This window comes from Streptomyces sp. NPDC005799 (assembly GCF_040630525.1).
Lineage (GTDB): Bacteria > Actinomycetota > Actinomycetes > Streptomycetales > Streptomycetaceae > Streptomyces > Streptomyces griseorubiginosus_B.
The window spans coordinates 56,731-152,441 of record NZ_JBEXXQ010000023.1; the positions used below are offsets into that span (position 1 = coordinate 56,731).

The 95,711-nt window shown below is 71.3% G+C and carries 82 protein-coding genes and 2 pseudogenes; 47 read left to right on the plus strand and 37 right to left on the minus strand.

What is annotated here, in order from left to right; all coding sequences use genetic code 11:
* Positions 1 to 13 precede the first annotated feature (13 nt).
* Entirely contained in the window at positions 14 to 496 is a 483-nt protein-coding gene (locus tag ABZ453_RS23100) for a DUF456 domain-containing protein (RefSeq protein WP_359017151.1), read from the plus strand.
* Positions 497 to 563: 67 nt separating this feature from the next.
* The gene (locus ABZ453_RS23105) at positions 564 to 932 is read left to right on the plus strand and encodes a PPOX class F420-dependent oxidoreductase (RefSeq protein WP_359017153.1); all 369 of its coding nucleotides are present in this window, start codon (positions 564 to 566) and stop codon (positions 930 to 932) included.
* A gap of 13 nt (positions 933 to 945) precedes the next feature.
* Here ABZ453_RS23105 and ABZ453_RS23110 read toward each other — a convergent pair whose 3' ends face one another.
* From ABZ453_RS23110 to ABZ453_RS23140, 7 genes and pseudogenes are all read right to left on the minus strand, one after another.
* Positions 946 to 1,431: a methylated-DNA--[protein]-cysteine S-methyltransferase gene (locus ABZ453_RS23110; RefSeq protein WP_359017155.1), complete on the minus strand. Its 486-nt coding sequence runs from the start codon at positions 1,429 to 1,431 to the stop codon at positions 946 to 948.
* Positions 1,432 to 1,434: 3 nt separating this feature from the next.
* Positions 1,435 to 2,817 (minus strand): AlkA N-terminal domain-containing protein, encoded by a 1,383-nt coding sequence (locus tag ABZ453_RS23115; RefSeq protein WP_359017301.1) that lies wholly within the window; start codon positions 2,815 to 2,817, stop codon positions 1,435 to 1,437.
* Positions 2,818 to 2,880: 63 nt separating this feature from the next.
* On the minus strand, positions 2,881 to 3,981 hold the full coding sequence (gene rsgA, locus ABZ453_RS23120; protein ID WP_359017157.1) for a ribosome small subunit-dependent GTPase A: 1,101 nt from the start codon (positions 3,979 to 3,981) through the stop codon (positions 2,881 to 2,883).
* Positions 3,982 to 4,188: 207 nt separating this feature from the next.
* Positions 4,189 to 5,673 (minus strand): cellulose-binding domain-containing protein, encoded by a 1,485-nt coding sequence (locus ABZ453_RS23125; protein ID WP_359017160.1) that lies wholly within the window; start codon positions 5,671 to 5,673, stop codon positions 4,189 to 4,191.
* Positions 5,674 to 6,516: 843 nt separating this feature from the next.
* Complete coding sequence (locus ABZ453_RS23130; RefSeq protein ID WP_359017162.1) at positions 6,517 to 7,836, minus strand: radical SAM protein; 1,320 nt, start codon at positions 7,834 to 7,836, stop codon at positions 6,517 to 6,519.
* Between the two features lie 59 nt (positions 7,837 to 7,895).
* On the minus strand, positions 7,896 to 8,615 hold the full coding sequence (locus tag ABZ453_RS23135; protein WP_359017164.1) for a pyridoxamine 5'-phosphate oxidase family protein: 720 nt from the start codon (positions 8,613 to 8,615) through the stop codon (positions 7,896 to 7,898).
* 114 nt (positions 8,616 to 8,729) lie between these two features.
* Positions 8,730 to 9,738, minus strand: a pseudogene (locus ABZ453_RS23140) (hydroxyacid dehydrogenase).
* A 107-nt stretch (positions 9,739 to 9,845) separates the two neighbouring features.
* Here ABZ453_RS23140 and ABZ453_RS23145 point away from each other — a divergent pair.
* From ABZ453_RS23145 to ABZ453_RS23165, 5 genes are all read left to right on the plus strand, one after another.
* Positions 9,846 to 11,090 carry an FAD-binding protein gene (locus tag ABZ453_RS23145; RefSeq protein WP_359017166.1) on the plus strand — a complete coding sequence of 415 codons (1,245 nt, stop codon included), beginning with the start codon at positions 9,846 to 9,848 and terminating at the stop codon, positions 11,088 to 11,090.
* Positions 11,091 to 11,197: 107 nt separating this feature from the next.
* Entirely contained in the window at positions 11,198 to 12,565 is a 1,368-nt protein-coding gene (locus tag ABZ453_RS23150) for an MFS transporter (protein ID WP_359017168.1), read from the plus strand.
* On the plus strand, positions 12,562 to 13,569 hold the full coding sequence (locus ABZ453_RS23155) for an ATP-binding cassette domain-containing protein (protein WP_359017170.1): 1,008 nt from the start codon (positions 12,562 to 12,564) through the stop codon (positions 13,567 to 13,569). Before ABZ453_RS23150 ends, ABZ453_RS23155 begins: the two co-directional genes overlap by 4 nt.
* Positions 13,570 to 13,571: 2 nt before the next feature.
* Positions 13,572 to 14,375 (plus strand): ABC-2 family transporter protein, encoded by an 804-nt coding sequence (locus ABZ453_RS23160; protein WP_359017172.1) that lies wholly within the window; start codon positions 13,572 to 13,574, stop codon positions 14,373 to 14,375.
* A gap of 4 nt (positions 14,376 to 14,379) precedes the next feature.
* On the plus strand, positions 14,380 to 15,180 hold the full coding sequence (locus ABZ453_RS23165; RefSeq protein WP_359017174.1) for an ABC-2 family transporter protein: 801 nt from the start codon (positions 14,380 to 14,382) through the stop codon (positions 15,178 to 15,180).
* Between the two features lie 9 nt (positions 15,181 to 15,189).
* Here the strand turns inward: ABZ453_RS23165 and ABZ453_RS23170 are convergent, their stop codons facing one another.
* Entirely contained in the window at positions 15,190 to 16,515 is a 1,326-nt protein-coding gene (locus tag ABZ453_RS23170; RefSeq protein ID WP_359017176.1) for an MFS transporter, read from the minus strand.
* Between the two features lie 92 nt (positions 16,516 to 16,607).
* Here ABZ453_RS23170 and ABZ453_RS23175 point away from each other — a divergent pair, with 92 nt between their 5' ends.
* Together ABZ453_RS23175 and ABZ453_RS23180 are read left to right on the plus strand one after the other, a co-directional pair.
* Positions 16,608 to 17,195 carry a WHG domain-containing protein gene (locus tag ABZ453_RS23175; protein WP_359017178.1) on the plus strand — a complete coding sequence of 196 codons (588 nt, stop codon included), beginning with the start codon at positions 16,608 to 16,610 and terminating at the stop codon, positions 17,193 to 17,195.
* Entirely contained in the window at positions 17,188 to 18,015 is an 828-nt protein-coding gene (locus ABZ453_RS23180; protein ID WP_359017180.1) for an alpha/beta hydrolase, read from the plus strand. The genes ABZ453_RS23175 and ABZ453_RS23180 overlap by 8 nt, the downstream gene beginning before the upstream one ends.
* 17 nt (positions 18,016 to 18,032) lie before the next feature.
* On the opposite strand, the gene ABZ453_RS23185 is transcribed toward ABZ453_RS23180, so the two are convergent.
* Entirely contained in the window at positions 18,033 to 19,742 is a 1,710-nt protein-coding gene (locus ABZ453_RS23185) for a DUF2264 domain-containing protein (protein WP_359017182.1), read from the minus strand.
* A 200-nt stretch (positions 19,743 to 19,942) separates the two neighbouring features.
* The gene (locus tag ABZ453_RS23190) at positions 19,943 to 20,989 is read right to left on the minus strand and encodes a rhamnogalacturonan acetylesterase (RefSeq protein WP_359017184.1); all 1,047 of its coding nucleotides are present in this window, start codon (positions 20,987 to 20,989) and stop codon (positions 19,943 to 19,945) included.
* 201 nt (positions 20,990 to 21,190) lie between these two features.
* Here ABZ453_RS23190 and ABZ453_RS23195 point away from each other — a divergent pair, with 201 nt between their 5' ends.
* On the plus strand, positions 21,191 to 22,870 hold the full coding sequence (locus tag ABZ453_RS23195; RefSeq protein ID WP_359017186.1) for a rhamnogalacturonan lyase B N-terminal domain-containing protein: 1,680 nt from the start codon (positions 21,191 to 21,193) through the stop codon (positions 22,868 to 22,870).
* A 2-nt stretch (positions 22,871 to 22,872) separates the two neighbouring features.
* Here ABZ453_RS23195 and ABZ453_RS23200 read toward each other — a convergent pair whose 3' ends face one another.
* Both ABZ453_RS23200 and ABZ453_RS23205 read right to left on the minus strand, forming a co-directional pair.
* Complete coding sequence (locus ABZ453_RS23200; protein ID WP_359017188.1) at positions 22,873 to 24,282, minus strand: RICIN domain-containing protein; 1,410 nt, start codon at positions 24,280 to 24,282, stop codon at positions 22,873 to 22,875.
* A gap of 1 nt (position 24,283) precedes the next feature.
* Positions 24,284 to 25,381, minus strand: coding sequence for a glycoside hydrolase family 43 protein (locus ABZ453_RS23205; RefSeq protein ID WP_359017190.1), 1,098 nt, complete (start codon positions 25,379 to 25,381; stop codon positions 24,284 to 24,286).
* 58 nt (positions 25,382 to 25,439) lie between these two features.
* On the opposite strand from ABZ453_RS23205, the gene ABZ453_RS23210 reads away from it, so the two are divergent.
* The gene (locus ABZ453_RS23210) at positions 25,440 to 25,691 is read left to right on the plus strand and encodes a hypothetical protein (protein ID WP_359017192.1); all 252 of its coding nucleotides are present in this window, start codon (positions 25,440 to 25,442) and stop codon (positions 25,689 to 25,691) included.
* Positions 25,692 to 26,139: 448 nt separating this feature from the next.
* Positions 26,140 to 27,072, plus strand: coding sequence for a homocysteine S-methyltransferase (gene mmuM, locus ABZ453_RS23215; protein ID WP_359017194.1), 933 nt, complete (start codon positions 26,140 to 26,142; stop codon positions 27,070 to 27,072).
* Positions 27,073 to 27,300: 228 nt separating this feature from the next.
* Here the strand turns inward: mmuM and ABZ453_RS23220 are convergent, their stop codons facing one another.
* Positions 27,301 to 28,884, minus strand: coding sequence for a carboxylesterase family protein (locus ABZ453_RS23220; RefSeq protein ID WP_359017196.1), 1,584 nt, complete (start codon positions 28,882 to 28,884; stop codon positions 27,301 to 27,303).
* 289 nt (positions 28,885 to 29,173) lie between these two features.
* Here ABZ453_RS23220 and ABZ453_RS23225 point away from each other — a divergent pair, with 289 nt between their 5' ends.
* Complete coding sequence (locus ABZ453_RS23225; protein WP_359017198.1) at positions 29,174 to 30,217, plus strand: substrate-binding domain-containing protein; 1,044 nt, start codon at positions 29,174 to 29,176, stop codon at positions 30,215 to 30,217.
* Between the two features lie 215 nt (positions 30,218 to 30,432).
* Positions 30,433 to 30,915 carry a carboxymuconolactone decarboxylase family protein gene (locus tag ABZ453_RS23230; RefSeq protein WP_208783973.1) on the plus strand — a complete coding sequence of 161 codons (483 nt, stop codon included), beginning with the start codon at positions 30,433 to 30,435 and terminating at the stop codon, positions 30,913 to 30,915.
* Between the two features lie 166 nt (positions 30,916 to 31,081).
* Here ABZ453_RS23230 and ABZ453_RS23235 read toward each other — a convergent pair whose 3' ends face one another.
* Positions 31,082 to 31,729, minus strand: coding sequence for a ThuA domain-containing protein (locus ABZ453_RS23235; RefSeq protein ID WP_359017201.1), 648 nt, complete (start codon positions 31,727 to 31,729; stop codon positions 31,082 to 31,084).
* 62 nt (positions 31,730 to 31,791) lie between these two features.
* On the opposite strand from ABZ453_RS23235, the gene ABZ453_RS23240 reads away from it, so the two are divergent.
* Positions 31,792 to 32,343, plus strand: coding sequence for a hypothetical protein (locus ABZ453_RS23240; RefSeq protein WP_359017203.1), 552 nt, complete (start codon positions 31,792 to 31,794; stop codon positions 32,341 to 32,343).
* Positions 32,344 to 32,393: 50 nt separating this feature from the next.
* Complete coding sequence (locus ABZ453_RS23245; RefSeq protein ID WP_359017205.1) at positions 32,394 to 33,416, plus strand: DUF5954 family protein; 1,023 nt, start codon at positions 32,394 to 32,396, stop codon at positions 33,414 to 33,416.
* Here ABZ453_RS23245 and ABZ453_RS23250 read toward each other — a convergent pair whose 3' ends face one another.
* Positions 33,417 to 34,091, minus strand: a complete 675-nt coding sequence (locus tag ABZ453_RS23250; RefSeq protein WP_359017207.1) for a hypothetical protein — start codon at positions 34,089 to 34,091, stop codon at positions 33,417 to 33,419. It abuts the gene before it with no gap.
* A gap of 61 nt (positions 34,092 to 34,152) precedes the next feature.
* Here ABZ453_RS23250 and ABZ453_RS23255 point away from each other — a divergent pair, with 61 nt between their 5' ends.
* Both ABZ453_RS23255 and ABZ453_RS23260 read left to right on the plus strand, forming a co-directional pair.
* Positions 34,153 to 34,785: a VOC family protein gene (locus ABZ453_RS23255; protein WP_359017209.1), complete on the plus strand. Its 633-nt coding sequence runs from the start codon at positions 34,153 to 34,155 to the stop codon at positions 34,783 to 34,785.
* A gap of 106 nt (positions 34,786 to 34,891) precedes the next feature.
* Positions 34,892 to 35,287 carry a VOC family protein gene (locus tag ABZ453_RS23260; protein ID WP_359017211.1) on the plus strand — a complete coding sequence of 132 codons (396 nt, stop codon included), beginning with the start codon at positions 34,892 to 34,894 and terminating at the stop codon, positions 35,285 to 35,287.
* Here the strand turns inward: ABZ453_RS23260 and ABZ453_RS23265 are convergent.
* Together ABZ453_RS23265 and ABZ453_RS23270 are read right to left on the minus strand one after the other, a co-directional pair.
* Complete coding sequence (locus ABZ453_RS23265) at positions 35,276 to 35,956, minus strand: DUF6597 domain-containing transcriptional factor (protein WP_359017213.1); 681 nt, start codon at positions 35,954 to 35,956, stop codon at positions 35,276 to 35,278. The genes ABZ453_RS23260 and ABZ453_RS23265 overlap by 12 nt on opposite strands.
* A 33-nt stretch (positions 35,957 to 35,989) precedes the next feature.
* Positions 35,990 to 36,928 (minus strand): AraC family transcriptional regulator, encoded by a 939-nt coding sequence (locus ABZ453_RS23270; protein ID WP_359017215.1) that lies wholly within the window; start codon positions 36,926 to 36,928, stop codon positions 35,990 to 35,992.
* A 72-nt stretch (positions 36,929 to 37,000) separates the two neighbouring features.
* Between ABZ453_RS23270 and ABZ453_RS23275 the strand changes: the two genes are divergently transcribed.
* A complete protein-coding gene (locus tag ABZ453_RS23275; RefSeq protein ID WP_359017303.1) occupies positions 37,001 to 37,846 on the plus strand; it encodes an NAD(P)H-binding protein in 846 nt (281 codons plus the stop codon).
* 4 nt (positions 37,847 to 37,850) lie between these two features.
* Here ABZ453_RS23275 and ABZ453_RS23280 read toward each other — a convergent pair whose 3' ends face one another.
* On the minus strand, positions 37,851 to 38,987 hold the full coding sequence (locus ABZ453_RS23280; protein WP_359017217.1) for a YihY/virulence factor BrkB family protein: 1,137 nt from the start codon (positions 38,985 to 38,987) through the stop codon (positions 37,851 to 37,853).
* Positions 38,988 to 39,480: 493 nt separating this feature from the next.
* Here ABZ453_RS23280 and ABZ453_RS23285 point away from each other — a divergent pair, with 493 nt between their 5' ends.
* The 20 genes from ABZ453_RS23285 to ABZ453_RS23380 all read left to right on the plus strand — a co-directional run bounded on the left by ABZ453_RS23285 (position 39,481) and on the right by ABZ453_RS23380 (position 62,030).
* Complete coding sequence (locus tag ABZ453_RS23285) at positions 39,481 to 41,928, plus strand: Pls/PosA family non-ribosomal peptide synthetase (protein WP_359017305.1); 2,448 nt, start codon at positions 39,481 to 39,483, stop codon at positions 41,926 to 41,928.
* 38 nt (positions 41,929 to 41,966) lie between these two features.
* Complete coding sequence (locus ABZ453_RS23290; protein WP_359017219.1) at positions 41,967 to 44,105, plus strand: non-ribosomal peptide synthetase; 2,139 nt, start codon at positions 41,967 to 41,969, stop codon at positions 44,103 to 44,105.
* A complete protein-coding gene (locus tag ABZ453_RS23295; protein WP_359017221.1) occupies positions 44,102 to 45,106 on the plus strand; it encodes a TauD/TfdA family dioxygenase in 1,005 nt (334 codons plus the stop codon). Before ABZ453_RS23290 ends, ABZ453_RS23295 begins: the two co-directional genes overlap by 4 nt.
* Positions 45,103 to 46,134 carry a 2,3-diaminopropionate biosynthesis protein SbnB gene (gene sbnB / locus ABZ453_RS23300; RefSeq protein WP_359017223.1) on the plus strand — a complete coding sequence of 344 codons (1,032 nt, stop codon included), beginning with the start codon at positions 45,103 to 45,105 and terminating at the stop codon, positions 46,132 to 46,134. Before ABZ453_RS23295 ends, sbnB begins: the two co-directional genes overlap by 4 nt.
* Before the next feature lie 36 nt (positions 46,135 to 46,170).
* On the plus strand, positions 46,171 to 47,136 hold the full coding sequence (gene sbnA / locus ABZ453_RS23305; protein ID WP_359017307.1) for a 2,3-diaminopropionate biosynthesis protein SbnA: 966 nt from the start codon (positions 46,171 to 46,173) through the stop codon (positions 47,134 to 47,136).
* Between the two features lie 59 nt (positions 47,137 to 47,195).
* On the plus strand, positions 47,196 to 48,830 hold the full coding sequence (locus tag ABZ453_RS23310) for an acyl-CoA dehydrogenase family protein (protein WP_359017225.1): 1,635 nt from the start codon (positions 47,196 to 47,198) through the stop codon (positions 48,828 to 48,830).
* 351 nt (positions 48,831 to 49,181) lie between these two features.
* On the plus strand, positions 49,182 to 50,498 hold the full coding sequence (locus tag ABZ453_RS23315; protein ID WP_359017227.1) for a GAF domain-containing protein: 1,317 nt from the start codon (positions 49,182 to 49,184) through the stop codon (positions 50,496 to 50,498).
* A 147-nt stretch (positions 50,499 to 50,645) separates the two neighbouring features.
* Positions 50,646 to 51,920 (plus strand): hypothetical protein, encoded by a 1,275-nt coding sequence (locus ABZ453_RS23320; RefSeq protein WP_359017229.1) that lies wholly within the window; start codon positions 50,646 to 50,648, stop codon positions 51,918 to 51,920.
* A 13-nt stretch (positions 51,921 to 51,933) separates the two neighbouring features.
* On the plus strand, positions 51,934 to 52,506 hold the full coding sequence (locus ABZ453_RS23325; RefSeq protein ID WP_359017230.1) for a GNAT family N-acetyltransferase: 573 nt from the start codon (positions 51,934 to 51,936) through the stop codon (positions 52,504 to 52,506).
* Between the two features lie 127 nt (positions 52,507 to 52,633).
* Complete coding sequence (locus tag ABZ453_RS23330; protein ID WP_309486338.1) at positions 52,634 to 52,717, plus strand: putative leader peptide; 84 nt, start codon at positions 52,634 to 52,636, stop codon at positions 52,715 to 52,717.
* Positions 52,718 to 52,845: 128 nt separating this feature from the next.
* Entirely contained in the window at positions 52,846 to 54,543 is a 1,698-nt protein-coding gene (locus tag ABZ453_RS23335) for a nitrite/sulfite reductase (RefSeq protein ID WP_359017232.1), read from the plus strand.
* Positions 54,540 to 54,719 (plus strand): hypothetical protein, encoded by a 180-nt coding sequence (locus ABZ453_RS23340; protein ID WP_133041655.1) that lies wholly within the window; start codon positions 54,540 to 54,542, stop codon positions 54,717 to 54,719. Before ABZ453_RS23335 ends, ABZ453_RS23340 begins: the two co-directional genes overlap by 4 nt.
* Positions 54,716 to 55,426 carry a phosphoadenylyl-sulfate reductase gene (locus ABZ453_RS23345; protein WP_359017235.1) on the plus strand — a complete coding sequence of 237 codons (711 nt, stop codon included), beginning with the start codon at positions 54,716 to 54,718 and terminating at the stop codon, positions 55,424 to 55,426. The genes ABZ453_RS23340 and ABZ453_RS23345 overlap by 4 nt, the downstream gene beginning before the upstream one ends.
* A 20-nt stretch (positions 55,427 to 55,446) precedes the next feature.
* Positions 55,447 to 55,983: an adenylyl-sulfate kinase gene (gene cysC, locus ABZ453_RS23350; protein ID WP_359017309.1), complete on the plus strand. Its 537-nt coding sequence runs from the start codon at positions 55,447 to 55,449 to the stop codon at positions 55,981 to 55,983.
* Positions 55,980 to 56,915 (plus strand): sulfate adenylyltransferase subunit CysD, encoded by a 936-nt coding sequence (cysD, locus tag ABZ453_RS23355; RefSeq protein WP_359017237.1) that lies wholly within the window; start codon positions 55,980 to 55,982, stop codon positions 56,913 to 56,915. The genes cysC and cysD overlap by 4 nt, the downstream gene beginning before the upstream one ends.
* Before the next feature lies 1 nt (position 56,916).
* A complete protein-coding gene (locus tag ABZ453_RS23360; RefSeq protein ID WP_359017239.1) occupies positions 56,917 to 58,245 on the plus strand; it encodes a GTP-binding protein in 1,329 nt (442 codons plus the stop codon).
* A 233-nt stretch (positions 58,246 to 58,478) separates the two neighbouring features.
* Complete coding sequence (locus ABZ453_RS23365) at positions 58,479 to 59,597, plus strand: aliphatic sulfonate ABC transporter substrate-binding protein (protein WP_359017241.1); 1,119 nt, start codon at positions 58,479 to 58,481, stop codon at positions 59,595 to 59,597.
* Between the two features lie 35 nt (positions 59,598 to 59,632).
* Positions 59,633 to 60,418 (plus strand): ABC transporter ATP-binding protein, encoded by a 786-nt coding sequence (locus tag ABZ453_RS23370; protein ID WP_356762032.1) that lies wholly within the window; start codon positions 59,633 to 59,635, stop codon positions 60,416 to 60,418.
* Positions 60,405 to 61,283: an ABC transporter permease gene (locus ABZ453_RS23375; protein ID WP_359017244.1), complete on the plus strand. Its 879-nt coding sequence runs from the start codon at positions 60,405 to 60,407 to the stop codon at positions 61,281 to 61,283. The genes ABZ453_RS23370 and ABZ453_RS23375 overlap by 14 nt, the downstream gene beginning before the upstream one ends.
* Before the next feature lie 6 nt (positions 61,284 to 61,289).
* The gene (locus tag ABZ453_RS23380; RefSeq protein ID WP_359017246.1) at positions 61,290 to 62,030 is read left to right on the plus strand and encodes a sirohydrochlorin chelatase; all 741 of its coding nucleotides are present in this window, start codon (positions 61,290 to 61,292) and stop codon (positions 62,028 to 62,030) included.
* A 149-nt stretch (positions 62,031 to 62,179) separates the two neighbouring features.
* Here the strand turns inward: ABZ453_RS23380 and ABZ453_RS23385 are convergent, their stop codons facing one another.
* The 6 genes from ABZ453_RS23385 to ABZ453_RS23410 form a co-directional block, all read right to left on the minus strand.
* On the minus strand, positions 62,180 to 63,127 hold the full coding sequence (locus ABZ453_RS23385; protein WP_359017248.1) for an aminoglycoside phosphotransferase family protein: 948 nt from the start codon (positions 63,125 to 63,127) through the stop codon (positions 62,180 to 62,182).
* A 119-nt stretch (positions 63,128 to 63,246) separates the two neighbouring features.
* Complete coding sequence (locus tag ABZ453_RS23390) at positions 63,247 to 65,856, minus strand: fibronectin type III domain-containing protein (protein WP_359017250.1); 2,610 nt, start codon at positions 65,854 to 65,856, stop codon at positions 63,247 to 63,249.
* A gap of 124 nt (positions 65,857 to 65,980) precedes the next feature.
* Positions 65,981 to 66,598, minus strand: coding sequence for a DsbA family protein (locus tag ABZ453_RS23395; RefSeq protein WP_359017252.1), 618 nt, complete (start codon positions 66,596 to 66,598; stop codon positions 65,981 to 65,983).
* 106 nt (positions 66,599 to 66,704) lie between these two features.
* A complete protein-coding gene (locus tag ABZ453_RS23400) occupies positions 66,705 to 67,337 on the minus strand; it encodes a TIGR03086 family metal-binding protein (protein ID WP_359017254.1) in 633 nt (210 codons plus the stop codon).
* A 25-nt stretch (positions 67,338 to 67,362) separates the two neighbouring features.
* Complete coding sequence (locus tag ABZ453_RS23405) at positions 67,363 to 68,385, minus strand: 2-dehydropantoate 2-reductase N-terminal domain-containing protein (protein ID WP_359017256.1); 1,023 nt, start codon at positions 68,383 to 68,385, stop codon at positions 67,363 to 67,365.
* Positions 68,386 to 68,971: 586 nt separating this feature from the next.
* Positions 68,972 to 69,520 (minus strand): DUF1697 domain-containing protein, encoded by a 549-nt coding sequence (locus ABZ453_RS23410; protein WP_359017258.1) that lies wholly within the window; start codon positions 69,518 to 69,520, stop codon positions 68,972 to 68,974.
* A gap of 397 nt (positions 69,521 to 69,917) precedes the next feature.
* On the opposite strand from ABZ453_RS23410, the gene ABZ453_RS23415 reads away from it, so the two are divergent.
* Positions 69,918 to 72,173 carry an MMPL family transporter gene (locus tag ABZ453_RS23415; RefSeq protein WP_359017260.1) on the plus strand — a complete coding sequence of 752 codons (2,256 nt, stop codon included), beginning with the start codon at positions 69,918 to 69,920 and terminating at the stop codon, positions 72,171 to 72,173.
* Between the two features lie 56 nt (positions 72,174 to 72,229).
* Here the strand turns inward: ABZ453_RS23415 and ABZ453_RS23420 are convergent.
* From ABZ453_RS23420 to ABZ453_RS23440, 5 genes and pseudogenes are all read right to left on the minus strand, one after another.
* A pseudogene (locus ABZ453_RS23420) lies at positions 72,230 to 72,604 on the minus strand (nucleotide disphospho-sugar-binding domain-containing protein); the annotation flags it as partial.
* Between the two features lie 43 nt (positions 72,605 to 72,647).
* Positions 72,648 to 73,427, minus strand: a complete 780-nt coding sequence (gene erm / locus ABZ453_RS23425; protein ID WP_359017262.1) for an ErmE/ErmH/ErmO/ErmR family 23S rRNA (adenine(2058)-N(6))-methyltransferase — start codon at positions 73,425 to 73,427, stop codon at positions 72,648 to 72,650.
* Between the two features lie 260 nt (positions 73,428 to 73,687).
* Positions 73,688 to 74,968 (minus strand): sugar ABC transporter substrate-binding protein, encoded by a 1,281-nt coding sequence (locus ABZ453_RS23430; RefSeq protein ID WP_359017264.1) that lies wholly within the window; start codon positions 74,966 to 74,968, stop codon positions 73,688 to 73,690.
* Positions 74,968 to 75,801 carry a carbohydrate ABC transporter permease gene (locus tag ABZ453_RS23435; RefSeq protein WP_359017266.1) on the minus strand — a complete coding sequence of 278 codons (834 nt, stop codon included), beginning with the start codon at positions 75,799 to 75,801 and terminating at the stop codon, positions 74,968 to 74,970. Before ABZ453_RS23435 ends, ABZ453_RS23430 begins: the two co-directional genes overlap by 1 nt.
* Positions 75,798 to 76,706, minus strand: coding sequence for a sugar ABC transporter permease (locus tag ABZ453_RS23440; RefSeq protein WP_359017268.1), 909 nt, complete (start codon positions 76,704 to 76,706; stop codon positions 75,798 to 75,800). The genes ABZ453_RS23435 and ABZ453_RS23440 overlap by 4 nt, the downstream gene beginning before the upstream one ends.
* Positions 76,707 to 76,886: 180 nt before the next feature.
* On the opposite strand from ABZ453_RS23440, the gene ABZ453_RS23445 reads away from it, so the two are divergent.
* Entirely contained in the window at positions 76,887 to 77,741 is an 855-nt protein-coding gene (locus ABZ453_RS23445) for an aminoglycoside phosphotransferase family protein (protein ID WP_359017270.1), read from the plus strand.
* A 104-nt stretch (positions 77,742 to 77,845) separates the two neighbouring features.
* Here the strand turns inward: ABZ453_RS23445 and ABZ453_RS23450 are convergent, their stop codons facing one another.
* Positions 77,846 to 78,769 carry a LysR family transcriptional regulator gene (locus tag ABZ453_RS23450; protein ID WP_359017272.1) on the minus strand — a complete coding sequence of 308 codons (924 nt, stop codon included), beginning with the start codon at positions 78,767 to 78,769 and terminating at the stop codon, positions 77,846 to 77,848.
* 94 nt (positions 78,770 to 78,863) lie between these two features.
* On the opposite strand from ABZ453_RS23450, the gene ABZ453_RS23455 reads away from it, so the two are divergent.
* Together ABZ453_RS23455 and ABZ453_RS23460 are read left to right on the plus strand one after the other, a co-directional pair.
* On the plus strand, positions 78,864 to 79,814 hold the full coding sequence (locus ABZ453_RS23455) for a DMT family transporter (protein ID WP_359017274.1): 951 nt from the start codon (positions 78,864 to 78,866) through the stop codon (positions 79,812 to 79,814).
* The gene (locus ABZ453_RS23460) at positions 79,784 to 80,281 is read left to right on the plus strand and encodes a YbaK/EbsC family protein (RefSeq protein ID WP_359017276.1); all 498 of its coding nucleotides are present in this window, start codon (positions 79,784 to 79,786) and stop codon (positions 80,279 to 80,281) included. The genes ABZ453_RS23455 and ABZ453_RS23460 overlap by 31 nt, the downstream gene beginning before the upstream one ends.
* Before the next feature lie 7 nt (positions 80,282 to 80,288).
* Here ABZ453_RS23460 and ABZ453_RS23465 read toward each other — a convergent pair whose 3' ends face one another.
* From ABZ453_RS23465 to ABZ453_RS23480, 4 genes are all read right to left on the minus strand, one after another.
* Positions 80,289 to 81,011 (minus strand): 3'-5' exonuclease, encoded by a 723-nt coding sequence (locus tag ABZ453_RS23465; protein ID WP_359017278.1) that lies wholly within the window; start codon positions 81,009 to 81,011, stop codon positions 80,289 to 80,291.
* A gap of 102 nt (positions 81,012 to 81,113) precedes the next feature.
* Positions 81,114 to 82,361 (minus strand): SAV2148 family HEPN domain-containing protein, encoded by a 1,248-nt coding sequence (locus ABZ453_RS23470; RefSeq protein WP_359017280.1) that lies wholly within the window; start codon positions 82,359 to 82,361, stop codon positions 81,114 to 81,116.
* Positions 82,362 to 82,472: 111 nt separating this feature from the next.
* Positions 82,473 to 83,798 carry a copper amine oxidase gene (locus ABZ453_RS23475; protein ID WP_359017282.1) on the minus strand — a complete coding sequence of 442 codons (1,326 nt, stop codon included), beginning with the start codon at positions 83,796 to 83,798 and terminating at the stop codon, positions 82,473 to 82,475.
* A 55-nt stretch (positions 83,799 to 83,853) separates the two neighbouring features.
* Positions 83,854 to 84,657: a Tat pathway signal sequence domain protein gene (locus ABZ453_RS23480; RefSeq protein ID WP_359017284.1), complete on the minus strand. Its 804-nt coding sequence runs from the start codon at positions 84,655 to 84,657 to the stop codon at positions 83,854 to 83,856.
* Positions 84,658 to 84,846: 189 nt separating this feature from the next.
* Between ABZ453_RS23480 and glgX the strand changes: the two genes are divergently transcribed.
* From glgX to ABZ453_RS23495, 3 genes are all read left to right on the plus strand, one after another.
* Positions 84,847 to 86,970, plus strand: coding sequence for a glycogen debranching protein GlgX (glgX, locus tag ABZ453_RS23485; RefSeq protein ID WP_359017286.1), 2,124 nt, complete (start codon positions 84,847 to 84,849; stop codon positions 86,968 to 86,970).
* Positions 86,971 to 87,039: 69 nt separating this feature from the next.
* Positions 87,040 to 89,394: a malto-oligosyltrehalose synthase gene (treY, locus tag ABZ453_RS23490; RefSeq protein WP_359017288.1), complete on the plus strand. Its 2,355-nt coding sequence runs from the start codon at positions 87,040 to 87,042 to the stop codon at positions 89,392 to 89,394.
* A gap of 421 nt (positions 89,395 to 89,815) precedes the next feature.
* The gene (locus tag ABZ453_RS23495) at positions 89,816 to 91,066 is read left to right on the plus strand and encodes a M14 family zinc carboxypeptidase (protein WP_359017311.1); all 1,251 of its coding nucleotides are present in this window, start codon (positions 89,816 to 89,818) and stop codon (positions 91,064 to 91,066) included.
* Positions 91,067 to 91,121: 55 nt separating this feature from the next.
* Here the strand turns inward: ABZ453_RS23495 and ABZ453_RS23500 are convergent, their stop codons facing one another.
* The 3 genes from ABZ453_RS23500 to ABZ453_RS23510 form a co-directional block, all read right to left on the minus strand.
* Positions 91,122 to 91,538, minus strand: a complete 417-nt coding sequence (locus ABZ453_RS23500) for an SSI family serine proteinase inhibitor (RefSeq protein WP_359017291.1) — start codon at positions 91,536 to 91,538, stop codon at positions 91,122 to 91,124.
* A complete protein-coding gene (locus tag ABZ453_RS23505; protein ID WP_359017313.1) occupies positions 91,535 to 92,884 on the minus strand; it encodes a M14 family zinc carboxypeptidase in 1,350 nt (449 codons plus the stop codon). Before ABZ453_RS23505 ends, ABZ453_RS23500 begins: the two co-directional genes overlap by 4 nt.
* A gap of 164 nt (positions 92,885 to 93,048) precedes the next feature.
* Positions 93,049 to 93,600: a DUF1707 and FHA domain-containing protein gene (locus tag ABZ453_RS23510; RefSeq protein ID WP_359017293.1), complete on the minus strand. Its 552-nt coding sequence runs from the start codon at positions 93,598 to 93,600 to the stop codon at positions 93,049 to 93,051.
* A 173-nt stretch (positions 93,601 to 93,773) separates the two neighbouring features.
* Here ABZ453_RS23510 and treZ point away from each other — a divergent pair, with 173 nt between their 5' ends.
* Positions 93,774 to 95,519 (plus strand): malto-oligosyltrehalose trehalohydrolase, encoded by a 1,746-nt coding sequence (gene treZ, locus ABZ453_RS23515; RefSeq protein WP_359017295.1) that lies wholly within the window; start codon positions 93,774 to 93,776, stop codon positions 95,517 to 95,519.
* Positions 95,520 to 95,711 lie beyond the last annotated feature (192 nt).

Genomic DNA, 95,711 nt, shown 5'->3' on the forward strand with positions numbered 1-95,711 from the left:
GCACCCTGGGCACATGGGAGTGTGGGACCTCCTGCTGGTCGGTCTGGTCCTCCTGCTCGGCCTGTGCGGAGTGCTGGTGCCCGGGGTACCCGGGTCGTGGCTGGTGTGGGCCGCGATCCTGTGGTGGGCGCTGAAGGACCCGCGGCCGGTCGCCTGGTGGGTCCTGGTCGGCGCCACCGGGGCGCTGCTCCTCTGCCAGGGGGTCCGCTGGGCGCTGCCGCCCCGTCGGCTGCGGGCGAGCGGCGCCACGCCCAGGATGGCGGTGTACGCCGGTACGGGGGCGCTCCTCGGCTTCATCCTGCTTCCCGTGCTCGGCGCGATCCCGGGCTTCATGGCCGGCGTCTACCTCGCGGAACGCCTCCGTCTCGGCCGCCACGGCGAGGCGATGGCGGCCCTGCGCAGGGCGATGCGCTCGGGCGGCTTCAGTGTCCTCACCGAACTGTTCACCTGCCTGCTGATCATGGGCGCGTGGCTGGGCGCGGTGATCGGGGGATGACGTAGGTCCCGCGGACTAGGCCGAGGACCCGATGTGGAGGCGCGGCCGGTGTGTTTGGGTGAGGGGCATGAGCGAATTCAGCGAGGCCGAGCGCGCGTATCTGAAGTCGCAGCGGCTGGGACGGCTGGCCACCGTCGATCCGCACGGGCAGCCGCAGGCGAACCCGGTCGGCTTCTTCCCGCAGGACGACGGCACGATCCTGGTCGGCGGGTACGCCATGGGCCGCACCAAGAAGTGGCGCAACCTGCGGGAGAACCCGAAGGTCGCGCTGGTCGTCGACGACGTCGTCAGCCTGCGCCCGTGGAAGGTGCGCGGCATCGACATCCGCGGCGAGGCGGAACTCCTCACCGGGCCGCACGAGTTGGGCCCGCACCTCAGCGAGGAGGTGATCCGTGTCCATCCGCGGCGGATCCACAGCTGGGGGCTGGAGGACTGATCCGCCACCGCGGCTACAGGCAGCCCTCCAGGGTGAGCAGGCGCACCTTCCGCTCCAGCCCGCCCGCGTAGCCGGTCAGTGAGCCGTTCGCGCCGATCACCCGGTGGCAGGGCCGGACGATCAACAGCGGATTGGCGCCGATGGCACCGCCCACGGCCCGTACGGCGGCCCGGGGTGCCCCGATCCGCGCGGCGATCTCGCCGTACGTCGTGCTCGCCCCGTACGGCACCAGGTCCAGGGCGTTCCACACCCGTTCCCGGAACTCGCTGCCCGCGGTGCTGAACGGCAGCCGGAACTCCTTGAGTGCGCCGGCGAAGTAGGCGGCGAGCTGTTCCTCGGCGGCCCGGAAGGCGGCGGGCTCGTGCCGCCAGCCCTCCCGCACCGCGGGGCCGTTCTTCTGTCCCGGCACGGAGACGGAGGTGAGCGCGCCGGCCGGGTCGGCGGTGAGCAGCAGCGGGCCGAGGGGGCTGTCGACGCGGGTCCACACGGTGGTCGTCACAGGTCAGTCCAACTCTCCTGCTGTGCGCAGGTGTCGCAGGGCGTAGGAGCGCCAGGGGCGCCAGCTGTCGGGGACGTCGGGCCCGGGCGGGGCGACGTCGGGGTCGCCCAGGGCACGGGTGCGGATGACGGCGACCGTGGCGGCGTCCAGTCCGGGCAGGGCGAGCAGCGCCGCCTCGGCGTCGTCGCGGTCGGCGCCGGGGTCGAGGCGGACGGCGCCATCGGCGAGGGCCGCGGCGAGGGCGCCGAGCGTGCCGTGGGGTTCGGCCTCGGCGAGGACGGCGGGTTCGGGGAAGAGGTGGGTGAGGCTGCCGGCGGGCGAGTCGAGCGCCTTGCCGTAGCGCCGTACCAGCCGCTCGGCCTCCCGCCGCCCGACCAGCGCCCGCACCGCCAGCTCCTCCGCGTCGGCGGCACCGGGCGAGCGCAGTCCCGGCCGCGCGGCGACCAGCGGAGCGAGCCGCGCGTCCGCGCCGAGCCGCTCGTCCACGGCGTAGGGGTCGGCGTCCAGGTCGAACAGGCGCCGCAGCCGCCCCACGGCGGTGGTCAGGTCGCGGGGATCGGCGAGCTGCAACCGCGCCTCGAGCCAGCCCCCTGGATGGGCACCGGACACGGTCCTCACCAGGCCCGGCCGCTCGTCGACGGCGACGACGCCCGTGCCGTGCGGAAGGCGGAGCGTACGACGGTAGGTGCGCCGCCCGCGTGTCCCCTGGACCTCCTCCACGCCGGGCACGGCCTCGGCCGCGAGCAGGTCGAAGACGGCGGCGGCCTGGTACGGGCCCCGGTGGGCGAGCCGCAGCGGGATCCCCACCGCCTGCTGACGGCCCCTGTGCTGCGGCGCGGCGGCCCGCAACTCGCTGGGCGTCGCGGCGTACACCTCGCGGATCGTGTCGTTGAACTGCCGCACACTGGCGAACCCGGACGCGAACGCGATCTCCGTGATCGGCAGATCGGTCGTCTGCACCAGCACCCTCGCGGTGTGCGCCCGCTGGGCGCGGGCCAGGGCGACCGGTCCGGCGCCCAGCTCGGCGGTCAGCTGCCGCTGCACCTGCCGGGCGCTGTAGCCGAGCCGCGCCGCGAGCCCGGCCACGCCCTCCCGGTCGACGACGCCGTCGCCGATCAGTCGCATGGCCCGGCCCACGACGTCCGCGCGCACGTTCCACTCCGCCGAGCCCGGGACCGCGTCCGGACGGCACCGCCGGCAAGCCCGGAAACCCGAGCCCTGCGCGGCGGCGGCCGTCGTGAAGAAGCGGACGTTGCGGCGGTTGGGGGTCACCGCGGGGCAGCTGGGCCGGCAGTAGATCCCGGTGGTCTCGACGGCGAAGAAGAACTCCCCGTCGAACCGGGCGTCCCGGCTGCGTACGGCTTCGTACCTGGTGTCCTCGTCCATCACGCCGTCCAGTCTCCGCCCGAGGGGGCAGACGCGGCCAGCGGGATTCGGACGTGGCGTTGCCTACCGTCGGCGGCCCCGCTTGGCCTCCATGGCCGCCCTGCCCTCCGCCCCCTTCCGCTTCCAGTCCCGGCGGAGCTCGGCGCGCAGGCGGGCGTCCGTCTTGGCGACGATCCACTGGTTCTCGCGGATCAGCTTGCGGTAGCTGTCCAGGCGCCGCACGGCGAGTTCCCCGGCGTCGACGGCCGCCAGCACCGCGCACCCGGGTTCGGCGGTGTGCGCGCAGTCGTGGAAGCGGCACCGTTCGGCCAGTTCCTCGATCTCGCTGAAGACCTGACCGACCCCGCTCTCGGCGTCGTACAGCCCGACCCCGCGCAGACCGGGCGTGTCGATGAGGACACCCCCGCCGGGGAGGGCGAGCAGGTTGCGCGTGGTGGTGGTGTGGCGCCCCTTGCCGTCGACGTCCCGCGCGGCCCGTACGTCCATCACGTCCTCGCCGATGAGCGTGTTCGCGAGGGTCGACTTGCCGGCACCGGACTGGCCGAGCAGCACGGACGTGCCGCCGGAGACGAGGGACACGAGGACGTCGAGCCCGTCCCCCTCGACCGCGCTGACCAGCAGGACGCTCACGCCGGGCGCGGAGAGCTCCACGTCCTGGACGAGGTGCGAGCGGGTCACCGGGTCCGGCACGAGGTCGGCCTTGGTGAGGACGACCAGGGGCTGGGCGCCCGACTCCCAGGCGAGGGCGAGGAAGCGTTCGACGCGGCCCAGGTCGAGTTCGGCGGCCAGGGACACGGCGACGATCGCGTGGTCGACGTTGGCGGCGAGGATCTGCCCCTCGGACCGCTTGGAGGAGGTGGAGCGTACGAAGGCGGTGCGGCGTGGCAGATACGAGCGCACATAGCGGGGGTTGCCGCCGGGTTCGACGGCGACCCAGTCGCCGGTGCAGACGACCCGCAGCGGGTCGTGCGGGGTGACGAAGGCGGTGTCGGCCCGCAGCACCCCGCTCGGGGTGACCACGTCGCACTGACCGCGGTCGACCCGGATCACCCGCCCGGGCAGGAGCCCTTCGGCGGCGTACGGGAGGAAGGCGTCCGCCCAGGCCTCGTCCCAGCCGTAGGGAGCGAGCGCGGGGAGAACGGGGGAAGCAGAACTGGAAGTCAAGGGGTGACCCTTCACAAGGGCGGCCACCGGCAAAGAGTTTGGGACTTCGGTGAGTCAGCCGACGGCCACGGAGGTGGACTTGATGAACTGGATGCGGGCAGCGCCCATCGTCATGACAGCCATCGGTCGACACCTCCTCGTCCTGTGCCTGTGTCTGTTCCTCGTGCGGGAACCGCCGCAACAGTAGCCCGTCACGGCGGAGGCGCGTCAACTGCTTTTCGCGCAGCTGTGTCCGTTGAGCGTCACGTCGTACGCCGGGGCGTTCTTGCCCTTCCAGGAGGCGAGGAAGCCGAAGGAGAGGGTGCCGTCGGCGGGGACGGACCGGTTGTAGTCGGCGGCCTTGGCGGTGACCCGGGAGTCGTTCTGGCCGAAGCTGGCGTCCCACATCTGGGTCACCTGCTGGCCGTCCCGGAAGGACCAGGCGACGCTCCAGTCGCCGAGGGCGTCGGCGGTGGTGACGGAGAGGGTGGCCTGGAAGCCGTCCGGCCACTGGTTGACCAGGTCGTAGGCGTAGGTGCAGGTCGTCGGGGAGCGGTCCGCCGACCCCGTACTGGCCGTCGAGGAGGAGGTGCCCTGCGGTTCGGGGTCGGGGTTCTTGTCGCCTGCGGACCTGGTCGCCGAGGCCGTGGGGCGCGGGCTCGGGGTGCCGGTGGCGGAGGCCGTGGTCGCCGGCGGGCTGAGGTCCGGCAGGGACGGGCCGGGGGCCGCCACGGGGCTGCTGTCGGTCGGATCACCGCTCGCCGCGGTGCCCTTGTCGCCGCCGAACGGCATCAGCGAGACGGCCAGTGCGAGCAGCGACACCACCACGGCGGCGACGAGCAGACCGTTGCGCAGGACGCGGGCGCGCTGGGCGCCCGTGACGGGCCGGCCGCCGTCCCCGTCGGCGGGCTCCGGGCGTCCCGCGCCGAGGCGGACCTCGGCGGCCCGTCGGCGGCGCTCCAGGTAGGCGAGGCCGCCCCAGCCGATCACCCCGCCGGTGAGGGCGGCGGGCAGTCCGCCGCCGTGCGGGCGCAGACAGGCGGCGGCCTCGGCGCAGTCCACGCAGGTGGCGAGGTGGCGGGAGAGGTCGGCGGGGATGTCGGCGGCGGGCGAGCGGGTGACCGCGTCCAGCAGCCGGGCGTAGCTGCGGCAGTCCGCGTCCATCGGCGTGTCGAGGTGGGCGCGGTGGCAGCGGTCCCGGAACAGGCCGCGGACCTGGGCGAGTTCCTCGCCGACGAGGGCCGGATCGAGCCCGAGGCGGCGGGAGACCACGGACGTCGGCAGCGCCTCCACCTCGGCCAGCCACAGCAGTGCCGCGTCGGCCTCCTGGAGGTCGCGCAGACCGCGCAGGGCGAGCGGGCGCTGCAGCGGGGGCCCGGTGTAGCGGGCGGCCTTGTCCGAGTGGAGCCACAGCCGCAGATCGGGGTCGAGGTCGTGCCCCCGCCCGCTCTCCTCCCAGGCGGCCGCCGTGGTGCGTACGGCGGTCAACAGCAGCGGGATCATGGGGAGTCGCGAGCGGCGGCCGGCGCCTTTGGCCAGGCCGCCGTCGCCGACGCGGACCTCGCGCATGCCGAGCGCGAAGGCCTCGGTGGCCAACTGGGTGGCCGCTTCGGCGCCGGCTGTGCACAGATCGGCGTAGGAAAGCACCGCGTCCCAGCACTCGGAGAACAGCGCGGCCTCAGCGGCGTCCTTCGGGGTCGGCAGGTCGGGCATGGGTCTCCTGCATCCACGAGCGAGGTCAACTCACTTGATTGGCAACGGAGTTGTGGGGAACCTCGCGGGAGCCCGAGCCTTTCACAACGTCGTCACAACTGACAAGCGCCGTATTCAATTCGGTTACCGGCGGTCGCGTCAAGTGACCTGGGGACCTCGTTCGGCCAGCGGTTGGAGTACACCATCGCGACCACCCGCCCGCACGCGTCGAGTGCCTCGGTCCGGTACTCCCGTGCCCACTCCGCTTTGTTGCTACGAGAGTTATACGGAAGGAACGTCAAGAAGTATCGATCCCGGCCGAGATTTATCGGTCCGTCACGCCTTCCGTCCTGCCACACGACCCGGACGGCGACGGCCGCATCGGGTGCGCGGCCGGGGACGCCGACCCACCCTGACAGCGCGTTGGCGTCCACGGTGGACCACAGCGCGGGGGCACGGTGGCCGTCGCCGCGGAAGCACTCCGACCAGCCGCCGGAGTCCGTCGGCCGCCCGCCCGGCTCCAGCAGGTGCAATTAGTGGCACAGGCCCCCGGACCTGTTGGGCGCCTCCCAGTACTGCATGCGCAGTCCGTCGGGCGTCGCCGCGGAGAAGAGCAGCCGCGCCCTGTCGGTGTCCGGCGCCAGGCGACGAGGAACGTCTCGGCCACCGCGTCCTGCGCGCTCTCCGCGTCCGCGGCACGGCGCCGGGCGAAGCCGAGCACCCGCCCGTAGGGCGCCGTGTACAGCGCGCGAAGCCGCTCCTCGGGCCCGAGGCCCCCGTCAGGTGTTCCGTCCTCCGGCACACCCGCCCCCCTTCCGTCCGCCGCTCGCGATGACACCCCTATGTCCGGCGGAGGGAGGGGAGTTACACCTCGGCCGGCTCCTGCGCGGGCAGGCTGTCCATGAAGGAACTCACCGAGAAGACGGCGCGGCCGGGTCCGGGCGGGCCGTAGCCGGGGGGCGAGGAGAGACCGAAGTCGTCCATGGTCTGGCGGTAGGCCTGCAGCAGCCGGATGTGGTACTCCAGCGGCGCGCCCTGGGGGTTGGCCTTGCCGAGCGGGGTGGTCGGCTCGGGGCACCAGGTGGTGAAGCGGGGCGTGATGCCGTGCGACATGAAGAAGCGCAGCCCCTCGGTCGTCGAGGCGATGGCCTCGTCGACGGTGGTGAAACCGAAGGGCTCCGCCATCTCCACGCCCGCCACGAAGTTGGGAATGACGTTGCGCGCGCCGAAGACCTCCGCCGAGTCCAGGATGCGCTTGTGCCACTCGTCGCGGCCGACGTAACGCTCCTTGCCGGGGCAGTACAGCTCGAACAGCCGGCGGTCCCACACCTCGTAGTTGGGGTGGTAGATCTGCACGCCGTAGTCCTTGAACCGCTGCACGTCGTCGCGCGGCAGCGCCTGGGCGACCACCTTGCCGATCCAGCGGCCCGGGAAGCGCTCCTCGATGGCCTTGGCGTAGTGCCCGTAGAAGTCGGCCTCGTCGCGTCCCGCGACCGTTTTCGTAATGGCGCCGCCGGTGAGGGTGTAGGCGGTGGAGGCCTTCTGGGTGTCGTACCGGTCGATGATCTCGAGGGCCTCCAGCACCTCCTCGACGTCCTTCACCCCGGTGTACGGGCGCCCGGCGGCCTTGTGCTGGCGCCAGTTGTGGTTGATGTCGCAGTACTGGCACTCCTCCTTGGCGCCGAAGTACTGGCAGACGCGGAAAACGGTGAGATAGATGAGATAGCCCCACTGGATCGTCGGGGCGACCTCCATGACGGACTTCCCGTTGGAGAGGGTGTGCCGGTAGTACTCCGGCATGGGCGGCACACCGACGTCGGAGATGCGTTTTCCGTCGAGGTAGAGCCCGAGCACGCCCTCCTCGTCGGCGGCGACACGGTAGGGCGAGGACGGGTTCACCCGCACGGACACCACGGTCCGCCGCAGGTCGTACGGCCCTCCGGTGAGGATGATCTCCTCCGGCGGCCGGCGCAGCGCGGCCTCGCCGAGCTCCGGCAGGGTGCCGTGGTCGAAGGAGAAGATGAAGTACGACTTCGGCTTCACCTCGCCGCTCTCGTTGTCGCTGAGGGCGGACGGGTCGAAGGCGACGCCCCCTCGCAGCAGGTCCTCCTTAAAGACCGCTTCCCGCGGTACCTGCGGGAACCGCTCCATCAGATCCTCGACCAGCGCGGTACGGCTGCCCATCCCGATCTCTCCTCCCGGCTCAGGCGTTCGACTCCTCACGGTATGCCCTCGCCCGCGCGTCAGCCGTGCCGGGTCCCCGCACGGCGCGCGATGTGTCCCGGTACGGGAGTGTCCGGCGGGAGCAGCGGGTCGGGCACGGGCGCGCCCCAGACCGAGGTCAGCGGCAGGGTTCCGGCCCACAGTCCCAGCTCGGCGTCCGGTCCGTCACCGTCGTCCGGCGCACCCGTGCGGATCTTCACCGACGCCTCCTCCAGCGAGAGCGCGAGGAGGGTGGTGGCGGCGAGCTCCTTGCGGTTCGGGCCCCGGGCGTACGACCACTGGCCTGGCGCCGCGTGCTCGGTGAGCCGGCGCAGGCCCGCCAGTTTCTCCTCCGGGTCGGTGACCCTGCGGGCCACGCCGTGGATCATCGCGCTGCGGTAGTTGACGCCGTGCTCGAAGACCGAGCGGGCCAGCACCAGTCCGTCGACGTGGGTGACGGTGACGCAGACGGGCGTACCGCCCGCGAGGCTGCGGCCGGCCACCGAGCCGTGGAGGTAGAGCCGCCGCTCGTCCCGGCCGTAGACGGTCGGCACGACCAGCGGCCGCCCCTCGACCACGACGCCCAGATGACAGACGAACCCGGCGTCGAGGATCGCGTCGAGATCGGCCCGCTCCAGACTCCCCTGTTCGCGCAGCCGGCGGTGCCGGGTGAGGTCGGTCACGGGCAGGGTCGCGGACAGGGCGGTGGGCTGGCCGGCGGGACGGTCGCCGGGTACGCCGGGCGATGGGTCGTGGGCCATGGAGCCGCACGCTACTGATATCGCCGGGAAAACGCTATGGAAAGATGCAAACAGCGGATGTAACGCATGACGACAACGAAATCCGCAGCAAGCGGCGTCGGTCACGCCTCCCGCTCATGCCTCCCGCTCCAGCGCCCCTGGATCGACCGCGTACGCCGGTTCCTCCCCGGCCGCGAAGCGCGCCGCCTCCTCCGCCACCGTCCGGCCGAGACGGGCCACCTCGTTGCCCTGGGATCCCGCCAGGTGGGGGGGTGACGAAGGCGTTGGCGAGCCCGTAGAGGGGTGAGCCGGCCGGCAGGGGCTCGGGGGCGGTGACGTCGAGGACCGCGGAGAGGCGGCCGGTGCGCAGTTCCGCGATCAGCGCGTCGTGGTCGACCAGGCCGCCGCGTGCCGTGTTGATCAGCACCGCCCCGTCGGGCATCAGCGCCAGCTCGCGCCTGCCGATCATGTGCCGGGTCTCGGCGGTCTCGGGGGCGTGCAGCGTCACGATGTCCGAGGTGCGCAGCAGGTCGTCGAGCTGAAGCAGCGGTACGCCCAGTGCGGCGGCGCGCGCCTCGTCGACGTACGGGTCGGCGAGGCTCGGCCGCAGGTCGAAGGGGCGCAGGAGGTCCAGCAGGCGGCGGCCGACGCGGGAGGCGCCGACGACGCCGACCCGGCGGCCGTGGTTGCCGATGCCGGGTACGAACTCCCAGCCGGGAAAGGTGTGCCCGGCGCGCAGCCGGTCCCGGGCCGTGAAGGCGTCCTTCCCGGCGAGCAGGATCGCCGCGAGCGTGTACTCGGCGACCGGGATCGCGTTGGCGGCGGCCGCCGAGGAGACCGCGATGCCGCGCCGCCACACCTCGGGCGTCACGAAGCCCTTGACCGAGCCGGCCGAGTGCAGGACCGCGCGCAGCCCGGGAGCCGCGTCGAGGGCGGCGGCGTCCAGCACGGGGCAGCCCCAGCCGGTGACGAGGACCTCCGTGCGGGCGAGGACCTTCCGCACCCGGGGGTCGGCGAAGTCCTCGGCGACCAGTCCGGGGTCGATGTCCACGGACTCGTTCAGCCGTGCCAGCACCTCCGGCGGAAACACCTGCGGAACGTTCTCGGCCGTCATGGCGAACAGCGCCTGGGGACGCTCGGGCAACGAAGGGCCTTCCGGCTCGGGGACGGGCGGTGGAAACCGGTATCTACGCTAGGCCGCGGCAAATGAGAGGGTCAACGCATGGGCACTCTCCGGGAGGGACGACACAGATGACGACCACGGTCACCAACTGGGCGGGAAACATCACCTACACCGCCAAGGAGCTGCACCGCCCCTACTCGCTGGACGGGATCAGGGATCTCGTGGCGCGCAGCGCGAAGGTACGCGTGCTGGGCAGCGGGCACTCCTTCAACGCGATCGCCGAGCCGGGCCCCGAGGGCATCCTGCTGACGGTCGCCGACCTGCCCCCGGTGATCGACGTCGACACCACCGCCGGGACGGTACGCGTCTCGGGCGGCGTGCGGTACGCGGAACTCGCCCGGATCGTGTACGCGCACGGGCTGGCCCTGCCCAACATGGCCTCCCTGCCGCACATCTCGGTGGCCGGCTCGGTCGCCACCGGCACCCATGGCTCGGGGGTCGGCAACGGGTCGCTCGCGGCGCCCGTGCGCGAGGTGGAGATCGTCACGGCCGACGGCTCCCTGGTCACCATCGGACGCGGCGACGACCGGTTCGAGGGTGCGGTGACGTCCCTGGGCGCGCTGGGCGTGGTCACCGCGCTCACCCTGGACCTCGAGCCGTCGTACGAGGTCGAGCAGCGCGTCTTCACCGAACTGCCGCTGGAGGGGCTGGACTTCGAGAAGGTGGCGGCGTCGGCCTACAGCGTGAGCCTGTTCACCGACTGGCGGGCGCCCGGTTTCCGGCAGGTGTGGCTCAAGCGGCGCGCCGACCAGCCGCTGTCCGACTTCCCGTGGGCCGCGCCCGCGACCGAGAAGCTGCACCCGGTGCCGGGGATGCCCGCGGTCAACTGCACCGAGCAGTTCGGGGTGCCGGGGCCCTGGCACGAGCGGCTTCCGCACTTCCGGGCCGAGTTCACGCCGAGCAGCGGCGCCGAGCTGCAGTCGGAGTACCTGCTGCCGAGGCCGTACGCCCTGGACGCGCTGCGCGCCCTGGACGCGATCCGTGAGACGGTCGCGCCGGTGCTGCAGATCTGCGAAGTGCGCACGGTGGCCGCCGACGCGCAGTGGCTGAGCCCGGCGTACGGGCGGGACACGGTGGCGCTGCACTTCACCTGGGTCGAGGACACGAAGGCGGTGCTGCCGGTGGTGCGGCGGGTGGAGGAGGCGCTGGAGGGCTTCGACGCGCGGCCGCACTGGGGGAAGGTCTTCACCGTTCCCGCGTCGGCGCTGCGCGAGCGCTGTCCCCGGCTCGGCGACTTCCGGGAGCTGGTCCGCTCGCTCGACCCGCACGGCAAGTTCGCCAACGCTTTCGTGCGGGACATTCTGGGCGACTGACTTTATACACCCCATGTTTTAACCCGTTGCCGATTCACCTCGGTAGCCCATACTGTTGCGCCGCGCCGGGCCCACATGGCTCCGGCCTGCCCAAGGTCGGAGGTCAGGTGAGCGAGACGGTCCTGAGGACCCCCGCGCCGGCCCGGCTGTTCTCACGGCCGGCCACGGCCGCGTCCTGCGGCGGGTTCGTCCTCATCGGGATGCTCCAGGCGCTCTACGGTCCGGCCGTGCCGGGCCTGCGCGCCGAGTTCGGCCTGTCCCCGGCGGGCGCCGGGCTCGGTCTGAGCTTGCACTTCACGGGGGGCGTGGCGGGCGTCCTCGCCTTCAACGCGATCCACTCCCGGATCAGCAACAGAGCTCTGCTGGCGGCGAGTTACGGCCTGATGGCGCTGGGCGCCGCGGGCTTCGCGCTCGCCCCCGGCTGGCCGCCCGCCCTGGCCGCCGCCTTTCTCGCGGGCCTCGGCTTCGGCGGTATCGACTACGGCCTCAACCAGCTCTTCGCCGTCGGTTTCGGCGACCGCTCCACGGCCATGCTGAACGTGCTCAACGCCCACTTCGGCATCGGCGCGGTGCTCGGACCGGTGGTGGTGGCGTGGCTGGGCCGGGACGCGTACACGTACGCCTTCGGGGCATGCTCGGTGCTCGCGGCGCTGCTGGTGGTCGCGGGGTCGAGCGGCGTCCGCACCCCGGTGAGCGACGCGGAACCGGCTTCGCGCACTTCGATGACCGGCGCGGAACCGATTCCCCGCCCGCCGACGACCGTCGCGGAAGCGGTTTCGCGCACGTCGGTGACCGTCGGGCAACCGGTCTGCGGGACTCGGGCAACCGACCCCGAACGGGATCCCCGCACTCCGGTGACCGAGGCGGAACCCGTCCACGGCACTCCGCAGACCTACGCGGAACCGGTTCCCGCGAAGGGCCGGCTCGGGCTCCCGCGCGTCCTCCTCGGCTTCCTCGCCCTCTACGTCCTCAACGTCGCCGTCGAGGCCGGAGTCGGCGGCTGGGAGCCCACCCATCTGGAGACCGTCGGCTACGGCGCGACCGTCGCCGCGTCGGCGACCTCGGTGTACTGGCTGATGATGACGGCGGGCCGCTTCCTCGTCGTCCCCGTCGCCCTGCGGTACTCCCCCGAACGCATCCTCACCGTCTGCGCGGCCGGTATGACCGTGTGTCTGCTGCTGGCAACGGCAAAAGGACTGGCGCCGGTGGCGTACGCCGGTGTTGGGTTGTTCATCGCGCCGGTCTTTCCGACCGGTCTGCCCTGGCTGAACAGGGCCCTTCCCCAGGCGAGGCGCGCCGGTGCCTGGGTCATCGCCGCGTCGATGGCCGGCGGGGTGGCGGCGCCGCCCCTGCTGGGCGTGGGCATCGAGACCTGGGGCATCCCTGCGGTCCCCTGGCTGCTGACCGCGCTCTCCGCCGCCTCGCTCGCGGCAACCGTACGGCTGATCCAGCTCACCCGGAGGTCCGTCGAGTGATCGGCAGCATCGAGGTCCGCTCCCTCTCCCGCTCGTTCCACACCACCGTCCGCCGGCCCGGTTTCACCGGCGCCCTCAGATCCCTCGTCAACCCGGAACGGGCCGTCAAGCACGCCGTCTCCGACATCTCCTTCGATGTGGCACCGGGCGAACTCCTCGCCCTGCTCGGCCCGAACGGCGCCGGGAAGTCCACCACCATCAAGATGCTCACCGGCATCCTCACCCCCACCTCCGGCGAGGCCCGGGTGGCGGGCGTGGTGCCGTACGAGGACCGGGAACGCAACGCCCGTAACATCGGCGCGGTGTTCGGGCAGCGTACCCAGCTGTGGTGGGACCTGCCGGTGCGGGAGTCGTTCGCGATCCTGCGCGACATCTACGAGGTGCCGGGGGCCGAACACGCCGCGCGCCTGAAGGAGTTCGACGACATCCTCGAACTGTCCTCCTTCTGGGACACCCGGGTGCGTCATCTCTCCCTGGGCCAGCGGGTGCGCTGCGACCTGGCCGCGGCCCTGCTGCACGACCCGCCGGTGGTCTTCCTCGACGAGCCGACCATCGGCATGGACGTGGTGGTCAAGGAGCAGGTCCGCGAGTTCCTGCGCCACCAGGTCGAAGAGCGGGGCCGTACCGTCCTGTTGACCACGCACGACATGACCGAGGTCGAGCGGCTCGCCGAGCGGGTCGTCCTCGTCAATCACGGGCGGCTGGTCCTGGACGGCACCCTCGACGAGATCCGCCGCAAGTACGGCTCGACCTGGCAGGTGCGGGCCACCCTCGCCGACGCGCACACCGACGTCGTACCGCCGCCGGGCATCGTGCTGCTGCGGCAGGAGGGCCCGCAGGTCGTGTTCGGTCCGGACGGACCCGACGCGCCCACGGTCCACCAGGCGCTCAAGGCGGTCATCGAGCGGTACGAGGTGACGGGCATCGCCATCGACGAGGCGGACCTGGAGGACGTGATGCGCGCCGCGTACGTCCACGCCGGGCCCGGCGCGGAAGGGGCCTGACGGTGGCAGTCCTGCACGCCTGGCGCGCCGCCCGCGTCACCCCGCTCGGTGAACTGCACGCCCCGCCCCGGATGACGGCCGTGCTGGTCCGGCTGATCGTCCAGGTGGTGCTGGTCGCCTCCCTGTGGAACGGCCTGTACGACCGCACGACGGTCTCCGCCGGGATGAGCCGCGACCAGGCCGTCACGTACGCCGTGCTGGCCGTACTCGCCTCCCGGCTGCGGGAGTTGGACCAGTACGCGGGCCGGGACACGGTCATCCAGCACATGCACTTCGGCACCATCGTCTACTGGTATCTGCGCCCGCTGTCGCCCGCCCGCTACCACGCTCTGCGCGCCCTCGGCGAGCAGGTCTACGGGGCCGCGTGGGCGCTCGCCGGATACGCGGTGTGCCTCGCCGCCGGGGTGGTGGAGCCGCCCGAATCGGCCGCCGTGGCCGGGGTGTTCGTGCTCAGCCTGCTGCTCGGGCAGCTCGTGCTGTACCACGTCATGCTCCTGCTGGACCAGATGTGCTTCTGGACCGTGCGCAACAGCGCCGCCATGCTCATCCTGATCTTCGCGCAGAACCTGATGTCCGGGGTGTACGCCCCCCTGTGGTTCTTCCCCGCCTGGTTCCGCACCCTGAGCACCTTCCTGCCCTTCCAGGCGACGCTCAACGTACCCCTGTCGCTGTACGTCGGCCGCATCGAACTGTCCGACGCGCCACTGCAGTTGGCGATCCAGGCCGGCTGGGTCGTGCTGCTCCACCTGTTCACCCGGTTCCTGTGGCGGCGGGCCGCCCGCCGGGTCATCTCCCAGGGAGGCTGAGGTCATGAACGCCGTCAAGATCGCCTGGCGCGTCACGCGTCTCAACTTCCGCTCCCAACTGGAGTACCGCACCGAGTTCCTGCTGATGGTCGCGATCGGCGCGATCTGGCAGGTGTCGGTGATCGTGTTCGCGACCGTGCTGCTGACCCGGTTCAGCGGGATGGGCGGCTGGGACAGCTCCGACGTGCTGCTGATCCCGGCGACGCGGATGCTGGCGCACGGGCTGTTCGTCCTGGTCCTGGGCCGGATGCACGGCATCGGCCGGTTCATCCAGGAGGGGCAGATCGACGTCTATCTGCTGCGGCCCATGCCGGTCCACCGGCAGGTGCAGCTGCAGTACTTCCCCACCAACGCGATCGGTGACCTGACCGTGGCCACGGGGCTGATGGTCGGCGCCCTGTCCCGCAGCCACCTCGACTGGAACGCCGGCCGCGTCGCGTATCTCATCGTCTGTCTCGTCGGCGGCATGCTGCTGGAGGCCGCCCTGTTCACGGCGGTGGCCAGTGCGTCCCTGCGCTTCCCGACCGCCGACTACTGGAGCCGCTGGCTGGAGGAGCTGCTGGGCACCTTCGGCAGCTACCCGCTCAACGTCCTGCCCAAGGCGGTGGGCGGCTTCCTCACCTTCGGCATCCCGCTGGCATTCGTCGCCTACTTCCCGGCGGCCGTCCTCACCGGCCACGGCCACGACACGGGCGTCCCGTACTGGCTGGCGGCCGCCTCCCCCCTCATCGGCGTCCTCGCCTACCTCGCGTCCCGCTTCCTGTGGCGCTGGAGCCTGCACCACTACACGGGCGTCAACGGCTGACGGCCCGCCTCAGGACGGGCGCCCCGACCGCCGTACCGGAGTGAACAGCGCCACCGCGGCGATCACGACGCACAGGCCGCCCGCCACCAGCGCCACCGGGGCGGTGCCGTGCCGCTCGGCGGACCAGGTGAGGGCGGCCGCGCCGATCGGGGCGGCCGAGTAGTGCAGGGTCCAGAAGGCGGAGGTGACGCGGCCCAGCAGCGGCTCGGGGGTGACCTCCTGACGCAGGGACATGGAGCAGGTGCCCGCGATGCCGACGCACCCCAGAAACGTCGCGCTCAGGCCGGCCACCACGGCCACGTCCCGCGTCCACCCCAGGCCGGCGAACGCCAGTCCGCACACCGCCGTCGCGCCGGCCCAGGCCCACCCGAACCCGAACCGACGGCGGATCCGGGCGACCAGCAGCGAGCCGGCGATCGTGCCGAGCGCGCCGCACGCCATGACCGTGCCGACGGTGCCGTCGTCATGGCCGAGGTCGTGCTTGACGTGGTAGATGACCAGGTCGGTGAGGCCGAGGGTGAGGAAACTGAAGCCGAAGAGGAGGGCGGTGAGGGAGCGCAGGACCGGGTGCCCGTAGAGGAAGGACACTCCCGCCCGCAGGTCCCGCCACAGACCGGCCCGCCGCGCCGCCCGGTTCTCCGTGGGACCTGCACGGTCGTCCGCGGGACGCGGGCGGATCCGGACGAGGAGCAGACAGGCCGCCGAGACCCCGAAGCTGGCCGCGTCCACACCGACGGCGGAGGCGGGGCCGGCCCACGCGGCGACGAGCCCCGCGCACACCGGCCCGAGCACGCCCGCGGCGGCCGCCGTCGCGTTCAGCCGGCCATTGGCCTCGGTCAGCCGTTCGGTGGCGACCAGCCCCCGTACGACGGTCACATATCCGACGGCGAAGAACGTCCCGACGGCCTCGCACAACGGCAGCACGCCGTACAGCAGCCAGATCCGCGGACCGAACACCCACACCAACGGGATCGCGCCGTACAGCACCATCCGTACGAGGTCACAGCCGATCAGCAGCCGCCGCCGGTCGACCCGGTCCACCACGACCCCCGCGAACACCCCCGCCACCACCGACGCGGCCCCGCCCACCGCCGTCAGCAGCCCCATCCGGGCGAGCGAGCCGGTGGCCTGCAGGACGAGCAGCGGAAGGGCGATCAGCGCGAAGGAGTCGCCGAGAACGGAGAGCGTCTGGGCGGTCCAGAAGACGGCGAAGTTCCTTTGACGCCAGAGGGGTTGGGGGGACGGGGGCGATGACTGGGTGCTGATTCCGCTTCTCCCTTCCCGTGGACAGTGCTGTGTCACCCTGCCCGACCAGCGCCACGTGCCCACCATCACGGCGTCAAAATATCGTTCGCTTCAGGGGACCTAGTACTACTAGCCTTGCACCTAGAGGCCCTAGGAAATGGGCGAGTCAGGAGGTCGTACGCATGGCGCGAGCCGGTCTCACCCCCGAGCGGATCACCGCGGCCGCCGTCGATCTCGCCGACGAGGTCGGTTTCGAGAACGTGACTCTCTCCGCCCTGGCCCGGCACTTCGGGGTCAAGGACGCGAGCCTGTACTCGCATGTCAGGAATCTCCAGGATCTGCGGACGCGGATGGCGTTCCTGGCGGGCGGCGAGCTGATCGACCGCATCGCGTTCGCGGTCGCCGGACGGGCCGGCAAGGACGCGCTGGCCGCCTTCGCGGGCGCCTACCGGGAGTTCGCGCTGGAGCGGCCGGGCCGCTACGCGGCCACGCAGATCCGTATCGACCAGTCCCTCGTCGCCGACTCCCCCGCGCTGCGCCGCACCGCCGAGATCACCTACGGCATGCTCCGCGCCTACGGCCTCGACGAACCCGACCTCACCGACGCCGTACGCCTGCTGCGCAGCACCTTCCACGGCTACTGCGCCCTGGAAGCCACCGGCGGCTTCGGCGCCCCACGCGACGTACAGCGGTCCTGGGACAAGGCCGTGGACGCCCTCCACATCGCACTTCGGCACTGGCCGAGGGAAGGACGGCAGGACGATGACTGAGCCGCACCACGACGTACGGGGCAGCGGGCCCGTGCTTCTGATCATCCCCGGTGGCGCCGGGCACCCCATGGGCCTCGATCCGCTGACCGACGCGCTCGCCGACCGGTTCACCGTCGTGACGTACGACCCCCTCGGCCTCGCGCATGGACGGCTCGGGGAGCCGGTGGAGGACCAGCGGGTCGAGGAGTGGAGCGACGGAGCGCACCGGGTCCTCGAAGCGGTCCTGCCCGAAGGCGGGTCGGCGTACGTCCTCGGCACCAGCTCCGGCGCCATCGTGGCCCTCGACCTGCTCGCCCGCCGTCCGGAACGGCTGCGGCACGTCATAGCCCACGAGCCGCCGTGCGTCGGGGTACTGCCCGACGGCCCCCGGCACCGGGACATGTTCCGGGCGGTGTACGACACTTACCGCGCGGCAGGCCCGCGGGCGGCGGCGACACGGCTGAACGCCGCGCTGACGGGACAGGAGCCGTCGCCGGATCCGGTCGGCGGCCACCCCTTGTCCCGGGACGAGGAGTTGAGGAACCCTATGGCCCTCTTCCTCGCTCACGTCCTGCGCCAGTTCACCTCCTACCCGGCCGACCTGGCCGCCCTTGCCGACTCCCGCAGCCGTCTCACCCTTGCCGCCGGTTCCGACTCGCGGGGTCACCTCCTCTTTCGGACGGCCGAGTTCATCGCCGACCGCACCGGCAGCCGCTTCGTCGCATTCCCCGGCGGTCACGTCGGCGTTGCAAAACACCCCGCCGCGTTCGCCGAACGGCTCGTCCGGACGCTGGCCGCGCTCGACGACCGCAGTGCGCCGCTGCCCGGTTGGCCCCTGTGACTGCCTCGTCCAAGGCTTCATCCCGCCGGCCGAGGCTCCTGGACGACGACCCTGCTCCCCGCGTCGTCGAACAGGACCCGCACGTCGGGCCCGTCGCTCCACCGCACGGCCAACTCCCTTGCTCCAGTGGCCTTCACGGACACCGTCTCCCTCAACGGCACAGGATCCGCCTGCCCGGTGAGCCGTGCCAGCGCCACGAAGAGTGTGTCCTCGTCGTCGGTGATCCCGGTGAGCGCGTCCGACAGGCCGACGGCCGGGAGGAGTTCGGCTCGTAGGCCCTCCCGTTCCGCCGTCCACCCCGTCACCCGGACCGGCGTCCCCGGTTCCGCACCGGTGACTCTGAACGCCCGCACCTCCACGGCCCCTCGCACCAGCACCACACTGGTGACCCGGGCACCCGCACCGGCGAGATGCCGTGACGCCGCCCATCCGTCGCCCACGCCCAGCGGCTCGATCTCCGTCCGGCCCGGGTCGTCGCCGACGATCACGCTGTTGTCGTACGACGAGGAGGGCGCCGTCGCCGTCGAGTACGCGAGGCGCGTGTAGTAGGGGTCATAGCGGACGTCCTCGCTGCCGTGGTTGTGAAGGCGCACCAGTCCGTCCGAAGCGGTCGACTGCACAAGCCAGTTGGGCGGGGCGATCGGTGTCGTCGCGTCCGCGCGCTCGGCGGGTCCCGGTTCCTCCGTCGCCGTCCACACCGGGTGGTCGGGCGGCAGGAGGAGGCCGAGGAAGCCCTTGCCGGCCCAGTAGGGCGAGGCGGGGCCCGAATAGCCTTGCAGGACGGCCGGGTCGGGGCCGTGCCAGCCGAGGGTGAGGAGACCGCGGTCGTCCACGGCGCCCCGTTCCAGGAAGTACTTCAGGGCGCCCGAGGCGAGCCTGCGCGTCTCCCCCGGGGCGAGGGGCGTCCGGTCCGTCAGCGCGCCGAGCCACAGCGGTGCCGTGGTGGCGAAACGGTAGGTCAGGGAACGGCCCTGGTGCATCGGCGCGCCGTCGCCGCCGAAGAGACGCGCGTAGTCCTCCAGATGGCGCGAGAGTCTGCCGCCGTAGAGGTCGAGCAGGCGCTCGTCGTCGGCGAGCCACGCGTGCAGCACCGGGTAGAGGTGCATCGCCCAGCCGTTGTAGTAGTCGAACTTGCGGCCGTCGCCGTCGGTGTACCAGCCGTCCCCGAGGTACCAGTCCTCGACGCGTTCCAGGCCGCGGTCGACCGCCTTGCGGGAGGCTGCCGTCTCGTACCCGATCTCGTCGAGGAATCCGCCCACCGTCACGGGAAACAGTTCCCAGTTGCACGGCCACGCCGCGGCGGTCAGCGCTTCGCCGAGCCAGGCCGCCGCCCGCTGTCGAACTCCGTCGTCCAGCCGGTCCCACAGCAGCGGGCGGGTCAGGCGCAGGGCGAGGGCGATGGAAGCGGCCTCGACCAGGGGCTGCCCGCGGTCCTCGATGCGGGGCCAGACGCCCGCCGTGCCGGCCGCGAGGCCCTCGGCGTAGCGCTGGAGGGCGCTCTCGTCGCGGCGGAACGCCGCGAGGAGGAGCGTACGGGCGTATCCCTCAAGGCCGTCGGAGAGTCGGCCCGACCAGCTCTGGCGGTCGCCGGGGAGGTGGTAGAGCGCGCCACCCTCGGCCGCGTACGGCTCGACTGCGGCGAGCAGGGCGTCGGCGGCCGCCTCCCAGTGTGCGCGGGTGTAACCGGTGCGCGGGCTCAGGGTCTCGTCGGCGGAGGGCAGGTGCATCGGCTCCCTTTCAGGGAATTGCGGTAACGACCCGGCTCGGGGAAGCGACCCGGCTCGGAGAAACGACCCTGCTCGGGGAAACGACCCGGCTCGAGGCAAGTACGGAGGCACGGCTCGGGAAACAACGGGGATCACGCCGTCCGGATCACCCGGAGGGGAGACCTGGGGCGCCCCGGTTCCGGTCGAGACGCCCCAGGCGTTCATCCCACCCGCACCAGGCCCTTCGGCACCAGGTGCTGGGCGAGAAGTCCGTCACGGACAAGGCCCGCGTACACCGTCGCGCCGTGCACGGAGGTGTGGGTGTTGTCCTTCTTCTCGTTGTAGAGGTAGATCGCTTCGGAGCCCTCGACACCCAGGGACTCCACCAGCGCCTTCGTCCTCGCGGTCAGATCGATCAACGATACGTGCTCCGCGGCCGCCACCGACCGGATGACCGCGGGGTGGTCCACACCGAGACCATTGACCAGCAGCGCTGTGTTGTTGTTCAAGGTGCCGTCCGCATTGAACCACCGCCGCACGATCGGCGTCACCAGGACCGGCTTTCCGCCCTTGTCCCGCACCCCGGCCACGAGGGTCTCCAGATTGGCCCGGTAGGTCGCCCCGTCGGTCGTCTTGTCGTTGTGCGCCAGCTGGATCAGTACCAGGTCACCGGGGCGGATCAGGGGCCGCACCGTCCCCCACAGCTGCGGGTTCCCCAGGTACGTGACCGTACTCTCGCCGGAATCCGCGTAGTTGGCCACCGACACACCCTTGCGGAGGAACTGCGGGAGCTGCTGACCCCAGCCGGAGTAGGGGTCGGCGGGCTGGTCGCAGACCGTGGAGTCGCCGACGAGGAGGATCTGGCGGGTGTGCCGGGCCGCCGGGGTGACGCGAATGCCCGCCAGGGCGGGGGCCGAGCCGCCAAGGGCCAGGTCCAGGCCGGGAGTTCCGTCGGGGCCCGTCGGCTCGCCCTCCGGCGTACGGACGTTCACGGAGAAGCTGCGGGCCACGCGCTCGTCGGCCGCGGCGGGCGTCTCGGGGAGCAGGGAGCGGCGGGTCTCGCCGCTGATGCCGGTGCTGGACGCGGCCTCGCCGCCGAGCAGGACGGTCACGTCGTAGGTGCCGGGCGGCACGTCGAAGTGGCAGGCGGTGGCGGTGCAGTGATCCAGGCCGAGGGGCTTTGTCGCCTCGTGCGCCTGGGCCGGCGTGGCGGTCAGTCCGGCGCCGAGGGTCAGCGCCGCCAGCACGGTCAGCTTGAAACGTCTCATTCGCGCATCCCTCCGAGGGAACGACCGGAACGACTTGGCCTGGCCGCTGGACCGTACCGCCACTGGCAAGCGCTTTCCAGTCCTCAAGCCGATTTCACAAGACTGCCAACCTCCATCAAGCGAAAGCCCTTTCGCGAAATCGATTCAACTGTCACCCTGCCAAGCACTCGCACCCCTACGGCTCATGAAGGAGGCACCCCCATGTCCGAAACCGCGAACAGACCGGTCGGCCGCCGCACCTTCGTCCTCGGCACCGCGGCCGCCGCGGGCACCGCCGCCCTCGCCGGTCCGCTCGCCGGCTCCGCGTCCGCCGCCGCATTCGGCTGGAGCGACGACGGCTCCAACTACGTCATCGACACCGGCGCGAGCCTCGTCTTCAAGGTCAGCAAGACCAACGGCGACCTGACCTCGCTGGTCTACAAGGGCACGGAGTACCAGGGGTACGGCGGCAAGAACTCCCACATCGAATCCGGCCTCGGCACCTCGACGGTGACGATCGGTCAGTCCGGCTCGAGCATCCTGGTCTCCGTCACCCACGGCACGCTCAAGCACTACTACGCGGCCCGCAGCGGCGAGAACAACATCTACCTGTGGACCAACAAGGCCGACGACTCGGTTTCCGCAACCCGTTACATCGTGCGCGTCAAAGCCGGGATGTTCCTCAACGACGAACCCGACAGCTATACGTACACGACGAGCACCGTCGAAGCCTCGGACGTCTTCGCCAAGTCCGACGGCCAGACCCGCTCCAAGCACTATTCCAAGCTGCGGGTCATCGACTACGACTACATCGGCTGGACGACGGGAAGCGTCGGCCTGTACATGGTCCGCTCCAACCACGAGAAGGCCTCCGGCGGCCCCTTCTACCGCTCCCTGCTGCGCCACCAGAGCGCCGACGGCGGCGGCCTCTACGAGATCCTCTACTACGGCGAGAACCAGACGGAGTCCCAGCGTTTCGGCCTCCAGGGCCCCTACGTCATCGCCTTCACGGACGGCGGCGCGCCCTCGTCGTCGCTCCACCACGCCAACATCAGCACCGCCTGGGCGGATTCGCTCGGCATCTCCGGGTACGTGCCCTCGAGCGGACGCGGAAAGGTCGCCGGCGTCGGGATCACCGGACGCGACACGGCGTACCCCTACACGGTCGGCCTCGCCAACTCGGCCGCGCAGTACTGGGGTTCGGCGCGCTCCTCCGACGGCTACTTCTCCCTTCCGCGTGTGCTGCCGGGGACGTACACGCTGACCGTCTTCAAGGGCGAACTGGCCGTCCACAGCGGCTCGGTGGTGGTCACCGCGGGCGGCACGACCACACTCAACACCATCGCCGTCCCGTCCTCGAACGACCCGAGCAACGCGAGCGCGATCTGGCGCATCGGCGACTGGAACGGCTCGCCCAGCGGGTTCAAGAACGCCGACCTGATGACGTACGCGCATCCGTCCGACGTCCGTGCCGCCCCCTGGACCGGCAACGTGGTGATCGGCAGCGGCAGTGAGACGTCCGCCTTCCCCTGCTATCTGTGGAAGGACGTCAACAGCGGCATCGTCGTCCACTTCAAGCTGACGGCCGCCCAGGCCGCCGCGGCGCACACCCTGCGGATCGGGGTGACGACGGCCTATGCCAACGGCCGGCCGCAGGTCGTCGTCAACGACACCTGGACCTCCGCCGTCCCCTCGCCGCCCGCGCAGCCGAGCACCCGGTCGCTGACCGTGGGCTCCTACCGGGGCAACAACCACACGTTCACCTACAGCGTGCCGGCGTCCGCCTGGCTGACGGACACCAGCGCCTACAACACGCTGAAGATCTACGTGGCGAGCGGCTCGGGGTCGACCTCCTATCTGAGCGCGGGCACGTCGATCGACGCGATCGATCTGCTGATCTGACGTCAGGTGCCGCGTGTCCACTGCTGGTTGGTGCCTCCGTTGCAGGTGTACGTGATGATCGCGGCGGAGTTGGCGGTGGACGCGCCGGACACGTCCAGGCACTCACCACTGGCGCGGGCCTTGATGTTCACGTAGGAGCCCGAGGTGACGACCGACCACTGCTGGGCGGTGGCGCCGGTGCAGTTCTCCTGGGTGACACTGGCGTCGTTCTCCTGCAGGCACAGGGAGCTGCCGCGGCCCATCAGCTCGTAGTAACCGGTCCCGAGGTCCTTCAACCACCACTTCTGGTTGGTGCCGCCGTTGCAGGTGTACTGGCTGATCGCGACGCCCTGCCACAGGGACTGGTTCGCCACGTCCGCGCACTTGCCGCTGTGCCGGGCGACGAGCGTGTTGTACGTGGCGCTCGTCCCGCTGATCGTGCCGGCGGTGGTGTCGACGGTGACCTCGGGGTACCAGGACATGGACATCGAGGTGGAGGTGGGGAAGGTCAGCGGCAGCCAGACGTAGCGGGAGTCGTTGACCGTGCCGCCGAAGGAGTTGCCCCACCGGTCGCCCATGTAGAGGTACGAGGTGCCCGAGGTGCCGGTGACCGTCAGGACGTAGGCGGTCTGGGAGTTGTAGGCCGTGGAGTCGCCGACGTTGGTCCAGGAGGTCCAGGGGCCGGAGAGGCTGGTGGCGGTGGCGTACTGCTGCTGGTTGGCGCTCCAGCCGGTCGCACCCGAGGTCAGCATGAAGTAGACGCCGCCCCGTTTGAACAGGGCCGGGGCCTCGCGGTGGCCGCCGGGCCAGGGGTTGGCGACCAGGTCGGCGATGGCCGTGTAGTCGGCGGTGAGCCGGTAGATGTGCAGGTCGTAGTTCTCGTTGGCCGCTGAGACCATGTAAGCGGTTCCGTCGGTGTCGACGAACGTCGTGATGTCACGGGACATGTACTGGCCCAGCGGCTGGAAACTGCCCTGGTAGGTGTAGTTGCCGTCGACGGTGTCGGAGACGGCGACGGCGGCACGTGCCTCGCTGTAGTCGACGCCGTTCTCCTTGTGCATCCACATCACGAACGTGCTGGTGGAAGCGTTGTAGATGACTTTCGGGCGCTCGATGTAGGCGGTGCCCAGTTCGGTGGCGGAGGACTGGGTCAGGACGTGGTTCCTGAACTCCCAGTTCTTCAGGTCGGCCGAGCGGTAGGCGTCCACGTACCGGAAGGTGTTGTCGGCGTTGCGGTCCTCACCGAACCAGTAGTAGTAGGAGCCGACCTTGATGACGCCGCCGCCGTGGGCGTGGACCAAGGCGCCCGAAGTGTCGGTGAACTGGGTGCCGTTGGTGATCGTCTGGGCGGCCGCCTGGGCGGGGCCGGCGGTGGCGAGGGCGCCGAACAGGCCCAGGCACAGGGCGAGCAGGACCGCGTACGCACGTCTCATGTCACGCACTCTCCTTCACGGAGTCGGCGGCCGTGTCGGCCACGGGGATGCCGAAGTGGGGGGTGCCGTCCGGGTTCCAGCCGAGCCGCTGGATCCGGGTGTGGCGGTTGGGGTCGTTCAGGGGGTCGCCGGTGATCTCCTTGTACTGGCGCGCGTGGTAGACGAGTACGTCGCTGCGGCCGTCCTCGGCGACCGTGAAGCAGTTGTGGCCGGGGCCGTACTGCTGGGTCGTGTCGTTGCTGGTGAAGACCGGGACCGGGGACTTCGACCAGTTCGCGGGGTCCATGAGGTCGGCGTGCGCGTCGGCCGTCAGCAGGCCCATGCAGTAGTGGTGGTCCGTGGCGGACGCCGAGTAGGACAGGAAGAGCCGGCCGTTGCGGGTGAGGACGGCCGGGCCCTCGTTGACCTTGTAGCCGACGCACTCCCAGTCGAACTCAGGTGTGGACAGCCTGACTTGCGGCCCCGTCAGGGTCCAGGGGTTCGCCATCCGGGACAGCCACAGGGCGGTGTTGTTGTCCATGCCGGGCTCGTGCTGGGCCCAGACGAGATAGCGCGTTCCACGGTGACTGAAGGTGGTGGCGTCGAGGGAGAAGGTTTCCCAGGCCGTTCTCACCTGCCCCTTCTCCACCCAGGTTCCCTCGAACGGATCGGGATCGGCGTTCTCCAGGACCCAGATGCGGATGTCCCAGACGCTTTCGGCGGGCGCGGAGGCGAAGTACACGTACCACTTGCCGCCGATGCGGTGGATCTCCGGCGCCCAGATGTGCGCGCCCATCGCACCGGTGGCGTGCCTGGTCCAGATGACCGACTCGGCGGCCGTCGCCAGCCCGTCGAGGGTGCGGGAACGGCGCAGGACGATCCGGTCGTACTCGGGGACCGTCGCCGTGAAGTAGTAGAAGCCGTCGCCGTGGCGGTGGATGTACGGGTCGGCGCGCTGCCGGACGAGCGGGTTCACGAACGGGGCGGCCTTCCCGTTCGGCGCGGCGGTGGCCGGGGTGGGGGTCGCCGCGAGGGCGCCCGCGGCCAGGGCGGCTCCCTTCAGCATCAGTCGGCGGGTGGGGGGATGGAGGCCTGCGGGCAGGTCGTCATCGCGGCTCATACGGCTTGCCTCTCGGGGTGTTCGAGATGTGTGTTCGAGATGTCAAACGACATCTGTCATGACGAACGCCGAAAAGGTAAGGGTGTGGAACGAGGAGGTCAACGGGTCTGACGCGACGGACAGGAAGCGCTTTCGACACGGTCCGCCGGGGCGCCGATCTTCTGTTGTCGCCGCTCCGCCCCGCGCCACCGCCGACGTGCTCGCCGACCGGGAGATCACGGTGATGGAGAACACCGGGAAGTCGAGGACCGTCGGCATGTTCGAAGGCATGAAGGAAGGGGCACGGCTCGAACTCGCCGACACGACGTAGCGGGTCAGCTACCGGGGCGGCGACGGCAACGACGTCGTCCTGCCGCCGTGAGCTCCGCCGGGCATTCGCCCGCGGTCCGCTCGGGCAGTCCGTCCGGTGCGTCGGTGGTCACCGGTCCTCGCACCGCCAACACCGTGAGCAGCGGGCTGGGTTGGTGGCCCAACGCGCTGGCGGTCGGGCTGCTGATCGGGCTCGCGGTACCCGCGGTGAAGCCGCGTGGAGGCCGGCGGACGGGCGGGCGGCATGCGGCACAGAATCAGGCGTGCGCGGGCCGCGGGTCGCCGGAGCCGCCCGAGCCGTTCGCCGCGGCTCCTTGCGCGGGAGACTCACCGTCCGCCCGGAGCCTCTGGCCATCCCAGGCGGGGAGCGCGAGCGCGGGCCTCCGCTGCCCATTGAGTGGACACGATCGGGTGTGGGTTCCGGTTCCGCCTCGACTACCGTCAAGGGCATGACCAGCGACACCACCCTCGCCACGGCCCTCGCCGCCGGCCCCGTCGTGCTCGACGGCGGCATGTCCAACCAGCTCGAGTCCGCCGGGCACGACCTGAGCGACGAGCTGTGGTCGGCCCGGCTGCTCGCGGAGCGGCCCGAGGCCATCACCGAGGCGCATCTCGCCTACTTCGAGGCCGGCGCGGACGTGGCCATCACCTCCAGCTACCAGGCCACCTTCGAGGGCTTCGCCAGGCGCGGCATCGACCAGCAGCGAGCGGCCGAACTCATCGCGCTGAGTGTGGGGTTGGCTCGCGAGGCGGCCCGGCAGGCACAGGCGAAGGGAGTGACGCGGCCGCTGTGGGTCGCCGCTTCCGTGGGACCGTACGGGGCGATGCTGGCGGACGGTTCCGAGTACCGGGGGCGGTACGGGCTGAGCGTGGCCGAGCTGGAGGCCTTCCACCGGCCCCGGCTTGAGGTGCTCGCCGGGGCCCGCCCCGATGTGCTCGCGCTGGAAACGGTTCCGGACGCCGAGGAGGCTCGGGCGCAGGTACGGGCGGTACGGGGGCTGGGGGTACCGGCCTGGCTTTCCTACACCGTGGACGGCGACCGAACCCGCGCCGGGCAGTCGTTGGAGGAGGCGTTCGCCCTGGCGGCCGAGGCGGAGGAGATCGTCGCGGTGGGGGTGAACTGCTGCGCGCCCGGCGACGTCGACGGCGCGGTCGAGATCGCCGCCCGGGTCACCGGCAAGCCCGTCGTCGTCTATCCCAACAGCGGGGAGGCGTGGGATCCCGAGGCCCGGTCGTGGCAGGGGCGGTCGTCCTTCACACCGCAGGAGGTCGCGGGGTGGCGGGCGTCCGGGGCGCGGCTGATCGGCGGGTGCTGCCGGGTGGGGCCGGAGGCCATCGCCGGGATCGCCGGGGTGTTGAGCGGCGCCGACGAGCATCTCTAGCGGGTCTCTGGCCGGGCACGCACGTCGTCGTACGGGACTCGGTGGCACCGCCTGCCTCGTTGCGGCGCCGGGGCGTGATCCAGGGGACGCCTGCGAGGGCGCCGGGCGCTGGCGACGTCTGCGTCGGATTCGGCGCCGCAGAGCCGTAGGGCCGTAGCGTCCTACCGCCGTAGCTCCGGCGGCGTGCTGAAAACGGTCTCGCGGCGCACCCCGCGCCAGGCCGACGCGTCAGTGTCGCCGTGCGGCGGCCGAGCGGCGCAGGCGGCGGACCGCCGAGCGCAGTTCCACGGTGCGCAGGGGTGCGCCGTCGGACACGCCCGCGGTCACGGGCTCCGGGGGCGCGGGCTCGGCGGCCGCCCACAGGGCGAGCTCGACATCGCGCGGGCCGAGGGTGGTGCGCGGCTCGCCCGCGTCGAAGATCCGTACCGGATGGGTGGCGTCCCAGCGCTGCCAGCCCGGGTCGCCGTCCGTGGCGAAGCGCACCCATGCGCCGTGCATCGCATCGGCCAGCTCCTGCGGCGCGCCCTCGCCCGCCAGCTTGCGCGATTCGGGCACGTCGCCGCTGTCGAAGACGAAACCGAGCTCCAGCGCGTGGCAGGAACCGAGGCCGGGGAGGTTGGAGGGCCAGGCGAACTCGTAGACGTACGACGCCTCGGAGCGGGCATCGGCCAGCTGGTGCATCGGGATGCGCAGCAGGTGGTCGGTGACGATCTGGCCGACTGTCTCGGCGGTACCGGCCTCCGGCTGGAGGGCGCGGTAGCCGCGGGGGACCTCGGTGCCGCAGTGGCAGCGGGCCATGGCGCCGGCGAGGGCGACGGCGCCGAGCCGGTCGACGCGTTCCAGCAGCCCTCCGGGGACGAGCCAGAGGCGGTACTCCTCGCTGGTCCAGCCCAGCATCAGGTCGACGCCTCGGGCCGCGCCGCCGTCGACGAGCGCCTCCAGGGGGTCGCACGGTACGAGGTCGCCGTCGACGACGATGCCGAAGGAGGGGCCGCCGAGCACCGGACTGCTCAGTTTGCCGACCTCGGCCTGGGTGCGCAGCAGCAGGTCACGGTCGACCTCGGCGAAGGCGGCCGCGGTGGCGGGGATCTTCAGCCGGGTGGCCATGCGGCGCACCATCCGCCGTACCTTGTCCCGCTCGAACGCCTCGGGCGGCCCGCTCTGCAGGACTGCCCGGCGTACCAGCCCCTGCGCCTGCGGGGCGGCCAGAAGGGCGCCGATGCTGATCGCCCCCGCGGACTGCCCGGCCAGGGTGATGCGGTCGGGGTCGCCGCCGAATGCCGCGATCGACTCGTGCACCCACCTGAGGGCGGCGAGCTGGTCGCGCAGGCCGGGGTTGGCGGGGGTGTCCGGGAACAGGCCGTAGCCCTCGACTCCCAGTCGGTAGTTCACCGAGACGAGGACGACTCCGTCGCGTGCGAAGGTACGGCCATCGTAGACCGGCACGGCGGAGGAACCCCTGGTCAGAGCGCCACCGTGCAGCCAGACCAGCACCGGGAGCCGGGCACCCGGGCCCGGCTCGGGGGTCCACACGTTGAGGTTGAGGCAGTCGTCGCCCGGCACGACGGGGTCGGACAGGTATTTCTCGAAGGCCTCGGAGTACGGCGGTTTCGGCGGGGTGGGCCCGAAGGCGCCGGCGTCCCGCACCCCGTCCCACGGCTCGGGCGGGAGGGGTGGGCGGAACCGGTGCGGGCCGAAGGGCGGCGCGGCGTAGGGGATTCCGCGGAACACCGCGATCCCGTGCTCGTACCGGCCGCGGACCGCTCCGTAGGGAGTGCCGACCACGGGATGTTCCTGGACTGCTGCCGTCATGTGCCCACCAGCCTCCTCACCGCGCTGCTGCACCGGTAACAACAGAGCACCACAGATTGCGGTGATATTCCGGCGCAGAGCGCTGTTCGGCGGCTGCTCCCGTAACGCTCGTAGCGCCACAGAAGCCGCCGTTACGTTCGAAGTTTCGAAAGTCCGGGGCCGTAGAGACCTTGCGAAGTCCTGCCTCTTCCCGTGCTCACCCGGTGAACCTAGGGTGGGAAGCGCTTACTGCTTTCGCGTTGGTCGAAACTTTCCATGGCCCTCGGGCGGGCCGGAGAGGTGGTCCCCGATGGTCCGTACCGGGAGTGCGAGCGTGGCCACCGGTCCGACGCTGGCCGTGGTGGCCCGCGAGGCAGGGGTGTCCGTGCCGACGGCTTCCAAGGTGGTCAACGGCCGGGAGGACGTGGCCCCGGAGACACGCCGCCGGGTGACCGAGGCGCTGGACCGGCTCGGCTATGTCCGCAGACCGCGTTTCGACGCGGCGAAGGTACCGGGCCTGGTCGACCTCGTCGTGCACTCGCTGGACAGTTCCTCGTCGGGCGCGGTGCTGCACGGAGTGGAGGCCGCGGCGCACGACGCCGGGCTGGAGGTCGTGGTCTCGGCGGGGCTCACCCGGACCCGGAGCGGGCGACCCGAGCGGGGCTGGCTGGACAAGCTCATCGCGCGCGGCTCGTCCGGGGTGCTGTTCAACCTGACCGAACTGACGCCGTCCCAGTACGCCTGGCTGGACCAGCACCGCATCCCGTACGTGCTGATCGACCCGGTGCTCGAACCGCCCACCGGTGTGGTGTCGGTGGGCGCGGCGAACTGGCAGGGCGGGGTGACGGCGACCGAGCACCTGCTCTCCCTCGGCCATGAGCGGATCGCCGTGATCGCCGGACAGCAGCGCAGGATGTGCGGCAGCGCCCGGGTGGCCGGCTACCGCTCCGCGCTCGCGTCGGCCGGGGTGCGCCACCGTCCCGAGTACGTCCGGCACGCCGGTTTCGACGAGGCGGTCGCGCACCGCCGCATGCTGGACCTGCTCGACCTGCGCGAGCCGCCGACGGCGGTGTTCGTCTGCTCGGACCGGATGGCGCTGGGGGTGTACGGGGCGCTCGCCGAGCGCGGTCTGCGGGTGCCGGACGACATCAGCGTGGTCGGCTTCGACGATCTCCCCGAGTCCCGATGGGCCAGCCCCGCCCTCACCACCGTCCGCCAACCGCTGGCGGAGATGGCGGCGACGGCCCTGCACCTGCTGGTCCGCATGATGGAGGGCGACCGCCCGGAGAGCACCCGTACGGAACTGTCGACACGGCTGGTGGAACGAGCCAGCACGGCGCGGCCGCGCGGCTGAGGGGCGGCGCGGGGGGTGGGCCGGTGGTATGTGACATAGCACTGGCCGCCTCGCCGTCAGTGGTATGTCACATACCACTGTCCCGCCCGCCCGGTGATATGTGACATAGCACTGTCTCCCGAGCGCGAGACGCACGTCACACCCCCCGCTGTCACACCGAACCGCCCCACCCCGTCAAGGAGGTGTAACCACCGAAACGGCAGAGGGAGTTCATCGTGGAAGCTCGCTTGAACCTGCAGAGCCTGTTCAACGACCCGGTCGCCGGCAAGGTCCTCAGGAGTCTCAACGCGGCAGGCAAGGCGCTGTCGGAGTCGACGCTGCCGGCCGCGACCCAGGAGCTGGTCAAGCTGCGCGCCAGCCAGATCAACGGCTGCGCGTTCTGCACCGACATGCACTCCAAGGACGCGGCCGCGGCGGGTGAGACGGCACAGCGCCTCCACCTGGTGGCGGTCTGGCGGGAGGCGAAGGTCTTCACCGAGGCCGAGCGCGCCGCCCTGGAACTCGTGGAGCAGGGCACCCGGATCGCGGACGCGGCGGGCGGGGTCACGGACGAGGCCTGGGCGAACGCCGCCAAGCACTACGACGAGGACCAGCTGGCCGCCCTGGTGTCGGTCATCGCCCTCATCAACGCCTACAACCGGCTGAACGTCATCGTCCAGCAGCCGGCCGGCGACTACGAGCCCGGCATGTTCGGCTGACGCTCGCCGGAGGGCTCACGGGGGCCGCCGTGCACGGGGAGCGCGCGGCGCACGGCGGCACTCCTGCGGGTTCGCACCGTACTCCTGCGGGTTCGGACCGTACTCCCTGCGGGTGCGGGCTGACGCCCGTGGGTTGGTGGGACGCGGTCGGACGAGCCCGGCGCTGTTAGGCCCGCCGCGTCGCCCACTCGATGCCGCCCAGCAGATGGGCGCGGAAACCGGTGTCGTCGTAGGCCTCCGCGGCATGCCCCAGTGCCGTGTAGAAGACCCGCCCGGCGCCCTGCTCACGGCACCAGACCAGCGGATGGTCGTCGCCCATGCCGCCGCCGTGGTACGACGACTCGTCGGCGCGGACGAGGATGCGTGCCGAACCGCGGGGGTTGGCGCGGAAGTCGTACCACTCGTCGGTGAACTCCCAGACGGCCGGGAGGTGTCGGGTCGCGGGATGGTCGCGGTCCTCCACTACGGCCTTTCCCGGCTGGTACTCCGGGTGCCGGTCGAACCGGGCGCCCAACAGCTCGCCGTAGTAGGGCCATTCGTATTCCGTGCAGGCCGCGGCGTGCACCCCGACGAATCCGCCGCCTGACTTAACATACCCCGAGAGCCGCTCCCGTCCCTCCGGGGTGAGCACCTCACCACTGGTGGAGAGGAAGACGACGGCCGCGTACCGGTCCAGGGGCTCCTCGAGGGCCGCCGGGTCCTCGCCGTGGTCGACGTCGAAGTCCCCCAGCGTGCGTACGGCGGCGACGGCGGCCGGGATGGAGTCGTGGCGGTAGGCGGTGGTGCGGGTGTACACGAGGAGTCGGGGGATCATGGCATCCGAGCCTAGCCGCGGGGGTGCGCGGTGGCCTGGTGCCATGACAACTGGGGGTTTCCATGTCGGTGAGCGAATACCGAAGAAAGCCCGTGTGGCCCTATGCGCTGATGTGGTCGGCCGTGGGGCTGGCCGTCCTGGTCGCTTGCGGTACATGGGTGTTCGGCGTCTACAGCATGTCCGATCCGGCGACGTCGTTCCTCGTCGGCATGCGCATCGACGGCTCCCGCGTCTCGGTCAAGGCCCCGACCTGCCCCACCGACAGGGTGGGGACGGTCGAGGTGTACGACAGTGACTCGGAGAAGCTGCTCTGGCGGGCGCGCGGCCCGAGGACCGTGGAGGGGCGGCGCGGCTCCTTCACTCTCTGGAACGCCGACGACTTCCTGAAGCCCGGGGCGCAGACGCAGCCCGGGAAACTGCCCAGGTACCTCGACGTCTCCGTCACCTACGCCGGTGGCGACGACGGGACCGGAGACGTGTTCGATCTCCGCAAGGTCAGGGCCGCTCATCTCACCGACGGCCAGTACTGGACGACCGGCGGCCCACGGACCGCCGCGCAGATCGACGCGCAATTCTCCTGCAGGACCGGTGAACCGGCGCAACAAAGCCACTAGTTGGGCCGTTTCGTCCTCCGGCCGGGACCCGTCCCCGCGACAATGCGTGCATGAATGACGACTGGCGGCAACAGATCGACGCGCTCCACGACGAACTGGTCCGTCGTGACGACCCCGCGGCGTGGGTGCGGGAGCACGACGCGATGGAGGCATCGCTGCGGTATCCGCACTTCGCCCTGCGCGGACCGGTGTTCGGGGTGGCGGTGCGGGATCCGGCGGCCGGACCCGAGTGGCGCGTGCTGAAGCCGGTGGTGGACGGGATGCCGCAGGTGGCGCGGGACGGGCTGCAGTCGTATCTCTTCTTCCGCGCCAAGGACGAAACCGACGACCGCGTCGAGCGTCGTGAACTGCTGACCGCCGTCGACGTGTTGACGCGGGAGTCGGTGAACGAGATCGAGGTGTGCGGGGTGCGCTACCGCGTGGTGCGCGGGGACGAGTTCACCCGGGCCGGTGAGGACGGGCTGGAACCGCCCCGGCCCACCGACCGCGAGCCGCTGGAGCGGTCCTGGGGGCGTGCGGGGCGGGACACCTCGTCGCGGGATGTCGGGTTCGTGCTCGACCCGGAGCGCGCCGACGGCCCGGCCGCCGGTGCGCTGCGGCTGGGGCTGCGGAACTTCGTCTACGTCGGCGACCGCTTCCCCGGCGAGGTGATCACGGACTCCGAGCGGTCCGTGACCACCCACCCCGAGCTGGTGCTGCTGCCCACGGGCTTCGGTGTGGTCGAGCGGGACACCGACGGCGGCTGGCAGCCGCGCGGCACGCTTCTGACCACCCCGCACGCCGCCCGGCGAATGCTCTACGACGGCATGGCCGAGACCTGGGCACTGCTGTTCGGGTTCGACGAGGCCAAGAAGGCCCGTTACGCCGAGGCGGCCGAGGTGTTCCGGGCCCTCGGCCGCGCCGACGAGTTCCTCGTCGACGACCGGCTGTTCAGGATCTGCCGCATCGAGCGCCTGCTGCGGATGGGACCGGACGGCCCGGAGCCGCCGCGCCCTTCGGATGTGGACGAGTACGGCCCCATGAAGATGCATCCGACGATGGACGAGGACGGCAACCTCACTTACGACGACTGATCAACAGCCCTCGCAGGGAACGCTGTTGTCGGGTGCTCCGTCGCCGTTCGACGGCAGGTCGCCACGTCTGACAGGCTCCGAGGAGGTCGCCCCGGGTGCGGGGGCGGGCGGCAGCAGACCGTCGAGTTCGGCGACGGAGGGCCGGTGGACGGCGAGGGCGGCCTTGCGCAGGGTCTCGCGCGGTACGCCGGAGCCGCTGAGCAGGATGGTGTAGCCCTGTTTCGGCACCGCGTACCCGTGCCAGGTCCCGGCGGTGCGGTACCAGTCGTCGCCGTCGCGCGTGCACTTCGTGCGGCCGTCGGACGCGTCACTGCCGCCGACCGGCTGCTGGGCACAGGTGCCGGGGGTGAACGTGACCCGGTCGACACGGAGTTCGATCTGGGTGCCGGTCCGCTGCGACCAGTAGGCGGCCAAGAAGCCGTCGTCGCCGGACACGCCCACGGACTGCGGGGCGAGGGTGTAGCCGGGGGACTGGGTGACATAGACGAGTTCCGGGGCGATGCCCAACGCCTTGGTGCGCGAGGCGAGTTCGGCCGGGTCGGCGGCCGCGGTCGAGGTGCCGCCACCGGGTCCGGTGCCGGCCGACGCCTTCTCGGTGCCGCAGCCGGTCAGCAGCAGCGCGGGCAACAACAGCAGCGGCGGCAGGACGCGCACGGTGCGCCAGGCACGGATCATGCCCCCATCCTGCCGCACAGGTGTTCCACAGCGGAGCCGGTGCTGCGTAGTGTCGGCTGCGATGAACGCCATCCCCGCACATCTGGACCACCTCGTCCTCGCGACCCCCGATCTGGCGGCGACGGTCGCCGACTTCACCGAGCGCACCGGTGTGGAGCCCGCTCCCGGCGGTGCGCATGTCGGGCTGGGTACCCGCAACCACCTTGTGTCGTTGGGTGGTTCGCGCTACCTGGAGATCATCGGTCCGGATCCCGAGCAGATGCGGCCGGACGGTCCCCGCCCGTTCGCGGTCGACGAGCTGGCCTCGGCCCGGCCGGTGACCTGGGCCATCAGCCCGCCCGACCTCGACGCGGCGGTGGCCGCGGCCCGGGCCCGGGGCTACGACCCCGGTGACATCCGCCCGATGAGCCGTCGCCGCCCCGACGGCACCCTTCTACGGTGGCGCCTGACCGACGGCGACACCCAGCACCCCTCAGGCCTGGTGCCGTTCCTGATCGACTGGGGGTCGTCCGTCCATCCGACCGCCACGGACCTGCCCACCACTCCCCTGCTGGAGCTGTCCGCCAGCGCCCCCGACCCGGACGAGATCCGCCCGCTGCTCTCCGCGCTGAACGCCGAACTCGCGCTGGTCCAGGGCCCGTTGGGCATCACCTTCACGGTGGGCACACCCCTCGGCCCGGTCACGTTCGCGTGAGCCGTGAGCCGTGAGCCGTGAGCCGGCACATCCGACCACCGGCCCACCGCCCACAACGTCCGATTCCTTCAAGACCATCGGCGTCCACCCTGCCTACGGTGGCCCCATGACTCCACATTTCGCCGTGATCGGCGTGGTCGCCTCCGACATGGCGGCCTCGCTCGCCTTCTACCGTCGCCTCGGCCTCGTCTTCCCGGAGGGTGCCGAGGAGCAGCCCCATGTCGAGGCCGAGCTGCCCGGTGGGCTGACCCTCGCGCTGGACACCGAGGAGACCATCCGCTCCTTCCACGCCGGATGGCGGCCGCCGAGCGCCGGCGGCCGGATCTCGCTGGCCTTCCGGTGCGGGGCACCGGAAGAGGTGGACGCCGTGTACGAGGATCTCGTCGGCGCGGGTCACCACGGCGAACTCAAGCCGTGGGACGCGTTCTGGGGCATGCGGTACGCGGTCGTCCACGACCCGGACGGCAACGGCGTCGACCTGTTCGCCCAGCTACCCCAGTAGCTCGCCGAGCGGCAGCCCCGCCAACTCCCGTACGTCCCGTGCCAGATGGGCCTGGTCCGCGAACCCGGCGAGTGCGGCCGTCTCCGCGAACGGCACGCCTCGCCGGGCGAGCTTCAGGGCCCGCTGCAGGCGCAGCACCCGCCCGAGGGTCTTGGGTCCGTATCCGAAGGCGGTCAGTGCCCGTCGATGCAACTGTCGTACACCGAAGCCGAGTTCATCGGCGACGGCAGCTACGGGCCGTCCCGCGTCGAGGGCGGTGACCAGGTGCCGTAGCAGCGGATCGGGCGGTTCTTTGTCCGCCGCCATGCCCAGGGCGAGTTTTTCGAGACCGCTTTCTGGATCACCGGCCGCATTCACCAGGGCGGTGAACCGACGAACCTCGGAAAGGGGGCGCAAATCGACGAGTTCAACGCGCCGGTCGCGCAATTCGTGCGCGGGTACGCCGAGTAGAGCGGGTGCGGTGCCGGGGTAGAAACGGATTCCCGCCCATATTCCGGCGGAACTCTCGGCGACATAGGCGCGGGTATCCGGTCCCGCGACCCATAGCCGTCCCTCGTGCCAGAGCAGATCCATGCATCCGTCGGGCAGCACGCGTCCCAGGCCGGCCTCGGACGGGGTATTCGTCCAGAGAACCGCCCCACTGAGCGAAGACGACCTCTCCCGGTACACGGGGATCAGCCTACGCGCCCGCGATCCGTGCCTCTAAGGGGAAACCCTTTGCCGGAACTCCGCCGGGCTCACCCCGTAAACCCTCTTGAACGCGCTGGACAAGGCGAACGCGCTGCCGTAGCCCACCCGCCGGGCGATCGCCTCCAGCGTCCCCTCGCCGTCGCGCAGCGCGTCCGCCGCCAGGGCGAGCCGCCACCCCGTGAGGTAGGCCATCACCGGCTCCCCCACCAGCTCGCTGAACCGCCGGGCGAGCCCCGCCCGCGACACCCCGGCCTTCGCCGCCAGCGAGGCCACCGTCCACGGATGGGCGGGATCGTCCTGCACGAGTCGCAGCACCCGCCCGACCACCGGATCCGCCAGCGCCCGGTACCAGGCGGGGGCCTGCGCGTCCGGCCGGGAGAACCACGCGCGGAGCGCGGCGATGACCAGCAGGTCGAGCAGGCGGTCCAGGACCACCTCCTGCCCCGGCTCGTCCCGTACGACCTCCTGCATCAGCAGCGGCGTCAGCGGGCACTCCCACACGTCGGCGGTGAGCGAGACCAGCGGCGGCAGTGCGGCCAGCAGCCGCCCGCTGATCTCGCCGCGCATCAGATACGTCCCGATCAGCATCACCGCCGACCCGTCGGGGCGGTCGCCCCAGGTGCGCACGCCCAGGTCCATCGAGCCGTTCAGCGGCCGCCCGTCGGGACAGAGGCACTCGGCGCCCGGCAGGATCAGCGCCTGCGGCTCCGTGGCGGGATCGTCGCCGCAGGTGTAGGGGTCCGGTCCGCGGGCGATGGCGAGGTCGCCCGCCCGCAGCCGTACGGGATCGCCTTCCTCGGGTGTGATCCAGGCGTCGCCGCGGACCATCAGCATCACCGTGAGCGGGGCGCGGTCCTCGACGCGCACGGCCCACGGCGGGTCGAAACAGGCACGGATCATGAAGGCGCCACGCGCGCGTGGGCCTTCCAGCAGGCCGGCGAGAGCGTCCATGCGGTCAGCGTAGACGCGGGCACATGGGAATGAGCCGTTCAGCGATGGTCGCTCGTCGGGCGGGGCAGTTCACTGGCTGCCACGACACAGAACACGCGGAACACGACGGTTGTGGTGACCGGTGCCTCCGGTCGTACGGGACGGCGCGTGGCCGAGGCCGCGCCGGCCGCGGGGCTGACCGTGCGGGCGGCCTCACGGGCGCAGGGGTTCGACTGGACGGAGCGGTCGACGTGGGCGGACACGCTGCGGGGCGCGGACGCGGCGTATCTCGTCTGTCCGACCGACGTCGGTTCGCCCGAGGCGGCGCGGCACGTCGGGCTGTTCGCGCACGAGGCGGTCGGGCTCGGTGTGCGCAGGCTGGTGCTGCTGTCGGCGCGGGGCGAGGAGCGGGCGCGGCCCACCGAGGAGGCGCTGCGGGAGTCGGGGGCCGACTGGACGGTCGTACGGGCCGCGTGGTTCGCGCAGAACTTCAGCGAGGGGCCGCTGGTGGAGGGGCTGCGGCAGAGCGGGGAGTTGGTCTTTCCGGGAGGTGCGGTGCGCGAGCCGTTCGTGGACGTGCGCGATGTCGCGGAGGTGGTGGTGGCGGCGCTGACGGCGGGTGAGCGGTACGTGGGGCAGGCCCTGGCCGTTTCCGGGCCGCGGCTGCTGACCTTCGGGGAGGCGGTCGCGGAGGTCGCGCGGGCGGCGGGGCGTGAGCTGTCGTACCGGGCGGTGCCGGCGCGGGAGTACGGCGCGCGTCTGGCCGGGTTCGGGGTGCCGCCGGAGGAGGTCGAGTTCCTGGTCGAACTGTTCGAGTCGCTCCTGGACGGACGGAACTCGTATCTGTCGGACGGGGTCCAGCGGGTGCTGGGGCGCGAGCCGCGCGATTTCGCGGACTTCGCCGGGGAGGCAGCGGCGGCGGGCACCTGGAAGGTGTGAGCGGTCAGGACCCTTCGGGCTTGTGCGGCGGGTGGGTGCTCTTGACGTGGGTGCGCAGGCGTGAGGTGACGTCCTCCGGCGGCAGGAAACGCGACCAGCGCTCGGGGAACTCCGAGGGCATGTCGGGGTCGTCGGGGTCGCTCTCCAGGCCCGCGGCAGTACGGGCCACGTGCTCGGCCAGCTGCGCCTCGCGCAGGCGTTCGTTGGCGGCGCGGGCCGCGGCCGTCGCGGCGGCCGGCCAGACCCGGTCGATCGCCGCGTTGACCGCGGCCCCGACGAGCACCGCGAAGGCGCCCACGCCGATCCACAGCAGCACGGCGACGGACGCGGCGAGGGAGCCGTAGATGGTGGCTCCCTCGATGGTGTGCGTGATGTAGATGCGCAGCAGGAAACTGCCCAGCACCCACATGGCCAGGGCCACCAGGGAGCCGGGCACGTCCTCGATCCAGGGGGAACGCACGGGCACGGACACGTGGTAGAGCGTGGTGAGGAAAACGACCGACAGGACGATGACGACGGGCCAGTACAGCACCTGCACCAGCGTCTCCGACCAGGGCACGATGCGTACGACGGCGTCGGGGCCCGCCACCATCAGCGGCAGCGCGATCGAGCCGATCACCAGCCCCACGATGAACAGCAGGAACGACATCACCCGGGTCTTGACGATGCCGCGCACGCCGTCGAGGCCGTACATCACGGTGATGGTGTCGATGAACACGTTCACCGCGCGCGATCCCGACCACAGGGCGAAGAGGAAACCGACCGAGATGACGTCGGGGCGGCCGCCCCTGACCACGTCGTGCAGGATCGGCTGGGCGATCTCGGTGACGCCCTTGTCGGAGAGCACGGTGCGGGAGGCGTCCAGGATGTTGCTCTGGAGGCTGCTGATGGTGTCGGTGCCGGTCCAGGCGTCGACGTAGCCGAGCAGACCGATGAGGCTGAGCAGCAGCGGCGGCACGGACAGCAGCGTGAAGAACGCGGCCTCGGCCGCGAGGCCCAGGATGCGGTACTCCATGCAGGAGTTGACGGTGTCCTTGATCAGCAGCCAGGCGGTCCGGCGCTTGGAGACGTTCCGGTAGAGGGCACGCGCCCGGTGGAGGCGGCCGGAGGGCCGCTCGGAAGGTTCACTTGCTGGCTGCACGACCTAACGGTATCCGCCGTGCGCGGGTCCACTCATCCCCTGGCCCCGGGGTTCGCACCGGCAACACGCCGGAAACGGATCGTCGACAGATCCGCCTTTTTCTGTCATGTCCGCGTTGGCCGGATTGCTCCCCCATCATTCCGCCGTCTTTGTAAACGGCACACGTCGCCCCGTTGATCGACGTTTCCACCAGGTCCGGAAATCGCCAATGACCCGAACCCTCTTGAAGCGTGCATGAACTTTCCGAAACAATTCGGACCGTATTCGTTGTGCATGCCGAGGACGGCTCAGGCGCACACGACACGGGGGACATCAGTGGTCACGAACAGAACTCATCCCTTTCGCCTGACCACTCATTTCACTTCCGCACCAATTCGGACCCTGTCGTGAACGGCGGGCGGGACGACACCGTACTCCTCTCCAGGAAATTCCCATGGGAACCGAGCGAGCCGCAAAAGGCGTAAGGCATGTAAAACCGTAAGGAGCGCTCGTGGTGGGAAAAGTCGAGACGGTCACCGAAAACGTCCTGGCCGAGGTGCTGGCGGGTGTCGTGCGCAGGGAGCACATCCCCGTCGACAGTCACTTCTTCGACGATCTCGGAGCCAACTCACTGGTCATGGCGCACTTCTGCGCCCGGGTCCGCAAACGGCCGGACCTGCCGTCGGTGTCGATGAAGGACGTGTACGGCCATCCCACGATCCGCAGGCTCGCGGCGGCCCTCGACACCGTGCCCGCACCCGCCCCCTCCCCTGCCGACGTCGAGGCGGAAGCCGAGGCGCCCCTGCCCGGCAGCACTCCGCGCTACCTCCTGTGCGGCACCCTGCAGTTCCTGTTCTTCGCCGGGTACTGCCTGCTCGCCGGGGTGGTCCTGGGCCGGGGCTACGAGTGGATCTCCGCCGTGGACGGGGTGGTGGACGTCTATGCCCGCTCGCTGGTGTTCGGCGCGGCGGTGTTCGCGGGGGCGTGCCTGCTGCCGGTGGCCGCGAAATGGCTGCTGGTGGGGCGGTGGAAGGAGACCGATTTCCCGGTCTGGAGCCTCGCCCATGTGCGTTTGTGGACGGTGAAGGCGCTGCTGCACGCCAGCCCCATGATCCTGTTCACCGGCAGCCCGCTGTACGTCCTCTACCTGCGCGCCCTCGGCGCCAGGATCGGCAGGGGCGTCACGATCCTGTCCCGCTCGGTGCCGGTCTGCACCGACCTGCTGACCGTCGGCGCCGGTTCGGTGATCCGTAAGGACGCTTTCTACCTCTGTTACCAGGCCCGTGCCGGACGCATCCGCACCGGCCGGGTGACGCTCGGCAGCGAGGTGTACGTCGGCGAGAAGACCGTCCTGGAGATCGGCACGACGATGGGCGACGGCGCCCAGCTCGGCCACTCCTCCGCCCTCTACGACGGCGCGACGGTCCCGCCGGGCGAGCGATGGCACGGCTCCCCCGCCCAGCCCACCGACGTGGACTACGTCCGCGTCCCGCCGGCCCCCTGCTCCACCCTGCGCCGCGCGGTCTACGCCGCGGCCGGCCTGCTGCGGACGCTGCTGCTCTACGTCCCGCTGGCGGTGGGCGGAAGCTACCTGCTGCTGACCGTCGTCCCCGCCCTGGGCGCCCTGCTCGACCCCAGCTCCCAGGACCTGACCACGGCGCGCTTCTACGGCGAGGCACTGGGCCTGTCGCTCGCCGCCTACGCCGGCTACCTGGTCCTCGGGTTCGCCGCCGTATCCCTGCTGCCGCGAGCCCTGAGCCCGCTGCTGCGCCCGGACCGGGTCTATCCGCTCTACGGTTTCCACTACTCCGTGCAGCGGGCGATCGCCCGCTGCACCAACATCAAGTTCTTCACGTGGCTGTGCGGCGACAGCTCGTACATCGTCCCCTACCTGCGCGCCATCGGTTACGACCTCTCGCGGGTGGAGCAGACCGGCTCCAACTTCGGCACCGAGGTGCAGCACGAGACGCCGTACCTGGCCACCGTGGGCAGCGGCACCATGGTCGCCGACGGGCTGTCGATCGTGAACGCCGACTTCTCCGGCACGTCGTTCCGTGTCTCACGCGCGACGATCGGAGGGCACAACTTCCTCGGGAACAACATCGCCTACCCCAGCGGCGGCCGCACCGGCGAGAACTGTCTGCTGGCGACCAAGGTGATGGTCCCGCTGGACGGCGAGATCCGTCAGGGCGTGGGCCTGCTGGGCTCGCCCTGTTTCGAGATCCCGCGCTCGGTCGAGCGCGACAGCCGCTTCGACCATCTGCGTGAGGGGGCCGAACTGCGCCGCGGGCTCGCCCTGAAGAACCGGTTCAACCTTCGTTCCATGGGCCTGTTGCTGTTTCTGCGCTGGCTGGACTGGTTCGTGCTCGGGGTGATCGGCTTCACCGCCTTCGACCTGTACGGCACCCACGGCACGGCCGGCGGCCTGCTGATCGGTGCGTCCCTGATCGTCGGACTCGCTTTCAGTACCGGTTACTACGTGCTCGTGGAGCGGGTGATCGGCCGGTTCCGGCCGCTCTCGCCGAAGCTGTGCTCGATCTACGACCCGTACTTCTGGTGGCACGAGCGGCTGTGGAAGGTGCCCGACAACCACCTGGTCGTCTTCAACGGGACACCGTTCAAGAACCTCGTCTGGCGGGCGCTGGGCGTCCGGCTCGGGCGGCGGGTCTTCGACGACGGCTGCTACATCACCGAACGCACCCTCGCCACGATCGGCGACGACTGCACGCTCGCCGCACACACCAAGGTGCAGGCCCACTCCCAGGAGGACGGCACCTTCAAGTCCGACCGCATCACCATCGGTGCCGGCTGCACGCTCGGCACCGGAGCGCTCGTGCACTACGGCGTGTCCATGGGCGACGGGGCCGTCCTCGCGCCCGACTCCTTCCTGATGAAGGGCGAGGAGATGCCGGCCGGGGCGCGGTGGGGCGGAAACCCGGCGGTCGCGCCACGGCACGGCTGACCGGACGGCAAGGAAAGAAAACAGGGGGAACGAGATCCATGGACATCATCCCGCGCTGGACGCTCGACCCGGTACCGGGCGTCGCGGAGTACGACATCGCACTGCCGGAGAGCGTGCCGAGCGATCCGTCGGCCCTCGCGGCCGCCCACCTCAGGGTGCTCGCCGAACTCTCCGGCGAACGCGGAGCACCGGCCCTCACCGACCCCGGTGTGCAGGTCGGTCTCCAGGGCCGCATCCTGCGGCTGCGCTACCGCACCGACATTCTCGACGCCGCGGCCGCCGCCCGTGTCGCCGGATACCACCTCACCGCGCTCACCGACCCGCACCGGCCCACCCTGCTCTCCGAGGAGGAACTCCGTTTCCAGCTGGACGAGTTGGCGGGTCCCTGCCGACAGCTGCCGGACCGGCGGGTGCACGAGCTGTTCGAGGAGCGGGCGGCGCTGCACCCGGACGCGGTGGCCGTCCTCCAGGACGGCCGGCGGTGGACGTACGGCGAGTTGAACTCCCGTGCCAACCGCATAGCGCGGGCGCTGCTCGCCCGGGGGCTGCGGCACGAGGGCGTGGTCGCCGTGGTGCTGGAGCGGAACCTGGACTGGGCGGCGGCCGTGCTCGGCGTCCTGAAGGCGGGCGGTGTCTATCTGCCCGTCGAGCCGCACTTCCCGGCCGACCGGATCGCGCGGACGCTCGAGCGGGCGGAGTGCGCCCTGGTCATCACCGAGCACGGCAGCGACACCCGGGTGGGCGGGCGCGTCCGGAAGCTGTTCGTGGACATGGCGTACGGCGAGGGGCACGCCGAGCGCGATCTCGGCCTGCCCGTCACCGCAGGCCAGCTCGCCTACATCTACTTCACCTCGGGCTCCACCGGTGAGCCCAAGGGCGCGATGTGCGAGCACGCCGGGTTCGTCAACCACGTCCTCGCGAAGATCGCCGACCTGGGCGTCGGCGCCGGGCGGACGGTCGCGCAGACCGCGCCGCAGTGCTTCGACATCTCCCTGTGGCAGCTGGTCTCCGCGCTGCTGGTCGGCGGGCGGACGCTGATCCTCGGGCAGGAGACGATCCTCGACGTGCCGCGGTTCGTGGACACGATCGCGCGGGGCCGGGTGAACGTGCTGCAGGTCGTGCCGTCGTATCTGGAGGCGGTGCTGGCCGAGTTGGAGCAGCGGCCGCGCGAACTGCCGGACCTGCGCTGCGTTTCGGTGACCGGGGAGGCGGTGAAGCGGGAGCTGGTCGAGCGCTGGTTCACCGTCGAGCCCGGCATCCGGCTGGTCAACGCCTATGGCCTGACCGAGACTTCTGACGACACCAACCACGAGGTGATGGACCGGGCGCCGGACGGGTCCCGGGTGCCGCTCGGGCGGCCGATCGCGAACGTCCGCGTCTACGTCGTCGACGAGGACCTGGTGCCCGTGCCGCTGGGCGCGCCCGGCGAGATCGTCTTCTCCGGGGTCTGCGTGGGCCGCGGGTACGTCAACGACCCCGAGCGGACCAAGGCGGCCTTCACCGACGACCCGTACCGGCCCGGCGAACGGCTGTACCGCAGCGGGGATCACGGGCGCTGGCGGCCGGACGGGAAGCTGGAGTTCCTCGGGCGCCGGGACAGCCAGGTCAAGGTCCGCGGATTCCGGGTGGAGATCGGCGAGATCGAGAACGCGCTGCTGCGGGTGGACGGGGTGCGCGACGGCGCGGTGGTCGTCGTGGGGGGCGCGCGGCTGGTGGCGTTCTGCACGGGGCCGGAGCCGGTGGACGCCGACCGGGTACGGGCTCGGCTGGCCCGGTCGCTGCCGGAGTACATGGTGCCGGCGGTCGTGCACTGGCGGGAGCGGCTGCCCCTGACCGGCAACGGCAAGACCGACCGCAAGGCCCTCGAGCGTCTTGCCGGGCGGCTGGACCGCGAAGCCTCCGCGGACCGGTGGCCGGACGGTGACGCCTCCGGTGGCCCGGACAGCCCCGGGGAGCGGCGCATGGCCGCGGCCTGGGCCGAGGTGCTCGGCATTTCCGCGGACCGGATCGGCCGTCGGGACCACTTCTTCGACCGCGGCGGCACCTCGCTGTCCGCCGTGAAGCTCGCGATCGCCCTGGACCGGGCGGTCACCATCGACGACGTCACCCGCCACCCGGTCCTCGCGGACCTGGCAGGCCTGCTGGACCAGCGCCATGGAAAGGAACAGATGCAATGACGCACGCGTCCCCGGCTCTTTCGCCGGACATCGACACAGCTCCCGGCCGTCCACCGCTCCTGCACGCCGAGCCCGGGGCGGGCGCGGCGAGTTGGGCCGCCGAACACCGTGACGCGCTGCGTGCCGCGGTCGCCGAGCACGGCAGTCTGATGGTCCGCGGGCTCGGCCTGACCGAACCGACGGCCGCACGAGCGGTGTTCGGGCACCTCACCGACGCCCTGATGGCCGACCCCGAGCCGTTCGCGCCCCGCCGTTCCTACGGGGACGGCGTGTACTCCTCCTCCAAGTGGCCGCCCAACCAGCAGATGTGCATGCATCACGAGCTCAGCTACTCCCTCGAGTTCCCGGGTCTGCTGCTCTTCGCCTGCCTGGAGGCGCCGGAGTCGGGCGGGGCGACCGCCCTCGCCGACGGACCGGCGGTGCTTCAGGCGCTGCCCGTGGAGCTGACCGAACGGTTCGAGCGGGAGGGCTGGCTGCTGACCCGGACGTACAACGACGAGATCGGCGCCACGCTCGAGGAGGCCTTCGGCACCGACGAGCGGGCCGCCGTCGAACGCCACTGCCGCGCCCGTGCCATCGAGTTCGCCTGGCAGGACGACGGCTCCCTGCGCACCCGGCAGCACCGCGCCGCGGTGGTCCGGCACCCGGCCGACGGCCGGCGCTGCTGGTTCAACCAGGTCGCATTCCTCAACGAGTGGACCATGGACCCCGAGGTGCGCGAGTACCTGGTCGACGTCTACGGCCCCGACGGGCTGCCCTTCAACACCCGCCACGGCAACGGCGATCCGCTCGACGAGGGCGTCGTGCGCGCCATCAACGAGGTGTACGAGGCGCACACCCGGCGCGAGCCGTGGCAGTCCGGCGATCTGCTGCTCGTCGACAACATCCGCACGGCGCACGGCCGGGAGCCCTTCGAGGGCCCGCGCGAGGTGCTGGCCGCGCTCGGCGATCCCGTACGGCTGACCGACTGCGCGCCGGCTTTCGAGGTGAGGACCGTATGACCGCCGCCGCCGCACCGTCCTTCTCCGTCATCTCCGGTGAGCAGGTCCAGCAGGCCCTGCACGGGCGGGAGTCCGAGATCGCCGAGCTCGTCGAGGCCGTGTACCTGCTGCACGGGGCGGGCGAATCGGTGAACCCGCCGTCGTACTTCCTGCGCTTCCCGGACCGTCCGGCCTCCCGGATCATCGCGCTGCCCGCCTCGCTGGGCGGACCGCTGCGGGTGGACGGACTGAAATGGATCTCCAGTTTCCCGGACAACACGCGGTCCGGTCTGCCGCGCGCCTCGGCGGTGCTGATCCTCAACGATCCCGAAACCGGTTACCCGTTCGCCTGTCTGGAGAGCTCGGTCATCAGCGCCACCCGCACGGCCGCCTCGGCCGCGCTGGCGGCCGACCGGTTGAGCCGGAGCCGACCGCGGCCGACGCGGGTGGGGTTCGTGGGAACCGGCCTGATCGCGCGCTACATCCACACCCATCTCACCGCCACCGGCTGGGAGTTCGAGGAGACGGGCGTGTTCGACGTGTCGTCGCGCAGCGCGGCGGGGTTCCGCGGCTATCTGGAGCGGACGGGCGCGAAGGGGAGGATCGGTGTGCACGAGGACGCCGAGTCGCTGGTCCGCGCATCGGACCTGCTGGTCTTCGCGACGGTCGCCGCCGAGCCGCACGTCCACGACCCGTCGTGGTTCGCGCACCGTCCGCTGGTGCTGCACGTGTCGTTGCGGGACCTCGACCCGAGGATCCTGCTCGACTCGGCCAACTACGTGGACGACGTCGAGCACTGCCTGAAGGCACAGACCTCGCCGCACCTGGCCGAACAGCTCACCGGGGGCCGCGACTTCCTGGACGGCACGCTCCACGACGTGCTGACCGGCCGGGCGAGCGTCCCGGACGACCGGACGGTGGTGTTCTCGCCGTTCGGACTGGGGGTGCTCGACCTGGCGGTCGGCAGGTTCGTCCACGACGAGGTGGCCCGTCGGGGCGGGCTCAACGTCGTCGAGGGGTTCTTCCACGAGCTGCGCCGGTACGGCTGACCGGCCCGGCTGCGTGACGCATGAGAAGGGGACATCATACCCGTCATTTCCGACCCTGTTCAGTTCAACGAGGAGGAGCTCTATGTCGACCTGCGGGCCGCGCTGGGGCTGCCGCTGTACCTGAAGTGCGAGGGGTTCAACTTCGCCGGCTCCATCAAGATCAAGGCGGCCACCGAGATGGTGGACGCCGCCGAGCGGGACGGGCTGCTGCGGCCCGGATCGGTGCTGGTCGAGTCGTCGTCCGGGAACCTGGGCGTCGCGCTCAGCGTGATCGCGGCCAGTCGTGGACACCGGTTCCTGTGCGTCACCGACGCGCGGTGCAACGAGCCGACGATCCGGCTGATGGAGGCGCTGGGCAGCGAGGTGCACGTGATCGAGGAGCCGGATCCGCGCGGGGGTTTCCTGGGCGCCCGGATGGCGTACGTGGGTGCGCTGTGCGCGTCCGACGACAGATACGTGTGGCTCAACCAGTACACCAACCACGGAAACTGGAAGGCGCACTACCGGACGACCGCGCCGGCAATCGGCCGCCGCTTCCCGCATCTGGACGTCCTGTTCGTCGGGGCCGGCACGACGGGGACCCTGATGGGCTGCGCCCGCTGGTTCTGGCAGTGGCGGCGCCGGGTGCGGATCGTGGCCGTCGACAGCGTGGGCTCGGTGAGCTTCGGCGGGGCGCCGGGGCGCCGGATGATCCCCGGGCTGGGCACGAGCGTGCCGCCGCGGCTGCTCGACGAGTCGTACGTCGACGACCTGGTCCGGGTGGAGGAGAGCGACACGGTGCTGGCGTGCCGGCGGCTCGCCGCCCGGGGCTTCCTGTTCGGCGGCTCGACGGGCACGGTGATCAGCGGCGCGGGCCAGTGGCTGGCGGAACACGGCCGCAAGGGCCTCACGGCGGTGGCGATCGCCCCGGATCTCGGCGAGCGCTACCTGGACACGGTGTACCGGGAGGGGTGGCCGTCCAACGCGCTGGAGCGGGAGCCGGCGATGGCCCGGCTCGCGTGACGCACCGCCCGGCGCGCTGAAGTGTGCTGACCCGCGCCGGTACGGGGTACTTTCGCGGCATGGCAGGCACCACGCACACCGTGACCAACCAGCCCCCACCTCTGACCGGCTACGACGTCTACGGCGCCGACCATGCCCTGACCGCGGCGGTCGGGCGTCATCTCGCCCCCGGTCTGCTCGACGAGGTTCATGCCGAGCTGTCGGCGCTCGGGCAGTCCGCCGGGTCGGCGCAGCTGCAGGAGTGGGGCACCCAGGCCAACGAGAACCCGCCCCGGCTGCGCACGCACGACCGCTACGGCCACCGTGTCGACGAGGTCGACTTCCACCCCGCCTGGCACCGGCTGCTCGGCAAGGGCGTCGCGGCCGGCCTGACCGCCGCCTGGACCCGGCCCGGCGGCCATGTGCGCAGAGCGGCGGCGTTCGTGGTGTGGACCCAGGTGGAGGCCGGAAACCTCTGCCCCCTGTCGATGACCCACGCCGCCGTCCCCGCCCTGCGCACCGATCCCGCTCTCGCCGCGGAGTGGGAGCCGCGGCTGACGTCGATGATCTACGACCGTGAGCTCAGGCCGGCCCGGCTCAAGGCCGGCTCCCTGTTGGGCATGGGCATGACTGAGAAGCAGGGCGGCAGTGACGTACGGGCGAACACGACCGCCGCCCGGCCGCTCGCCGCGGACGGCGAGTACGAGCTCACCGGACACAAGTGGTTCTGTTCGGCGCCCATGTCCGACGGGTTCCTGGTGCTCGCGCAGGCGCCCGGCGGGCTGACGTGTTTCCTTGTACCCCGGGTGCTGGAAGACGGTGCCCGCAACGTCTTCCTCATCCAGCGCCTCAAGGACAAGCTCGGCAACCGGTCGAACGCCTCCGGCGAGGTCGAGTTCGACGGGACCTGGGCGCGCCGGGTCGGTGAGGAGGGGCGGGGGGTGCGCACCATCATCGACATGGTGGCCGCGACCCGGCTGGACTGCGTGCTGGGCTCGGCGGGCCTGATGCGGCAGGCGGTCGCGCAGGCCGTGCACCACTGCGCCCACCGGGAGGCGTTCGGCGCGAAGCTCGCCGACCAGCCGCTGATGCGCAACGTGCTGGCCGACCTGGCGCTGGAGTCGGAGGCGGCGACCACCCTCGCGCTCAGGCTCGCGGCCGCCTGCGACGAGGGCGGCGAGCAGGAGCGGGCGCTGCTGCGGATCGCCGTACCGGCCGCCAAGTACTGGGTGACCAAGCGGTGCGCGCCGGTCGTCGTGGAGGCCGCGGAGTGCCTCGGCGGCAACGGTTACGTCGAGGAGTCCGGCATGCCCCGGCTGGTCCGCGAGTCACCGCTGAACTCGGTCTGGGAGGGTGCTGGAAACGTCCAGGCGCTGGACGTGCTGCGCGTGCTGCGACGCGAACCGCACGCCCTGAACGCCTACCTCCAGGAGGTCGGCAAGGCCCGCGGCGCCGACCACCGCCTCGACGGCGCGATCAAGGACCTCCTGACCGAACTCGCCGACCTGGACGGTGTCGAGGCCCGTGCCCGCCGCCTGACGGAACGACTCGCCCTGGTCCTCCAGGGCTCCCTCCTGGCCCGCTTCGCCCCACCGGAAGTCGCCGACGCCTTCTGCGCCTCCCGCCTGGGAGCCGACGGAGGAGCAGCCTTCGGCACCCTGCCCCACACGCTGGATCTGACTTCGATGGTGGACCGAGCCCGCCCTACCGACTGACGTGAGGTCCACCACCTCAGGGGCGCGGGGCTGTGTCGATTTGCGGCTCCGCCGCGCGGGCGCGACCAGCCACGACCCAACCCGCACCCGGGATGGCGCACCCCGCCAAATCGCCGAAGGCAAAGGCGGGAGTGGTGCTGCGCCGACACGGCACCACCCCCGCCGCACTGGCCCGTTCGAGGCCGTGAACGCCGCTCGGGACGGCGTCGCTCAATATTCAAACAAGCTCGGAGCGTTCACCAGGGTTGCAAGGGGTTGCAACTTGCTGCTGTCTGTGGCCGGACTGTGTCCGTCCGTCAACCGGGACCGGCACTATGAGACGGACAGTCAAGACGACCCCGGGGAGGACCAGTGGCACTCTCGCCGACGGACGTGGCGCAGCTCGCCGTGGTCGACACGGCGCGTGCGGCGCGGGTACTCAGCGAGGTCCGTTCCGCCACGCTCGCCGGCGGGCGCGGGCCCGTCGCTCCGCGCCCGGTGATCGAACAGTCCTGGGAGCGCATGCTGCGCGGCGGCATCGATCCCGACCGGGACCGGCGCTCCGGCCTGCTCTCGCCCGAGGACGTGCGCAGACGCCGGGAGACCACGGAGCTGCGGCACATCCTGCCGGTGCTGCGGGAGGGCCTGCTGTCGGTGGCGGACGTCGCCCACCACATCATGGTGGTCGCCGACCAGGACGGCCGGGTGCTGTGGCGGGAGGGCAGCCCCGCGGTGCTGCGCCGGGCCGACGGGCTCGGCTTCGAACTGGGCGCGGACTGGCGGGAGGACGTCGTCGGCACCAACGGCATCGGCACCCCGGCGGTGGTACGGCGGCCCGTGCAGGTCTTCGGCTCGGAGCACTTCGTGCGCTCGCAGACCAGCTGGACGTGCAGCGGCGCCCCGATCACCGATCCGCGCGACGGCCGGCTGCTCGGCGTGGTGGACGTCAGCGGGCCGCTGGAGACGATGCACCCGGCGACGCTCGCCTGGGTCGACTCGGTGGCCAAGCTCGCCGAGTCCCGGCTGCGCGAGCTGCATCTGGGCTCGCTGGAGCGGCTGCGGGCCACGGCGGCCCCGGTGCTGGCCCGGCTGAGCGGGAAGGCCCTCGTGGTGGACCGGGACGGCTGGACGGCCGCGGTCACCGGGATGCCGTACACCAGTCGGATCGCCCTGCCCAAGTCCCTGTCGTCGGGCCGCCGGTGGCTGCCGCCGCTCGGGCTGTGCTCGGTCGAGCCGCTGGCCGGGGGCTGGTTGGTGCGCGCCTCGGCCGAGCCGGAGCCACGGACGGCCACCCGGGTCGTGCTGGACCTCTCCCAGCCGCGCCGCTGGTCGGTGACGGTGTCCGGGAGCGCCGGCTCCTGGAGCCGTGAACTGAGTCCTCGGCACGCCGAGTTGCTGTACCTGCTGGCGCTGCGGCGGGGCGGGCACAGTGCGGCGGGGCTCGCCGAGGAGGTGTTCGGCGACCCCGCGCGCACGGTGACCGTGCGCGCCGAGATGTCCCGGGTACGGCGCTACTTGGGCGGTGTGCTGGAGCACCGGCCGTACCGCTTCGGGGAGGACGCGGAGGTCGAACTGGTGCTGCCGGACGATCCGCGCGATCTGCTGCCGCAGTCGACGGCGCCCGCGGTCCTGGGCGCGCGGATGAGGGACGGGATGCCCCGAATGTGTCCTTCCGGTCCCGTCGAGTGACCGTGACGCACCATCTTCCGCATATTTGCAGCGTCTTCGTGCCGAGCCGCCCTTGACTGCCGTAGCATCCCTCTACGGGCCACCCCACCTGCGCCTTTGGTCAACACAAGGACCATTGGCCGCAGTTGGCTCGCCTCGGGAGGACCTATGAAGAGTCGTGGCAGGCACCGTCGGCAGAAACGTGGCCGCGCGCTGCGCGCTTTCCTGGCCGGGACCGCCCTCGCGCTCACCGCGGCCGCCACCATGATCAGCGCCTCGCAGGCCACGGTGAGTGAGGACCCGGGGGGGCTGAAGGCGCTCGACACGGCCGGGACCTCCGGGTTCCCGCTTCAGGAGCACCTGGTCCCGCGGGCCGCTCTGGACCGGCTCGCCTCGGCGATGGGCAGACCCGTCGGGGTGCGCTCCGTCCTCGCGGACACCGACCGCTCGCTGCGCACCCCGGCCGACTGCACGACCGCCGACCGCTCGGCGCTGCCGGTCGAACCGGCGGCCACGCGCGCGTACTGCTGGGACGCCGCCGACACCCGCGGCTGGCGGGCCGGCGCGGTGACGACCTCCGGGGACGCCGACGACGACGGCCACTGGGGCGACGACCGGGTGATCCTCTCCGGTTGGAGCCGGGACACCGGCCGGACGGGCAGGCCGGGCCTGGCCCGGGTCGCCTTCGTCAACGCGGACGACCCGGACCACCTCACCTACACCTGGGCGCTGCTGGCCGTGCCGACCGACGGCGGCCGCAACTACACGGGCCTGGCCTCCACCGTCTCGGGACTGGTCTGGTACCAGGACAAGCTGCTGGTCACCACCGCCGAGGGCCTGTACGTCTACGATCTGCGCCGCGTCCAGCGGGCCTCCGTGGACAGCGACCGGGTGGGCAGGGTCCGCGGCGGCTGGTCGGCGTACGGCGCCCGCTATGTGCTGCCCGCCGTGGGGTCGTACGCGCTCGGCCGGGGCACCCCGCGTCCGGCGGCCGTCTCCCTCGACCGCAGTACCGCGCCCGACAGCCTGGTGGCGAGCGAGGCGGTGCCCGCGAACAGTGACCGGCACACCCGGTTGTGGCGCTACCGCTTCAGCAGCAATCCGGCCCGCGCCGGCCTGCTGGCGACCGACGCCGAGGGACGGGCGCTCGCCAGCGAGGCGTACGAGACGAAAACGACCGGCGTCGTCGGCGTCCTGTCGTACGGCTCCGACTGGTATCTGGACCGGCCGTCCGACAGTCGAGACGGTCGGGGCACCCTCTGGCGGCAGGACCGACAGGAGGGGAAGGCCACCGAGTGCGGTTCGGACGACTCGCACCACTGCTGGGGCGGCCAGGCGGGCTCGCTGTCCTTCTGGGAGGAGACCGGCGAGGTCTGGTCCCAGTCGGGGCGGATGCTGTACGCACTGCCGCTGAGCTCGATCGACAGATCCCTGGCCGAATGATTTTCTGGCGGGCATGACGAACATCCCCGTGACCACCTGGTCGCTGGAGCAGACCGCCCCGGCCGACCTCCTGCCGGCCGCCGCGCCCGAGGGGGACGTGCGGATCGTGCGCTCCGAGCTGCCCTCCCCCGAGTTCAGCCGTTTCCTGTACGCGTCCGTCGGCGGCGACATCCGCTGGATCGACCGGCTCGGCTGGAGCCACGCGCGGTGGCTGGAGCACCTTCAGCGGCCGGGCGTGGAGACCTGGGTGGCCCACGACCGTGGCACGCCCGCCGGTTACGTGGAGCTGGAGCCGCAGGACGACGGGGTCGTGGAGATCGTCTACTTCGGGCTGATCCCGGCCTTCCGCGGCCGGCGCATCGGCGGGCACCTGCTGTCGTACGGCGCCGCGCGCGCCTGGGACCTCGCGGACCGCTGGCCGGGGCTGGCCGCGACCAAGCGGGTCTGGTTGCATACGTGCAGCCTGGACGGGGAGCATGCGATGGACAACTATCTCCGGCGGGGCTTCCAGCTCTTCGACACCAGGGTCGAGGAGCAGCCGGAGGTGGCCGCGCCGGGTCCCTGGCCGGGGGCCTACCGTGTCTGACCTGCGCGGACAAGAGCACGAACGGCGCATGTGATCGACAACACCCCTGTCTCACCAAACGAGACAAGGATGTCCGCATGGCGGACGAAGGTGGACTGTGTCCAGATTGCCATGACACGCTTCCGTCATGTCTGGAACTGGAATTGCCTTGGTGAGTCGGCGGCACGTCGATCTCGGCCGCATGTCCAGCGCCATCTGTCCGGCGAGCTGACAGCCACAGCGAAGCCCGATATCTCCTGACATTCCCTCTCTTTTGCGCAACGTCGCGCATGTATGCCCATGCGCCCGAACGCGCAGGTCAGAGCCGAATTCCCGCCTGTCCCGAAGGACGTAACCACCATGGCCGCCACCCCGCAGAAGCCCGCCGCCGCGCCAGTCCGCCGCAAGGTGAGCCGTCACCGCGGTGAGGGCCAGTGGGCGATGGGGCACTACACCCCCCTCAACGGCAACGAGCAGTTCAAGAAGGACGACGACGGTCTCAATGTGCGGACACGCATTGAGACGATCTACTCCAAGCGGGGCTTCGACTCCATCGACCCCAACGACCTGCGCGGGCGAATGCGCTGGTGGGGCCTGTACACCCAGCGCAAGCCCGGGATCGACGGCGGCAAGACCGCGATCCTGGAGCCGGAGGAGCTGGACGACAAGTACTTCATGCTGCGGGTGCGGATCGACGGCGGCCGCCTCACCACCCAGCAGCTGCGGGTGATCGGTGGGATCTCCGAGGAGTTCGCGCGGGGCAGCGCGGACATCACGGACCGGCAGAACATCCAGTTGCACTGGATCCGCATCGAGGACGTGCCGGAGATCTGGAACCGCCTGGAGGCGGTCGGGCTGTCGACCACCGAGGCCTGCGGCGACTGCCCGCGTGTGGTCATCGGCTCACCGGTCGCCGGCATCGCCGAGGACGAGATCATCGACGGCACCTGGGCCATCGACGAGATCCACGAGCGCTACATCGGCAGCAAGGAATTCTCCAACCTGCCGCGCAAGTTCAAGACGGCGATCTCAGGTTCCCCGCTCCTCGACGTGGTCCACGAGATCAACGACGTCGCCTTCGTGGGCGTCGAACACCCCGAGCACGGCCCCGGGTTCGACCTCTGGGTCGGCGGCGGCCTGTCCACCAACCCGAAGATCGGCGTCCGGCTCGGCGCCTGGGTGCCGCTGGAGGAGGTCCCGGAGGTCTGGGCGGGCGTCGTCGGGATCTTCCGCGACTACGGATACCGGCGCCTGCGGACCAGGGCCCGGCTGAAGTTCCTGGTCGCCGACTGGGGCGCGGAGAAGTTCCGGCAGGTGCTGGAGGAGCAGTACCTCAAGCGCACGCTCATCGACGGTCCGGCGCCCGCCGAGCCGCTGCAGCGCTGGCGTGACCACGTCGGTGTGCACCGGCAGAAGGACGGCCGTTACTACGTCGGTTTCGCACCGCGCGTCGGCCGTGTCGACGGCACCACGCTCACCAAGATCGCCGACCTGGCGGAGGCTCACGGCTCGGGCCGGGTGCGCACCACCGTCGAGCAGAAGATGATCGTCCTCGACGTCGAGGAGGAGCAGGTGGAGCCGCTGGTCGCGGCGCTCGATGCGCTGGACCTGACGGCCAGGCCGTCGCCGTTCCGGCGCGGCACCATGGCCTGCACCGGCATCGAGTACTGCAAGCTGGCGATCGTCGAGACCAAGGCCCGCGGCTCCCTGCTGATCGACGAACTCGAGCGCCGCATCCCGGAGTTCGACGAGCCGATCACCATCAACCTCAACGGCTGCCCGAACGCCTGCGCCCGTATCCAGGTGGCGGACATCGGTCTCAAGGGGCAGTTGGTCCTCGACAAGGACGGCAACCAGGTCGAGGGGTACCAGGTGCACCTCGGTGGCGCGCTCGGCCTGGAGGCCGGGTTCGGACGCAAGGTGCGCGGCCTGAAGGTCACCGCCGAGGAGCTGCCCGACTACGTCGAGCGCGTTCTGAAGCGGTTCCAGGACGAGCGCGAGGACGGTGAGCGGTTCGCCGCCTGGGCCGCACGCGCCTCCGAGGAGGCCCTGTCGTGAGCGAGCGGGCCGCCCCCTTCTACTGCCCCTACTGCGGCGACGAGGACCTGCGTCCGGCCGAGCAGGGCCACGGCGCCTGGGAATGCGCGGCGTGCAACCGGGCCTTCCAGTTGAAGTTCCTCGGGCTGCTCGCCCGGGGCCTTCAGCACTCCGAGGCAGCGGGAGACGAGATATGAACGCCGTGACGCAAGACCGTACGACCGAGGAGCTCAAGGCGCTCGCCGAGCAGGCGGGCCGCGATCTGGAGGACGCCTCCGCGCTGGAGATCCTCCAGTGGGCGGCGGAGACCTTCGGCAAGCGTTTCTGCGTGACCTCGTCGATGGAGGACGCGGTGGTCGCCCACCTCGCCTCCCGCGCGATGCCCGGCGTCGACGTCGTGTTCCTCGACACCGGTTACCACTTCGAGGAGACCATCGGCACCCGTGACGCGGTCGAGGCCGTGATGGACGTCAACGTCATCACCCTCACCCCGCGCCAGACGGTCGCCGAGCAGGACGCGGAGTACGGCCCGAAGCTGCACGACCGCGACCCCGACCTGTGCTGCAAGCTGCGCAAGGTCCAGCCGCTGGAGCAGGGCCTGAGGAGCTACACGGCCTGGGCGACCGGTCTGCGCCGTGACGAGTCCCCGACCCGGGCGAACACCCCGGTCGTCGGCTGGGACGAGAAGCGGCAGAAGGTCAAGATCTCCCCGATCGCCCGCTGGAGCCAGGACGACGTGGACGCCTATGTGAGCGAACACGGCGTCCTGACCAACCCGTTGCTGATGGACGGCTACGCCTCCGTGGGCTGCGCGCCCTGCACCCGGCGGGTGCTCGAGGGCGAGGAAGCGCGGGCCGGCCGCTGGGCGGGCCGGGCCAAGACCGAGTGCGGGCTGCACGAATGACGACGACCGAGGAGTTGCAGGTGACCACCGGAGCCACCGTCTGGCTCACGGGTCTGCCGAGTGCCGGCAAGACCACCATCGCGTACGAACTGGCCGGCCGGCTGCGCGCCGAGGGCCATCGCGTCGAGGTGCTCGACGGCGACGAGATCCGCGAGTTCATCTCCGCGGGCCTCGGCTTCAGCCGCGAGGACCGGCACACCAACGTGCAGCGCATCGGTTTCCTCGCCGAACTGCTCGCCCGCAACGGCGTCAAGGCGCTGGTCCCGGTCATCGCGCCGTACGCCGACAGCCGTGACGCGGTGCGCAAGCGGCACCAGGTGAGCGGGGCGGCGTACATCGAGATTCATGTGGCGACCCCGGTCGAGGTGTGCTCCGTACGCGATGTGAAGGGTCTGTACGCCAAGCAGGCGGCGGGTGAACTGACCGGGCTGACGGGTGTGGACGACCCCTACGAGGAGCCCGAGTCGCCGGATCTGCGCATCGAGTCCCAGCACCAGACCGTCCAGGAGTCCGCGGCCGCGGTCCACGCGCTGCTCACCGAGAGGGGACTGGCATGACGACCGTCGCATCCGTGCACGAGGGGACGGACGCCCCGTACGCGCTGTCCCACCTGGACGCGCTGGAGTCGGAGGCGGTGCACATCTTCCGCGAGGTGGCGGGCGAGTTCGAGCGGCCGGTGATCCTCTTCTCCGGCGGCAAGGACTCCATCCTCATGCTGCACCTGGCGCTGAAGGCCTTCGCGCCGGCCGCCGTGCCCTTCTCGCTGCTGCATGTGGACACCGGACACAACTTCCCCGAGGTCCTCGAGTACCGGGACCGTGTGGTGGCCGCACATGGGCTGCGCCTCCATGTGGCCTCCGTACAGGACTACATCGACCGGGGTGTGCTCAAGGAGCGTCCGGACGGCACCCGTAACCCGCTGCAGACCTTGCCGCTGACGGAGAAGATCCAGGCGGAGAAGTTCGACGCGGTCTTCGGCGGCGGGCGCCGGGACGAGGAGAAGGCCCGCGCGAAGGAGCGGGTGTTCTCGCTGCGGGACGAGTTCTCGCAGTGGGACCCGCGCCGCCAGCGCCCCGAGCTGTGGAACCTCTACAACGGCCGGCACGCGCCCGGTGAGCACGTGCGGGTGTTCCCGCTGTCCAACTGGACCGAGCTGGACGTGTGGCAGTACATCGCCCGCGAGGGCATCGAGCTGCCGGAGATCTACTTCGCGCACGAGCGTGAGGTGTTCAGCCGCAACGGCATGTGGCTGACCGCCGGCGAGTGGGGCGGCCCGAAGGACGGCGAGAAGGTCGAGAAGCGGCTCGTGCGCTACCGGACCGTCGGTGACATGTCCTGCACCGGTGCCGTCGACTCCGACGCGGTGACGCTGGAGCAGGTCATCACGGAGATCGCCGCGTCCCGGCTGACCGAGCGGGGCGCCACCCGCGCCGACGACAAGCTGTCCGAGGCCGCGATGGAAGACCGCAAGCGCGAGGGGTACTTCTAGGATGACCACGACCACGGAGCTCTCCGAGACCACCCTGCTGCGGTTCGCGACGGCCGGTTCGGTCGACGACGGCAAGTCCACACTCGTCGGACGGCTGCTGCACGACTCCAAGTCGGTGCTGACCGACCAGCTGGAGGCCGTCGAGCACGCCTCCCGCAACCGCGGCCAGGAGGCCCCGGACCTCGCACTGCTGACGGACGGCCTGCGGGCCGAGCGCGAGCAGGGCATCACCATCGACGTGGCCTACCGCTACTTCGCCACGCCGAAGCGGCGGTTCATCCTCGCCGACACGCCCGGCCATGTGCAGTACACGCGCAACATGGTCACCGGTGCCTCGACGGCCGAGCTGACGGTGATCCTCGTGGACGCCCGCAACGGCGTGGTCGAGCAGACCCGCAGGCACGCGGCGATCGCCGCGCTCCTGCGCGTGCCGCACGTGGTGCTCGCGGTCAACAAGATGGACCTGGTCGACTACCGGGAACCCGTCTTCGCCGCGATCGCCCAGGAGTTCACGGCGTACGCGACCGAACTCGGCGTCCCCGAGGTCACCGCGATCCCGATCTCCGCGCTGGCCGGCGACAACGTGGTGGAGCCGTCGGCGAACATGGACTGGTACGGCGGCCCGACGGTCCTGGAACACCTCGAAACCGTTCCCGTGAGCCACGACCTCAGCCACTGCCACGCCCGGCTTCCGGTGCAGTACGTGATCCGGCCGCAGACCGCCGAGCACCCCGACTACCGCGGTTACGCCGGCCAGATCGCCGCCGGTTCCTTCCACGTCGGCGAGGCGGTGACCGTGCTGCCCTCGGGCCACGCCTCCCGGATCTCCGGCATCGACCTGCTCGGCGAGCCGGTCGACGTCGCCTGGACCACCCAGTCGGTGACGATCCTGCTGGAGGACGACATCGACATCTCGCGCGGCGACCTGATCGTGCCCAGCAAGGACGCTCCGCCCACCACGCAGGACATCGAGGCGACCGTCTGCCACGTCGCCGACGCGCCGCTGACCGTCGGCCACCGCGTGCTCCTCAAGCACGGCACCCGCACCGTGAAGGCGATCGTCAAGGACATCCCCTCCCGGCTCACGCTCGACGACCTGTCCCTGCACCCGCACCCGGGACAGCTCGTCGCCAACGACATCGGCCGCGTGAAGATCCGCACCGCGGAGCCGCTGCCGGTGGACTCCTACGCCGACTCCCGCCGCACGGGTTCGTTCATCCTGATCGACCCCAGCGACGGGACCACGCTCACCGCGGGCATGGTCGGCGAGTCGTTCGCCTCCCCCGAGCCCGTCAAGGACGAGGCCGAGGACGACGGGTGGGACTTCTGAGATGAACTCCCCCGATTTCTACTCCACGTTCGCGAAGGAGGGCGGCCGCGTCGGCAGCGGCGCCCTCGGCAGCGGGCAGGGCGGAGTGGCGCGATGTGTGTGCTGACGTACGCGCACTGCCTGCGCGCCCCGTCCCCCCACCCGACGTCCCGGAAGCGACGAAGACCCTTGCCGAACTCCCGGCCACGACCTGAGAGACCGTGACCGCCGGGCCAACGAGAGGAAAGCCTCCCGTGCCTGTCAACCGCTCCACCTTCCTGCGCCGCGGAGCCGCCGTGGTCGCCGCCCTTCCCCTTCTCACTCTCGCCGCCTGCGGCTACGGGTCCGACTCCAACAAGAGCGATTCCTCCTCCAAGCAGAAGGTCTCCGCCGGTTCGTCGAAGATCGACGGTCTGGACTCCGTGAAGATCGGTTACTTCGGCAACCTGACCCACGGCACCGCGCTGGTCGCCCGTGAGCAGGGCCTGTTCCAGAAGGAACTCGGCGCCACCAAGGCCGACTACGCGACCTTCAACGCCGGCCCGTCCGAGATCGAGGCGCTCAACTCCGGCTCCATCGACATCGGCTGGATCGGCCCCTCCCCGGCGATCAACGGCTACACCAAGTCCAACGGCAAGAGCCTGAAGATCATCGGTGGTTCGGCGTCCGGCGGTGTGAAGCTGGTCGTGAACCCGAAGAAGATCACGTCCCTGAAGGACGTCAAGGGCAAGAAGATCGCGACGCCCCAGCTGGGCAACACGCAGGACGTGGCGTTCCTCAACTGGGCCGCGGACCAGGGCTGGAAGGTCGACGCGCAGAGCGGCAAGGGCGACGTCACGGTCGTCCGCACGGACAACAAGATCACGCCGGACGCCTTCAAGGCCGGTTCGATCGACGGCGCCTGGGTGCCGGAGCCGACCGCGTCGAAGCTGGTGGCCGAGGGCGGCAAGGTCCTGCTGGACGAGGCCTCGCTGTGGCCCGACAAGAAGTTCGTGATCACGAACATCATCGTCCGCCAGCAGTTCCTCAAGGAGCACCCGAAGGCCGTCGAGGCGGTACTGAAGGCCGCCGTCGAGGCCAACAAGTGGATCAACGCCAACCCGGACCAGGCGAAGGCGGCGGCCAACAAGCAGCTGGAGGCGGACTCCGGCAAGGCGCTCAAGCCGAACGTCCTGGACCCGGCGTGGAAGTCGATCCAGTTCACCGACGACCCGCTGGCCTCCACCCTCAACACCGAGGCGGAGCACGCCGTCAAGGCCGGTCTGCTGGCGAAGCCCGACCTCAAGGGCATCTACGACCTGACCATCCTCAACAAGGTCCTCAAGGCCGAGGGTGAGCCCACGGTCGACGCCGCCGGTCTCGGCGCCAGCTGACGCACGCCCCGAACTGTTCCCAGGAGGTGACGACCATGGCCACGACCACGACGCTCGCCAAGGCCGACGAGTCCGTCGAATACGCGGCGCGCCTCGAGCACGTCTCGAAGTCCTTCGCGACACCCGGTGGGCAGCAGCTCGTCCTGGACGACATCAGCATCGATGTCGCGCCGGGTGAGTTCGTCACCCTCCTGGGAGCCTCGGGCTGCGGAAAGTCCACGCTGCTGAACCTGGTGGCGGGACTGGACGCGCCCAGCGCGGGCTCCATCACGACCGACGGGCGCCCCGCCCTGATGTTCCAGGAGCACGCCCTGTTCCCGTGGCTCACCGCGGGCAAGAACATCGAACTCGCCCTCAAACTGAGGGGAGTCGCCAAGGCCGACCGCCGCGAGAAGGCGGAGCGCCTGCTCGAACTGGTCCGGCTGCAGGGCGCGTACGGCAAGCGCGTCCACGAACTCTCCGGCGGTATGCGCCAGCGCGCGGCGCTGGCGCGGGCGCTCGCCCAGGAGAGCAACCTGCTGCTCATGGACGAGCCGTTCTCCGCGCTCGACGCCATCACCCGGGACGTGCTGCACGACGAACTGACCCGGATCTGGGCGGAGACGGGCGTGTCCGTCCTGTTCGTGACGCACAACGTGCGCGAGGCGGTGCGGCTGGCCCAGCGGGTGGTGCTGCTGTCGTCGCGTCCGGGCCGGATCGCCCGCGAGTGGGCGGTCGACATCCCGCAGCCGCGGCGCATCGAGGACGCGCCCGTGGCCGAACTGTCCCTTGAGATCACCGATGTACTGCGTGGGGAGATCCGCCGTCATGGCCAGCACTGAGACGACACCGGCCCAGGACGCCGGGAGCGTCGAGGCCGGCCTGGACGCACTGGAGACCACGGCCGTCGGCCGCCCGACGCTCCGGCAGACCCTCGTCAACAAGATCCTGCCGCCGGTCATCGCGCTCGGCGTGGTGCTGGCCGCCTGGTTCGTCCTGTACCCGATCGTCGACGACCCGACCAAGCTGCCCTCGCCCGGCGCGGTGGGCAGCGCCTTCAAGGACGCCTGGCTGAAGGGCGATCTGCTCGGCTACATCTGGACCAGCGTCTCGCGCGGTCTGCTGGGCTTCTTCTTCGCGCTGCTGATCGGCACCCCGCTGGGTCTGCTGGTGGCGCGGGTGAGGTTCGTGCGGGCGGCGATCGGCCCGATCCTGTCCGGGCTGCAGTCACTGCCGTCGGTGGCGTGGGTGCCGCCGGCCGTGATCTGGCTGGGGCTGAACAACTCGATGATGTACGCCGTCATCCTGCTCGGCGCGGTCCCCTCGATCGCCAACGGCCTGGTGTCCGGCGTCGACCAGGTGCCGCCGCTGTTCCTGCGGGCGGGCCGCACGATGGGCGCGACGGGCGTGAAGGGCATCTGGCACGTCGTCCTGCCGGCCGCGATGCCCGGCTATGTGGCGGGTCTGAAGCAGGGCTGGGCGTTCTCCTGGCGCTCCCTGATGGCGGCGGAGATCATCGCGAGCTTCCCCGATCTCGGCGTGGGCCTTGGCCAGTTGCTGGAGAACGCGCGCACCAACAGCGACATGGCCATGGTGTTCGAGGCCATCATCCTGATCCTGTTCGTCGGCATCGCCATCGACCTGCTGATCTTCAGCCCGCTGGAGCGCTGGGTGCTGCGCAGCCGCGGCCTTCTCGTGAAGAGCTGAACGCCCGTGTACGACAAGCCCGTTCTCCTCGTCATCGCCCACGGCAGCCGCGATCCGCGGCACGCGGCGACCGTGCACGCCCTGGTGCGCCGGGTACGGTCGCTGCGACCCGGGCTGCGCGTGGAGACGGGCTTCCTGGACTTCAACGTCCCGTCCGTGCACGGGGTGTTGGAGTCCCTGGCGGCGGAGGGCGTCCGCGATGTCGTCGCCCTCCCCCTCCTCCTGACCCGCGCCTTCCACGCGAAGGCCGACATCCCGGCGGTGCTGCGCGAGGCGCCGCCGCAGCTGCGCATCCGGCAGGCGGACGTACTCGGCCCGTCCCCGCTCCTCCTGCGGGCCCTGGAACGGCGTCTGTACGAGGCGGGGCTGACGCCCGCCGACAAGTCCTCGACCGGGGTCGTCCTGGCCTCGGCGGGGTCGTCCGACCCGGAGGCGATCGCGGTGATCGCTGACATCGCGCGGGAGTGGCGGCACACCGGTTGGTGCGCCGTACGACCTGCGTTCGCCTCCGCGTCCCTCCCCCGGACCGAGGACGCGGTACGGGAGTTGCGGGCGCTCGGCTGCGAGCGGGTGGCCGTCGCCCCGTACGTCCTGGCCCCCGGTTTCCTCCCGGACCGTATCGCCCGGGGCGCGACGGAGGCAGACGTCCTGGCCGACGTGCTGGGTCCGGCGCCGGAGGTGGCACGGGTGCTGCTGGAGCGGTACGACGGGGCGCGGCTGCCCCGGCTGGCCGCGATCGGCGCCTGAGCGCTCCGCTGGAAGTGCCGCGCTGTGTGGTCGGTCGTCCGCGGCGCCGTCGTGGCCGGTCGCGCCCGCGCGGCGGAGCCGCATATCGACCGCAGCCCCGCGCCCCTTCAGGGGCGTTACCGAACCGCTGCGGACTTCACCATGTCCGCTTAGTCGAGCAAGGCCAGCAGATAGTTCTCCAGGCGTCGGGCGAGCACGGCCGGCGTCAGGTCCGTGCGGCCGAGTTCCCGCCAGGGCACGGCGACCTTCTCGGCGTCGGGGGCGAAGCCGAGGGCGTCCAGGACGCGCCAGTAGCGGCGGGCCTCCGGATCGTCGGTGAGGGTGCCGCCGGCGGCCAGGTAGTGGTCGGCGAAGCGCAGGCCGGCGGGCACACCGTGCAGCAGGGTGAGCGCGGACGAGCAGTGCGCGACGTCGAGGTCGGCCGGCCCCCAGGACGTCTCCACCCAGTCGACGACACCCGTGACGGCGAGATCTGTTCCGGACCCGGTGAAGAGCACGTTTCCGGGATGGAAGTCACGGTGCAGGAAACACGGTCGGTGGTCGGGAGCGGGACGCCGGATCACGTCCACGGCCCGGCGCCACAGCTCCGGCCGCGAGGTGTTCTCGGGAATCCGCACCCGGTCCGGGGCGGTCCACGCCTCGTACGTCCGCGGCCGGTCCGCCTCCGGCACCCGCAGCCCGTGGATGGCGGCCAACTGCCGGGCGAGCAGCCGGCTTCTGCGCTCCACGTCCTCGTCGTCATCGTCGTCCAGCCGCAGGCCCCCCGGCAGCAGCGACATCACCAGCGACGGATGGTCGCAGTGCTCCCCCGCCGCGTCGACGGCGTGCAGCCGGGCGGCCGGGACGCTCGTCGGGGCGAGGAGACGGAGGATGTCGGCCTCGCGGGTGAGCAGTCCCGAAGCGACCCTGAGATAGAAGGGTTTGACGAAGGACCGCAGCACGAGCGTGTACGGCTCCCCCGGACCGTCGATCTCCAGCCGCCGCATCCTCGACGTCCAGCCGCCCCGCAGCGCGCCGACGTCCCGGATGCGCTCCCCCGGCCGCAGACTCCGCTCCACCCACAGGCGGGTGTTGGACCAGTCCTCGGTCGTGGTCATGAAGGGGAGCCTATCGGCGATCGCCGAACTGCCGTTGGCCGGCGCGGGGGTGACGACGGGCGGCCGTGGTCCCGAGTCACGGTGGCCGTCGTGGCCGGCCGTGACCCGGGACAGTCGGCTCAGGGCGTCGTCGTCGCCGTCACCGTGGCCGCGGGGCCGACCCCAGCCGCCGTCACCGTGGCGACGGTGACCGTGTAGGACGTGCCCGGCCTCAGTCCACCGATGACCCGGAACATGCCCTTGGCGGAGGGCTGGGTGACCAGGACGTCCCGGCCGGTGACCTCGATCGGGTCACGTCCGTCGGAGACGGTCACCCGGTAGCCGACCACCTTGGCGTCCCCGGTCGCGGTCGGCGGGGTCCAGGCGAGGGTGGCCGCCGTGGCCGACGTGCGCAGCTTGGGGCCGGTGGGCGCGCCCGGCAGGGCGGTCGCCGCGGTGGGCGCCAGCGGCAGTGAGGCGAGGGACGGCTCGCTGCTGCCACGGGCATTGCTCGCGGTGACCGTCACCGTGAACGGCCCGCCGGACGACGGCAGTCCACCGATCCGCACCAGCGCCGTCCGCTTGAACTCGGCTGCGGAGACATCCTGTTGGGCGACCTGCTTGCCCGTCGCGTCGTACGCCCGTGCCGTGTACGACGTCACCGGTGAACCGTTGTCCACGAAGGCCGGGTTGAAGGTGACGTACAGTGCGTCCGCGCCCGCGGTGCTGGTGCCGACGCGGGTCGGCGCCTCCGGCACGGACGGGGCCCCGACACGGCGGCTCAGCAAGCCCCGGTAGGCGGGTTCGAGTCCCGCGTTGGCGAGGATCGCCGACGGCACGTCGGACAGCGCGCTCATGATGTGGTTCCCGGTCGTCACCAGCCCCTTGTTGTCGCTGTCGGCCGTGCCCTCCTCCCACCAGTTGTCCTTGACGAGGGTCGGGTCGTTGTTGCCGAGGGCGTCGCGGTAGTCGGTGTGCCGGGAGGCGACGTTGGCGTAGGAGGCGTGGTAGAGGACGTTTCCCTCGACGGTCTCGTAGGTGCAGCCGTTGTCGGTGTAGACGTTCTTGCCCAGGCCCCACTGGTCGTGGATGACGTTTCCGGTGACCTTCTCGCCGTCGGCCATGGAGGTGCCGGTCAGCCCCTGGGTGTAGATGCCGCCACCGTCGTCGAGTCCCTGCATGTAGTCGAAGATCAGGTTGTCGCGCACGGCGTTGTCGTGGCTCGGGTTCGGGGTGGCCGGATCGCCGATCTTGTCGGGCCAGCCGCCCCAGCCCATGGAGACGGCGCTGTAGCCGACGTGGTCGATCTGGTTGTGGGCGATGGTGTTGTGCTGGGTGTAGCCGTTGAGGATGGCCACTCCGCCGTGGTACTCGCGGGGCAGGGCGTAGAGGTGGTTGTCCGTCACCTGGACGCCGGAGGCGGGGGTCTGGCCGTCCACTCCCGCGATCTCCAGTCCGTTTCCGGAGATGTCGGTGAAGACGCTCCCGCTGACGGAGGAGTCCTTGCTGCCGGTGCCCAGGTCCAGTCCGGACGCGCCGAGATGCGCGAAGACGTCGTCGGCGAACTGGATGCGCTGCCCGTACGCGAAGGACACGTTGCCGGGCATCTTCGTCCAGGAGGCGAAGGGGCAGGTGCCGCCCTCTACGTACTGGCACAGGCCCTGCGTGGCCCAGCCCTTGTCGCCGGTGATGGTGTAGCCGGCCTGGATCTCGGAGAAGCCCTCGGGCTGCGAGGGTGTCAGCCAGGTCGCGTAGCTGAACCGGATGCCCCGGAAGGCGATGTCGTGCACCGGCGCGTCGGACGTGCCGCGTCCGTCGAGGAGTTTCTCGGCCGCCGCCGCCTCCACATCGGCGCGGGCGAGGTTCTCGCCCGTGCGCGGCAGGTAGTAAACGGTTCGGGCGCTCTTGTCGAGGTACCACTCACCGGGCTGGTCGAGGAGTTCGTAAGCGTTCTCGACGTACGAGGCCTTGCCGTTGTTGGTCAGATGGCCCGGGCCTACCATGCTGACCGTGCGGCCGGGGATGTCGGGGAACTCGACCCGCTTGTTGGAGTTGTCCCAGCAGGGCTGGGCCATCGTGATGGTGGTGCCCTCGGCGGAGGCGATACGGCAGCGCGGCTCGGTCCACTGGCCGAGTCCGTTGCGCTCGATGTTCCACAACGCCTCGCCGCTGGTGTAGACGAACTCGGCGTCGGACGGATGCTTCCAGTGGGCGATCGTGTCCGAGGAGGCGGCGTAACCGGTCGCGGTCTGGGTGAGCGTGACCGGCACGGCCCCGCGGGCCCGCTGGGCGCGCACCCCGTCCACGTACAACTGCCGGGTGTCGGTGAGCCCTTGGGGCGCGCGGGCGGCCCACAGTCCCTTGCGGCCGGGGACCTGGTGCCAGCCGACGACCTGGCGGCCGCCGCTGACGACGGTGGCGCCGGTGCCCTGCCAGATCACCCGGTGACCGTTCGTGCCGGAGTCACGGGCGTCGAGGACCAGGGGTCCGGACTGGCGGTAGGTGCCGGAGGCGAGGTGGACGGTGAGGTCGGACTTCAGGTGGGCGGTCCTGGCGCGGACCAGGTCGCGGGCGTGCTGGAGCGTGCGCACGGGATGTCGTGCGCTGCCGTCGGCATGGTCGTCACCGGTGGGTGAGACATAGAGGTCAAAGGACGCGGCCGCCTGGGCCGGGGCCACGAGGCCCGGGACCCCGAGGGCCAGCACGGCGGTGACAAGGGTGACCAGGGCGGCTCTTCGGTGCGTGGGCATGTACCCCTCCCGTGGGATAAGCCGGTACCCAACGCCGGGAAAGGTAGGAGCATTTGGGTGCCCCAGTCAATGAACGGGACGGAAATTGACGCGATCCCCCGATCCTCGGGGTAGATTCATCGGATCAGTCGAGGCGCAGAGAGCCGGTCCGGGTGCGCTTCAGCTCGAAGAAGTCGGGGTGGGAGGCCAGGACCCGGAAACTGTCGAAGAGTTCGGCCGCCCGCTCGCCGCGCGGAACGGCCCTGAGCACGGGTCCGAACCACACGGTTCCGTCGACGTGCAGCGTCGGGGTGCCGACAAAGCCGCCGGACTCGGGCTCGACGCCGGCTGCGTGGCTGCGGCGGACGGCCTGGTCGTGGGACGGGTCGTGCGCGGCGGCGGCGAGATCGGCCGGCAGACCCAGCTCGGCCAGCGACTCGGCGATCACCTCCTCGAAGTCCTCGGCCTCGCGCTCGTGGATACGGGTGCCGAAAGCGGTGTAGAGATCGCGCAGGACCTTCTCCCCGTGCTGTTCCGCCGCGGCCACGGCGACCCGCACCGGACCGGTCGACCGGTCGACCAGGTCCCGGTACCAGTCGGGGAGTTCGTTGCCGAGGTTGTGCAGATACAGGCTCATGACGTGGAAGCGGAGGTCGAGCGGGCGCTCGCGCTCGACCTCCGTCAGCCAGCGGGAGGTGATCCAGGCGAAGGGGCAGGCGGGGTCGAACCAGAAGTCGACGCGGACGGGAGAGCTGTTCGTCATGCGGTCGACGGTAGTCGGGGATTGGTTCAGTTTCCTGACCCAATCACGCGCTGTTTTCTTGACCCAATCACCTGGGGTTTCCGTGGGTACATCAGGGGTGGGTACCTCAGGCTCGGGCGAGCCGGGGGTCCCGTCCGCTGGAGGCGAGCGCGCGGTCGAAGACGGGGGCGTCGTCGGGGACCGGCACCGGGTCGGCGAAACCGTCGTACTGGCGGTAGAGGGCACCGTGCTCCTCGACCACGTGCAGCACGAACCGGGCCGCGTCGTCCGAGACGCGGTACTCCTGACCGGTGGCGGTGGCGACGTCCCAGCCGTGGAGGGCCATCTCCTTGATGACCATCGAGGCGATCTGTACGGCGGGCATCTTCGCCATCCCCAGGTCGACCTCGCCCTCCCAGACCGCCGGGTCGGCCCAGGCCGCCACGGCCCGGTCCAGCTGGGCGGCATAGGCCGCGGGCCAGTCGGGGTCGGCGGTGAAGTCCCGGGCGGTCAGCTCCTCGGGGAGCTGCTTGCGCAGGGCCCGGTGCTCCAGGCCGTGGGAGGTGTAGAGGACCCAGTGGTTGACCAGGGCGCGGACGTCCCAGTCGGGGGTGGGGGTCCCCCCGCTCGAGCGAAGCCGAGAGTGGGGGAGGGTGGGCTCGCCGAGCCGGTCCGCGGGCACACCGCGTGCCACACGGGCCGCCTCGGCGGCGCATTCGGTCATGTACGCGTGCAGGTGCTCGGGGTCGTCGTACGTCATGCGCCCCACGCTAGGAAGGGCGCGCTCAGGACTCTTGAACAAACGCGACAGCGTCGTCGGCCAGCCGGGCCAGCTCCTCGATCGGCATCGAACCCGGCGCGCGGCGCTCGCGCGCGAAGGTGTTGGCGAGCTGCTGGAGCAGGTCGTTGAGCGGCGTCGGGACGCCGTGCAGACGGCCCAGCAGACCGATCTCGCCGTTGAGGTAGTCGGCCTCGACGGTGCCGGTGGCGCGGGCGAGGGACTGCCAGGTGGAACCGCCCGTGCGCGGGGCGCCTTCGAGTGGCACCAGGTCCACCTTGTGGCCGCGCAGCGCCTGCTGTTCCTCGACGCCGGCGTACGGGATCCGGGCGGCGTCGAGTACGGCCATGCCCTCGGCCCGCACCCCCTGGTACAGCGCGCCGGCCTTGTCGCCCGCGGCGGGACCGGCGACGGCTTCCAGGGCGTTGCCGAGGTTGGACAGCAGCTTGGCGTACTGCCAGCGCGCCACGTCCGGCACGACCGGCGCCTCGAAGTGGGACTTCTCCAGGTCGGCGGCGATCAGCCGGGCCGTCTCGTCGGTGCCGTGCGGATGACGGCCGAGGTGGAGCATGCCGGTGAGCGGGGCGCCGCCGGCGGAGACGGAACCCGGTTCCAGATAGGTGGACGGCAGCCAGACGCAGACCCCGTAGACGTTCCGGAACACGCGCAGCGCGAGTCGCTGGCCCTCCACGCCGTTCTGCGCGCACAGCAGCGGCAGCCGTTCGGCGGCCGTGCCGCCGCCCGCGACCGGGGCCGGGCCCCAGGTCCGCAGCGCGGCCACGGTGTCCTGCACCTTGACGGCGAGGACCAGCACGTCGTCGGGCCTCAACTCGCCGAGTTCGCCCGGTCCTTCGACCGCGGGCAGCCGGTGGGTGTACCGCCCGTCGGGCACCGTCAGCCGCAGCCCGCCCTCCCGCAGCGCGGCCAGGTGCGCGCCCCGCGCGACCAGGACGACCTCGTGCCCCGAACCGGCGAGCCGCCCGCCGATCGCACCGCCGACGGCCCCTGCTCCGATGATGATGTAGCGCATGGGACGAGCCTTGCACAGCCCTTGACCTTGCCCCTACACCGGCGTGCTGCCACGTGATCCCCGTGAACTCGCGCGACCGGTCCGGGGGTTGATCGTCCACCGGGGCGAGGGCGAACCCCTCGGGTACGGGATCCCGCCGGAACGGCCGCACCACCACAACGAGTCGCGGTACGTCACCGAGATCCTGCGGATCCTGCGCACACGCTCCAACCGGCCGCTCACCCCCGGCAGGCCAGGTCCAGGACGAGGCTGTGCCGGACGACCAGGCACCCCGCAGGGACTCGTCCCACGAGAGCCCGAACGCCGCCGGATCCGCGGCCCCGGCCCGGACGGCCCGCCACGCCTCACCTGCCGGCGTCCCGGCGGCCCGCAGCAGCGAGACGGCGGCGTCGAGACGCTCCCGTGGGACGGCCGGCTCCCGCTGGCCGGGGTCGAGGAGCCGGGGCCCCCTTCCGAGGACGAGCCCGCCCTGCTGGACGCGGTCGCCGCCGCCACCGACGACGAGGCGGGGCGCCTGTTCGAGGACCCTCGTCCGACCCCGCCCCGCGAGATCCTCTCCCGCCCCCCTACCTCGGCCCGCGCAAGGTCACTCTGCGGTGAGCTCGACCAGCTTCACGACGGTGTTCCAGTTGCGGGTCGTGGCGATCAGGCCCTTGTTGATCCGGGGCCTGGAGAGCACTTCGGCGAGCTTGGAGCGGCCCAGCCCCTGGGGCACGTAGAGATACAGCTCCCGCTCGCCGAGCCGGAACTCCTCCGGCAGACAGGCCTCCCGGTCGATCTCCGCGAACCGCGCGGCGTCGACCGGCGCCGAGAAGTACGTGACGTGCAGCTGCTTGGCCTCCAGCTCCGCGGCCGGGAAGGGGCAGGCCTCGACGACCGCCTTCAGATAGGCGTGGTCGCGGACGATCACGTCGACGGAGAAACCGAAGTGCTTCTCGATCGCGTCCGTGAGTTCGGCGGCCAGCGACTCCTCGTCGCCGTGGCCCGAGGCGAAGACGGCCTGACCGCTCTGCAGATGGGTGCGGACACGGTCGTACCCCAGGCCGTCCATCAGCTGCCGCAACTCGGCCATCGGCAGCTTCTTCTTGCCACCCACGTTGATCCCGCGCAGCAGTGCCGCATACGTCGTCGTCATGGCGGACACCATAGGGCGGCCGTCGTGCCCCGTGGGGGTGGGCACGACGGCCGGCGTCCCGGGGGTGGACTGCGCGAAACCCTGACGGGCGAGCGTGGCCGTGAGCAACACCTACACGCAGCTGTTACTTACTCAACAAGCTTTCGTAATGACAAAGTCGGAGCGATGGCGACGGACCGGACACCGGCCGCCACCCCGATCACTACTCGCGAGTAGCCCGGATAGATGTAAGGGGCCGTCGTCCTCCCCAACGGTGAGGCGCCCGGGTACGAGGGGATGAGTCCGGGCCACGGCACTTCACCAGGCAGCACGACGAGTTGCTCTTACGCCGCCCATACCTTCGTAACGAAAGGTGGCGGCAGGGGGCTGCCACCGCGCACAAGGGGGCAAGCCCGTCATGGGGAACCGAGAAACACGGGTACGGGGCATAGCCGCCCGGGCCGGCGGCTGGAGCGCCCGCCACCGATGGGCTGCCGTCGGCATCTGGGTGCTGTTCGTCGTCCTGGCGATGGGGATCGGTTCCGCCGCGGGCCGGGTCGACCTGAAGGACAGCGACCAGCTGAAGGGCGAGACGCACACCGCCGCCCGGATCATCGATGACGCGGGGATCAAGGAACCGGCGAGCGAGACGGTCCTGATCCAGGCGAAGGACGGCCGGCTCAAGGCCACCGACAGCGAGTTCAGGTCGGCCGTCGGCGCCGTCGTCAAGGCCGTCGACGGGACCGGCAAGGTCTCGGACGTCAAGTCGCCGTACACCACGGACACGATCTCCAAGGACGGGCGCAGCGCGCTGGTCCAGTTCGACATGCGCGGCGACTCCGAGACCGCCGGTGACCGGGTGGAGCCCGTGCTGAAGGCCGTCGCCGGGGTGCAGAAGGACCATCGGACGCTGCGGATCGAGGAGATCGGCGGCGCGAGCATGCGGAAGACGTTCGACGACGCGTTCGGCAACGACTTCAAGAAGGCCGAGTACTCCGCGGTCCCGGTGGCCCTCGGCATCCTGCTGATCGCGTTCGGCGCGCTGGTGGCCGCGCTGCTGCCGGTCGCGCTGTCGATCACCGCGATCATGGCGACGATGGGGCTGATCGGCATCGTCAGCCATGTCCAGCCGATGACCGACACCGCCAACTCCGTGATGCTGCTGGTGGGTCTGGCCGTGGGCGTCGACTACTGCCTGTTCTATCTGCGCCGCGAGCGCGAGGAGCGGGCCGCGGGACGCGACGCGCAGACGGCCCTGCGGGTCGCCGCCGCGACGAGTGGCCGCGCGATCATCGTCTCGGGCATCACGGTGTGCGTGGCGATGGCGGGCATGCTGTTCACCGGGCTCGCCACGTTCGAGGGCATGGGCCTGGCCTCGCTGATGGTCGTCGCCGTCGCCATGGTCGGCTCGGTGACCGTCCTGCCGGCGCTGCTGTCGCTGCTGGGCGAGCGGGTCGAGAAGGGCCGCGTCCCCTTCCTGGCCAAGGCCATGGAGCGCCGCGCCGCCCGCACGGGCGGGGAGAGCCGGTTCTGGGGAGCGGTCCTGAGGGGTGTGCTCGCCCGACCGCTCGTGTCCGTGGTGGTCGCCGCCGGCGCGCTGCTCGCCGTGGCGGCCCCCGCCCTCGGCATGAAGACCCAGAACCTCACCCTGGACCAGGAGTTCGGTGACTCGCTGCCGATCGTGCAGACGTACAACCGCGTCAACGACGCCTTCCCGGGCGGCTCCGAGCCGGCCGAGGTGGTCGTCAAGGCGAAGGACATCAACGCCCCCGAGGTGAAGTCCGCGCTCGCCGACTTCAAGGCGCGGGCGATCAGTTCGGGCGCCTCGCGCGGCCCGGTCCAGATCACCCTGCACGACGCGCAGAACATCGCCTACGTCTACGTCCCCCTGGTCGGCGGCTCCGACCTGGACAAGGCGGGCGCCAGCCTGGAGAAGCTGCGCGACGAGGTGCGGCCCGCCACGCTCGGCAAGGTGGACGGCCTCCAGGCCCCGATCACCGGGCAGGTGGCCGGCTCGAAGGACTTCAACGACCAGCTCGGCGGTGCCGTCGTCCCGGTCTTCGCGTTCGTCGTGGTCTTCGCCTTCGCGCTGATGCTGCTGTCGTTCCGCTCGCTGACCATCGCGATCACCTCGATCGTGCTCAACCTCCTTTCCGTGGGCGCCGCTTACGGCATCCTCGTCGCCGTCTTCCAGCACGGCTGGGGCGCCTCACTGGTGGGCGCGGAGGGCGTCGGCGCGATCATCACCTGGCTGCCGCTGTTCCTCTTCGTGATCCTGTTCGGCCTGTCGATGGACTACCACGTGTTCGTGGTCTCGCGGATCCGCGAGGCGCGGATGCGGGGGCGCACGACGAGGGACGCGATCCAGCACGGCGTGGTCACCACGGCCGGTGTCGTCACCAGCGCCGCGGTCATCATGGTCGCCGTGTTCGCGATCTTCGGGACGCTGTCCATGCAGTCCATGAAGCAGATGGGTGTGGGCCTGGCTGCCGCGGTGCTCATCGACGCGACGATCATCCGGGGCGTGCTGCTCCCGGCGGTGATGGCCCTGCTCGGCGAGCGCAACTGGTACCTGCCGAAGTGGCTGAACCGTCTGCCCGACCTCACGCACGACGAGTCGCCGGAGGTCGTCGCCCACTCGGCACCGGAGCACGGTGAGCGACTGACGGTCTGACGACTCCCCCTGACAGAGGGCCCGTTGGTATCCCGGGGGAACCAACGGGCCCTCGATCACGCCCGCTGCCGGAGGAGTTCGGCCTCGATCAGATCGGCGGCCCGCCGGCTGCCGCCCTCCTCGTCCATCCCGGCCCGAACCTCCGTCAGTCGCCGGGCCACTTCGGGGTCGTCGACGAGGGCAAGGGCGGTCTCCCGCAGGGTCTCGGCGTTCGCCTCCTCCGTCGAAAGACGGCGCGCGACCCCGAGGCCCTGCAGCATGTCCGCGTTGCCGAACTGGTCAACGGCCTGCGGTACGGCAATCATCGGCGTGGCGGTCGCCAGCCCCTCCTGGCTGCCGCCGGCCCCGGCGTGCGTGACGAACAGGTCGGCCTGCCTCAGGATCGCCAACTGCGCTACCCAGGAGGGCACTTCGACGTTGACGGGCACGTCAATTCGATGACGGCCCACTGGGGCGGCTCCGGGCCACGCCGCCTCATGCGCCCAGCACCTCATGCAGCCGCAGCCATCGCTGTGGGGACACCTCGCCCACGAGGACCCCGGTATCCAGGCCGGCCGCACGGAACCCCGCGTCCACCCGGCGGCGGGGGTGGGCCCGCCGCAGGGAGGCGTGCAGCGAACCCCCGACGCCCGAGAACCCCAGCTCCACCAGCCGCCGCCAGGCGTCGTACGCGGCCGGTTCGAGCAGCGGGGTGCGGCGCCGCTCGATCCGTACGATCCCGGCGTCGACGCGGGGCACGGGCCGGAACCGGGTCCGCGCGACCCGCCCGGCCAACCGCCACTCGTAGCGCGGCCAGCTGCGCACCGTGAGCAGGGTCCAACTCCCGTAGTCACCGGTGCGTTTGCGGGCGTACTCGACCTGGGTCAGCAGGGTGGCGTCGGTCAGGGCCGGTGCCCGCAGGCACCAGTCGACGATGGCGGCGGTGCGGGAGAAGGGCACGTTCCCGGCGACGGAGAAGGGGGTGCCGGGTGCCCTCGCGGTGAGGAAGTCGGCGCCGATCACGTGCACGTGAGGTGTGCCGGAGAACCGGGTGTGCAGCGCGGGGAGGAGGCGCCGGTCGATCTCGTAGGCGCGCAGCTCCCGGCAGCGCGGGGCGAGCCGTTCGGTCAACGCGCCCTTTCCCGCGCCGACTTCGAGCAGCAGGGGCGCCTGTCGTCCGTGTGGGACGGCGACGCGGGCCAGGTGTTCGGCGGTGGCGCGGTCGGCGAGGAAGTTCTGCGAGAGCGCGCGGGTGGTACGGGTGGGGCGGGCCATGGCCTGCGGTCCTTGTCTTCCGTGAACGGCGAGAAGGGCAGCCGAAGGCCCTGACCGGAAGACAGAGGAGGGGAAACAGGCGCGAAGGGATCAGCGGGCGTGGCTTCCCGTGCCGGTCAGGGCACCGGGGCCACGACGCATCCGGATGGAGTGCGTGCAGTCCCGGCCGAGACCGGTGATGATGATCGCGTTGTTCGCTGCCACGAACGCAAAGCTAGGTTTGCTTCCGCACGGCGGACAACTGGTTTTCCGTGTCGCGCTCACCGCTGGTAACGGGCGAGCACCAGGTTTCCGTCGTTTTCCAGCCGGTCGCGCAGTTCGTCGAGGCCGATCGCGCCGCTGTAGTACTCCTGGAAGGCGGGCGTGGCCACCTTGTCCTTCCACTCGGGATAGCCGCGTACGGACTGCGCGGGCGCCGAGCGCAGGTCGGCGGCCAGGGCCGTGCCGGTGGCCCAGCCGTCCTTGGTGGTGTGCAGGGCCGGGTCCCGGAGGGCCTCGGTGCCGGTCGGCAGCATCCAGTCCCCGAGCGCCAGCCGCACCATGTTCTTCGGCCGCAGCAGGAAGTCGAGGAACGCGGCGGCCTCCTTCTTGTGCGGGCTGTCCTCGGCGATGGAGAGGGTCTGCGGACTGACACCCTGGGCGAGGCCGTCGGCACCGGCCGGGGCGGGCAGCACCTGCCAGCGGAAATCCTTCGGCGCCTGCTGTGCGATCTGCTGGCGGTAGGAGAACCCGAGCGGGACCATCGCGTACTTGCCGCCGAAGAAACCGGGCAGCGTGTCCGAACCTCCGCTGCCGAGGGTCGTGGGCGAGGCGCTGTGGTCGGTGTTCGCCTGGTCGTGAATGGTGCGGGGCACCACTGCGTCGCCCGTGCCGAAGCGGATGGTGACCTTGCCGCCTGCTCCCCGGTGGAAGAGCCGGCCGCCCGTCGACAGCGACAGGTTGAGGGTCGCCGAGACCGGTTCCTTCAGCGGCCAGGCGACGCCGTACGTGCCCTTGCCGCCGAGCTGCCGGGTGACGGCTCTGAACTCCGCCCAGGACCATGGGTGTTGGGGCGTCGGGATGCGTACGCCGGACCGTTTCAGCCAGGCCGCGTTGGCGACGAGGACGCGTGGTTCCTGGAGGAAGGGCACGCCGTAGACGCCGTCGCCGAAGGTGGTGGTCCGCCAACTGCGCTGGGGGATGTCGGCCTTGAGCCTGCCGGGCAGCAGGCCTCGGAGGTCGGCGAGGTGGCCGCCGTAGGCGAAGTCGGCGAGGTCGTCCGAGGCGTCGTGGATGACGTCGGGGGCCTCGCCGCCCTCGAAGGCGGTGAGGAGCTGGTCGTGGACGCTGTCCCAACTCCCCTGGACGTACTCGACCTTGACGTCCGGATGGCTCGCGTTCCACTCCTTCACCAGCTGCTTGTTGGCCTCGACCGACTCCTGCTGCCAGGCCAGGGACTGGAAGCGGAGGGTGATACGGCCGTGCGCGGTGCCGTCGCCGCCACCGGTGCAGCCGGACAGGAGCAGGGCGAGGACGAGGAGGCAGACCGTCCTGCCGCGCATCAGTTCTTCACCGCCCCGGTGAGCATGCCGCCGGTGATCCGCCGCTGGATGAGGGCGAAGACGACGAGGGAGGGCACCGTGGCGAGGAACGCGGCCGCCGCCAGCGGGCCGAGGTCGGCGACGCCCTCCGCGCCGATGAAATGGGTGAGCACCACCGGCAGCGTCTGTTTCTGCGGCGTTTTCAGCAGGACGAGGGCGAAGAAGAACTCGTTCCACGCGGTGACGAACGTGAACAGGGCCGTCGCCGTGATGCCCGGTGCGAGCAGCGGGGCGACCACGCGGACGAGGGTCCGCACCCGTCCGGCCCCGTCCACCGCCGCCGCCTCCTCGAGCTCCGTCGGCACCGCGCGGACGTACCCGGCGAGCATCCACAGCGCGAACGGCAGCGCCCATACGACGTACACGAGGATGAGCCCCACCAGTGAGTCGATCAGTCGCAGGTTCTTCAGCACGAGGAACAGCGGGATGATCACCAGGACCAGCGGGAACGCCTGGCTGACCACGACCCAGCCGGTGGCGGCCCGGGTCAGTGCGGTGCGGCGCCGGGCCATGACATAGGCGAGCGGGGTGGCGATCAGTACGGCGACGACGGCCGCGCCGGCCGCCGCGAGCAGGGAGTTGAGGGCCGCGTACAGCAGGGGCTGCTCGTCGAAGGCCTGGCGGAAGTTGTCGAGCGTGGGGTGACGTGGGATCCAGGTGGGATGCAGGCTGCCCAGTTCACGAGGGGACTTGAAGGCCGTGGAGAGCAACCAGAGGAAGGGGAAGGCGAGGAAGACGAGATACGCGAGCAGGGCGACGTACTGACCCACCCGTGTACGGGAGTTGACCCTCATGCGTCGTCCCCTCCCTTCAGCCGGCCGGCGAGGAACAGGGCCAGCAGCACCGAGATCACCGCGACCATCACGCAGCCCATCGCCGCCGCGTACCCGAACTGCCCGTAACGGAAGGCCTCTTCGTAGGCGAAGAGCATCGGCAGCCGGGTACGGCCGCCCGGACCGCCGTTGGTCAGCACGTAGACCAGTGCGAAGGAGTTGAAGTTCCAGATCAGGTTGAGGGCGGTGATGGCGACGGCGACGGGTCTCAGCGCGGGCCATGTCACCGTGCGGAAGCGGCGCCAGGCGCCCGCGCCGTCCACCGCCGCCGCCTCGTGCAGTTCGCGCGGGGTGTTCTGCAGCCCGGCGAGCAGTGCGACGGTGGTCTGCGGCATGCCCGCCCACACGCCGACGACGATCACGGCGGGCAGCGCGGTCGCAAGCCCGCTGAGCCAGTCATGGCCGTCGCCCAGGCCAAGGTGGCGCAGGGTCTCGTTGAGGACGCCCGCGTCCGGGTTGTAGACCAGCCGCCACATGATCCCGACGACGACCTCGGGCATCGCCCACGGGACGATCGCGAGGGCGCGGGCCAGCCAGCGCAGCCGCAGGTCCTCGTTGAGCAGCAGCGCGAGACCGAGGGCGAGCAGGAACTGCGGCACGGTCACCGCCACGGCCCACACCAGCCCGATCCGGAACGACTCCCAGAACAGCGTGTCGTGCAGCAGATCCTGGAAGTTGAGGCCGCCGATCCACCCGGTCGGCTCGGTCCGGCCGGACTGGGAGTCGGTGAAGGCCAGCAGGATGCCGTACAGAAGGGGGCCGACGCTCAGCACGAGGATGGGGAGCAGGGCGGGCAGGACGAGGAACCAGACCGCACGGTCGGCGGGGCGTTCCACCACCCTTCCCGCATCGATCTCCGCTGCCACAGGTTCCCCTCTGTGTACGGGACGCTCTACGTGTACGGGACAGTCGAGCCCGGTCATGGTCGTGAAAGCCGTGTGTCCCGTCAAGGGCACGGGCACACGTCCCGGACCTGTGCGGATGCGAGACTGACCTGCGGTTGGCTGGAACCCGACGCCACACGACGGCGGACACGGAGGCGGGCGATGGACGAGGCGACGGCGCGGGACGTACTGAGCGCGGCGGAGGTGCTGCCCCCGACGGCGGAGCTGCTCGCCCTGGGCGAGAACGCGGTGTTCGCCGACGGTGACCTGGTGGTCAAGGTGGGCCGGGACGCGGAGTTGCTGGCGCGGGCGCGGCGGGAGGTGGACGTCGCGCTGTGGCTGGCCGAGGCGGGGGTCGCGGCCGTGCGGGTGGCGGAGCCGAAGCCGTTGCTGGTCGAGGGGCATCCGGTGACCGTGTGGCACCGTCTGCCGGATCCCGTTCGGCCCGCCGAACCGCGGGATCTGGCCGAACTGCTGCGGGTGGTGCACGCGCTGCCCTCGCCCCCGTTCGCCCTGCCGCCACGGGAGTTGCTGGGCGGGGTGGAGCGGTGGCTGCGGCTGGCGGGGGACGCCATCGATCCGGCGGACGCGGCGTATTTGCGTGAGCGGCGGGACGGGTTCGCGGCGGCCGCGGCCGCGTTGACGCCACGGCTGGCTCCGGGGCCGATTCACGGGGACGCGTTGCCCCGGAACGTGTACGTCGGGTCGGACGGGCCGGTGCTGGTGGATCTGGAGACGTTCTCGGCGGATCTGCGGGAGCACGATCTGGTGGTGATGGCTCTGTCGCGGGACCGGTACGGGTTGCCTGCGGCGGCTTATGACGGGTTCGTGGCCGTTTATGGGTGGGATGTGCGGGAGTGGGAGGGGTGCTCGGTGCTGCGGGGGGCTCGGGAGACGGCGAGTTGTGCGTGGGTGGCTCAGCATGCGCCGAGCAATCCGGCGGCGTTGGCCGAGTTCGAGCGGCGGGTGGCGTCGTTGCGGGAGGGGGACGAGTCGGTGCGGTGGTTCTCGTTTTGAGCGCCTAAGGGGTGGAGTTCGCCCTGACACGGCGACTGCGGATTGTCGGTGGTTGGTCGCGCCCACGCGGCGGTGGCCGCATTTTCGATACGGCCCGCGCCCCTTCAGGGCGTCGATGTCCCCTCGCTTTCTCTGTTCTGGATTGATTCCGCGGCGCGTCGAAGCTCGGTGACGACTGTTCTGACCGCCGCCCTGGCCGTGCGTTCCGGGCGGTGGAGCGCGTCGATGTGGCGCCTGGCCTGTACGCCGCTGAGGGGCTTGAGGACCAGGTCCGGATGCGGGCGCGTCGTCCATCGGGGCATCAGGGCCAGGCCCCCGCCCGCCGCCACGGCCTCCGCCGCCACCGCGAACTCGTTGATGCGGTGGGCCAGGTGGAGGCGGCGGCCGGCTGCCGCGCCGATCGCCTCGATGGTGGCCATGACCGGGAAACCGTCGTGCACGGTGATCCAGGGCTGGTCGGCCACGTCGCGAGGGGTCACCCGGCGTGCGGCGGCGAGCGGGTGGTCGGCCGGCATCGCGACGTCGAGGGGTTCGCGCAGGAGCGTCGTCGCCGTCACCGTGTCCGGCCAGGGCGGGGCGTGGTCCAGGCGGTGGGCCAGGACCAGGTCGTACTCCCGGGTGAGCCGGGGGAAGTCGCTCTGCGTCACGTCCTCGTCCCCGAGTGTCAGGACGGGGTTGTCGGGGCCGTCGAGCGCGCGCAGCAGGAGCGGGAAGAACGCCGCGCCCGCGCTGTGGAACGCGGCCACCGACACCTCCCCGTCGGGCCGGTTCAGGAACTCCTCGACGCTGTGGCGGGCCCGCTCCAGTGCCGACTCCACCTCGATCGCCGCGCCCGCCAGGGTCTGCCCGGCGTCGGTGAGCACCAGCCGGCGGCCCTGGCGTTCGGTGAGCGGCACCGGGATCGCGCGCTGCAGCAGCCGTAGCTGCTGGGAGATCGCCGACGGGGTGACCAGCAGCGCCTCGGCGACCGCGGTGACGCTGCCGAGTTCGCCGAGCTCCCGCAGGATCCTCAGTTGCCGTTCGTCCATGCCTCCAGTCTAGGAGCACGATGTAGGAGTTCTAAAAGATCGGTGAAGAGATTGGTACTGGGCTTCATGGACGGTTGCGGTGCACCGTGGGCCCATGTCCGAATTTCGTCGTACCGATGCCGTCCTTGTCCTGGTCGCCGTCGTCTGGGGTTCGAGCTATCTGTCCGCCCAGACGGCCACTTCCGCCCTGCCCGTCCTGGTGGTGTTGTTCGCGCGGTACGCCCTGTCCGCGCTCGCCTGTCTCGGGCTGGTCGCCGTGGGCCCGCGGCCGCGCCGGTGGACGCGCGACGAGCTGCGGCTCGGCGTGCCGCTGGGGTTGACGCAGGCCGCGGTGCTGGTCGTGGAGACGTACGGTGTCGCCCACACCAGCGCCGCCAACGCGGGGCTGATCATCAGCCTGACCATCGTGCTCACCCCCCTCCTCGACCGTCGGCGCGGCGGGCCGCCTCCCGTCTTCTTCGCCGCCGCCGGGGTGTGTGTCGTGGCCGTCGGGCTGCTCATGTCCGGTCACGGGTTCCACGCCCCGCGGCTCGGCGATGTGCTGATGCTGGGGGCCGCGGTGGTCCGGGCCGGGCATGTCGCGCTCGTGGGGCGGCTGACCGTCGGCCGGGCCGTGCGTCCGCTGCACCTGACGACCGTGCAGATGATCGTCGGCACGGCGCTGTTCCTGCCGGTCGCCGTGCCCGGCATGCCGGACCTGGCCCGGGCCGGTACGGCGACCTGGCTCCAGCTCGCCTATCTCGCCCTGTTCTGCAGTGTGTTCGCCTTTCTCGCACAGACCTGGGCCGTGCAGCGCACGTCCGCCAGCCGGGCCAGTCTGCTGCTGGGCACGGAGCCGGTCTGGGCCTTCGCGGTGGGCATCGCCCTCGGCGGCGAGCGGCTCACCGCGCTCACCGCGCTCGGCGCGGCCCTGATGGTCTTCGGAACCTACTGGGGTCAGGCGATCGAGCGCGCCCATCGCACCGCCGCCACCCCGCCTGAAACCGGACTCCCCGCACCCGACAAGGACCTCCGATGCCCGACCACGACACCTACCAGCGTCTGATCGACCTGCTCGACACCTCCCACGTCCACTACACGCTGATCGACCACGCCCCGGAGGGCACCACGGAGACCGTCAGCGCGCTGCGCGGGCACCCGGTGTCGCAGGCCGCGAAGTGCATCGTGCTGCGGGTCAAGGTCGACCGCCGCACCACCCGGCACGTGCTGGCGGTGGTCCCCGGGGACCGGCGGGTGGACCTGGACGCCGTACGGACGCTGTTCGCGGCCCGGTACGCCGGCTTCAGCGACGTGGGGACGGCCGAGCGGCTGGCGCGGGCGGTGCCCGGTACCGTGCTGCCGTTCAGCTTCGATCCCGAACTGGAGCTGGTCGCCGACCCGGAGGTCGTCGAGCGGCCGCGGCTGTACTTCAACGCGGCCCGTCTTGACCGGTCGCTGTGCATGTCAGGTGCGGACTACGAGCGGGTCGCGCGGCCCCGTGTGGTGCCGGTCTCGGGACCCGCGCCGGTCTGAGCGGCACTCACACCGGCTCGTCCGTCAACTCCCGCAAGGGCCATGTGCCGTCGACCACGGCGGTCGCGTCGCCCTTGCCGCGCAGGAAGCTCTGGAAGTCCGCCGCCCATTGCGCGTACCACTCGATCTGGCGGCGGTGCAGTTCCGCCGGGCCGAGGGCCGCGATCTTGGGGTGACGGTCGGCTATCGCGCAGGCCAGTCCGGCCGCCGCGAGCGCGTCGGCGGAGGCGTTGTGAGCGGCGTCGAGCGCGACGCCGTACTCGGTGCAGACGGCTTCGAGGTTGCGTTTGCCACGGCGGTAGCGGTCCACCCAGCGGTCGATGGTGTACGGGTCGACGACGGGGGCGGGATCGAGGCCGCCCAGGCGGTCGCGCAGGGACGGCAGTCCATGGCGCCGCAGTTCGGCGGAGAGCAGGCTGAGGTCGAAGGCCGCGTTGTAGGCGACGACCGGAACGCCGTTCTTCCAGTAGGTGGTGAGGACGTCCGCGATGGCGTCCGCCACACGGTCGGCGGGCCGGCCCTCGGCGGCCGCCCGTTCGTTGCTGATCCCGTGGACCGCCACCGCGTCCGCCGGGATCTCCACGCCCGGGTCCGCCAGCCACTCCCGGCGCCCTATGGGCTGCCCGCCCCTGACCTCGATCACGGCCCCCGTGACGATCCGCGCCTCGCGCGGGTCCGTCCCGGTCGTCTCCAGGTCGAAGCCGATCAGCAGCTCCCGGTGCCAGCCCATGGGCGGCCCCCCTTCTTGGTGGTGCTTTCCCCCAGTGGTCTCCACCTTCCCATGGGCCACTGACAATCAGGGGACCGCGTTCCGCTTACCGTTTTGGACAGTTCAGGACACCGGGCGCGAATCCGCCCACGTCGCCTCGAACTCCTCGCGGTATGTCGGGAAGAGGCCGTTGTCGACCCCTTCGTTCTTCTCGTCCGACTTCACCACGCGGCTGCCGTTGCGCAGCACGAGCACCGGCGCCTCCATCCCCCGGGACCTGCGCAGATAGGACTGCACGACGGCGATGCCGTCCGACCCGTCGCCGTCGACGAGGTAGGCGGAGAAGCGCGGTGTCTCGTCGTAGACCTGGATCTCGAAGGCGCCGGGGTCGCGCAGCCGGGAGCGCACCCTGCGCATGTGCAGGATGTTCATCTCGACCGAGCGGCTCAACTCGCCGCGTTTCATGCCCAGTTCGCGTTCGCGGCGCTTTACGGCGCTGGAGGCCGGGTTGAGGAACAGCAGCCGTACCCGGCAGCCCGCCTCGGCCAGGCGCACCAGCCGGCGGCCGGAGAAGTTCTGCACGAGCAGGTTGAGGCCGATGCCCACGGCGTCCAGGCGGCGGGCGCCGCCGAAGATGTCCTCGGCGGGGAACTGGCGCAGCAGCCGCACCCGGTCGGGGTGCACGGCGACCACGTCCGCGTACCGGTCGCCGACCAGGTCCTCCACCGCGTCCACGGGCAGCCGGCGGGCCGAGGGCACGTCGCCGGCCGCGCCGAGCATGTCCAGCAGCCGGGCCGAGGCCCGTTCGGCCTGGTTCAGGACGGCCTCGGACAGGGCCCGGTTGCGGGAGACGACGTTGCGGGTCACCTCCAGCTCGTCCAGGGCCAGTTCGACGTCGCGGCGGTCGTCTATGTACGGCTCGAAGCACGGCCAGTGCTGCACCATCAGCTCGCGCAGCTGGGGCAGGGTGAGGAAGCTGAGGACGTTGTCGTCGGCCGGGTCGAGCAAGTAGCCCTTGCGGCGGCTGACTTCGCGTACGGCGACCGCACGCTGCACCCACTCCTGGCCGGCCGGTCCGGCTGCGGCGATCACCCACTCGTCGCCGTGGACGGGTTCGTAGATGGGACGCAGAACAGCGGCCACGACCGCGCGCAGCCGCTGTTCGACGAGGTTCAGCCAGATGTAGGCGCGGCCGGCTCGCTGGGCGCGCGTACGCACCTCACGCCAGGCCTCGGCGTCCCAGTCCAGCTCCGGCCCGATGGAACCGGTCTCCATGGGCCTGGCCAGGGACACCGTGCCGGGCGGGACGTCTGCGGAGTTCCCCTCGTGACCCTCGTCACCAGGGGGCAGCTCCAGCCCTCCCGAGCCCACCCAAGCACCGCCTTCCACTCCCCCGAGCACACCCCAGGTCAACGATCAAGGAAGCGTACTCCGCGAGCGGGCGGCGGTGCAGCCGGATGGGCAGGTCGATTCTCAACTGGCTTAGTGCCAGTGTCCGTTCTCACCGGCGAGGGCGGCCGGAGTGAGCGGATTCATAGCGGTGACGTCGCGCGGGGCGATGGAGAAGCCCTGCCAGTGGACCGGCATCGGCTGCTGGTCCTCGTCCCTGGCTATGTGGTGGAAGCCCACGTTGACCCAGACGATCGGGTGGGTCAGGCTCTGGCCGTTCACCCAGGTGTCGACCGACTTGCCGTGTCCGGCACCGCAGTTGAGCGGGTTGCCGCTGGCGTACTGCTCGCACGCGTTGTACTCGGTGAAGTACACGTCGTGCTTGGTGAAGTTGTGCCCCGGGTACTTGGCCGTCGGCCCCTGCACGATCTCGTACGAGCGCGCGTGACCGTCCTTGTTCTTGCCGGCCGTGCTGACCACCCGCCACCAGCGCATGTCCTTGGCGTCGCCGGCCAGTTCCTTGGTGACCTTGGTCATCGTCGTCTTGTTGGTCGGCGCCTGCTGGCCGCCCACCGGCGGACTGACGACCGAGTCGTACTGCTCGACGTTGGCCTTGGAGGAGCCGTCGAGGCCGAAGTCGAGCCGCCAGAAGATGTTGTGGCTGTGGCTGGTGGCGTACGCCCGGGCGCCCTTGCCGATGGGCCAGCCGCGGCCGTCGCCGGCGTCGTAGTCGTCGGGCGAGAGGCTTCCCGTCGCGCCGGCGTTCATGGTCATCGTGCCGTCGTCCTGGAAGCGCCACTCGGTGATGTACTCGTACCAGCCGACCTTGTTGACCGTGTAGAGCAGCAGGTCCTTGCCCTGCGCCTGATAGGTCTTGTTGGCGTCGGAGAGCATGTGGTACGCGTGTCCGCGGGAGCGCGTGGTGGCGCACAGGCCCTTGATGTTCGGCGAGTCCGAGTAGAAGGGCTCGGGCACCTTGACGGTCTTGATGGTGCCGCCCGGGCACTCGGCGGGCGTGAGGTTCAGCAGGCCGTTGCCGAAGCTGTAGTCCGTGACGTCGTTGTACTCGATGCTGCCGTCGTCGTACGGCACGTCGATCTGGGCGAGCTTGGCGCTGTTGAGCACCTTGATCGGCTGGGACTCACCGGGCGGCTGGTAGGAGATGTCGTCCAGGATGACCCCGGACCGGCTCTCGAAGCGCCAGCACATGCGCCAGGTGGTCCCGGTGGAGAGCTTCTGCTCGATCTGGTAGGCCGCGCTGCACGCCGGGGCGGCGGCCGGGGCGGCGGCCTCCTTGTGATCGGCGAAGGCGGGGGCGGACGCCGTGCCGCCGAGGACGAGTCCGACCGCGAGCGGGCCCACCATGGCCCGCCTGCGCAGCGCCCCCTGGCGGGCACGGCTGTCTCTGTTGACGCGCATGAAGAAATGGCTCCCTTACAGGAGATGTGGGTTTGAGAAGTGGACGGAGGCCGGGTCAGCCGATCTTGACGACCTTGCGGGCACTGAGGTCGATCACGAAGTCCCGGGCGTCGATCCAGGCGCCGTTCTTGACCTTCGGGAACAGCCGGGTGCAGCGGTGCTCGCCGCACTTGTCGAGCGCGGCCGGCCGGATGCCGGGGGTGGCCCGGAACACCATGCTGGTCAGCGTCAGCTGGTCCGGGGAGGTGAGCTCCTTGCCGGTGGCGTCCTTGTAGTCGGCCTTCAGGCCCGCGCCCAGCGGGTCCGCGATCAGCAGCCGGGCGGCCTCGGTCTGCTCGGCGATGCTCAGCGGCGGCTGGACGTCGTGCTGGGTGCTGGTCCCCTCGACCTTGCCCGTGTCCAGGTTGACGGTCTTGGTGACGACACTGTCGTCGCGGTAGTCGTAGAAGGTCACGTCCGCCCGCCGGGGCGCCGTCAGGCTGTCCGGCTGGTCGGTGTCGGGCTCGGCCAGCTCGACGGTGAGGCGCTGCGGTCCGCGGGCGCCGCGGACGTTCTCGCCGGTGTTGAGCAGCTGCGGGCTCAGCGCGATCTTCTCGACCCGCTTGGTCTCGTCGTCGGTCAGCGGGTCGAGGCCGTTGCCCCTGTCCCCCTCGGCCGGAGCCTGCTGGACGACCCCGGGCGCGGGTGTGCCGTCCGCCTGGGCCGCCTGGTTGGCGGTCCGCGCCCCGGCCGTCCCTCCGGACTCGTCGGCCCCCGCGGTCCCCGGCAGGGTGATTCCGACCATCACGGCGGTCGCGGCCACCGCCACTGCCGCACCGGCCACCACCTTGCCCAGGTGGCGGTGCACTATCGTGCGCACATTTCCCCCCACTCCCCCTCGGTCACGGGAGTATTCGATTGCCCCACAGGTAAGCCTTGGATCAGGCATACCGCCTATGCACTGGTCGGGAGGTAAGAGGGACGTAAGTCATAGGTGGTTCCATCAGTTTCGGGGAGACTCGACGCCAAGGCGCCACGAGGGCGCTCTGCACCTGAAAGAGTCGTATCCATGCAGGTCTGGCCTGGCGAGGCGTATCCGCTCGGTGCCACGTACGACGGCGCCGGCACCAACTTCGCGGTCTTCACGGAGGCCGCGGACCGAGTAGAGCTGTGTCTGCTGCACGACGACGGCTCGGAGACGGCGGTGGAACTGCGCGAGAGCGACGCGTTCGTACGGCACGCGTACGTGCCCGGGATCATGCCCGGACAGCGTTACGGCTTCCGGGTGCACGGGCCGTACGAACCCGGACGCGGACTGCGCTGCAACTCGGCGAAGCTGCTGCTCGACCCGTACGCGCGTGCGATCAGCGGTTCGGTCCGCTGGGGCGAGGAGGTGTACGGCTACCACTTCGACGCGCCCGAGGAGCGCAACGACCTGGACTCGGCGCCGCACACCATGACGTCGGTGGTGGTCAACCCGTACTTCGACTGGGGCGACGACCGCCGGCCGCGGCGCGGCTACCACGAGACGGTGATCTACGAGGCCCATGTGAAGGGCCTGACCATGCGGCACCCGGGGCTGCCGAAGGAGCTGCGCGGCACCTACGCCGGGCTCGCGCACCCGGCGATCATCGAGCACCTGGTGGAGCTCGGCGTCACCACGCTGGAGCTGATGCCGGTGCACCAGTTCGTGAACGACCACCGGCTGGTCGACATGGGCCTGAACAACTACTGGGGCTACAACACGATCGGTTTCTTCGCCCCGCACAACGCGTACGCCTCCTGGGGCGACCGCGGCCAGCAGGTCCTGGAGTTCAAGTCGGCGGTCCGGGCGCTGCACGAGGCCGGCATCGAGGTCATCCTCGACGTGGTCTACAACCACACCGCCGAGGGCAACCACCTGGGCCCCACGCTGTCCTTCAAGGGCATCGACAACCCGCAGTACTACCGCCTGACCGACGATCCCCGCTACTACATGGACACCACGGGGACGGGGAACTCCCTGCTCATGCGGTCCCCGCACGTGCTGCAGCTGATCATGGACTCGCTGCGGTACTGGGTCACCGAGATGCACGTCGACGGCTTCCGCTTCGACCTCGCGGCGACCCTCGCGCGGCAGTTCCACGAGGTGGACCGGCTGTCGTCGTTCTTCGACCTGGTGCAGCAGGACCCGGTGGTCTCCCAGGTGAAGCTGATCGCCGAGCCCTGGGACGTCGGCGAGGGCGGCTACCAGGTGGGCAATTTCCCCCCGCTGTGGACGGAGTGGAACGGCAAGTACCGCGACACGGTACGCGACCTGTGGCGGGGTGAGCAGCGCGCGCTCGCCGAGTTCGCGTCCCGGCTGACCGGCTCCTCGGACCTCTACCAGGACGACGGGCGGCGCCCGCTGGCCTCGATCAACTTCGTCACCTGCCACGACGGCTTCACCCTGCGCGACCTGGTGTCCTACAACGACAAGCACAACCGGGCCAACGGCGAGGACAACCGGGACGGCGAGAGCCACAACCGCTCCTGGAACTGCGGGGTGGAGGGCGAGACCGACGATCCGGCGGTGCTGGAGCTGCGCGCCCGCCAGATGCGCAACTTCGTCGCCACGCTGATGCTGTCCCAGGGTGTGCCGATGATCAGCCACGGGGACGAGGTCGCCCGCACCCAGCAGGGCAACAACAACGCCTACTGCCAGGACAACGAGCTGTCCTGGGTGCGGTGGCCCGACCCGGACTCCGAGGGGCTCGACACCCAGCTGCTGGCCTTCACACGCGCGATGGTGTGGCTGCGCAAGGACCACCCCGTCCTGCGCAGACGGCGCTTCTTCCACGGGCGGCCGGTGGAGGGCACCCACGACGAGCTGTCGGACATCGCCTGGTTCACCCCCGAGGGCCGGGAGATGACCCAGCAGGACTGGGACTCGGCGCAGGCCTCGGCACTGACCGTGTTCCTGAACGGCAACGCGATCTCCGAGCCCGGCGCGCGCGGGGAGCGGATCACCGACGACTCGTTCCTGCTGATGTTCAACGCCTCGCCCGAGACGCTGGACTTCGTGGTGCCGGTCAACCACGGCCGGCAGTGGCAGGTGGTGGTCGACACCGCCCGCCCGGACGGAGTACCGCCGGACACGGGCCCGAAGGTGCAGGCCGGCGACCGGCTGACCCTGGTCGACCGGAGCCTGACGGTGCTGCAGCGGCCCGTGTGAGCGACTCGGGCACGCACGCGTGGCGGGCGCCATGACACGAAAGCCGGCGGGAGGGGTACGTAGCTCTGCATGACACCTGAGCGTCCCCTCCCCCCGGTGCCCACGGCCACCTACCGGCTGCAGCTGCAGCCCGAGTTCCCGTTCGCGGCAGCGGCGGCGGCGGTGCCGTACCTGGCCTCGCTGGGCGTCTCGCATCTGCATCTCTCCCCCGTCCTCGAGGCCGTGCCCGGCTCCGCGCACGGGTACGACGTCGTCGACCACGCGCGCGTGCGGGAGGAACTGGGGGGTGAGGAGGGGTTGCGCGCGCTGGCGCGCACGGCGCGAGAGCACGGGCTGGGGCTGGTCGTGGACATCGTGCCGAACCACATGGCGATGGCGCCGCGGCACAACCGCGCCCTGTGGGAGGTGCTGCGGGAGGGCCCGAAGTCGCCGTACGCGCGCTGGTTCGACATCGACTGGGAGGCGCAGGGCGGACAGATGCTGCTGCCGGTGCTGGGCGGACCCCTCGGCTCGGTCGTCGGCGAGCTGCGCGTCGACGGGGACGTGCTGCGCTACTACGACCATGTCTTTCCGCTCCGCGAGGGCACCGAGGAGCTGCCGCTGCCGCAGCTCCTGGACGCCCAGTGGTACCGCCCGGTGTGGTGGCGGCTGGCCCGCACCGAGCTCAACTACCGGCGTTTCTTCAGCATCTCGGAGCTCATCGGGGTGCGGGTGGAGGACCCGGAGGTCTTCGAGGCCACCCACGACAAGATCCTCCAGCTGCTGCACGAGGGGGTCGTCGACGGGCTGCGCGTGGACCACCCGGACGGGCTCGCCGACCCGGACGGCTATCTGCGGCGGCTGCACGAGGCGACCGACGGCCGCTGGACGGTCGTGGAGAAGATCCTCGCCGACGGCGAGCACCTGCCGGCCTCCTGGCCCGTGGCGGGCACCACGGGGTACGACGCCCTGCGGCACGTCGACGGGCTGTTCACCGACCCGGCGGGCTTCGGGGAACTCCTCGGCCAGTACCGGCGGTTCGCGGCCCCGCAGACCGACCGGGGCGGCGACTGGGCGGCGACGGTACGGCGGGCGGCGTACAAGGTGCTCACGCACGAGCTGGCCGCCGAGGTCGACCGGCTGACCCGGGTGGCGAGCAGGCTGTGTGCCACTTCGCCCGACCCGCAACTGCGCGACCGGGCTCCGTGGGCGCTGCGCACGGCTCTGACGGAGCTGCTGGTGCGGTTGGAGGTCTACCGGCCCTACGCCTCCGGTGACGCCGCCTCCGTGCTCACCGAGGAGGCCGCGGCCGAGGCACGGCTCGCCTTCGTCGTCCCGGAGGAGGCCGGCGCGGTGGACGTGGTCCGGGGCCTGCTGCTGGGGCGGGGCGGCGAGGGTCCCGAGTACGTCGAGTTGCGCACCCGGTTCGCCCAGACGGCGTCCGCGCTGCGCGCCAAGTCCGTGGAGGACACCGCGTTCTACCGTTATGTGCCGCTGCTGTCGGCGAACGAGGTGGGCGGGAATCCGGGCGGTCCGGCGCTGTCGCCGGAGGAGTTCCACGCGTACTGCGCGCGCGTGCAGCGCGACTGGCCGGCGAGCGGGACGGTGCTCTCCACGCACGACACCAAGCGCAGCGCCGACGTACGGGCGGCGCTGGAGGTGCTCACCGAGTGCCCCGGCCGCTGGGCGGACGTCCTGGCGGAGGTGACGCGCACCGGTGAGGGCGTGCCGGACGCGCAGCTGGCGTGGGCGGCCTGGCAGACGGTGTTCGGGCTCGGTCCGGCGGACGAGGAGCGGGTGCGGCAGGCGCTGCTGAAGCACGTGCGCGAGGCGGGGCTGTTCACGAGCTGGACCGAGCAGGAACCGGCGTACGAGGAGGCGGTGGCGGCGTTCGTCGCGGCGGGCCCGTGCGGGGTGCCCGGCGAGCACGTCACCGCCCTGCGGGAGGCGCTGGAGCCGCACATCCGGGCCAACGTGCTCGGCGCGGCCCTGGTCCACCTGACGATGCCGGGCGTGCCGGACGTCTACCAGGGCACGGAGGCCGAGTACCTGGCCCTCGTCGACCCGGACAACCGTCGCCCGGTGTCCTTCCCGCCGGACGCCCCCGGCGACAAGGGCGCGCTGACGGCGGCCGCCCTCGGGCTGCGCGCCCGGCGGCCCGGCGCCTTCGGGGAAGCGGCGACCTACACGCCGCTCGCCGCGCAGGGCCCCGCGGCGGAGCACTGTCTGGCCTTCGCGCGCTCCGGGGAAGCCGTCACGGCGGTGACCCGCCTGTCGCTGCGGCTCGCGGAGGCCGGCGGCTGGCAGGACACGGTGCTGCCGCTGCCGCCGGGACGCTGGGCGGACGTTTTGGCTGCGGAGCGGGAGTTCACGGGGCACGCACGCGTGGAGGAGCTTTTCGCACGGTTGCCGGTGGCGCTGCTGGAGCGGACGGACTCCGACTGAGGACCCGGGGACCGCGGGTCGGAGGCCCAGGGGCGGGAGGGCGCCGGGGCGCGTATCGCGAACTTCACGCCGGGCGTGCGCTCCGCCGTCGTGCGCCGTGGTGTTCTCCGGGCGCCCCGCTCGCGCCCGCGTGCGCTCCCGGGGTGTACACAGGGAAGCGGCGCGTGCGGACGTATGGGGAGCCGGCGCGTGTGTGTGCCCTTGCGCCGGGCGGCGCGCTGCGGCCCGCCGTTCGAGGCCGGCGTACGTACGTGTGTACATACGACCCGTCACCGCTGCGCGCCCCCGTCGGCGGTCACGGTTGTTACGGCTGGCGGCACATGCATCTGGGCGCCCCCTGGAGGCTCCCCCGAGGCGACCTTGACAGCGGGCGGAGACCGTGGGGTACTGCGGATTGCGAAGCCAGGCGGACGTGACGGGGGTGAGTCTCCTGCCGCAGCTGCGTTACCCCACCGTGCCCCAACTCGTCTCGTCCGCGAGGGCGTTGGCCACCCATCGGCCCACCTTGTGCACCCTGAGACAGGTGGGTGTCTCCCGCGCCGGGCGCCCCCTGCACCTGCTGTCCGTGGGCCATGCCCGACGGGCCGTACTGGTCGTCGCCGGCGCCCACGCCAACGAGCCGACCGGCGGCTCCACCCTCCTCGCCCTGGCCGAACGGGTGGTACGGGAACGGGAGTTGCGCACCGACACCTCCTGGCACTTCCTGCTCTGCGCCGACCCCGACGGCGCGAGCCTGCACGTCACCCCGGCGCCGCGCAGCCTGCTCGACTACCACCTCGGCTTCTTCCGGCCGGCCGCCGAGGAGCAGCCGGAGTGGTCACCCGCGGTGCTGCCGCCGCACCGCCTGCCACCCGAGACTCGGGCACTGACCCGGGTCATAGACGAAGTGCGGCCCTACCTCCAGGTGACGCTGCACGGGACCGACCTGGGCGGCAGCTGGGTGCAGCTGACGAAGGACATCCCGGGGCTCGCCGAGCCGTTCGCCAAGTCCGCCGCACAGCTGCACATCCCGGTGGAGACGGGCGCCTCGGACGCCGCGGGCTGGTCCGCGTCCGGGCCCGGGGTGCATGTGATGCCGTCGCCGGGCGCGGGGGCCGCGTACCCGAGCATGCCGGACGACGCACGGCAGAGCACCTGGTACCACACCCACCGCTACGGCGGCCTGACCGCGGTCGTCGAGGTGCCGATGTGGGCGAGCGACCTGGTGGACGACCCGGCGCCGCATCCCGCGCCGGCCGCCGCGATACGCCGGCTGGCGCGCCGGCTGCTGCGGGACGGGCTGGAGGTGGAGCGGGTGCTCACCGACGCGCTGCCCCGCCTGGAGGGCGTCGACGGTCCGCTGCTGCGGGCCGCGAGGTGGGCGCTGGAGCTGGTTCCGGGGCTGGCCGCGGACTGGATGCACACCCCGCCCGCCGACGACACCATGGCGTACGTCGGGAGCGTGGACGCGTTCGGACGGCGGCTGCCGTTGCGGGCCGCGGCGATGCTGCTGCGGGTCCTGCGGGAGACCGACGACCGGGCGGCACCGCACCTGGAGCGGCTGGTGTCGACCTGGAGCGACTCCTTCGCCGAGCGCTTCCGGGCCCGCTGGGTGCCCCTGGAGCACCAGGTCGAGCACCAGTCCCGCACGGTGGTGGCGGCCGCCCTGCACGCGCGCGACGGTACGGCCTGAGAAACGGCGCTCACGCGCGCGCGTGAGCACTGCGGCCCGCGGCACACCGCGCGCGTCACCCGTCGAGCGCGAACACCTCCCCCGTGCGCGCCCCGAGGGCGCATCCGTTGGGGAAGGTCTGGACGTACTCGACCTCCCGGCCGCTCCACTGTCCCCGCGCGTGCACGGTGACCGGCGCGTAGACCATCGGGCACATCACGTCCCTGGCCGGGAGCGCGCCGATGTCGCCGTCGACCGCCGTCAGCTCGGCGCACGCCTCGGCCGCGCGCGCGTGTCCCTGGGGCGGATCGCACAGCAGCAGGGTGCCCCGGGTGTCGCTGGAGCGGGAGTCGCCCTTGGTGACGGTGAGGTAGAGCCAGTTGCCCGGCAGGCGTGGGCCGGGGGCCGCCTGGACCTGGGGCGCGGCGGCGAGGAACAGCGCGGCCGCCAGCAGGGCGCCGCGTACCGCTTTCGCTGTGGTGCTGATCGTCATTCCAGATGCATCGGCACGGCGGCCCCGGAACCCCAGCCCGGCTCACCCGAACGGGAGCACGCGGGCGCGTACCGCTCGGCGAGTTCGAAGGCGTGCAGGACGACGCGCGACTGGTACTCGACCTGACGCGCGACCGGGATCCAGCGGGCCCCGCAGCCGTCGAGGTAGTCGGCGCACCACTCGCCGATGAGCCGGTCCAGGTCGGGCAGCACCCCGGCCGGATCGCGCCCGGCGCCGGTGACGAGCTGGTGCAGCAGCCCCGCCGTGCGCAGGGCGAGCCGCCGGCCGGCGATGCGCAGGGCGGCCAGATGGGCGGTGCTCAGCGGCGGGAGCGGGCGCGTCCCGTCGGCGATGTCGGGGTCCCAGGTGTCGGCGAGACCGGGGCAGACCAGTAAATAGTCGTCCACCGGGGCGAGCAGGCGGGCGGCGTCCGGCGCGCCCGCCGTGTACGGGCGCAGCCGCGCCAGGAGCCGCTCCAGCAGTTGCGCGTCGCGTCGCAGGGTGTGGCTGACCGTGCGCAGCACGGCGGTGCGGTCGGCGGGCGGGGAGCCGTCCTCGACGGCGGCCACGCCCCACATGGGGGCCTCGACGACGGCCGTGACCGTGCCGTACCGGTGCGGGTGGTACCAGGTCGACTCGACGGCGGCCTCGGTGATGGCGGCGGCCAGGTCGCCGGGCCGGGGCGGCGGGATGCGGTAGACGGCCGGACCGATGTTGGGCCAGTACAGGGTGTCGTACGGCCCCAGTTCGCGCGGGATGCCGAGGCGGGCCGCGGTGTGCGCGACGCGCTGGGCGAGGCCGGGCAGGTCGCGGGTGAGCTCGACGAAGCCGCCGCCGACGTCGACGCCGTGCAGCGAGCACTGCAGAAAGGGCCGCAGCTCGTCCTGGAGGTCGAGCAGGGTGCGGGTCTCCGGCAGGGCGGCGGCCGCCGCTCCGGCGGGCAGCCATTCGGGCTGCTCGTGGAAGCCGGGCCGGAAGAAGTTCCGGAAGTACCGGCCGAGGGTGTACGGGCCCGACAGCCAGCCCTCGTTGCGGCGCAGGCCGTCCGGGTCGAGACAGAGCAGCAGGTTCCAGGTGGCGTCGGCGCCCTCGGTGAACCGCGGGTCGGCCAGGGCCCGTTCGGCCAGCCGCAGCGCGGTGGCGCCGCCGACGGGTTCGTTGGCGTGCGGACCGGCGACCACGAGGGCCTGACGGCTGCCGTGACCGACGGAAAGCAGCCACATGGGGGTGCCGGCCCGGGAGGTGCCGACGCGGCGCAGACGGGCGTCACGGGGGCGACGGGCGACGAGTGCCGCCGCCCGCGCGCCGAGCTCGTCGACGGTCGGATAGCGCAGGAGGGGCGGCAGGGCACACCTCCCCGATGCTGTGCCGTCGGTTCACCTGACGTGCATGACGTACGCACAGTCAGTCACGACTTGAGGGGTACGTCAACACCGCGGAGAGGAAAGGGATTTGAGCCATCACAGCAGCTCAACGCCGTGTCATGCTCAGGCCAAAGCTAAGGGATGGCTCAGTCGACGGCGAGCCGGAACGACATCCGCCCGAAGCCGACCTGGTCGCCCTCGCGGACCACGGCGGCGCCGATGACCCGCCGTCCGTTGACCGTGGTGCCGTTGGTGGAGCCGAGGTCCCGCAGCACCCACATGCCGCCCTGGCGGCTCAGTTCGGCGTGCACGCGGGACACCGTCTCGTGGGTCAGCCGCAGTCCGTTGGCCGGATCCCGTCCGATGCGCAGCGGGTGGCCGCCCGCCGGGTGCGGGAGCAGCAGCTTGGGCAGCCGCTCGGCCTGCCAGGCCCTGCGCAGCCGTACGGTGAAGCCGGAGACGGCCTCCACGCTGCCGAAGACCAGGCGCGCCAGGCGGCTCTCCTGGGGCAGGTCAGCGGTGAGGGCCACGAGTTCGTCGGAGCGGCGGGCGGCGAGCGCCAGCTCCATGCGGCGGATGAACGTGTCGTGCGAGAGCCGCCCCATGGCGACGCCGTCCCGAAGCACCTTCAGCGCCTTGTCGCGCTCCGCGTCGGACAGTCGCGCGGGGTACGTGTTGAACTCGAAGGACGACGTCACGTTGGTGATTGTCGGTCAGTGAACCCCGGGTGTCCAGAAAACGAGAAAACGGCCGCCACGCGCGCGTATCCCGCGACACCGGCGGGGAAAGGGAGGATTCGAAAGCGCGCTGATCTCGTTTGAAGCACCATGGACGAGCTACATCACGGTGAGCAGACTGAGGAGAACCGTCCGTGCAGTTCGAGGTGTGGGCACCGCAGGCCGGCCGTGTGACGCTCCATTGCGACGGCGCCACGCGCGCGTTGGAGCGCGATCCGGAGCGGGAGGGTTGGTGGCGGGGCGAGGCCGACGCACGGGACGGCTCGCGCTACGGGTTCGCGCTGGACGACGGTCCCGTGCTGCCCGACCCGCGCTCGCGCCGCCAGCCGGACGGCCCGGACGGGCTGAGCGCGGTCGTCGACCAGGGCCGGTACGCGTGGCGCTCCGAGTGGGCCGGACGGCCGCTGCCGGGCGCCGTGCTCTACGAGCTGCACGTGGGCACGTACACCCGTGAGGGCACCCTGGACGCCGCCGCCGAGCGGCTCGGCCATCTCGTCGAACTGGGTGTCACCCACGTCGAGTTGATGCCGCTGTGCCCCTTCCCGGGGCGGCACGGCTGGGGGTACGAGGGCGTCTCGCTGTGGGCCGTGCACGAGCCGTACGGCGGGCCCGAGGGGCTGAAACGGTTCGTCGACCGGGCGCACGAGCTGGGACTCGGGGTGGTCCTGGACGTCGTGCACAACCATCTGGGGCCGTCGGGCAACTACCTGCCGGCGTTCGGGCCGTACTTCACGGACACGCACCACACCCCGTGGGGTTCCGCCGTGAACCTGGACGCGCCCGGGTCGGACGAGGTGCGGACGTATCTGGTGGACAGTGCCCTGTCCTGGCTGCGGGACTACCGGATCGACGGGTTGCGGCTGGACGCGGTGCACGCGCTGGCGGACACGCGCGCGTGCCACTTCCTGGAGGAGCTGTCGACGGCCGTGGACGCCCTCTCGGGCGATCTGGGACGCCCGCTGTTCCTGATCGCCGAGTCCGACCTGAACGACCCGCGGCTGATCACCCCGCGCGCGGAGGGCGGCCTCGGGCTGGACGCGCAGTGGAACGACGACTTCCACCACGCCCTGCACACCGCGCTGACCGGCGAGGCACAGGGCTACTACACCGACTTCGGGCGCGCGCCGCTGGCCGCGGTCGCCAAGACGCTCACCAGCGGCTACTTCCACGACGGCACGTACTCGAGCTTCCGCGGACGCCGTCACGGGCGCCCGCTGGACACCACGCGCGTGGCCGCGCACCGGCTGCTGGGCTACACCCAGACGCACGACCAGGTCGGCAACCGAGCCCAGGGCGACCGTCTGTCCGCCACCCTCTCCCCCGGCCTGCTGGCCTGCGCGGCCGCGTTCGTGCTGACGGCGCCCTTCACTCCGATGCTGTTCATGGGCGAGGAGTGGGCGGCGGGGACGCCCTGGCAGTTCTTCACCGACCACACCGACCCGGAGCTCGCCGAGGCGGTACGGCGGGGCCGACGGCGGGAGTTCGCGGCGCACGGCTGGGCCGAGGAGGACGTGCCGGACCCGCAGGACCCGGCGACCCGGGACCGTTCCTGCCTCGACTGGAGCGAGCCGGAACGCGAGCCCCACGCGCGCGTGCTCGACTGGTACCGGCGTCTCATCGCCCTGCGCCACGAACAGGCCGACCTCACCGACCCCGACCTCGGCGACATCAAGGTCGCCTACGACGAGCAGGACCGCTGGATCGCCTTCCGCCGCGGTGACGTGCGGGTCGCGGTGAACCTCGCGAAGGAACCGGCGGCCATCCCGCTGGGCCCCCGCGAGGCCCGTGTACTGGCCGCGTGGGAGCCGGTGCGGGCCCCGGGCGCCGACGGGGTGCTGCACGTACCCGGCGAGTCGGCCGTAATCCTGCTCCAGAGCTGACGAAAACCCACCGGGCCCGCCGAACGAGGGCTCGTGCAGATTCCGCGCGGGCCGCCGAAAGGGGTCCCGCTGATACCTCGCGCGACCCGCCGACCCGGGGCTCCTGCTCGTGCCTCCCGCAGGCCGCCGAACCGGGGCCTTGCAAAGTCACGCGCGCGGGCTGCCGAACCCAGGTTCGTACAGGCCGCGCGC

What these genes read in the sequence shown, in the direction of transcription:
- ABZ453_RS23475 (WP_359017282.1), bottom strand. Translation starts at nt 83,798, where the DNA reads ATGCGCGTCAACAGAGACAGCCGTGCCCGCCAGGGGGCGCTGCGCAGG.
- ABZ453_RS23175 (WP_359017178.1), top strand. Translation starts at nt 16,608, where the DNA reads ATGGCGCGAGCCGGTCTCACCCCCGAGCGGATCACCGCGGCCGCCGTC.
- ABZ453_RS23330 (WP_309486338.1), top strand. Translation starts at nt 52,634, where the DNA reads ATGTCTGGAACTGGAATTGCCTTGGTGAGTCGGCGGCACGTCGATCTC.
- ABZ453_RS23310 (WP_359017225.1), top strand. Translation starts at nt 47,196, where the DNA reads ATGGCAGGCACCACGCACACCGTGACCAACCAGCCCCCACCTCTGACC.
- ABZ453_RS23460 (WP_359017276.1), top strand. Translation starts at nt 79,784, where the DNA reads ATGCCCGACCACGACACCTACCAGCGTCTGATCGACCTGCTCGACACC.
- ABZ453_RS23125 (WP_359017160.1), bottom strand. Translation starts at nt 5,673, where the DNA reads ATGCCCGACCTGCCGACCCCGAAGGACGCCGCTGAGGCCGCGCTGTTC.
- ABZ453_RS23385 (WP_359017248.1), bottom strand. Translation starts at nt 63,127, where the DNA reads ATGACCACGACCGAGGACTGGTCCAACACCCGCCTGTGGGTGGAGCGG.
- ABZ453_RS23395 (WP_359017252.1), bottom strand. Translation starts at nt 66,598, where the DNA reads ATGACGAACAGCTCTCCCGTCCGCGTCGACTTCTGGTTCGACCCCGCC.
- ABZ453_RS23145 (WP_359017166.1), top strand. Translation starts at nt 9,846, where the DNA reads ATGACGACCACGGTCACCAACTGGGCGGGAAACATCACCTACACCGCC.
- ABZ453_RS23235 (WP_359017201.1), bottom strand. Translation starts at nt 31,729, where the DNA reads ATGATCCCCCGACTCCTCGTGTACACCCGCACCACCGCCTACCGCCAC.
- ABZ453_RS23255 (WP_359017209.1), top strand. Translation starts at nt 34,153, where the DNA reads ATGAACGCCATCCCCGCACATCTGGACCACCTCGTCCTCGCGACCCCC.
- ABZ453_RS23135 (WP_359017164.1), bottom strand. Translation starts at nt 8,615, where the DNA reads ATGGCCCACGACCCATCGCCCGGCGTACCCGGCGACCGTCCCGCCGGC.
- cysD (WP_359017237.1), top strand. Translation starts at nt 55,980, where the DNA reads ATGACGACCGTCGCATCCGTGCACGAGGGGACGGACGCCCCGTACGCG.
- ABZ453_RS23370 (WP_356762032.1), top strand. Translation starts at nt 59,633, where the DNA reads ATGGCCACGACCACGACGCTCGCCAAGGCCGACGAGTCCGTCGAATAC.
- sbnB (WP_359017223.1), top strand. Translation starts at nt 45,103, where the DNA reads ATGACCGCCGCCGCCGCACCGTCCTTCTCCGTCATCTCCGGTGAGCAG.
- ABZ453_RS23225 (WP_359017198.1), top strand. Translation starts at nt 29,174, where the DNA reads ATGGTCCGTACCGGGAGTGCGAGCGTGGCCACCGGTCCGACGCTGGCC.
- glgX (WP_359017286.1), top strand. Translation starts at nt 84,847, where the DNA reads ATGCAGGTCTGGCCTGGCGAGGCGTATCCGCTCGGTGCCACGTACGAC.
- ABZ453_RS23465 (WP_359017278.1), bottom strand. Translation starts at nt 81,011, where the DNA reads ATGGGCTGGCACCGGGAGCTGCTGATCGGCTTCGACCTGGAGACGACC.
- ABZ453_RS23240 (WP_359017203.1), top strand. Translation starts at nt 31,792, where the DNA reads ATGTCGGTGAGCGAATACCGAAGAAAGCCCGTGTGGCCCTATGCGCTG.
- ABZ453_RS23435 (WP_359017266.1), bottom strand. Translation starts at nt 75,801, where the DNA reads ATGAGGGTCAACTCCCGTACACGGGTGGGTCAGTACGTCGCCCTGCTC.
- ABZ453_RS23290 (WP_359017219.1), top strand. Translation starts at nt 41,967, where the DNA reads ATGGACATCATCCCGCGCTGGACGCTCGACCCGGTACCGGGCGTCGCG.
- ABZ453_RS23445 (WP_359017270.1), top strand. Translation starts at nt 76,887, where the DNA reads ATGGACGAGGCGACGGCGCGGGACGTACTGAGCGCGGCGGAGGTGCTG.
- ABZ453_RS23400 (WP_359017254.1), bottom strand. Translation starts at nt 67,337, where the DNA reads ATGACGTACGACGACCCCGAGCACCTGCACGCGTACATGACCGAATGC.
- ABZ453_RS23390 (WP_359017250.1), bottom strand. Translation starts at nt 65,856, where the DNA reads ATGCCCACGCACCGAAGAGCCGCCCTGGTCACCCTTGTCACCGCCGTG.
- ABZ453_RS23205 (WP_359017190.1), bottom strand. Translation starts at nt 25,381, where the DNA reads ATGAGCCGCGATGACGACCTGCCCGCAGGCCTCCATCCCCCCACCCGC.
- ABZ453_RS23115 (WP_359017301.1), bottom strand. Translation starts at nt 2,817, where the DNA reads ATGGACGAGGACACCAGGTACGAAGCCGTACGCAGCCGGGACGCCCGG.
- erm (WP_359017262.1), bottom strand. Translation starts at nt 73,427, where the DNA reads ATGGCCCGCCCCACCCGTACCACCCGCGCGCTCTCGCAGAACTTCCTC.
- ABZ453_RS23345 (WP_359017235.1), top strand. Translation starts at nt 54,716, where the DNA reads ATGAACGCCGTGACGCAAGACCGTACGACCGAGGAGCTCAAGGCGCTC.
- ABZ453_RS23455 (WP_359017274.1), top strand. Translation starts at nt 78,864, where the DNA reads ATGTCCGAATTTCGTCGTACCGATGCCGTCCTTGTCCTGGTCGCCGTC.
- ABZ453_RS23165 (WP_359017174.1), top strand. Translation starts at nt 14,380, where the DNA reads ATGAACGCCGTCAAGATCGCCTGGCGCGTCACGCGTCTCAACTTCCGC.
- ABZ453_RS23430 (WP_359017264.1), bottom strand. Translation starts at nt 74,968, where the DNA reads ATGCGCGGCAGGACGGTCTGCCTCCTCGTCCTCGCCCTGCTCCTGTCC.
- ABZ453_RS23360 (WP_359017239.1), top strand. Translation starts at nt 56,917, where the DNA reads ATGACCACGACCACGGAGCTCTCCGAGACCACCCTGCTGCGGTTCGCG.
- ABZ453_RS23180 (WP_359017180.1), top strand. Translation starts at nt 17,188, where the DNA reads ATGACTGAGCCGCACCACGACGTACGGGGCAGCGGGCCCGTGCTTCTG.
- ABZ453_RS23270 (WP_359017215.1), bottom strand. Translation starts at nt 36,928, where the DNA reads ATGGACGCTCTCGCCGGCCTGCTGGAAGGCCCACGCGCGCGTGGCGCC.
- ABZ453_RS23250 (WP_359017207.1), bottom strand. Translation starts at nt 34,091, where the DNA reads ATGATCCGTGCCTGGCGCACCGTGCGCGTCCTGCCGCCGCTGCTGTTG.
- ABZ453_RS23410 (WP_359017258.1), bottom strand. Translation starts at nt 69,520, where the DNA reads ATGACGACGACGTATGCGGCACTGCTGCGCGGGATCAACGTGGGTGGC.
- ABZ453_RS23375 (WP_359017244.1), top strand. Translation starts at nt 60,405, where the DNA reads ATGGCCAGCACTGAGACGACACCGGCCCAGGACGCCGGGAGCGTCGAG.
- ABZ453_RS23405 (WP_359017256.1), bottom strand. Translation starts at nt 68,385, where the DNA reads ATGCGCTACATCATCATCGGAGCAGGGGCCGTCGGCGGTGCGATCGGC.
- ABZ453_RS23195 (WP_359017186.1), top strand. Translation starts at nt 21,191, where the DNA reads ATGTCCGAAACCGCGAACAGACCGGTCGGCCGCCGCACCTTCGTCCTC.
- ABZ453_RS23185 (WP_359017182.1), bottom strand. Translation starts at nt 19,742, where the DNA reads ATGCACCTGCCCTCCGCCGACGAGACCCTGAGCCCGCGCACCGGTTAC.
- ABZ453_RS23190 (WP_359017184.1), bottom strand. Translation starts at nt 20,989, where the DNA reads ATGAGACGTTTCAAGCTGACCGTGCTGGCGGCGCTGACCCTCGGCGCC.
- ABZ453_RS23335 (WP_359017232.1), top strand. Translation starts at nt 52,846, where the DNA reads ATGGCCGCCACCCCGCAGAAGCCCGCCGCCGCGCCAGTCCGCCGCAAG.
- ABZ453_RS23415 (WP_359017260.1), top strand. Translation starts at nt 69,918, where the DNA reads ATGGGGAACCGAGAAACACGGGTACGGGGCATAGCCGCCCGGGCCGGC.
- ABZ453_RS23260 (WP_359017211.1), top strand. Translation starts at nt 34,892, where the DNA reads ATGACTCCACATTTCGCCGTGATCGGCGTGGTCGCCTCCGACATGGCG.
- ABZ453_RS23295 (WP_359017221.1), top strand. Translation starts at nt 44,102, where the DNA reads ATGACGCACGCGTCCCCGGCTCTTTCGCCGGACATCGACACAGCTCCC.
- ABZ453_RS23450 (WP_359017272.1), bottom strand. Translation starts at nt 78,769, where the DNA reads ATGGACGAACGGCAACTGAGGATCCTGCGGGAGCTCGGCGAACTCGGC.
- ABZ453_RS23220 (WP_359017196.1), bottom strand. Translation starts at nt 28,884, where the DNA reads ATGACGGCAGCAGTCCAGGAACATCCCGTGGTCGGCACTCCCTACGGA.
- ABZ453_RS23245 (WP_359017205.1), top strand. Translation starts at nt 32,394, where the DNA reads ATGAATGACGACTGGCGGCAACAGATCGACGCGCTCCACGACGAACTG.
- ABZ453_RS23210 (WP_359017192.1), top strand. Translation starts at nt 25,440, where the DNA reads ATGACGAACGCCGAAAAGGTAAGGGTGTGGAACGAGGAGGTCAACGGG.
- ABZ453_RS23325 (WP_359017230.1), top strand. Translation starts at nt 51,934, where the DNA reads ATGACGAACATCCCCGTGACCACCTGGTCGCTGGAGCAGACCGCCCCG.
- mmuM (WP_359017194.1), top strand. Translation starts at nt 26,140, where the DNA reads ATGACCAGCGACACCACCCTCGCCACGGCCCTCGCCGCCGGCCCCGTC.
- ABZ453_RS23100 (WP_359017151.1), top strand. Translation starts at nt 14, where the DNA reads ATGGGAGTGTGGGACCTCCTGCTGGTCGGTCTGGTCCTCCTGCTCGGC.
- treY (WP_359017288.1), top strand. Translation starts at nt 87,040, where the DNA reads ATGACACCTGAGCGTCCCCTCCCCCCGGTGCCCACGGCCACCTACCGG.
- ABZ453_RS23105 (WP_359017153.1), top strand. Translation starts at nt 564, where the DNA reads ATGAGCGAATTCAGCGAGGCCGAGCGCGCGTATCTGAAGTCGCAGCGG.
- ABZ453_RS23130 (WP_359017162.1), bottom strand. Translation starts at nt 7,836, where the DNA reads ATGGGCAGCCGTACCGCGCTGGTCGAGGATCTGATGGAGCGGTTCCCG.
- ABZ453_RS23500 (WP_359017291.1), bottom strand. Translation starts at nt 91,538, where the DNA reads ATGACGATCAGCACCACAGCGAAAGCGGTACGCGGCGCCCTGCTGGCG.
- ABZ453_RS23200 (WP_359017188.1), bottom strand. Translation starts at nt 24,282, where the DNA reads ATGAGACGTGCGTACGCGGTCCTGCTCGCCCTGTGCCTGGGCCTGTTC.
- ABZ453_RS23320 (WP_359017229.1), top strand. Translation starts at nt 50,646, where the DNA reads ATGAAGAGTCGTGGCAGGCACCGTCGGCAGAAACGTGGCCGCGCGCTG.